Source organism: Ancylobacter dichloromethanicus (genome assembly GCF_018390645.1).
Lineage (GTDB): Bacteria > Pseudomonadota > Alphaproteobacteria > Rhizobiales > Xanthobacteraceae > Ancylobacter > Ancylobacter dichloromethanicus.
The window spans coordinates 83,833-194,542 of the sequence record NZ_JAHBGC010000052.1 but is presented as its reverse complement, the minus strand read 5'-3'; the positions used below and the strand labels follow the sequence as shown (position 1 = coordinate 194,542).

At 67.8% G+C, this 110,710-nt stretch carries 117 protein-coding genes and 1 pseudogene (1 of these 118 cut by a window edge); 59 read left to right on the top strand and 59 right to left on the bottom strand.

Annotation, left to right across the window (positions count from 1 at the left end; all coding sequences use genetic code 11):
• The 18 genes from KHC23_RS22110 to KHC23_RS22025 form a co-directional block, all read right to left on the bottom strand.
• A protein-coding gene (locus KHC23_RS22110; RefSeq protein ID WP_213375818.1) for a hybrid sensor histidine kinase/response regulator crosses the window boundary here: on the bottom strand, positions 1-285 show its start. Its footprint begins 2,400 nt before the window's first position; 285 of the gene's 2,685 nt are visible here — the first part of the coding sequence; it begins with the start codon at positions 283-285; the stop codon falls past the left edge of the window.
• A 150-nt stretch (positions 286-435) separates the two neighbouring features.
• Positions 436-2,109: a methyl-accepting chemotaxis protein gene (locus tag KHC23_RS22105; protein ID WP_213375816.1), complete on the bottom strand. Its 1,674-nt coding sequence runs from the start codon at positions 2,107-2,109 to the stop codon at positions 436-438.
• Positions 2,110-2,130: 21 nt separating this feature from the next.
• On the bottom strand, positions 2,131-2,646 hold the full coding sequence (locus KHC23_RS22100; RefSeq protein ID WP_246544858.1) for a hypothetical protein: 516 nt from the start codon (positions 2,644-2,646) through the stop codon (positions 2,131-2,133).
• Positions 2,643-3,008, bottom strand: coding sequence for a hypothetical protein (locus KHC23_RS22095; RefSeq protein ID WP_213375813.1), 366 nt, complete (start codon positions 3,006-3,008; stop codon positions 2,643-2,645). Before KHC23_RS22095 ends, KHC23_RS22100 begins: the two co-directional genes overlap by 4 nt.
• Positions 3,005-3,478, bottom strand: a complete 474-nt coding sequence (locus KHC23_RS22090; protein WP_213375811.1) for a rod-binding protein — start codon at positions 3,476-3,478, stop codon at positions 3,005-3,007. Before KHC23_RS22090 ends, KHC23_RS22095 begins: the two co-directional genes overlap by 4 nt.
• A gap of 40 nt (positions 3,479-3,518) precedes the next feature.
• Positions 3,519-3,920, bottom strand: a complete 402-nt coding sequence (locus tag KHC23_RS22085; protein WP_213375809.1) for a hypothetical protein — start codon at positions 3,918-3,920, stop codon at positions 3,519-3,521.
• A gap of 3 nt (positions 3,921-3,923) precedes the next feature.
• Positions 3,924-4,682, bottom strand: a complete 759-nt coding sequence (locus KHC23_RS22080) for a flagellar biosynthetic protein FliR (protein ID WP_213375807.1) — start codon at positions 4,680-4,682, stop codon at positions 3,924-3,926.
• Entirely contained in the window at positions 4,679-6,769 is a 2,091-nt protein-coding gene (gene flhA / locus KHC23_RS22075; protein ID WP_213375804.1) for a flagellar biosynthesis protein FlhA, read from the bottom strand. Before flhA ends, KHC23_RS22080 begins: the two co-directional genes overlap by 4 nt.
• 6 nt (positions 6,770-6,775) lie before the next feature.
• The gene (gene fliQ / locus KHC23_RS22070; RefSeq protein ID WP_213375802.1) at positions 6,776-7,042 is read right to left on the bottom strand and encodes a flagellar biosynthesis protein FliQ; all 267 of its coding nucleotides are present in this window, start codon (positions 7,040-7,042) and stop codon (positions 6,776-6,778) included.
• 3 nt (positions 7,043-7,045) lie between these two features.
• Positions 7,046-7,447, bottom strand: a complete 402-nt coding sequence (gene flgD, locus KHC23_RS22065) for a flagellar hook assembly protein FlgD (RefSeq protein ID WP_213375800.1) — start codon at positions 7,445-7,447, stop codon at positions 7,046-7,048.
• A 14-nt stretch (positions 7,448-7,461) separates the two neighbouring features.
• Positions 7,462-7,860 carry a flagellar biosynthesis repressor FlbT gene (gene flbT / locus KHC23_RS22060; RefSeq protein WP_213375798.1) on the bottom strand — a complete coding sequence of 133 codons (399 nt, stop codon included), beginning with the start codon at positions 7,858-7,860 and terminating at the stop codon, positions 7,462-7,464.
• Positions 7,861-7,867: 7 nt separating this feature from the next.
• On the bottom strand, positions 7,868-8,215 hold the full coding sequence (gene flaF, locus KHC23_RS22055) for a flagellar biosynthesis regulator FlaF (RefSeq protein ID WP_213375797.1): 348 nt from the start codon (positions 8,213-8,215) through the stop codon (positions 7,868-7,870).
• Between the two features lie 16 nt (positions 8,216-8,231).
• Positions 8,232-9,281 (bottom strand): flagellar hook-associated family protein, encoded by a 1,050-nt coding sequence (locus KHC23_RS22050; protein ID WP_213375795.1) that lies wholly within the window; start codon positions 9,279-9,281, stop codon positions 8,232-8,234.
• A gap of 3 nt (positions 9,282-9,284) precedes the next feature.
• Positions 9,285-10,736, bottom strand: a complete 1,452-nt coding sequence (flgK, locus tag KHC23_RS22045; RefSeq protein WP_213375793.1) for a flagellar hook-associated protein FlgK — start codon at positions 10,734-10,736, stop codon at positions 9,285-9,287.
• 7 nt (positions 10,737-10,743) lie between these two features.
• On the bottom strand, positions 10,744-12,000 hold the full coding sequence (locus tag KHC23_RS22040) for a flagellar hook protein FlgE (RefSeq protein WP_213375791.1): 1,257 nt from the start codon (positions 11,998-12,000) through the stop codon (positions 10,744-10,746).
• Between the two features lie 73 nt (positions 12,001-12,073).
• Positions 12,074-13,396: a flagellar protein export ATPase FliI gene (gene fliI, locus KHC23_RS22035; protein WP_213375790.1), complete on the bottom strand. Its 1,323-nt coding sequence runs from the start codon at positions 13,394-13,396 to the stop codon at positions 12,074-12,076.
• A 1-nt stretch (position 13,397) separates the two neighbouring features.
• A complete protein-coding gene (gene flgF / locus KHC23_RS22030; RefSeq protein ID WP_213375789.1) occupies positions 13,398-14,117 on the bottom strand; it encodes a flagellar basal-body rod protein FlgF in 720 nt (239 codons plus the stop codon).
• A 2-nt stretch (positions 14,118-14,119) separates the two neighbouring features.
• Positions 14,120-14,890, bottom strand: a complete 771-nt coding sequence (locus tag KHC23_RS22025; RefSeq protein ID WP_213375788.1) for a DUF1217 domain-containing protein — start codon at positions 14,888-14,890, stop codon at positions 14,120-14,122.
• 165 nt (positions 14,891-15,055) lie between these two features.
• On the opposite strand from KHC23_RS22025, the gene motA reads away from it, so the two are divergent.
• From motA to KHC23_RS21905, 24 genes are all read left to right on the top strand, one after another.
• Entirely contained in the window at positions 15,056-15,940 is an 885-nt protein-coding gene (gene motA, locus KHC23_RS22020) for a flagellar motor stator protein MotA (RefSeq protein WP_213375787.1), read from the top strand.
• A 10-nt stretch (positions 15,941-15,950) separates the two neighbouring features.
• On the top strand, positions 15,951-16,889 hold the full coding sequence (locus KHC23_RS22015; RefSeq protein WP_213375786.1) for a flagellar motor switch protein FliM: 939 nt from the start codon (positions 15,951-15,953) through the stop codon (positions 16,887-16,889).
• Positions 16,870-17,151: a hypothetical protein gene (locus KHC23_RS22010; RefSeq protein WP_213375785.1), complete on the top strand. Its 282-nt coding sequence runs from the start codon at positions 16,870-16,872 to the stop codon at positions 17,149-17,151. Before KHC23_RS22015 ends, KHC23_RS22010 begins: the two co-directional genes overlap by 20 nt.
• A gap of 29 nt (positions 17,152-17,180) precedes the next feature.
• Positions 17,181-17,513 (top strand): flagellar motor switch protein FliN, encoded by a 333-nt coding sequence (gene fliN / locus KHC23_RS22005; RefSeq protein WP_213375783.1) that lies wholly within the window; start codon positions 17,181-17,183, stop codon positions 17,511-17,513.
• A gap of 13 nt (positions 17,514-17,526) precedes the next feature.
• Entirely contained in the window at positions 17,527-18,549 is a 1,023-nt protein-coding gene (locus tag KHC23_RS22000) for a flagellar motor switch protein FliG (protein ID WP_213375781.1), read from the top strand.
• A gap of 23 nt (positions 18,550-18,572) precedes the next feature.
• Entirely contained in the window at positions 18,573-19,649 is a 1,077-nt protein-coding gene (locus tag KHC23_RS21995) for an EscU/YscU/HrcU family type III secretion system export apparatus switch protein (RefSeq protein ID WP_213375779.1), read from the top strand.
• Positions 19,636-20,094: a hypothetical protein gene (locus KHC23_RS21990; RefSeq protein WP_213375777.1), complete on the top strand. Its 459-nt coding sequence runs from the start codon at positions 19,636-19,638 to the stop codon at positions 20,092-20,094. Before KHC23_RS21995 ends, KHC23_RS21990 begins: the two co-directional genes overlap by 14 nt.
• Before the next feature lie 85 nt (positions 20,095-20,179).
• Positions 20,180-20,560, top strand: coding sequence for a flagellar basal body rod protein FlgB (gene flgB / locus KHC23_RS21985; RefSeq protein ID WP_213375775.1), 381 nt, complete (start codon positions 20,180-20,182; stop codon positions 20,558-20,560).
• Between the two features lie 6 nt (positions 20,561-20,566).
• Positions 20,567-20,986: a flagellar basal body rod protein FlgC gene (gene flgC / locus KHC23_RS21980; protein ID WP_213375905.1), complete on the top strand. Its 420-nt coding sequence runs from the start codon at positions 20,567-20,569 to the stop codon at positions 20,984-20,986.
• On the top strand, positions 20,986-21,297 hold the full coding sequence (gene fliE, locus KHC23_RS21975; RefSeq protein WP_213375904.1) for a flagellar hook-basal body complex protein FliE: 312 nt from the start codon (positions 20,986-20,988) through the stop codon (positions 21,295-21,297). The genes flgC and fliE overlap by 1 nt, the downstream gene beginning before the upstream one ends.
• 10 nt (positions 21,298-21,307) lie before the next feature.
• Positions 21,308-22,096 (top strand): flagellar basal-body rod protein FlgG, encoded by a 789-nt coding sequence (gene flgG, locus KHC23_RS21970; RefSeq protein WP_213375773.1) that lies wholly within the window; start codon positions 21,308-21,310, stop codon positions 22,094-22,096.
• A 14-nt stretch (positions 22,097-22,110) separates the two neighbouring features.
• The gene (gene flgA / locus KHC23_RS21965) at positions 22,111-22,680 is read left to right on the top strand and encodes a flagellar basal body P-ring formation chaperone FlgA (RefSeq protein WP_213375770.1); all 570 of its coding nucleotides are present in this window, start codon (positions 22,111-22,113) and stop codon (positions 22,678-22,680) included.
• Positions 22,680-23,804 (top strand): flagellar basal body P-ring protein FlgI, encoded by a 1,125-nt coding sequence (gene flgI, locus KHC23_RS21960; RefSeq protein ID WP_213375768.1) that lies wholly within the window; start codon positions 22,680-22,682, stop codon positions 23,802-23,804. The genes flgA and flgI overlap by 1 nt, the downstream gene beginning before the upstream one ends.
• 34 nt (positions 23,805-23,838) lie before the next feature.
• Complete coding sequence (locus tag KHC23_RS21955) at positions 23,839-24,579, top strand: MotE family protein (protein WP_213375767.1); 741 nt, start codon at positions 23,839-23,841, stop codon at positions 24,577-24,579.
• Complete coding sequence (gene flgH / locus KHC23_RS21950; RefSeq protein ID WP_213375764.1) at positions 24,576-25,295, top strand: flagellar basal body L-ring protein FlgH; 720 nt, start codon at positions 24,576-24,578, stop codon at positions 25,293-25,295. The genes KHC23_RS21955 and flgH overlap by 4 nt, the downstream gene beginning before the upstream one ends.
• 11 nt (positions 25,296-25,306) lie before the next feature.
• Positions 25,307-25,837, top strand: a complete 531-nt coding sequence (locus tag KHC23_RS21945) for a flagellar basal body-associated FliL family protein (protein WP_213375762.1) — start codon at positions 25,307-25,309, stop codon at positions 25,835-25,837.
• Positions 25,834-26,595: a flagellar type III secretion system pore protein FliP gene (fliP, locus tag KHC23_RS21940; protein WP_213375760.1), complete on the top strand. Its 762-nt coding sequence runs from the start codon at positions 25,834-25,836 to the stop codon at positions 26,593-26,595. The genes KHC23_RS21945 and fliP overlap by 4 nt, the downstream gene beginning before the upstream one ends.
• 296 nt (positions 26,596-26,891) lie before the next feature.
• A complete protein-coding gene (locus tag KHC23_RS21935) occupies positions 26,892-28,145 on the top strand; it encodes a flagellin N-terminal helical domain-containing protein (RefSeq protein WP_213375758.1) in 1,254 nt (417 codons plus the stop codon).
• 226 nt (positions 28,146-28,371) lie between these two features.
• Complete coding sequence (gene fliF / locus KHC23_RS21930; protein ID WP_213375756.1) at positions 28,372-30,018, top strand: flagellar basal-body MS-ring/collar protein FliF; 1,647 nt, start codon at positions 28,372-28,374, stop codon at positions 30,016-30,018.
• Positions 30,018-30,692 (top strand): hypothetical protein, encoded by a 675-nt coding sequence (locus tag KHC23_RS21925; RefSeq protein ID WP_213375754.1) that lies wholly within the window; start codon positions 30,018-30,020, stop codon positions 30,690-30,692. The genes fliF and KHC23_RS21925 overlap by 1 nt, the downstream gene beginning before the upstream one ends.
• A 5-nt stretch (positions 30,693-30,697) precedes the next feature.
• Positions 30,698-31,948 (top strand): MotB family protein, encoded by a 1,251-nt coding sequence (locus tag KHC23_RS21920; RefSeq protein ID WP_213375752.1) that lies wholly within the window; start codon positions 30,698-30,700, stop codon positions 31,946-31,948.
• Positions 31,945-33,690, top strand: coding sequence for a hypothetical protein (locus KHC23_RS21915; protein ID WP_213375750.1), 1,746 nt, complete (start codon positions 31,945-31,947; stop codon positions 33,688-33,690). Before KHC23_RS21920 ends, KHC23_RS21915 begins: the two co-directional genes overlap by 4 nt.
• Entirely contained in the window at positions 33,687-35,264 is a 1,578-nt protein-coding gene (gene fliK / locus KHC23_RS21910) for a flagellar hook-length control protein FliK (RefSeq protein ID WP_213375748.1), read from the top strand. Before KHC23_RS21915 ends, fliK begins: the two co-directional genes overlap by 4 nt.
• Positions 35,218-35,790, top strand: a complete 573-nt coding sequence (locus tag KHC23_RS21905) for a transglycosylase SLT domain-containing protein (RefSeq protein ID WP_213375747.1) — start codon at positions 35,218-35,220, stop codon at positions 35,788-35,790. The genes fliK and KHC23_RS21905 overlap by 47 nt, the downstream gene beginning before the upstream one ends.
• 2 nt (positions 35,791-35,792) lie before the next feature.
• Here KHC23_RS21905 and KHC23_RS21900 read toward each other — a convergent pair whose 3' ends face one another.
• Entirely contained in the window at positions 35,793-36,485 is a 693-nt protein-coding gene (locus tag KHC23_RS21900) for a protein phosphatase CheZ (protein ID WP_213375745.1), read from the bottom strand.
• A 184-nt stretch (positions 36,486-36,669) separates the two neighbouring features.
• Here KHC23_RS21900 and KHC23_RS21895 point away from each other — a divergent pair, with 184 nt between their 5' ends.
• Positions 36,670-37,053 (top strand): response regulator, encoded by a 384-nt coding sequence (locus KHC23_RS21895; RefSeq protein ID WP_213375743.1) that lies wholly within the window; start codon positions 36,670-36,672, stop codon positions 37,051-37,053.
• Positions 37,054-37,393: 340 nt separating this feature from the next.
• A complete protein-coding gene (locus KHC23_RS21890) occupies positions 37,394-38,065 on the top strand; it encodes a response regulator transcription factor (protein WP_213375902.1) in 672 nt (223 codons plus the stop codon).
• A 32-nt stretch (positions 38,066-38,097) separates the two neighbouring features.
• On the opposite strand, the gene KHC23_RS21885 is transcribed toward KHC23_RS21890, so the two are convergent.
• The 4 genes from KHC23_RS21885 to KHC23_RS21870 all read right to left on the bottom strand — a co-directional run bounded on the left by KHC23_RS21885 (position 38,098) and on the right by KHC23_RS21870 (position 41,658).
• Positions 38,098-38,868, bottom strand: coding sequence for a response regulator (locus KHC23_RS21885; RefSeq protein ID WP_271188562.1), 771 nt, complete (start codon positions 38,866-38,868; stop codon positions 38,098-38,100).
• A 212-nt stretch (positions 38,869-39,080) separates the two neighbouring features.
• The gene (locus KHC23_RS21880) at positions 39,081-39,464 is read right to left on the bottom strand and encodes a response regulator (protein ID WP_246544856.1); all 384 of its coding nucleotides are present in this window, start codon (positions 39,462-39,464) and stop codon (positions 39,081-39,083) included.
• A gap of 18 nt (positions 39,465-39,482) precedes the next feature.
• A complete protein-coding gene (locus tag KHC23_RS21875) occupies positions 39,483-41,213 on the bottom strand; it encodes a sensor histidine kinase (RefSeq protein WP_246544855.1) in 1,731 nt (576 codons plus the stop codon).
• Entirely contained in the window at positions 41,203-41,658 is a 456-nt protein-coding gene (locus tag KHC23_RS21870; protein WP_246544854.1) for a putative pterin-binding protein, read from the bottom strand. Before KHC23_RS21870 ends, KHC23_RS21875 begins: the two co-directional genes overlap by 11 nt.
• A 501-nt stretch (positions 41,659-42,159) precedes the next feature.
• Between KHC23_RS21870 and KHC23_RS21865 the strand changes: the two genes are divergently transcribed.
• Positions 42,160-44,307 carry an ATP-binding protein gene (locus tag KHC23_RS21865; protein WP_213375737.1) on the top strand — a complete coding sequence of 716 codons (2,148 nt, stop codon included), beginning with the start codon at positions 42,160-42,162 and terminating at the stop codon, positions 44,305-44,307.
• A 57-nt stretch (positions 44,308-44,364) separates the two neighbouring features.
• The gene (locus KHC23_RS21860) at positions 44,365-45,831 is read left to right on the top strand and encodes a methyl-accepting chemotaxis protein (protein ID WP_213375735.1); all 1,467 of its coding nucleotides are present in this window, start codon (positions 44,365-44,367) and stop codon (positions 45,829-45,831) included.
• Between the two features lie 19 nt (positions 45,832-45,850).
• Here the strand turns inward: KHC23_RS21860 and KHC23_RS21855 are convergent, their stop codons facing one another.
• From KHC23_RS21855 to KHC23_RS21835, 5 genes are read right to left on the bottom strand one after another with little or no spacing between them, the layout of a single operon-like run.
• Positions 45,851-46,564, bottom strand: a complete 714-nt coding sequence (locus KHC23_RS21855) for an energy-coupling factor ABC transporter ATP-binding protein (RefSeq protein WP_213375733.1) — start codon at positions 46,562-46,564, stop codon at positions 45,851-45,853.
• Entirely contained in the window at positions 46,561-47,274 is a 714-nt protein-coding gene (gene cbiQ / locus KHC23_RS21850; protein ID WP_246544853.1) for a cobalt ECF transporter T component CbiQ, read from the bottom strand. The genes KHC23_RS21855 and cbiQ overlap by 4 nt, the downstream gene beginning before the upstream one ends.
• Positions 47,271-47,837: a cobalamin biosynthesis protein CbiL gene (locus KHC23_RS21845; RefSeq protein ID WP_213375729.1), complete on the bottom strand. Its 567-nt coding sequence runs from the start codon at positions 47,835-47,837 to the stop codon at positions 47,271-47,273. The genes cbiQ and KHC23_RS21845 overlap by 4 nt, the downstream gene beginning before the upstream one ends.
• Positions 47,834-48,448, bottom strand: a complete 615-nt coding sequence (cbiM, locus tag KHC23_RS21840; protein WP_213375727.1) for a cobalt transporter CbiM — start codon at positions 48,446-48,448, stop codon at positions 47,834-47,836. Before cbiM ends, KHC23_RS21845 begins: the two co-directional genes overlap by 4 nt.
• 5 nt (positions 48,449-48,453) lie before the next feature.
• Positions 48,454-49,257, bottom strand: a complete 804-nt coding sequence (locus KHC23_RS21835; RefSeq protein WP_213375725.1) for a DUF4198 domain-containing protein — start codon at positions 49,255-49,257, stop codon at positions 48,454-48,456.
• Between the two features lie 150 nt (positions 49,258-49,407).
• Between KHC23_RS21835 and nikR the strand changes: the two genes are divergently transcribed.
• Positions 49,408-49,881 (top strand): nickel-responsive transcriptional regulator NikR, encoded by a 474-nt coding sequence (nikR, locus tag KHC23_RS21830; RefSeq protein WP_213375723.1) that lies wholly within the window; start codon positions 49,408-49,410, stop codon positions 49,879-49,881.
• A gap of 61 nt (positions 49,882-49,942) precedes the next feature.
• Here the strand turns inward: nikR and KHC23_RS21825 are convergent, their stop codons facing one another.
• The 3 genes from KHC23_RS21825 to bcoG form a co-directional block, all read right to left on the bottom strand.
• A complete protein-coding gene (locus KHC23_RS21825) occupies positions 49,943-50,194 on the bottom strand; it encodes a GlsB/YeaQ/YmgE family stress response membrane protein (protein WP_213375721.1) in 252 nt (83 codons plus the stop codon).
• A gap of 104 nt (positions 50,195-50,298) precedes the next feature.
• Positions 50,299-51,828 carry a carnitine 3-dehydrogenase gene (locus tag KHC23_RS21820; protein WP_213375719.1) on the bottom strand — a complete coding sequence of 510 codons (1,530 nt, stop codon included), beginning with the start codon at positions 51,826-51,828 and terminating at the stop codon, positions 50,299-50,301.
• Positions 51,829-51,838: 10 nt separating this feature from the next.
• Entirely contained in the window at positions 51,839-52,741 is a 903-nt protein-coding gene (gene bcoG, locus KHC23_RS21815; protein ID WP_213375717.1) for a 3-dehydrocarnitine:acetyl-CoA trimethylamine transferase BcoG, read from the bottom strand.
• Positions 52,742-52,833: 92 nt separating this feature from the next.
• Between bcoG and KHC23_RS21810 the strand changes: the two genes are divergently transcribed.
• A complete protein-coding gene (locus KHC23_RS21810) occupies positions 52,834-53,799 on the top strand; it encodes a GlxA family transcriptional regulator (RefSeq protein WP_213375715.1) in 966 nt (321 codons plus the stop codon).
• Positions 53,800-53,803: 4 nt separating this feature from the next.
• Here KHC23_RS21810 and choX read toward each other — a convergent pair whose 3' ends face one another.
• Positions 53,804-54,748: a choline ABC transporter substrate-binding protein gene (gene choX / locus KHC23_RS21805; protein ID WP_213375714.1), complete on the bottom strand. Its 945-nt coding sequence runs from the start codon at positions 54,746-54,748 to the stop codon at positions 53,804-53,806.
• On the opposite strand from choX, the gene KHC23_RS24715 reads away from it, so the two are divergent.
• Entirely contained in the window at positions 54,699-54,824 is a 126-nt protein-coding gene (locus tag KHC23_RS24715) for a hypothetical protein (RefSeq protein ID WP_271188565.1), read from the top strand. The genes choX and KHC23_RS24715 overlap by 50 nt on opposite strands.
• A 58-nt stretch (positions 54,825-54,882) precedes the next feature.
• Here the strand turns inward: KHC23_RS24715 and KHC23_RS21800 are convergent, their stop codons facing one another.
• Entirely contained in the window at positions 54,883-55,683 is an 801-nt protein-coding gene (locus tag KHC23_RS21800; RefSeq protein WP_213375713.1) for an inositol monophosphatase family protein, read from the bottom strand.
• A gap of 72 nt (positions 55,684-55,755) precedes the next feature.
• Positions 55,756-55,992: a hypothetical protein gene (locus KHC23_RS21795; protein WP_213375712.1), complete on the bottom strand. Its 237-nt coding sequence runs from the start codon at positions 55,990-55,992 to the stop codon at positions 55,756-55,758.
• Between KHC23_RS21795 and KHC23_RS21790 the strand changes: the two genes are divergently transcribed.
• The 12 genes from KHC23_RS21790 to KHC23_RS21735 all read left to right on the top strand — a co-directional run bounded on the left by KHC23_RS21790 (position 55,980) and on the right by KHC23_RS21735 (position 68,263).
• Positions 55,980-57,329, top strand: a complete 1,350-nt coding sequence (locus tag KHC23_RS21790; RefSeq protein WP_213375711.1) for an ABC transporter substrate-binding protein — start codon at positions 55,980-55,982, stop codon at positions 57,327-57,329. The two genes, KHC23_RS21795 and KHC23_RS21790, sit on opposite strands and share 13 nt — an antisense overlap.
• Positions 57,330-57,586: 257 nt before the next feature.
• Positions 57,587-58,141: an SIS domain-containing protein gene (locus tag KHC23_RS21785; RefSeq protein ID WP_213375710.1), complete on the top strand. Its 555-nt coding sequence runs from the start codon at positions 57,587-57,589 to the stop codon at positions 58,139-58,141.
• Positions 58,142-58,194: 53 nt separating this feature from the next.
• A complete protein-coding gene (locus KHC23_RS21780; RefSeq protein WP_213375708.1) occupies positions 58,195-59,112 on the top strand; it encodes a carbohydrate ABC transporter permease in 918 nt (305 codons plus the stop codon).
• Entirely contained in the window at positions 59,112-59,930 is an 819-nt protein-coding gene (locus KHC23_RS21775; RefSeq protein WP_213375706.1) for a carbohydrate ABC transporter permease, read from the top strand. The genes KHC23_RS21780 and KHC23_RS21775 overlap by 1 nt, the downstream gene beginning before the upstream one ends.
• A complete protein-coding gene (locus KHC23_RS21770; RefSeq protein ID WP_271188560.1) occupies positions 59,927-60,847 on the top strand; it encodes a sugar phosphate isomerase/epimerase family protein in 921 nt (306 codons plus the stop codon). Before KHC23_RS21775 ends, KHC23_RS21770 begins: the two co-directional genes overlap by 4 nt.
• A gap of 10 nt (positions 60,848-60,857) precedes the next feature.
• Positions 60,858-61,832 carry a sugar-binding transcriptional regulator gene (locus KHC23_RS21765; RefSeq protein WP_213375704.1) on the top strand — a complete coding sequence of 325 codons (975 nt, stop codon included), beginning with the start codon at positions 60,858-60,860 and terminating at the stop codon, positions 61,830-61,832.
• Positions 61,833-61,879: 47 nt separating this feature from the next.
• Positions 61,880-62,962, top strand: a complete 1,083-nt coding sequence (locus tag KHC23_RS21760) for an ABC transporter ATP-binding protein (RefSeq protein ID WP_213375703.1) — start codon at positions 61,880-61,882, stop codon at positions 62,960-62,962.
• Positions 62,963-63,004: 42 nt separating this feature from the next.
• Positions 63,005-64,042: an NAD(P)-dependent alcohol dehydrogenase gene (locus KHC23_RS21755; protein WP_213375894.1), complete on the top strand. Its 1,038-nt coding sequence runs from the start codon at positions 63,005-63,007 to the stop codon at positions 64,040-64,042.
• Between the two features lie 188 nt (positions 64,043-64,230).
• A complete protein-coding gene (locus KHC23_RS21750) occupies positions 64,231-64,959 on the top strand; it encodes an SDR family oxidoreductase (protein WP_213375701.1) in 729 nt (242 codons plus the stop codon).
• Between the two features lie 3 nt (positions 64,960-64,962).
• Positions 64,963-66,567, top strand: a complete 1,605-nt coding sequence (locus tag KHC23_RS21745; RefSeq protein WP_213375699.1) for an FGGY-family carbohydrate kinase — start codon at positions 64,963-64,965, stop codon at positions 66,565-66,567.
• Positions 66,568-66,707: 140 nt separating this feature from the next.
• On the top strand, positions 66,708-67,028 hold the full coding sequence (locus KHC23_RS21740; RefSeq protein WP_213375697.1) for a DUF2934 domain-containing protein: 321 nt from the start codon (positions 66,708-66,710) through the stop codon (positions 67,026-67,028).
• Between the two features lie 95 nt (positions 67,029-67,123).
• The gene (locus tag KHC23_RS21735; RefSeq protein WP_213375695.1) at positions 67,124-68,263 is read left to right on the top strand and encodes an ROK family protein; all 1,140 of its coding nucleotides are present in this window, start codon (positions 67,124-67,126) and stop codon (positions 68,261-68,263) included.
• A gap of 50 nt (positions 68,264-68,313) precedes the next feature.
• Here KHC23_RS21735 and KHC23_RS21730 read toward each other — a convergent pair whose 3' ends face one another.
• From KHC23_RS21730 to KHC23_RS21650, 17 genes are all read right to left on the bottom strand, one after another.
• A complete protein-coding gene (locus KHC23_RS21730; protein ID WP_213375694.1) occupies positions 68,314-68,499 on the bottom strand; it encodes a DUF3008 family protein in 186 nt (61 codons plus the stop codon).
• 81 nt (positions 68,500-68,580) lie between these two features.
• Entirely contained in the window at positions 68,581-69,087 is a 507-nt protein-coding gene (locus KHC23_RS21725; RefSeq protein ID WP_213375692.1) for a YciE/YciF ferroxidase family protein, read from the bottom strand.
• Positions 69,088-69,233: 146 nt separating this feature from the next.
• Positions 69,234-69,662: a hypothetical protein gene (locus KHC23_RS21720; RefSeq protein WP_213375690.1), complete on the bottom strand. Its 429-nt coding sequence runs from the start codon at positions 69,660-69,662 to the stop codon at positions 69,234-69,236.
• Positions 69,663-69,742: 80 nt separating this feature from the next.
• Positions 69,743-70,711 (bottom strand): carbohydrate kinase family protein, encoded by a 969-nt coding sequence (locus KHC23_RS21715; protein WP_213375688.1) that lies wholly within the window; start codon positions 70,709-70,711, stop codon positions 69,743-69,745.
• Between the two features lie 25 nt (positions 70,712-70,736).
• The gene (locus KHC23_RS21710; RefSeq protein WP_213375686.1) at positions 70,737-72,182 is read right to left on the bottom strand and encodes a mannitol dehydrogenase family protein; all 1,446 of its coding nucleotides are present in this window, start codon (positions 72,180-72,182) and stop codon (positions 70,737-70,739) included.
• Positions 72,183-72,280: 98 nt separating this feature from the next.
• The gene (locus KHC23_RS21705; RefSeq protein WP_213375684.1) at positions 72,281-73,279 is read right to left on the bottom strand and encodes an ABC transporter ATP-binding protein; all 999 of its coding nucleotides are present in this window, start codon (positions 73,277-73,279) and stop codon (positions 72,281-72,283) included.
• A gap of 10 nt (positions 73,280-73,289) precedes the next feature.
• Entirely contained in the window at positions 73,290-74,120 is an 831-nt protein-coding gene (locus tag KHC23_RS21700) for a carbohydrate ABC transporter permease (RefSeq protein WP_213375682.1), read from the bottom strand.
• A gap of 1 nt (position 74,121) precedes the next feature.
• The gene (locus tag KHC23_RS21695) at positions 74,122-74,994 is read right to left on the bottom strand and encodes a carbohydrate ABC transporter permease (protein WP_213375681.1); all 873 of its coding nucleotides are present in this window, start codon (positions 74,992-74,994) and stop codon (positions 74,122-74,124) included.
• Positions 74,995-75,231: 237 nt separating this feature from the next.
• On the bottom strand, positions 75,232-76,548 hold the full coding sequence (locus KHC23_RS21690; RefSeq protein WP_213375892.1) for an ABC transporter substrate-binding protein: 1,317 nt from the start codon (positions 76,546-76,548) through the stop codon (positions 75,232-75,234).
• A 259-nt stretch (positions 76,549-76,807) separates the two neighbouring features.
• Positions 76,808-77,767 (bottom strand): sugar-binding transcriptional regulator, encoded by a 960-nt coding sequence (locus KHC23_RS21685; protein WP_213375679.1) that lies wholly within the window; start codon positions 77,765-77,767, stop codon positions 76,808-76,810.
• Positions 77,764-78,456, bottom strand: coding sequence for an HAD family hydrolase (locus KHC23_RS21680; RefSeq protein WP_213375677.1), 693 nt, complete (start codon positions 78,454-78,456; stop codon positions 77,764-77,766). The genes KHC23_RS21685 and KHC23_RS21680 overlap by 4 nt, the downstream gene beginning before the upstream one ends.
• A 65-nt stretch (positions 78,457-78,521) precedes the next feature.
• On the bottom strand, positions 78,522-79,466 hold the full coding sequence (gene tehA, locus KHC23_RS21675) for a dicarboxylate transporter/tellurite-resistance protein TehA (protein WP_213375890.1): 945 nt from the start codon (positions 79,464-79,466) through the stop codon (positions 78,522-78,524).
• A 50-nt stretch (positions 79,467-79,516) separates the two neighbouring features.
• Positions 79,517-79,933, bottom strand: a complete 417-nt coding sequence (locus KHC23_RS21670) for a DUF6691 family protein (RefSeq protein ID WP_213375675.1) — start codon at positions 79,931-79,933, stop codon at positions 79,517-79,519.
• Positions 79,934-79,937: 4 nt separating this feature from the next.
• Positions 79,938-80,384, bottom strand: coding sequence for a YeeE/YedE family protein (locus tag KHC23_RS21665; protein ID WP_213375673.1), 447 nt, complete (start codon positions 80,382-80,384; stop codon positions 79,938-79,940).
• A gap of 4 nt (positions 80,385-80,388) precedes the next feature.
• Positions 80,389-80,724: an ArsR/SmtB family transcription factor gene (locus KHC23_RS21660; RefSeq protein WP_246544850.1), complete on the bottom strand. Its 336-nt coding sequence runs from the start codon at positions 80,722-80,724 to the stop codon at positions 80,389-80,391.
• A 20-nt stretch (positions 80,725-80,744) separates the two neighbouring features.
• Positions 80,745-81,626, bottom strand: a complete 882-nt coding sequence (locus KHC23_RS21655) for an MBL fold metallo-hydrolase (protein WP_213375671.1) — start codon at positions 81,624-81,626, stop codon at positions 80,745-80,747.
• 35 nt (positions 81,627-81,661) lie between these two features.
• Complete coding sequence (locus tag KHC23_RS21650; RefSeq protein ID WP_213375669.1) at positions 81,662-81,865, bottom strand: YgaP family membrane protein; 204 nt, start codon at positions 81,863-81,865, stop codon at positions 81,662-81,664.
• Positions 81,866-82,243: 378 nt separating this feature from the next.
• Here KHC23_RS21650 and KHC23_RS21645 point away from each other — a divergent pair, with 378 nt between their 5' ends.
• Positions 82,244-83,173 (top strand): alpha/beta fold hydrolase, encoded by a 930-nt coding sequence (locus KHC23_RS21645; protein WP_213375666.1) that lies wholly within the window; start codon positions 82,244-82,246, stop codon positions 83,171-83,173.
• On the top strand, positions 83,170-84,759 hold the full coding sequence (locus KHC23_RS21640) for a rhodanese-like domain-containing protein (RefSeq protein ID WP_213375664.1): 1,590 nt from the start codon (positions 83,170-83,172) through the stop codon (positions 84,757-84,759). The genes KHC23_RS21645 and KHC23_RS21640 overlap by 4 nt, the downstream gene beginning before the upstream one ends.
• 184 nt (positions 84,760-84,943) lie before the next feature.
• Here KHC23_RS21640 and KHC23_RS21635 read toward each other — a convergent pair whose 3' ends face one another.
• From KHC23_RS21635 to KHC23_RS21625, 3 genes are all read right to left on the bottom strand, one after another.
• On the bottom strand, positions 84,944-86,512 hold the full coding sequence (locus tag KHC23_RS21635) for a tripartite tricarboxylate transporter permease (protein WP_213375662.1): 1,569 nt from the start codon (positions 86,510-86,512) through the stop codon (positions 84,944-84,946).
• Positions 86,513-86,522: 10 nt separating this feature from the next.
• Positions 86,523-87,023 (bottom strand): tripartite tricarboxylate transporter TctB family protein, encoded by a 501-nt coding sequence (locus KHC23_RS21630; protein ID WP_246544849.1) that lies wholly within the window; start codon positions 87,021-87,023, stop codon positions 86,523-86,525.
• A gap of 77 nt (positions 87,024-87,100) precedes the next feature.
• Complete coding sequence (locus KHC23_RS21625) at positions 87,101-88,030, bottom strand: tripartite tricarboxylate transporter substrate binding protein (protein WP_246544848.1); 930 nt, start codon at positions 88,028-88,030, stop codon at positions 87,101-87,103.
• Between the two features lie 558 nt (positions 88,031-88,588).
• Between KHC23_RS21625 and KHC23_RS21620 the strand changes: the two genes are divergently transcribed.
• From KHC23_RS21620 to KHC23_RS21595, 6 genes are read left to right on the top strand one after another with little or no spacing between them, the layout of a single operon-like run.
• Complete coding sequence (locus KHC23_RS21620; RefSeq protein WP_246544847.1) at positions 88,589-89,695, top strand: AbrB family transcriptional regulator; 1,107 nt, start codon at positions 88,589-88,591, stop codon at positions 89,693-89,695.
• Positions 89,679-90,473 carry an SDR family oxidoreductase gene (locus KHC23_RS21615; RefSeq protein WP_213375656.1) on the top strand — a complete coding sequence of 265 codons (795 nt, stop codon included), beginning with the start codon at positions 89,679-89,681 and terminating at the stop codon, positions 90,471-90,473. Before KHC23_RS21620 ends, KHC23_RS21615 begins: the two co-directional genes overlap by 17 nt.
• 11 nt (positions 90,474-90,484) lie before the next feature.
• Positions 90,485-91,852 (top strand): MmgE/PrpD family protein, encoded by a 1,368-nt coding sequence (locus KHC23_RS21610; protein WP_213375654.1) that lies wholly within the window; start codon positions 90,485-90,487, stop codon positions 91,850-91,852.
• A 10-nt stretch (positions 91,853-91,862) separates the two neighbouring features.
• Positions 91,863-92,960 (top strand): isocitrate/isopropylmalate dehydrogenase family protein, encoded by a 1,098-nt coding sequence (locus KHC23_RS21605; protein WP_213375652.1) that lies wholly within the window; start codon positions 91,863-91,865, stop codon positions 92,958-92,960.
• Positions 92,947-94,053 carry a tartrate dehydrogenase gene (locus tag KHC23_RS21600; RefSeq protein WP_213375650.1) on the top strand — a complete coding sequence of 369 codons (1,107 nt, stop codon included), beginning with the start codon at positions 92,947-92,949 and terminating at the stop codon, positions 94,051-94,053. The genes KHC23_RS21605 and KHC23_RS21600 overlap by 14 nt, the downstream gene beginning before the upstream one ends.
• A 42-nt stretch (positions 94,054-94,095) precedes the next feature.
• Entirely contained in the window at positions 94,096-94,797 is a 702-nt protein-coding gene (locus KHC23_RS21595; RefSeq protein ID WP_213375649.1) for an FCD domain-containing protein, read from the top strand.
• A gap of 73 nt (positions 94,798-94,870) precedes the next feature.
• Here the strand turns inward: KHC23_RS21595 and KHC23_RS21590 are convergent, their stop codons facing one another.
• Positions 94,871-95,899 carry a PdxA family dehydrogenase gene (locus KHC23_RS21590; protein WP_213375647.1) on the bottom strand — a complete coding sequence of 343 codons (1,029 nt, stop codon included), beginning with the start codon at positions 95,897-95,899 and terminating at the stop codon, positions 94,871-94,873.
• A 4-nt stretch (positions 95,900-95,903) separates the two neighbouring features.
• Entirely contained in the window at positions 95,904-96,641 is a 738-nt protein-coding gene (locus KHC23_RS21585; protein WP_213375645.1) for an FCD domain-containing protein, read from the bottom strand.
• A gap of 307 nt (positions 96,642-96,948) precedes the next feature.
• Between KHC23_RS21585 and KHC23_RS21580 the strand changes: the two genes are divergently transcribed.
• Both KHC23_RS21580 and KHC23_RS21575 read left to right on the top strand, forming a co-directional pair.
• Positions 96,949-98,019, top strand: coding sequence for a tartrate dehydrogenase (locus KHC23_RS21580; RefSeq protein ID WP_213375643.1), 1,071 nt, complete (start codon positions 96,949-96,951; stop codon positions 98,017-98,019).
• Positions 98,020-98,047: 28 nt separating this feature from the next.
• Positions 98,048-99,475, top strand: coding sequence for an MmgE/PrpD family protein (locus KHC23_RS21575; RefSeq protein WP_213375642.1), 1,428 nt, complete (start codon positions 98,048-98,050; stop codon positions 99,473-99,475).
• Between the two features lie 55 nt (positions 99,476-99,530).
• On the opposite strand, the gene yghU is transcribed toward KHC23_RS21575, so the two are convergent.
• Entirely contained in the window at positions 99,531-100,409 is an 879-nt protein-coding gene (gene yghU / locus KHC23_RS21570) for a glutathione-dependent disulfide-bond oxidoreductase (protein ID WP_213375640.1), read from the bottom strand.
• Between yghU and KHC23_RS24940 the strand changes: the two are divergent.
• A pseudogene (locus tag KHC23_RS24940) lies at positions 100,305-101,839 on the top strand (chloride channel protein); the annotation flags it as partial. The gene yghU and the pseudogene KHC23_RS24940 sit on opposite strands and share 105 nt — an antisense overlap.
• Positions 101,831-102,397: a CBS domain-containing protein gene (locus KHC23_RS24935; RefSeq protein WP_373878486.1), complete on the top strand. Its 567-nt coding sequence runs from the start codon at positions 101,831-101,833 to the stop codon at positions 102,395-102,397. The pseudogene KHC23_RS24940 and the gene KHC23_RS24935, both read left to right, overlap by 9 nt.
• Positions 102,398-102,403: 6 nt before the next feature.
• Here KHC23_RS24935 and KHC23_RS21560 read toward each other — a convergent pair whose 3' ends face one another.
• Positions 102,404-103,822, bottom strand: coding sequence for a helix-turn-helix domain-containing protein (locus KHC23_RS21560; protein WP_213375638.1), 1,419 nt, complete (start codon positions 103,820-103,822; stop codon positions 102,404-102,406).
• A 144-nt stretch (positions 103,823-103,966) separates the two neighbouring features.
• Here KHC23_RS21560 and KHC23_RS21555 point away from each other — a divergent pair, with 144 nt between their 5' ends.
• From KHC23_RS21555 to KHC23_RS21545, 3 genes are all read left to right on the top strand, one after another.
• Entirely contained in the window at positions 103,967-104,218 is a 252-nt protein-coding gene (locus KHC23_RS21555; RefSeq protein ID WP_213375636.1) for a hypothetical protein, read from the top strand.
• A gap of 152 nt (positions 104,219-104,370) precedes the next feature.
• Complete coding sequence (gene aceA, locus KHC23_RS21550; protein WP_213375634.1) at positions 104,371-105,669, top strand: isocitrate lyase; 1,299 nt, start codon at positions 104,371-104,373, stop codon at positions 105,667-105,669.
• A gap of 297 nt (positions 105,670-105,966) precedes the next feature.
• Positions 105,967-108,141, top strand: coding sequence for a malate synthase G (locus KHC23_RS21545; RefSeq protein WP_213375632.1), 2,175 nt, complete (start codon positions 105,967-105,969; stop codon positions 108,139-108,141).
• 77 nt (positions 108,142-108,218) lie between these two features.
• On the opposite strand, the gene KHC23_RS21540 is transcribed toward KHC23_RS21545, so the two are convergent.
• Positions 108,219-108,830 carry a nitroreductase family protein gene (locus KHC23_RS21540; RefSeq protein WP_213375630.1) on the bottom strand — a complete coding sequence of 204 codons (612 nt, stop codon included), beginning with the start codon at positions 108,828-108,830 and terminating at the stop codon, positions 108,219-108,221.
• Between the two features lie 182 nt (positions 108,831-109,012).
• Between KHC23_RS21540 and KHC23_RS21535 the strand changes: the two genes are divergently transcribed.
• Positions 109,013-109,333 (top strand): GNAT family N-acetyltransferase, encoded by a 321-nt coding sequence (locus KHC23_RS21535; RefSeq protein ID WP_213375628.1) that lies wholly within the window; start codon positions 109,013-109,015, stop codon positions 109,331-109,333.
• Positions 109,334-110,710: the final 1,377 nt, after the last annotated feature.

Sequence of the window (110,710 nt, the reverse complement as noted above, 5' to 3'; positions counted from 1 at the left end):
GTCCTTGATCCGGTCGATCGACGACAGGATCAGCCCTACCGCCTCACCCCCGACCGGCCGACCGTTGCGGAACTCGTCCATCAGCGTCTCCGCCGCATGGGCGAGATTGGCGAGCCGAACCAGCCCGATGAAGCCGCACGTTCCCTTGATGGTGTGAACGAGGCGGAAGATGCTGTTGAGAATGTCCCGGTTGTTGGGATCGGTCTCGAGCTTGAGCAGCTCGATATCGACCACATCGAGGCTTTCTGAGGTTTCCGTCAGGAATTCGCGGAGCAGATCATCCATTGGCTTGCACTCGGATCGGGCGACGGGGACAGCGCGTGAGGGGAGAGCGCATTCCGAACTGACTGCGCCGCAGGCGGTTCGGAGAAGCGTTCTCTGTCAGAAATGCGGGGGTCGATTTACCGATCGGCTCCCGTTCTCGGGCGTCGCGGCTCACGCGGCGCGGATACGCTCGATGAAGGTGTCGAACTGCGACCGCAGGCGGGTGGCCTGGGTCGACAGGTCGGCGGCGGAGCGCACGATCTCGCTGGACGCACGGCCGGTATCGGCGGCTGCGGTGCTCACGGACGAGATGCTCGAAGACACTTCCTGGGTCCCCTGCGCGGCCTGGTGCACATTCTGCGCGATCTCGCCGGTGGCGACGCCCTGCTCGTCGATCGAGGTGGCGATGGCTGCGGAAATCTCGTCGATGCGACGGATGGTGCCGGAGATGTTCTCGATCGCCTTCACCACGTCATTGGTCGCGCCCTGGACGGCGGCGATCTGCGAGGAGATCTCGTCCGTCGCCTTCGAGGTCTGCTCGGCGAGGGTCTTCACCTCCATGGCGACCACCGCGAAGCCGCGGCCGGCCTCGCCGGCGCGCGCCGCCTCGATGGTGGCGTTGAGCGCCAGCAGATTCGTCTGCGAGGCGATGTCGGTGATCAGGTTCACCACCTGCCCGATGCGCTGGGCGCTGGTGGCGAGGCCGCGCACCACGTCAGCGGTTCCGGTGGCCTGGTCGGTGGCCTCGCCGGCGATCTTGGCGGCGACGGAGACCTGCTGACCGATCTCGCGGACCGAGGCGGCGAGTTCCTCGGCGGCAGAGGCAGCGATCTGGACGTTGCCGGTGGCCTGCTCGGCGGCAGCGGCGACGACGGTCGACTGGCGGCTGGTCTCGTCAGCCGACGAACTCATGCTGGCGGCCGAATTCTCGAGCTGGGTCACCGCGGCGGCGACGGTGCGGACCACACCCGACACCTCGCTGTCAAAGCGATCGGCGAGTTCGCGCATGGCTTCGCGTTTCTCGATCTCGGCACGCTGGGCGGCTGTGCTCTGCTCCTCGCGCAGCTTCTCGGCTTCCTTGAGCGTGCCCAGAAGTTCGCCGGTCGAACGCCACAGTTCGCCAATTTCATCCTTGCCCGTATTGGCCTCGATCTCGACGTCGAGATTGCCGGTGGCAACCGTCTGGACCGTATCGATGACGCGGCGGATGGGGCGGCTCAGCGTGACCACGCCAATGTAGAGCGCTGTGCTGATACCGATTAGAAGGCCGAGCAATGTCGCGACAAGGATAAAGCTCTCGGCCCAGGCAGCCGAGGCCTTGAACTCCTGGCGCAGGGGAGCGGTAAGCTGGCGCAGCTGCTCGACATGCTCGCCGAGCGACGCCTGCAACGCCTTGCGGTTGGCGCGATTGGCCTCGTTGTTGCCCTGGACGTTCGCCGCCTGGGGACCTTCATCGGTAGCAAGGCGAACGGTCTCGCTGCGGAAAGCAATGAACTGCTCGAGGTCCTTGGCGACCGGAGCGAAGCTGCTGCGGGCGCCGGCTTCCTCCGCCGCCACACTCTCGGCCAAGGTGTCGCGCAGCTGATCGAGACTGCGTGTCATGCCGGCGACGAAAGGCTTCGCGGTCTCCGCGTCCTCAGACATGTAGATGCCGCGCGCGTCCATCACCACGGTGCTGACCAGGCCGTTGATACGCTCGGCGAGGAAGGACTCGCGATGCAGCAGATCCAGCTCTTCGGAGAGCGTGGATTCATGCACCAGCGTATAGAAAGATATGCCGCCGACGAGCGCAGTCGTCAGGCCGAGAACGGCGACGATCGTGTAGATTTTACCGGTGATATTCATTTCAGTTCCCGATGATCCTGATCAATGCGTTGAGGGCTCGGCCTTGGCGGTCGCGGGCTTCGTCCGGCCGGCGGAAGTGCTGGCAAGGGAACGAATTTCGGCCTTGTCGACATAGTTGATGCTGTCGACGAGAACCTCCTGCACGAGCGGACCATTCAGACCTTCGTTAGATTTATTCTTAATGTTATCCATCATTTCGGCGAGATTATACTTAGACAACTTGCCGAACTCGACGCGGCCGTTTGTATAGATCTCATCAAACGCGCGATGCGTGACGAAGATCTGCGGCTCGATGGCCAGTTGGTGCAGCGCCTCCGCATCGGCGGTGAACACCAGCTTGGCGACGACATAGCCGCGCACCGTTCCGTCGATGATCATCGGCACGGTGATCGGCTCGAGGCGGCGATATTCGAGGCCAGCCAGGTAGGGCTTTTCGTCCGAACCGGGGGACGTTCCCGTCATCCAGTAGACGCCGCCATAGCTCGCCAGCAGCGTGATCAGGCAGACCCACAGGCCGATGAAAAGGACACGCGTCATGCCGGGTCCCGCCTCGTCGCCGTGGCGGCCGAATAGGTGCCGTCGGACTCGGTCTCGCGCAGCGCGTCGCCGAGAATGGCGGTCACGTGCTGGGCGGCGACAAGATGGAATTGCAGCAGGTCGCTGTTGCGCTGCAGGGCGGCTCGAAGCACCTTCAGCCGGTCCGTCAGCCCGCTGTCCACCGTGTCGGGCAGGCTGCGCACGGCACGGCTCAGTTCGAGCAGGCTGCGGCTCTTGCGGCGATTGACCTCGTCGAAGTCGATCAGCCGGCGCTGCGTGAGGGCGAGGGTCTCCTCGGCGACGGCCTCTTCCAGCCGATCAAGCAGCCCATGCATCGTCCGGACGGCGGCATCCGCGCTCATGAGGCGTCCCGCCTCGTGGATGCGGCGGCGATGCGCTGGGCGAGGCCGATGCCGCCACCGAGGGTGACCTGATCGGCAATCCGCTCGGCCAGCATGGAGCGCCATATCTGACCGGCGGTGCCGGAGCCGTAGAGCGAGGCGGACGCCTTCGGCAGAATCTGCTCGATGAAACCGCCGAGCGCCATCGCCTCGAAGCGGCGGAAGGCGGGCGATACGGCCGTGTCCTGCCGCTCCGTGAGCGCGGTCGCGTTGGCGAGCGTCGTCGCCGACACGCTGCCGAGAGACGAGACGGGATCGGCACCAGGCTCGCGCACGGGCGTCGCCTCGGCGAGGGCCTCGTCGAAGGCCGCCGCGTTCGCCGGCGCCGACGCGGACGCCTGCCGCAACCGTGCGGCGATGGCCTGCGCCTTTTGCGGGTCGCCGGCGTTCATCACGTCGAGAAGAAGGTCGGACGGAGGCTGGATGCTCATGGAAGGCACCGGGTTTCTGCGATGACAACACGATGTCAGGTCAGGCTGGCGGGAAGCTTGCGCAGCCGCGGGCGATCGCCGCCTCCAGCGCTTCGTCGAGCGCGGAACGCTCGCTCTGCGCCCTCGCCTGCCGGTCGGCACTTTCGGTCAGGCGCTCGGCGTGCTTGAGCCGCATCGCCGCTTCCAGCGTACGTGCGCGCTGCGCGTCGGCCTCCCGGCGCAGCCGGGCCATCGCCTCATCGATCACCCGCAGCCGGCGGGCGGCGGCAGCAACCACGACGGGCGCGAAGGTCTCGTTGTTCATGACGGCGAAGATGTCGCGCCGCTCCACAGCGGCTGCCTCCAGCGCACGCTCCAGCCGGGCCAGTTCGGCCTCGGCGCGCCGATGCAGCTGGCGCTGCACGTCCTCGATGCGTCGGCATTTGCGATGCTGGCCTGGCATGGTTCAGCCCGCCGCCAGCCAACTGGCAAAAGCTTCCGAGAACTTCGTCAGCAGGTCGCCGGCGACCGCGTAGAGCAGGAGCAGCCCGCCCGCCGTCACCGCCGGCATGGCGATGAAGTAGACCGGGATCTGCGGCACCAGCTTGTTGGTCAGGCCGACAGCGAAATTCACCACCACGGAATAGATGAGGAACGGGCTCGCCAGCCGCAACGCCAGCGAAAACGTGTCCGTCAGACGGTCGACATAGAGCCCGAGCGTCATCCCCGACTGGAGGGTGCCGCCGGGCGGCAGCCGCGTGTAGGATTCAACGACCGCCCGCACCAGTTCCCAATGCTGGCCGCTGACCAGCAGCAGGATCATGGCGGCCAGCGACAGCAGCGTGGCGATCTCCGGCATTTGACCGTCTTCCGGCTCCACCACCATGCTGGAGGGGGTGGCGAGGCCGACCGACTGTGCCGCGGCGGTCATCAGGGTCTGCAGCGCGAAGAAGAAGCAGCGGGCCAGCAGCCCGATAATGCCGCCCGTGGCGAGTTCGCCGGCAGCTGCCAGCAGAATGCCGGCCTGCGAGCGCCCGGCTATCATGGCCAGGATCGGCTCGGACAAAAGCGGCGTCAGCGCGAGGGAAAGCCCGATGGCGAGGAACAGGCGCACCTGCATCGGCAGGCGCGAACTGGAGAACACCGGCATCAGCATCAGGCAGGCGCCGACCCGGCAGAAGACGAAGAAGGCCGGCAGCACGAGCGCCTGCGCCTCCGTGATCACGATATCGCCCCGAGCGAGGTTACTTCGACGCCGCGCGCGATCTCGACATGGGAGAGCACCGGCAGCGAGGGGAACATCCGCTCGACGATCATCCGCACATAGGGTCGCGCGTCCGGCGCGGTGAGCAGTGCGAAGGTGCCGGAACCACGCATCTTCTCGCGGATGACGGCGGACGCCTCGGTGCCGAACTGTTCCACCAGGCGCGGGTCGATGTCGAACTCCACCGCCTCACCCTTGGCGTCGCGCTTCAGGCTCTCGTGAAAGGTGAGGTCCCATTTGCCGCCGAGACGCAGCACCCGAAGCACGCCGCCCTCGGAAAGATCGCCGCAAATCTGCTGCGCCATGCGCATGCGCACATGTTCCACCACATGCTCGGTGCGACGGGCATGCGGCACGATCTCGGCGACCGCTTCCAGGATCAGGTGCAGGTTGCGGATCGAGACACGCTCGGCCAGCAGCAGCTTCAGCACCGCCTGAAGCCCGGAATGGGAAATCTGTGCCGGGCAGATATCCTCGATCAGCCGCTTGTATTCAGGGTCGAGCCGGTCGAGCAGGGCACGCATCGCCTTGTAGGACAGGAGCTGCGAGAGGTTGTTCGACACCGCCTCGCTGAGATGGGTGAGGACGATCGACATCGCGTCGATCGGCGTAAACCCTTCGCGCTTGACCTCGGCAGCGTAGGAATCCGACACCCAGAGCGCCTTCATGCCGAAGGCCGGCTCGCGGGTCTCGTCACCGGGAACGTCCGGGCCCGGCCCGTCGCCGACGACGACCATCATCTCGCCGATCCGCATCTCCTGGCTGGCGACGGCGGTGCCGTGCATGCGGATCTGGTAGCTCTTGGACGGCAGGGCGAGCGCCTCGCCGACCTTGATGTCGGGCACCACAAAGCCATAGCGTTCGGCGAATTTGCGCCGCATCTTGCCGATGCGATGCGCGAGTTCGGCCGGATTGCGCAGCAATACGGTGGCGAGCTGTTTGCCGACGGCGATCTCCACCTCGGCCGAGCGCAGTGATTCCTTCACCGAATCCTTCGCCTCGGTCTCGGCATCGTCCTGCTTCTGCTGCGCGGCTTCGCGCGCGGCGTCCTCGGCCTTCTGCCGGGCCAGATGCAACGGCACCTTGTAGGCGACGAAAGCCATCAATCCGCCCAGCGTGGCGAATGGCAGCAGCGGCAGGCCGGGCACCAGCGCGAGGCCGAGCATCAGGCCTGAGGCGACATAGAGCGCGCGCGGATAGGCGCCGAGCTGGCCGAAAATCGCCTTCTCCGCCGAGCCGCGCGTGCCGCCCTTGGACACCAGCAGGCCGGCGGCAAGCGAAATGATGAGCGCCGGGATCTGCGAGACCAGACCGTCGCCCACCGACAGGCGGGTGAAGACGTCGGCGGCGTCCGACAATGCAAGCCCGTGTCGGGTGACGCCGATCAGGATGCCGCCGAAGATGTTGACGGCGATGATGATCAGGCTCGCCACCGCCTCGCCGCGGACGAATTTCGAGGCGCCGTCCATCGAGCCGAAGAAGGAGCTTTCCTCCTCCAGCTCATAGCGGCGGCGCTGGGCCTCCTTGTCGTCGATCAGCCCGGCATTGAGGTCGGCGTCGATCGCCATCTGCTTGCCGGGGATGGCATCGAGGGTAAAGCGGGCGCCCACCTCGGCGATGCGCGTCGCGCCCTTGGTGATGACGAGGAAGTTCACCGTGATCAGGATGGCGAAGACGACGATGCCGATCACGAAATCGCCGCCCATCACGAGCTGTGCAAAGCCGCTGATAATGTGGCCGGCCGCGTGCACGCCATCGCCGCCATCCGACAGGATGAGCCGGGTGGTGGCGATGCCGAGCGCGAGCCGCAGCAGGGTGGCGATCAGCAGCACGGTCGGGAAGGAGGAGAATTCGAGCGGCTTCTGGATCCACAGCGTCACCATCAGGATCAGCACCGACAGCGCGATGGAGAGCGCCAGGCCGAGATCGACCAGCGGCGCCGGGATCGGCAGGAACAGGATCGCCAGAATGGCGACCATGCCGACGGCGAAGCCGATGTCCCGGCGCGAAGTGCGCACGATCGGTGATGCGATGCCGACCTCGCTCATGGCCGCCTAGAATCCCGTGCCGATGCGGCCATAGATCTCCTGCGTGAAGGCAAGAATCTGCTGGCCGACGAAGGTCGCGGTCAGGGCGGTGACGACGAGCACCGCGATGATCTTGGGGATGAAGGTCAGCGTGACCTCTTGCACCTGGGTCAGCGCCTGGAACAGCGCCACGCCGATGCCGACCAGCATGGCGGCGGCCACGGCCGGGCCGGAGGCGATGATGATCGTCCAGATCGCCGACTGGACGATGTCGAGCGCGTCAGCCTCGTTCATGGCTCAGGCGATCCGGATGCCGGCACCGAGCGTGACCTCGCGCCCGTCGGCCAGGGTGGCGATCGGCGCCTCCGCCGTGATGCGCACCGATTCCACCCGCCCGGAGACGGTGCCGTCGGCGCTGGTCACGGTGCGGCCGACCGCGGCGTCGGCGATCTGCAGCGCCGAGGAGGTCAGGAGCGAATCCAGCTTGGCATTCGCCGCCACCGACTGCTCCACCTGCGAGAAGGCGGCGAGCTGCGCCATGTACTGCGACGAATCCATCGGCTGCGTCGGGTCCTGGTTCTTCATCTGGGCGATGAGGAGCTGGAGGAAGGCATTGTAGTCGAGCGAGGTCTGCGAGGGCTTCGCGGTGGCGGTGCCGGCGGTGGAGGTGGCGCCGCCGAGCGCGCTGACTTCGGACATCTGGGTTCTCCCGATCAGGCGGCCTGCGGCGTGCCGGTGCCGAGGATGGCGGCCTCGACCAGGAACAGCCGCCGGATGACGCGCAGCGCGTCGAAATAATGATGGGCCTCGACCAGGCTGCCGACTTGCGCCAGCGCCGCGGCCATCGACTCGTTGCTGAACGAGACCATCAGCCCGGCCAGCTGCTGCTGGAACAGCTTCTGCGCCTGCGCCATCTTGCGCGGCTCGATCAGCATGGTCTGCACCACGAAATAGAGCTGGCGCAGCGGCGTGGTGGTGTCCTCCACCTGCAGGACGTGGTTCTCCAGCAGGAAATCGACATCGTTGAGCAGCTCGATCGTCACCTTACGATCGACGCGGATGACGGCGCCGTTAAGGAAGATGCGTTCGCCGGGTCTGAGGGTGATGTACATGTCGTCCTCACATCAAGCCGTCGCGGATGGTGCGGTTCACCTCGATGAGGCCGGCGAAATTCGACGAGCGCTCCTGCACGATCTGGTCGGCTTCCTTGATGATCCACAGCCCGATTGAGATCAGGTTGCCGCGCAGCGCGTCAGCCAGCTCGTTATGCGGGTCGGCGAGGTCGTGGATCAGGAAACCCCACAGCTTCTGCAGGTGCAGCACCGCCTGCGCTGCCTCGGGCGAGGACGGGCCGTTGGCCTGGGCCTGGGTGAGCAGTTCGATGGCGTGGTCGAGCGCCAGGCGCTCGTCGCCGCGCCCTTCGACACCGGATTCGCCGAGTATTTCAGCATAGGAGAAGCGGTACATAGGTCGTCTCCTCGAGTTAGACGTAGTCCATGATGGACAATTTCAGTATTCGCGCGGTGAGCGAGTAGGACATCTCGATCTGCATCGTCAGAAAATCGAGCCGCGTCTTCGCCTCCGCCGGATCCACCGCCTCCAGGGCGTTGACCCGTCGCGCCCCGCCATCGAGCGCGCCGTGCATCAGCGTATCGGCGGCGGCGAGGCGGCTCTGCGCCGTGCCGAGCCGAGTGGCGATGTCGGTGACCCCGCCGAGTGCCGTACCAACCAGCGCGCGGGCCTTGTCCAGCACCGTCGTCTGCGCCGTTCCGGTCAGCCCCGCAGCGCCGAGCGTCGCTACCATCGCGTATGCCATGGCGAGCTTGCGCATGGCTGGCTCGTTGGCGTTGGCGCCGATGACGATGCGCTCGGTGGTGGAGACGTCGGCCGTGCGGTTCTGCGAAGACGCCGCCGACCAGGTGGCGCTCCAGCCCGCCTCGTCGAACAGGCCGGCAAAGTCGGTGTCGATGAAATCCGCCATGTCGGCGGCAGAGATCGCGGCGAGAGCCGGTCTCGCTTGGGGATCGGACGGCGAGACGCCGAAGCGCTGCACGAAGGCGGCCTCGATCACCGCGCCCGGCCCCTCGTCCAGCCCGCTGACGGGGCGGACGTCGCTGTTCAGCCCGCCGAACAGATGGCGTCGGCCGTCCGTGAGGTTGAGAGTCGAGGTCAGCGCGTCGAGCGCATCGCCCCCCTGCTGCACCAGCACCCCAGCCGCGCTGCCGGACTGCGACAGGCCGATCAGAGCCTGCTGGAAGCGGTCGGCCTGGCTGCGTATGTCGTCGAGCGCGGTCTGCGTGCGGTCGAGCGCGGCGGCAGTCGAGGCGTTGCCGTCGATCAGGCTTCGCAGCGAGGCCTGTTCGCGCCGCAGTGTCACGCTCTCCCCGGTGCCGACGCCGAGCGCGAGACCGAGATCGGCCTTGCGACCGGTGGTGAGTTCCTGGCTCGCCTTGCCCAGTTCGCCCTGCAGCCGCGGCAGCGCGGCTCGGGGCGACGTGTTCAGCGTGAGCGACGAGATGAAAGCCGAGCGCATCGCCTACCCCACGACCCTGAACAGCGCCTCATAGAGGCCGTTGATCACGCCGATCAGCTTGGACGACGCCTGATAGCTGCGTTCGAGATCGAGCTGGCGCGCATATTCCTCGTCCATGTTGATGCCGGTGGCATTGGAAAGGGCGGTCGAAGCGTAGGACAGCAGCGCCGTCTCGCTGTCGGCCCGAACCGCCACCGTCTGCCGCTGCCCCTCCAGCCAGCCGGTGGAGGCGGCCGCGAAGTCGGCGAGGGTCGAAGGCGACGGCAGGTTGGTGGCGGCGTCGAAGCCGCGCACCGCCTGCAACGCTTCGCCCCGGGCCACGAGATGGCCGGAGAAGCTCGCCCCGCCAACGCTGTTGGCGACATAGGCGACGCCGTTGATGCCGCCGTCGCGCAGCAGCGTCAGGCTGCCGCCCTGTGCCGGGTCCACCGCCGGATTGACGGCAAGGCGGGCGGCAAGGCCCGTGGCATCGGTTGGAACGGCCGCCGAACCGGCGGTGAACAGCCCCGCCGCGGCGGGCAGGCCGGCGCCGGACTGGTCCGCTTCGGCGAAGGATTCGACCAACCCGAGCGCCATCGCGTCGAGCTGCTTCTCGAAGGTCGGCGCGGTGCGGTCGCGCAGTTCCGCCAGCCCGGCGAGACGGCCGGAACGCAGCTTCATGGTGGCGTCGTCCCCGGTGACGCTTACTCCGTCCACCATCACCGCCCGCCCGGACTGGCCGGCGGTCAGGATCGGCGAGGTCTGGAAGCTCACGGCGCGGGGCTTGGTCTCGAACAGCGTGGCCCCGCCATCGGTGTAAAGCACCATGTCGGCATTGCCGCGGGTGACGGCGGTCACGCCGATCTCTTCCGCGAGGCTGGCGAGGACGCTGTCGCGGCGGTCCAGCGCGTCGGTCACGTCGGCGCCGGCCGGGGCCGTGATCACCGCCTCGTTCTCGACGCCGAACTGGCGCAGCAGGTCGTTCACCCGGTCGACCGAGCGGGCCATGGCGGCGTCGGCGTCGGTGCGCACGGTGTGGACCGTCTTCGCCGCCCCGCTCAGCGCGGTGGCGAGGTCCTGCGCGCTGGTAAGGGTCCGCACCGCCAGCGCGGGATCGTCCGGCGCGTTCGCGAATTGGATCAGCGCGTCGCCGAGCGCGCCGAGGCGGCCCGCTGGCGAGGTCTCCCCCGTGGTATCGCCGATGCCGTTCTTCAGCCGGTTCAACCCGTCGAGCCGCGCCTGGCTGCCGGCCGCCGAGGAGGTGGCATCGATCATGCGCGCATAAAGGGCGCTGTCGCTGGCACGCGACACCGCGACGACCTGCGCCTCGCCCGAGGCGACCGTCGTGGTGACGGCGATCTTGCGCGAGGCGCCGGAATTGCCGGCATTGGCGATGTTGCGCGCGCTCGCGTCGATCTGTGTCGAGGTCGCGAAGAGCGACGAGCGCGCGCTGTTGAGGGCGAGCGAAAGACTCATTGCCGCGTCACCGCTTGAGGTTCATCAGCACGTCGAGCAGTTCCGAACCGGTCTGGAACACCTTGGAATTGGCGGTGTAGTCGCGCTGGGCGGCGATCATCTCGGTAAGTTCGCTGGCCATGTCGACGGTGGAGCGCTCGGTGGCCCCGGAGATCATGGTGCCGAGCCCGCCCTCATTGGCGAAGCCGATCTGCAGACCGCCGGATTCATTAGTGGTCTCGAACACGTTGCCGGCCTTCGGGGAGAGGTTGTCGGGGCTGGTGACGAACGCGAGCGGGATCTTGTAGAGCGGCGACTTGCGCCCGTTGGTGTCGATGGCGGAGACCACGCCATCGCCGTCGATGGTGATGCTCGACACCGACGCCGGCGCGTTGCCGTCGATCGTGGCGGTGAGCGGGGTATAGTCGTCGGCCAGTTGCGTCATGCCGGTGAGGTCGACGGTCAGCGTCTGCCCGTTCGGTACCGCCAGCGACAGCGACGGCGTCGATGTCAGCGCGCCCAGATTGTCGAAGGACAGCGTCTGGGTGGCGAGCGCGGCGTTGGCATAGGGGAAGTCGCCGTTCGGCGCGGCGTCGGCGCGGTCGAACACGGTCATTTCCCACGCGATCGGCGCATCGCCGACCTTGGTCAGATAGACATCCAGCGTCATCTCGCTGCCGAGATTGTCGAAAGCGACCAGGGAGGATTTCTGCGAGAATTGCGAGGTCGCCAGGTTGGCGGCCGGCGTGTCGCCCGCCATCACCGCCTCGGCGGCCGGGAGGTTGGCGGCGAAGGCGCCGGTGCGGGAGGGGTTGGCGGCGAGGCGCACATCGGCGACGCGCACCGGCTGCAGCCCGCCCGAGCCGTTCAGCACGACGTTGGGATCGCCGCCGGTGATGTCGTAGCCCATTAGCGTGAAGCCGGCGGCGTTCACCAGATTGCCGGTCGAGGCATCGACCGTGAACGAACCCGCGCGGGTCAGGTACGAGGTACCGTTGGGGTCGGAGACGAGGAAGAACCCGTTGCCCTGCACCGCGAGGTCGGTCGCCGAAGTGGTGTAGTTCAGCGCGCCCTGCTGGCTGACGGCGTAGCGGACATTGGTATTGACCGCGCCGGAATTGTACTCGCCCGGCCCGCTCTGCAGCAGCAGGGTCGAGAATTCGGCGGCGGCGCGCTTGTAGCCGGCGGTTCCCGAATTGGCGATGTTGTCGGCAATCGTGCCCAGCTTGTTGGACTGCGCCGACATGCCGGACACGCCGGTGCGCATCATGCCGTAAAGGCTCATCTCTTCACTCCTCGAGTGTCACGGGCGCAGTTGAGCGCGCAAGGCTTGCGTGGGACTTGACGCGACGCGGCCCTCAGCCACGGATGGCCGCGGCGAGGTCGGCGAACGGGTCGCGGCAGGCCGGGGCGTCGGCATATTGGGACAGCGCCTCGTAGATGCGCGGTACGATCTTCACCGCCTGGTCGAGCTCGACGTCGCTGCCCGGCTGGTAGCCGCCCATCAGGCGGAGGTCGCTGGTGTCCTCGAAACGGGCGATCAGGCTGCGCAGACGGCGGATGAGTTCCCGTTCCTCCCGGCTCCACACCAGATCGGCGAGGCGCGAGACCGAGCGCAGCACGTTCACCGCCGGAAATCGGCCCTGATCGGCAATGGCGCGGTCGAGCACGATATGCCCATCCAGCGTGCCGCGGATGGCGTCGGCCACCGGGTCGTTGTGGTCGTCGCCATCGACCAGCACCGAGAAGATGGCGGAGATGGAACCGGACCCTTCCGGCCCCGGACCGGCGCGCTCCAGAAGGCGCGGCAGGGTGCTGAACACGCTCGGCGCGTAGCCCCGCGCCACCGCCGGCTCGCCGGCCGCCAGCGCGACGTCGCGCGCGGCATGGGCGTAGCGGGTCACGCTGTCCATGATCAGCAGCACCGATTCGCCGCGGTCGCGAAAATACTCCGCCACGGCGAAGGCCGAGCGCGGCGCGAGGCGGCGCATCATCGGGCTCTCGTCGCTGGTGGCGACCACGACCACGGCCCGGGGCCGGTTGGGGGCAAGCGGGCCGTCGAGGAACTCGCGGACCTCGCGCCCGCGCTCGCCGACCAGCGCCACCACCACCGTGTCATAGCCCTGGCACCCGGCGAGCATGGCGAGCAGGGTCGACTTGCCGACCCCCGAGCCGGCGAAGATGCCGATGCGCTGTCCCTTGCAGAGCGGGGTGAACAGGTCGATGACGCGCACGCCGGTGCGCACCGGCGTGTCGACCCGTGCCCGGCTCATTGCCGCAGGTGGATCGGCGTCGAGGGGCTGCGCGGCATCGCCCAGCGGCAGCGGGCCGCCGCCGTCGAGCGGCTGGCCCAGCGCGCCGATCACCCTTCCCTTCCAGCCGGGATGCGGGCGGAAACTGAGCGCGCGCGCCTTGAAGGCCCGCGCGCCGATGCCGACTGCCGCGCGCTCGTCGAAGGGCTTCACCGTGGCGCCCTCGCGGTCCAACCGCACCACCTCGCAGAGCAGGGTGCGGCCGCCCGCCTCGACCCCGACGCAGGCACCGAGGGTAAGATGGGACGACAGGCCGGCAACGGTGAGATGCGTCGGCGCCACCTCGTGCACCATCCCCGAGACCCGCACGAAGGGCAGGTCGTCGAGGCTGGACTGCACCGCCTGCTCCAGCCGCGCCAGCGCGTTCATGTCAGGACGGCCCCAGCGTGCGGATCGCCTCGGACACCGAATCCTCGTTCTGCTGCACCGCTTGCGCCGCCATCTCGAAGGTCCGCTGCACGGTGATGAGCCGGGTCATCTCCAGCACCGGATCGACATTCGAGCCTTCGATATAGCCCTGCCGGACGCCGAGCCGGGCGAAGTCCTGCACCGGCTGCGCCGGACGGTCGGGCATCACCCGCCCGCCGCCGTCGCGCGCCACCGTGGCACCCGCGGGCAAGGTGAACAGGCCAAGCGTGCCGACACGGGTGGTTCCCTGGCTGATGGCGCCATCGGCACCGATATTGATCGCCCCGGCGGCCGGATCGAGCGTGATCGGCGTGCCCCCGGCATCGAGCACCGGCAGGTTGTCGACGGTGAGCAGCGTGCCGGCGGCGTCCATGTGCAGGCGTCCGTCGCGCGTATAAGCCGCCCCGTTTGGCCCGGCGACGCCGAACCACACATCGCCCTGCGGCGCCACGTCGAGCGGGTTGCCGGTGTGGATCGCCGCCCCCGCCGCCAGCGAAGTGTAGCTCTCGCCGGCCGAGGCGAAATGGGCATCCTGCGCGCCGGCACTGGAGAGCACGGCCTCGAAGCGAATCGCTTCGGCGCGGAAGCCGGGCGTGTTCATGTTGGCGATGTTGTTGGCGATCGTCGCCAGCCGGCGCTCGGTGGCCATCTGCGCCGAGATGGCGACATAGGGACCCGCCATGTTCAGCCTCCGTATTTGAGCGAGAGCAGCGCCATGCCGACATCCGAGCCGACGCCCGGCGACTTGCCGAACAGCGCGAGCACCGGCGAGGACACCAGCCCCTGGTCCGCATCCCAGCGCGCAGTAAAGCGCTGGAGCAGCCGGTTAAGCTGCGCTGGCTCCTTCAGCGCGGCGACGTCGAGCCGCTGGGTGATGGCCTTGGCCTGCTTTTCGATATCCGCGGCCGCCATCGCGTCGGGGAAGCCGTAAATGGTCTTCACCACCCTCCACAGCGCCGGGTCCGCCAGGAGGCCATAGGCCGATTTCACATTCGGCGCCTCGCGCTGGAAATAGAGCGCGAGGCGCACGCCCTCATTCTGTGCGCCCTCGTCGATCTCCAGCATCTGGCGAACATATTTGTCGGCGACCTCCTGCCGGGCGGCCGGGCGCGTGGTGGTGAGGGCACCGTAATTGTCGAAGTCGAACGCCTTGGCGAAGGCGACGAAGCGCTCGTCGTTCAGCCGGTTGGCGAAGGCGGTCTTGTCGGTGATGCCCTCGGTCAGCACCTTGCGCATGTAGCCCTTGGCATGGGCCATGTCGCCGAGGCCGAAGGCGTTCATCGCGTAGGTGAAAACCCGCGTGTTCTTCAGGAAGGCGTCGACCGACTTGATACCCGGCACGGTGGCGAGGAAGTGCTTGGTCTCCAGCGCCACCGTCGGCTCCGCCGCCTTCAGCGACAGCGAGCGCGGCAGGTTGCGGGTCAGAAGCTGGAAGGTCGCGAAGGTCGTATCCATTGACGGTCCGGAGTTGAGCAATCCGGATGAGGCAATCCGGGCTGGGAATCGCCGGCAGCGTGAAGACCCAAGCTTGCGCCGGGCTTCCTCGGCCGCGCCTCCCGGGCCCCAGCCTCGCGCAACCTTGCGTGCCTAGACCGGCTCCGAACAATGGAGGGCCGTCAGTTGGGCGTCTTGATCGGAATCATCCTGGGGATGGCGTCCCTGGCGGGCGGCTTCATGGCCATGGGCGGCCATATCGAGGTGATCTGGCAACCCTTCGAATATGTCATCATCATTGGTATTGCGCTTGCCACCTTCATCATCGCCAACCCGATGTCGACCATCAAGGACACCGGCTCGGCCCTCATGCAGGCGTTCTCGGGCAAGGCACCCAAGCGCAAGGATTTCCTCTCCCTGCTCGGCCTGCTCTACGCGCTGATGCGCGAGTTGCGCACCCGGCCGCGCAACGAGGTCGAAGGCCATATCGACGACCCGCAGAACTCCACCCTGTTCCAGCACTTCCCCGACATTCTGAAGGACAAGGAACTCACCCAGTTCATCTGCGATTACGCGCGCCTGATCGTCATCGGCAATGCCCGTTCGCACGAGATCGAGGGTCTGATGGAACAGGAAATCTCCACGGTAAAGAAGCACAAGCTCAAGCCCGCCGGCGCCGTGGGAACGGTGGCCGAGGCGATGCCGGCGATTGGGATCTGCGCCGCCGTGCTCGGCATCGTCAAGGCCATGGGCGCCATCGACCAGTCGCCGGAAATCCTCGGCCACTACATCGGTTCAGCGCTGATCGGCACGCTGGTCGGCATCTACGGCTCCTACGCGATCCTTTCGCCGCTGGCGCACAAGATCAAGATCGTGCGCGAGAAGCAGTGCCAGCCCTTCATCATCGTGAAGCAGTCGCTGATCGCCTACATGAACGGCGCGCTGCCGCAGATCGCGCTGGAGCACGGCCGCAAGACCATCGCCACGGGTGAGCGTCCCACCATCGACGAAGTCGAGGCGGAGGCCATCGCCAACGTGCCGACGCTCTCGACGGTCCAGCAGGCGGCGTGAGCCCATGAACATGCACACGCCCCGCCCGACAGCCTCGCCCACCGACATTCGCGACCTGCTGCTTGATGCCGCCGGCCTGTCGCTCGACAAACTGCCGATGCTGCCGGTCATCTTCGACCGGACGGCGACCGCCTGCGCGGAAAGCTTGCGCCAACTGGCGGCCTCGCAGGCCTATTACTCGCTCAGCCATGTCGAGAGCGGACGCATCGGCGACATTCTCGACACCTATGAGGGAATGGCGATCGTCGGCGTGTTCCATTCGCCCGAATGGGACAGTCACGTCATCGTCGGCTTCGACCGCGACTTCGTCTTCACCATGATCGAGGTGCTGTTCGGAGCCGATGGTTCCGAACCGCCGATCGAGGATGAACGCTCCTTCTCCAACATCGAGGTACGCCTCGCTACCGCCCTGTTCGAGCATGTCGGGAAGGCGCTGCAGAACAGCTTCGCGCTGGTCAGCCAGGTCACGTTCAAATTCCAGCGGCAGGAAACCCGCATGGACTTTGCCGTGGTCGGCCGACGCAACAACCTCTGCATCTGCGCCAAGTTCCTGCTGCAGGCGCTCAACCGCGGCGGCGAGATGTTCGTGCTCATTCCGCAGGGCGCGCTCACCCCGATGCGCCAGCAGCTCGCCAGCACCGCGGCGGGTGAATCCTCGCCCTGCGACCCGGTCTGGACCAGGCACATACGCGGCGAGGTGCAGCGGGCGGAGGTGCGGCTGCGCGCCATCCTGGAGGAGCGCGAGATCACCATCAGCGAAGCCGCGCTGTTCGAGGTCGGCCAGATACTGCCGCTGCAGGCGACCTCACGCAGCCAGGTGAAGCTGGAGAGCGCCGAGGAGCCGCTGTTCCGATGCAGCCTCGGGCAAGCCGACGGGTCGTATGTTCTGCGTATCGAAGAGGCGATCGACCTCGATCAGGAGTTCCTAGATGACCTTCTCCCCCGCTGAGGCCCTGCTGTTCGTCGCCCTCGTGGTGACGAGCGGCTGCGTCGTGATGATGTACCGCAAGCTCAAACAGTTCTCCCATGTCGGCCTCACCTACCGGCTCGCCCTTCACGACAGCGCCGCGGCGCTGGCCGAGGCGCGCGATGCTGTGGCGCTGCTCAATGACGACAGCCGCGCCCTGCTGGCCGACCTCAGCGTGAAGATCCATCAGGCCGAAGATCTCGTCGGCCGGCTCGAGCGGGCCGGCGTGCCGCGCAGCCGATGACACGACCTGACACGCCCGGAGCTCCGGCCATGACCTTAGAGACCTTTTCCCCGCCGCCGATCGCGGCGGCGACCACTCCCGATGAGAGCTTCCGCGGCCGCGGCATGGACACGCTGTTGCGCGTACCGGTAACGCTGCAGGTGGTACTCGGCTCCGCCAGCCTGCCGGTCGCCCAGCTCATGAAGCTCGGGCGCGGCGCCATCGTGCCGCTCGACCGCCGGGTCGGCGAGCCGGTCGACATCGTCGTCAATGGCCGCATCATCGCCCGCGGCGAAGTGGTCGTCGTCGACGAGGACAATTCACGCTTCGGGGTGTCGCTGACCGAGATCGTCGGTGCCACGGGCCCGGAGCCGGCACGCTAGGCCGGATCGCAGCATGAACGGCGTCGCCACCCGAACCAGCCGCCCACTGCAGGGCTCCGATCGCGTCGCCGCCCTGCTCATGGCCATGGGCCGGCCGGTGGCGGCGCGGCTGATGAAGCATTTCGAGCCGGAGGAGATCAAGGCAATCACCCGCACCATCGCGGAGATGCGCCCGGTCTCCACCGGTCAGGTCGAACTCGCCATTGAGGAATTCGCCACCCAGTTCGTAGCCGGTGCCCATATCGGAGGCTCGCCCGGCGACGTCGAGCGCCTGCTCGACGGCGTGCTTCCGCCCGAGCAGATCGCCGCGCTGATGACCGACGTGCTCGGTGCGGCCAATCACTCGATCTGGGATCGTATTTCCGGCGTGGCCGAAGCCACGATCGCGGCTTACATCCTCAAGGAGCACCCGCAGATCGGCGCGCTTTTGCTTTCCAAGGTCAAGCCGAGCTGCGCCGCCAAAGTTCTTGGGCACCTTCCCGAGGAGATGCGCAACGGCGTGATGCGCCGCATGCTGGTGTTCAAGCCCATCGTCGACGAGACGATGCACATCATCGAGCACACCATCCACGAAGAATTCATGGTCAATCTGGCCCGCAATTCGGGCGCCGACACCCATGCCCGCATCGCCGACATCATCAACAAGATGGAGCGCGACGACATGGAGAACGTGCTCGCCAGCCTGGCCGCCACGCGCCCGAAATCGGCTGAGATCCTCAAGGGGCTGCTCTTCACCTTCGACGACATCATCAGTCTGCCGCCGCGCGCGCGCACCGCGCTGTTCGACCAGGTGCCGAACGACCGCACGGTGATGGCGCTGAAGGGTACCAGTCCCGACTTCCGCGAGGTGATCCTGCAGTCGCTCGGCTCCCGCGTGCGCCGCATGGTCGAGCAGGAATTGGGGAGCAGCGAGCCTGCCTCCCACCGCGACGTGCACGAGGCCCGCCGGGCGATCACCGATCTGGCACTGGAAATGGCCGGCCGGGGGGAGATCGAGCTCAATTCCGGCAATGAGGAAGAAGCCTATGTGCGCTAGGTTCGCCCAGGCCGGGGGCCGCCATGTCGGAGGATAACGACAAGGACAGCAAAACCGAGGAGGCCAGCGAAAAGAAGATCTCGGACGCGCTGGAAAAGGGCAATGTCCCGTTTTCCCGCGAGGCGACGCTGTTTGCCTCGCTGGTTGGCATTCTTGTCAGCCTGTCGCTTTTCGCCGGGCCGCAGGCGAGCCTTCTGTCCGGTGGGCTGTCCCGCTTTCTCGACGATCCCGGTGGCGTGCGGCTGTTCTCCGGCGAGGATGCGGTGGCGCTGTTCTGGACGGCGTTCACGCTTGCCGCCCGCTTCCTGCTGCCCATCGTCGTGGTGCTGGCTGCCGGCGGCCTCGTCGCCTCGTTGATGCAGAACCAGCCCCGGATGGTGGGCGAGCGCATCCGTCCGCAATGGTCGCGCGTGTCGCCGGCCGCTGGCTGGAAGCGGATCTTCGGCAAGCGGGGCCATGTCGAGTTCGGCAAGTCGGTGTTCAAATTCGCCGCCATCTCGCTGATCTGCGTGCTGCTGCTGATGTCGGCGAAGGACAGCATCATCGGCGCCATGTCGAGCGAGCCGAACCAGATTCCCTCCCTGCTGCTCGGGCTGGCGGTGCGGCTGGTGTCCGCCATCTGCGTGGCCACCATCGCCCTTGTCTGCATCGACCTGGTCTGGTCGCGGCTCAGCTGGCGCTCCGAGCTGCGCATGACCAAGCAGGAGGTGAAGGAGGAGTTCAAGCAGGCCGAGGGCGACCCGATCGTCAAGGCGCGGCTGCGCTCGCTGGCCAAGGAACGGGCGCGCCACCGCATGATGAATGCCGTGCCCCGCGCCTCCCTGGTCATCGCCAACCCGACGCACTATGCCATCGCGCTGTATTATGACCGCGTGAAGGGCGGCGCCCCGCTGGTGCTGGCCAAGGGCGCCGACCTGATCGCCCTCAAGATCCGCGCCATCGCGGAAAGCCACGGCGTGCCGGTGATCGAGGATCGGGCCCTGGCGCGGGCGATGTACGACGCGATCGAGGTCGACCAGTGGATTCCGCAGGGATTCTATCGGCCGGTGGCCAAGATTCTCTATTTTCTCTATGCGCGAGGCCCAGATGCCGGAAAATAACGGCTGCCACCGCCTCGACAAGGAAAGCCTGTCGCCGCTGGAGTTGCTGCGCTACGAGCATCTGCTGGCGGAAACCTTGCGCGGCTTCCTCACCGAACTGTGCCTCACCAATGCCGGCGTCGTCATCGCCTATATAAACGCGCGGCAGGACAGCAATATCGACGACCTCGTCGCCTCATCGGCCGAGCTCTTCATCAAGCCGGGACAGCTTCACTATGCCCGCAAGGCGGTGATCGACAGCGACTGGGGGCTGCCCCCGCATGTGTCGATCGCCATGCGCTTGCGGCATGCCGAACTGACGGTGGCGTTTCATGTCATTTTCGACGATCACACCGTCGGCGTCCATATCGACAGCATAGAGTTCGTCCGTGCTCTCGGCGGCGGAGCCGAGAATCTGGCCCGTTTCGAGACGGCGCTCGCCACCGCCCGGATCAGCACGCACTGACGCCGGTCGACACGCTCGGAGCTGTTCCAGCCTCGTGCAAGGTTACCGCTCTAGGGTCTTCGCAAGGGAACGCGGAGACCAACCGTTGGAAAAGATCTTCCTGTTCGATCTCACCTCCCGCCATGCCGCATGGGCATCGGTCCGGCAGGCGACGATCGCGGCGAACGTCGCCAATGCCAACACGCCCGGTTATCGCGCCGCGGATGTCGAACCGTTTGCTGCGGTGCTCGACCAGACAAAGCTGGCGTCCGTGCGCACCTCGCCCGGCCACCTGCCCGTCGGCGACACGCAGGCCGCCCGCACCCGGGTGAGCGATGCCGAGAGCTGGGATGTCACCGAATCCGGCAACTCGGTGAGCCTCGACCAGCAGATGCTGAAGGCGGCCGAGGTCAGCAGCGCCTTCAGTCTGAACACCGGCATCGTGCGGGCCTTTCACCGCATGGTGCTGGCAAGCGTAAGGAGCTAATTGATGATCGACGCGCTGCGGTCCATCACGTCCATCTCCGGTTCCGGCATGCAGGCGCAGTCGCTGCGCATGCGGGTGGCCTCGGAGAACATCGCCAATGCCCGCTCCACGGGCAACAGTCCCGGCGCCGACCCCTTCCGGCGCAAAACGATCGAGTTCTCGGCCCAGACCGACCGCACCACCGACATGACCCGCGTCGCCGTGCGCTCGCTCGGCGTCGACCGCACGACGCCCTTCGTCATAGAGCACGACCCCGGCAATCCGGCGGCCGATGCCAGTGGCGACGTCAAGCTGCCCAACGTGAACATGCTCGTCGAGATGGCGGACCTGCGCGAGGCCGGCCGTTCCTATTCGGCCAATCTCCAGATGATGAAACAGGCACGCTCGATGATTTCCATGACCATTGATCTTTTGAGGGCTGGATGATGCTGGACGCGCTCACTTCCGTCTCGCTCCGCGGCACCGCCGCAACGGCCGGCCCCTCGGCCGCCGGCACGGCCTCGACGCGCGCCGTGGCCGAAGGCGACTTCAGCAACATTCTGGCGGACATTTCCGGGCAGGCGATCAGCTCGCTGAAGGGGGCGGAAACGACGGCCATCAGCGGCATCCAGGGCAAGGCCTCGGTGCAGCAGGTGGTGCAGACCATCATGGCGGCGGAAGAGACGCTGCAGACCGCGCTGGCGGTGCGCGACAAGGTCGTCGCCGCCTATCAGGAAATATCGCGTCTGGCGATTTGAGGGCATCGAGATGAGAGCACTGGCCATCGCCGCCACCGGCATGAGCGCGCAGCAGACCAATGTCGAGGTCATCGCGAACAATATCGCCAACATCAACACCACCGGCTTCAAGCGTGCCCGCGCCGAATTCGCCGACCTGCTCTACCAGGCCGAGCGGGCGCAGGGCGTGCCCAATGTCGAGGGCGGCCTGCCGATCCCGGACGGCGCCCTCATCGGGCTGGGCGTGCGCACCGTAGGGGTGCGCAATCTGCACATTCAGGGGCCGCTGGCCCAGACCGGCAACCCGCTCGATCTCGCCGTCAACGGTCGCGGCTGGTTCGCCATCACCGGCCCGACCGGCGAGGAGCTGTTCACCCGCGCCGGCTCCTTCAACAAGGGGCCGAATGGCGAGCTGGTCACCAATGACGGCTATGTGGTCCAGCCGGCCATCAGCTTTCCGGACGACACGGTCGAGATCGTCGTCAACGAGACCGGCAGCGTCTACGCCAAGGTCGCCTCGCAGACGGCGCCGCAGTTGCTCGGGCAGCTCAGCCTCGCCAATTTCGCCAATGATGGCGGGCTGGAGCCGATCGGCAACAATCTGTACCGCGAGACCGACGCCTCCGGGCAGCCCGTCACCGGCGTCGCCGGTGGCCCGGGCTTCGGCCGGATCCACCAGGGCTACCTCGAAAGCTCGAACGTCGACCCGATCAAGGAGATCACCCAGTTGATCTCCTCCCAGCGCGCCTACGAGATGAACTCCAAGGTGATCCAGGCGGCCGACGAGATGGCCGCGACGGTCTCCAAGGGCATCCGCTAGCAAGGACCACCGCCATGTTTCGGCTCATCACCGGGGCGCTCGCCGTCCTCGCGCTGTCGTGCGCCCTCGCGCAGGCGCAGTCGCGCGCCGCGCTCGCCGAGCGAACCATCGCGGACACCGTTGCCGCGGCGGAACAGGCCGCCGAGCCGGCGGCCGAGCCGGCACCGGCCCCGGTCGCCCCCGCCCCGCCGGCGGCGATTTCCCTGCCGGTCGCTGCCGTCACCATCGCACCCGGCGAGGCCATCTCCGCCGCCATGCTGGAGGAGCGCAGCTTCCCGACGGCGATGGCGAGCCAGCACCGGGTCGCGGTGAGCCCAAGCCAACTGGTCGGCAAGATCGCCCGCCGCACGCTGCTCGCCGGCAATGTCATTCCGGTGGCGGCGGTGCGCGAGGCGCAGCCGGTGACCCGCGGCATCGCCACCGAGATCCGCTTCGAGAAGGGTGGGCTGAGCATCACCGCCATCGGCGTGCCGCTGGAATCCGCCGCGGCCGGCGCGATGGTGCGGCTGAAGAACGCCGACAGCGGTAAGTTCGTCTCCGGCGTCGCGCAGGCGGACGGCTCGGTCCGGATCAGCGTGCCGTGATGCGCCGGATCCTCCCCGCCCTGCTTTTCCTGCTGGCCGCCGCCAGCGCGAACGCCGCCACCCGGATCAAGGACATTTCCTCCATCCAGGGGGTGCGCGAGAACCAGTTGCTCGGCTACGGCCTCGTCATCGGCCTGCAGGGCACCGGCGACACGTTCCGCAACTCGCCCTTCACCGAGCAGGCGATGCAGTCGATGCTCGATCGCATGGGCATCAGCACGCGCGGCGTGCCGCTGCGGGCGCGCAACGTCGCCGCCGTCGCGGTGACCGCCAACCTGCCGCCCTTCGCCGGCGTCGGCGTGCGCATCGACGTCAACGTCGCCTCGATGGGAGATGCCACCTCGTTGAAGGGCGGCACGCTGCTCATCACCCCGCTCAACGGCCCGGACGGCCTGACCTACGCGGTCGCGCAGGGCCAGCTCGCCGTCACCGGCTATGTCGCCTCCGGCGAGGCGGACAGCATCACCGAGGGCGTGCCGACCGCCGCCCGCGTCCCCAATGGCGCGCTGGTCGAGAAGGCCGCCCCCGGCCAGCTCTCCGAACTGCCCAGCATCGTGGTCGAGCTCGCCAACCCCGATTTCGCCACCGCGGCGCGGGTCGCCGACGCGATCAACGCCCGCTTCGGCAAGAACACTCTCGACTACGGCAAGATCGGCGGCCCCAACCGCCCGGTGGCGATGGCCCGGGACCTGCGCAGCGTCTCGGTGCTGCGTCCGCCCAATATCAGCCCGGCGCGCTTCCTGGCGATCCTCGGCGACCTGCCGGTTGAGACCGACACCCCTGCGCGGGTGGTCATCGACCAGCGTTCCGGCACTGTGGTGATCGGGCGCAACGTCAAGATCTCCACCGTCGCGGTGACCCAGGGCGCGCTCACCGTGCGCGTCACCGAGACGCCGGAAGTCTCCCAGCCAGCCCCGTTCTCGGACGGCGAAACCGTGGTCGTGCCGCGCACCGATGTGCAGGTGCAGCAGGAGGGCGGTTACCTCGCCGTGGTGCGGGGCCCCGATCTGGAGACCCTCGTGCAAGGTCTGAACCGTATGGGGATGAGGCCGACGGACATCATCTCCGTGCTTCAGGCGATCAAGACCGCGGGCGCGCTGCAGGCCGAACTGATCATCCAGTGACGCCCGCGGCCGGACTGGCCGAGGAGCCTATGCAATGAGCGCATTACTCGTCTTCACCCATCTCCTGGCCTTCCTGGTCGGTGGCTTCTGCGGCGTGCTCGTGCTCGCCCTCGGCCGTGTCGTACACGATGACGACCCGGAGGAAGGGGGGCGCCGCGGCCCGCCACCCGACCAACTGCCCGACCTGCGGCCGCCGCTGCGCCGCAGCCGAGGCCGAGGCCAACGCACCCTCGATATGATCGCGATTGTGGCCGCCGCGCTCGCTGCCGCCACACTCGGCGCTCCCCTTCTGCACGCCGAGACCGCAGCGTCGGTCGACGCCGCCGCGCCGATGACCGCGACCCGGCCGGCCCCTCCCGCACCGGGCGGCGACAATGCCGACCAGTATTGCGAGGGCATCCTGGACGCCGCCCGCGATGCGCGCTTCGCCCGTCAGAAGGCCGCGCTCGACGCCATGGAAAAGCAGATCGAGGACCGCATCGCCAAACTGGAAGCCAAGCGCGCGGAATATGAGAGCTGGCTCGCCCGGCGCGAGGAGTTCCTTCACAAGGCGGACGACGCGGTGATCGCCGTATTCTCGCAAATGCGCCCCGACGCCGCCTCCGCGCAGCTCACCATCATGGGCGATGACCCGGCCGCGGCGATTCTCGCCAAGCTCAACGCCCGCGTCGCCAGCGCGATCCTCAACGAAATGGATCCCGCCCGCGCCGCCCGGCTGACCAGCGTCATGGTCGGCATCGGCAAGCGTCCACAGTCCGGCGGAAAGTCGTCATGAAACGTCTCCTCATCCTCGCAGCCGTCGGTGCGCTTGCCCTGGCCGGCTGCCAGAAGACCTATGACAACCTCGCCACCGGCCCCTCGCTGACGCCGGTGGGCTACGGCATCTCGGAGCCGACCGACCCGATCCCGATGGCGTTTCCGCCCCCGCCCGCGCGCAGCTTCGCCTCCGCCTGGGACCAGAACTCGCAGAGCATCTACCGCACCATCCGCGCCGCCAAGGTGGGCGACGTGCTCACCGTGAACATCGCGCTGGACGACAAGGCGCAGTTCGACAACCAGATCGACCGTTCGCGCAATTCTGCCCAGCAGGCCGGGCTCGACATCGCCGCCGGAGCGGAAGGCTATGGCTGGAGCGGCGCCTTCGGCTCGGCAACCGGCAGCCTCGACATGAATTCGGACACCAAGATGAAGGGCAAGGGCACCATCGACCGCTCGGAGAAGCTCCAGCTTTCGGTCGCCGCCGTCGTCACCGGGGTGCTGCCGAACGGCAACCTGATGATCCGTGGTTCGCAGGAAATCCTGGTGAACTACGAAGTGCGGGTGCTCACCATCGCCGGCATGGTCAACCCGCTCGACCTCTCCGGCCGCAACCAGATCTCTTACGACAAGATCGCCGAGGCACGCGTCTCCTATGGTGGGCGCGGGCGGCTGACGGATGTCCAGCAACCCGCCTGGGGCCAGCGCATCTACGATGTCGTGGCGCCCTTCTGAGGAACCCTTTCATGGCGCAGACTCCCAAGACAACCAAGGCGGTTGCAGGCAAGGCCGCGCCCGGCAATGGCGAGGGCGGCAAATCCCCCGGCCTGGTGATTCCGCTCGCCGTGCTGACGCTGCTGGCGGCGGCACTGGGCGGGGGCGTCGGCATCCAGCTGGCCTCGACGGTCGAGAAATCCGTTACCGAGAAGGCCAAGGAAAAGCCGCCGGAGCCGGAGGCCCCGCCGCTGCGCTATGCCGACAGGGACACGCTGCTCGAAGCGCTGAAGCCGATCGTCACCAATCTCGCGGCGCCGTCGCAGACGCTGGTCCGCCTTGAGGTCTCTATCATCTACAAGAACGGCGCGCTGACCAACCCGCAGCTCGCGGCCGCCCAGATCCGCGAGGATGTGATGGGCTATCTGCGCACGCTGTCGCTCAGCCAGATCGAGGGGCCGAGCGGCCTCCTTCACCTGCGCGAGGATCTGAACGAGCGCGCCCGGCTGCGCACCGAGGGGCAGGTGGACGAAGTCGTCATCCAGACGCTGGTGGTGCAATGACACGACGCCTTACACGCATCGCCGCCGCGGCTGCCGGCGGCCTCATCGCCGGCACCCTCCCCGCTCTGGCCGAGCCGGCGGGCTCCCTGACCGATCTTCTCCAGCAGTCCGGCGGTGCGGCGGCCAGCGGGCGCATCGTGCAGATGGTCGCGCTGCTCACCGTGCTGTCGGTGGCGCCGGGCCTACTGATCATGGTCACCAGCTTCACCCGCTTCGTGATCGCGCTGTCCTTCCTGCGCTCCGGGCTGGGGTTGCAGTCCACGCCGGCCAATCTGGTGCTGATCTCGCTCTCGCTGTTCATGACGTTCTACGTGATGGGCCCGACCTTCGATCGCGCCTGGCAGGACGGCATCAAGCCGCTGACCGAGAACCAGATCAGCGAGGAAGAGGCGCTGACGCGCATTTCTGCGCCGTTCCGCGACTTCATGCTCTCACAGGTGCGGCCCAAGGATCTGCAGACCTTCGCCGACCTCGCCGCCACCAATGGATGGCCGGTACCCTCGGAGCCGGAAAAGGTCGAGCTGCGCATCCTCATCCCGGCCTTCATGATCTCGGAGCTGCGGCGCGGCTTCGAGATCGGCTTCCTCATCGTGCTGCCGTTCCTGATCATCGACATGATCGTCGCCACGCTGGTGATGTCGATGGGCATGATGATGATGCCGCCGGCGGTGATCTCGCTGCCGTTCAAGATACTGTTCTTCATCCTCATCGACGGTTGGAACCTGCTGGTCGGTGGGCTGATCCGCTCGTTCTTCTAGATGACGAATTAATACTTGCTGGCAGAGGTTACTTTGATTTTCCGACGGGGCGGCGCGCGAAGGCGGGCGGCCCCGTTCCGCTTTCAAGCAGCCGCCACGCCACGTGCAAGCCCCGCGCAAGATTGATCGGCCAAGGTTACTCCATGGCAGATTGACTGACGCTCCCGATCGGGACTGTCAGCCGGATCGCAAGGCAAATCGCCACCGATCCTCAAAGGCATGACGCCGCCTCTGCCATGCCGGTTTCAGTCCGGTATGTCCCGTGAAATCACACGCCACACTCAAGGGACATTGCTATGACCAGCCTGATGACCAACACCTCCAGCATGGTTGCCCTGCAGACCCTGCGGATGATCAACTCCAACCTCGACCAGACCAACAACCACGTCTCCACCGGCCTCCGCGTCAATTCGGCGTCCGACAACGCGGCTTATTGGTCGATCGCCACCACGACGCGCTCGGACAACGGCGCGCTCGGCGTGGTGAAGGACGCGCTCGGCCTTGCCAAGTCGTCCGTCGACACCGTGAATACCGGCCTCGACACCGTGCGCAATGCGCTCCAGAAGGTGAAGGAGAAGCTGATCACGGCCGCGTCCCCGGACACGGACCGCAGCAAGCTCCAGACCGAAATCACCAGCCTGCTCGACGAGTTGAAGAACGCGGCGGCGAGCACGGTGATCTCCGGCAGCAACTGGCTGTCGGTGGACTCGAGCGAAGCGAACTACAATGCGACCAAGTCGGTCGTCGCCTCGTTCTCGCGTACTGGCGACTCGGTGAAGGTCGATACGATCGACATCGACACCAGCAAGTTCAAGCTGTTCGATGGCAACACCACCAAGCACAGTTCGGTTGCCGCGGCGGTGACCACGTCCTCGGCCACCTACGCGACCGCCAAGACGACGGCGGATACCGCGTATGACACCGCCAAGACCACCGCCGACACCGCCTACGACACCGCTGTGACCGCGGCCGACACCACCTTCGCGGGCGGTGCCATGGACGCGGCGGCCATCGCCACCCGTGACGCCGCCTATGCGACGGCCCAGAACGGACGCGACTCGGCCTACTCCACTGCCGACACGGCCAAGAAGACGGCCCTCGACGGTGCGGTGCTGGCACTGAAGAACTCGCTCGGCGCCTCGGGCACGAACGATCTCGGTATTCTCGACAAGTCGCGCGTCGCCGCCACCGCTTCCGGTACGGCGACCGTGAGCTCGATCTCCGATATCGACGTCTCCGGCCTGTCGTCGAGCGAGGCGGACCTCGAAAAGATCGCGAACTACACCTCGATCGTCGATGCCGCGCTCACCGACCTGACCAACGCGTCCACCACCCTCGGTTCGGCCTCCAGCCGCATCGAATCGCAGACCAACTTCGTCCAGGCGTTGCAGGACGCCAATGACCGCGCGATCGGCGCGCTCGTCGACGCGAACATGGAGGAGGAGTCGACCAAGCTGAAGGCGCTGCAGACCCAGCAGCAGCTCGCCGTTCAGTCGCTCGGCATCGCCAATTCCAGCTCGCAGAGCGTGCTCAGCCTGTTCCGCGGCTGATGGAGGAAGCTTCTATCCGTTACCGCGTCAAGGCGCGGTAACGGCCCCTTTCGTGAAGTCCCCACCGAAACTGGCCGCGCCCTTCCCCGGGGCGCGGCCCTTTCTTTTGGTGCCTCCCGGATCGCGCAACCTCCGCACAAGCTGGTCGGACCAAGGTGGCTTCGACCGGCGGCACGCCGCACGCGGCCACACCCGATGACGACACCTCGCAGGGAGCCTCCGCCTGATGTTCGGCCGCCAGCAGCTCGACATGCTCCTCGGCAATCTGCGCCAGCTCGGCGCGCGCCGCCTCTTGGCACTGGGCCTCATCGGCCTGACCGTCCTCGCCGCCATCGGCCTCGGCGCCTATTATCTCAGCCGACCGGCGACCGAGACGCTCTATGCCAATCTCAACCGCGAAGACGTGACCCGCATCGGCGGTGCGCTCAAGGACGCCGGCATCGTCTTCGACGTCAACTCCGACGGCACGGCCGTGCTGGTGGCGCCGGGCGACACCGCGCGCGCGCGCATGCTGCTAGCCGAAAAGGGCCTGCCGCAGAGCGCGAGCTCCGGCTACGAGCTGTTCAACGACATGAATTCGCTCGGCCTGACCTCCTTCATGCAGGAGATAACCAAGGTCCGGGCGCTGGAAGGCGAACTCGCCCGCACCATCCAGACCATGAAGGGCATCAAGGCCGCCCGCGTCCACCTGGTGCTGCCGGACCGCGGCTCGTTCCGCCGCCAGGAGCAGCAGGCCTCCGCCTCGGTCGTCATCCGGACCGAGACCGCGCAGGACTCCTCCGGCGCCGAGGCGATCCGCCATCTCGTCGCTGCGGCGCTGCCGGGCATGAAGATCGACGCCGTCACCGTGCTCAACACCGAAGGCGCCCTGCTCGCCTCCGGCGACGATCCCGCCAACGCCGCCTCCGGAAAGAAGATGATCCTGCAGGATCAGCTCAACCGCGAGACCGAGCAGAAGATCCGCCGCGCACTGACGCCCTATCTGGGCGTCGAGAACTTCCAGATCAGCGTCACCTCGCGCCTCGACACCAACCGGGTGACGACCAACGAGACCAATTTCGATCCCGCCTCCAAGATCGAGCGCTCGGTGCGCGTGGTCAAGGAAACCGGCACCTCGCAGAACCGGACCAAGCAGGCTTCGGCCTCGGTGCAGCAGAATGTGCCCGCCCAGCAGGCCGACGGCACCGACAACGGCACCAACTCCAACGAGGAGAGCAGCCGCCGCGAGGAACTCACCAATTTCGAGATTTCCTCGCGCAGCACGGAGACCATCCGTGAGGGTTTCACGGTCGAGAACCTGTCCATCGCCATCCTCGTCAACCGCTCCCGGCTGGCACCGGCGGAAAAGCCCGCCGACGCCGTTCCGCTGGAGACGCAGATCTACGAGATCGAGCAGTTGGCAGGCGCCGCCGCCGGCTACGACAAGGCGCGCGGCGACAAGCTCAAGGTCTCGGCCGTCGACTTCGCGGCGGGCAATGGCGAATTGGAGCCGATCGCGCCGCTCGGCTGGTCGGATGTGATGATGCGCCAGTCCGGCACGCTGGTGAACGCCGCCACCATCCTGATCGTCGCCGCGCTGCTCATCTGGTTCGGCCTGCGGCCGGCGGTACGGGCCATCGTGGCGCGACCGGAAGACGCGGAGATCATCGAGACCGCCATGCTCGCCAATCCGGGCGGCCCGCTCGCCGCCGGCGAGCTGCCGCCTCCCGATGGCGCGTCGCGCGCACCGGATGAGCCGATTAGCCTGATCGAGGACCTGACCAGCAAGATGAACCGTTCGCCGCAGAAGCGGCTGGAGCAGATCGTCGAGTTCGACGAGGAACAGGCCGCCGCCATTCTGCGGCAGTGGCTGCAGCAGGAAGCGCGCGTGTGATGCGGGCGTTCATCGATCATCTGCCGGACTTCTCGGGTGCCCTTCCTCTGCCGCCGGACGTACCCGAAGCCCAGGCTCAGCTGACGCGGGAGCCGAAGCCGGCGCGCAGCACCGCGCCCGCCCCTGTGGTGCCGGCACTCTCCACCCCGACGCCCGACCCTGCCGCGCTCATCGCCGCCGCGGCCGCGCAAGCGCGCGAGCAGGGTCGCGCCGAGGGCGAGGCGGCCGCACGGACCGAGGCCGAGCACCAGCGTGCCATTGACGGCGAGGAGGCCGACCGGCGCCTGGCCGACGCCCGGCTCGACTGGGCCGTGCAGGAAGGCGAGCGGCTCGCCATCGCCATCGGCAAGGGGCTGAGCCAGATCGAGAACGACCTCGCCGCCAGTCTCGCCCGCGCCGTTACACCTCTGCTGGCGAAGGCCGTGCGCGAGCGCGCGCTCGCCGAGATGGCCGCCACGATCAGCCGCGCGATAGCCGGCGGCGAGGCGCCACTGATGCGCGTCTGCGGCCCGCCGGACCTCATCGAGGCGCTGCGCGAGCGCATCGAGCCATGCAGCGCCATCGCCTTCGAAGCGTCGTCGGAGGCCGAGGTGACGGTGATCTCCGCCTCGGCGACGACCTTCCAGACGCAGATCCGCTCGTGGATCGAGCGCCTGAACGCGGCCACGGAGTAGCGCTCATGGCGGCACCCGAATCTCATGAACTGATCATCATCAAGCGGATGGAGGACGAGGAGCACGAGCATCATTCGAGCGCCTGGAAGGTCGCGCATGCCGACTTCATGACGGCGATGATGGCGTTCTTCCTGATCATGTGGCTGATCAACGCCACCGACGCGGAGGTCCGGACCGGTATCGCCGCCTATTTCAATCCGATGGACCTCGCCCAGAGCGTCAGCGAGCGCCGGGGACTCGAAGATCCGAAAGATGTAAAGGACGCCGGCACTTCGGAAGAGGGCGAGGAGATGACCTCGCTGCAGAAGGCCTCCGGCGAAAAGCCGGGGCCCGGCGACGACATGCAGCAGGGGCCACGGGAGAAGGCTCTGTTCCAGGACCCCTACGCGGTGCTGGCCGAGATCGTTGCCGACCTGCCGCCCGACGCGCCAACCTCCGCCGATACCGCGATCGGCGCCAATGGCGTGCCCGGTTCGGGCAGCGGCGACGCGCACCGCGATCCGTTCGACCCGGTCTACTGGCAGATGACCTCGAACCGCAAGGCGCTGGCGCCGACGCCCGCGACGCGGGGAATCACCGCCCGCCAGGGGCAGCGTCCCGATGCCGGTGCCGCCCGCCTCGACGCGCCGGCGCCCCCCGATACAACAGTGACGCCGGCCACCGCAGGGCCCGCTGACACCGGGCCGGCCGCGGCCAACCCCGACGCGAAGGCCGATGCGGCACCCGACACCGCCGCCATGCTCGCCCCTCCGTCCAGCGAGAACAACGGCAAGGGTGACGCCACCACGACCGACACCGCCCGCCAGCTCGAACGGGAGCTCCGGGCGGAGGTCGCCAGCGTCATGGGAACGGCTCCGGGACCCCGGATCGAGGTGCGCCGGACCGCCGAAGGCACGGTCATCAGTCTCACCGACGACATCGACTTCGCCATGTTCCCGATCGGCTCGGCGGTCCCGGACGCTCGGCTCGTGCAGGCAATGGGCCGGATCGCGGGGACGCTGCAGGCCCGGCCGGGCGACGTGATCATTCGCGGCCATACCGATGCGCGACCGTTCCGGTCGCCGAGCTACGACAATTGGCAACTCTCCGCCGCGCGGGCGAACATCACCCATTACATGCTGGTTCGCGGTGGCCTTGACGATCTGCGTGTCCGCAAGATCGAAGGTTACGCCGACCGCGCCCTCAAGAATTCCGTCGACCCGAACGCGCCGGAGAACCGCCGCATCGAGATCGTGCTCAGGGAGACGCCGGAATGAGGCGCTTTCCCAGCAGGCACCTGGTCGCCGGTGCGGCCGCTGTTTCGACGCTGCTCCTGGGGCCTGCGCCACTCCAGGCCCAGCAGGACCCCTGGGGTGACGTCCGGGCACTGGAGGCCACTTCAATCCCGGCTCTCACACCGGCGGGCGGTCCGCCGAATCCGAGGGCCGCGCCGAGCCGAGCGGCCCCAGCGCCGAGACAACGGACCGGGGCGGTGCCGATGCCCCTGCCGCGGCCGACCAACCTGCCGTCCATTGCCGTGCCCAGCCAGACCGACACGGCAGCTTCGGGTTTGCCGGTGACGCCGGAGCCTGCACCCGCCGCTGATGGCGAGGAAGCGGCCGTGCCGACGGTAGCGGCACCGACCGCGCCGGGCCAAATCGCGGAAAAGCAAGCGTCGGTGGCCCAGGTGGCGGCGCCCGTCGGGATGCCCGCTGCCCCGGGCGCGCTCGTGGACGTCCCTGCCGAGGCGCCCCGTGTCTCCGGCCATGGCGGCACGTTCCTGCGGCTCCGCCCGGAAAGCGATATCTGGGACCTCCTCGACGCGCCGCTGAACACCCTGTTCCCCCCTGCCTTCGCCAACGAACCCGAGTCGAAGGCGGACGCCGGCAAGGGTGTCGAGCCCGCCGTCCCCGCCCCTCCGCTCTACCGCGAGGTGCGCGAGCTGCAGCGGCTGCAGGACCGGATGGCCAGCGGCACGGCCGATGCGGTGACGGTGCAGAACGCGCTGATCGCCAAGATCGACCGGAGCTTCCGGGCGGCGGATGGCGAGGCATGGCGTGATGGCCTCAATGCGAGGGCGCTCGTGGTTTTCGCCCTCAGCGGCGGGGGGCCGGGCGCCATGCGTGCCGTACTCGCCAAGGGGGTGCCGCCGAACATCGATGAGCGACTGGTGCGCGGCAGCCTCGCCTATCTCGAAGGCCGCGAGGCCGAGGCGCTGAAGGACCTCGGCGAGATCGACGTCCGCACCCTGCCGGCCAGCCTCGCCGGCCAGGTCGCGCTGGCGCAGGCCGCGCTCTGGGTGCGCCGGGACCCCGCCCGTTCCGCCGAGCTGCTCGGCCGGGCCCGCCTTGTCGCGCCGGGGGCGCTGATCGAGGAAGCCGCGCTGCGCCGGGCGATTTTCCTCGCCGCCCAGGCCAACGACATCGCCACGTTCGAACGCCTCAGCGCGAGCTACCTCGCCCGTTTCCGCCACTCCGTCTATGCCGGCAATTTCCGCCAGCGCTTCGCCGCCGCACTGACCCGGATGACGTTCATGGACAATGCCGAGGAATTTCACCGCCTCGACGATCTCCTCGCCCCGCTGGAGCCGGAAAGCCGCCGCGAAATCGCGCTGATGGTGGCGCAGGCGTCGATCACCCTGGGCAAGACCGCCGCCGCCGCCATGGCCGCCGAGCGCGTGTTAGCGACGGCACCGATCGGCAGCCTGGATGCCGACCGGGCCCGGCTCTACCGCGCTGCGGCCCAGGCCGCCTCGGCGCAGGATTGCGAGGCGGCCGACGCCGAGCTTGCGACCATCGCGCCCGACCGGCTCTCGACGGAAGACCGGCGCCTGCTCGGTTCGGCGCGCGCAGTCGCTCGCGCGATCTCCGGCGCGGCCGACGTTGAGGTGATCGCCGGGCGCGCCACCGAGCCGCAGGCGCCCGACGCCGCGGGGGATGACACTGCGCCGGCCATCCTCGCCAAGGCGCAGGCGGCGCTCAGTGGTGTCGACCAGTTGTTCGGGGAGAAGCCCTTATGATTCCCGTCATCCTTCGCTTTCCCCAGCCGTCCGGCGCCGCTGAGGGCGAACAGCCGCGCCCCGACCGCGCGGCCAGCTCCGGAGAGTTCGGCGACCTGCTGGCGGAACTCGATGCCCTCACCGGCCGCCACGGGCAGGCGCCGGCAGACCACCCCTCTCCACGAGGTGCCGAGGAAGATATTCCCCGCGAGCCCAAAGTGGCGAAGGAGGCGGCCACCGACCGGACGGGCGACGACGCATCGGCTGAGCCGCCGGCCGACGGCCGTCCCGCCGTGCTCGAGCGCGCGCGCGCGCTCCTGCATCTGAAGGACCGCACAGACATCGCCTTGGCGAAAGAACTCCCCGCACAAGAGCGGCCCGGCTCCGCCGCCGACGACGCCGCAGTGCTGACGCCCAGCGTGCCGGCCATGATCGCGCCAGCGCCAATGGCCGATGCCGTGCTGCCGCCTCAGGAGGACCCGAAGCGTCGCGGCATGCCGGAGGGGGCCGATCCTGTCATCACCCGGAGCGTTCCCGAAGCGTCTGCGTCGCTCCCGCGCGCCCGGATCGTGCTGCGCGAGACCCATTTCGCCCCGGTCCTCCCGCAGGAAGGCGCGCCGCTCCGGGCAACAGCCGGAAATCCCCCTGAGAGGCGGTTGGCCGACACGCCGTCGGCGGACACGCGGCCGACCGACACCGTTATGGCGGCCACGGTGACGGAGGACACGGTGCGCCGGGGTTCCGCCGACCAGGTTTCGGTCGACCAGGTTTCCGCCAAGGCCGCGCAGCCGGGCATCGTTGCTCCAAAGCCGCCATCATCGGATGCCCGCCCCGCCCTGACGATCCCCGGCAATGTTCCGCCAGCCGAAACGCCGGCCCGAGCCGCGCCGGCTGCCACCGGTAGGCATGGCACACACGATGCGGGGAGCCGTCCAGCGCCCGCCGAGCAGGAGGCGCGCAGCGACACGGTCGCGACACGCCATATCCTGGCGCCGGCCGCTGGCGAGGCGGGAGAAAAGACCGCCCACGTTCCGCCACCTCCCTCACCCGAAGCGGCGGCACTCCCGCCCGCGCCGACAACGAGTGTCTCGCCCCCGGCCGCCGGCATGGGGTCGCCGCCCTCCAGCTCGCCGGCGATGCAGGTGGCCACGGTGATAGCCGAAGCCGTGCGCATCGGCTCGGCCGCCCCAAACGGGCCTGAGACCGCCGCCGCACGTGGCCCCGTGCGCGTGCTGGAAATTCAGCTTCATCCGCTGGAGCTGGGCCTCGTCACGGTCCGCCTGCGCACCGGGCGCAACGGGCTGGAAATACAGGTGAACGCCGCCCGCGCCGAAACAGCACGGCTGCTTGAGCAGGACCGGGCGCTGCTGCTCGCCAGCCTGGCCGGGCCGGATGACATGCCGCCGGAACTGTCCATCGGTCGGCACGGCATGCCGGCCGGCCTGACGGGCTACGACGCCCCTGGCAATCTCAACGCCGACCCCACCGCACCGGAAAAGCCGGAGGCGGAAGGCTCGGATTCCGACACGCGCCGCAGGAGGCAACCGAATGAGCATCCGTCGGATTTCGCTGCTGACGGCGACCCTGCTGAGTAGCACCGTCGCGGCGATCGCACCGGCGCAGACCGGGCAGCTCGGAGCCTGCGAGGCGGCGATGGAGCGCGCCGCAGCGCGCCACGACGTGCCGCTCGCCATCCTCTACGCCGTCGGCCTCACCGAAACCGGAGGCAACGGCACGCTGCAGCCCCTGGCGATGAATGGCGGTGGCGAGAGCTATGTCGCGAACAGCCTGGCCGACGGCGAACGCAAGCTCGCCGACTTCGTGCGACGCGGCATCAAGCTGGTCGACCTTGGCTGCATGCAGATCAATTATCGCTGGCACGGCGACCAGTTCGATTCGGTCGCCCAGATGTTCGAGCCGGAGCGGAACGTCGACTACGCCGCTCGCTTCCTGGCAACGCTCAAGCGCCAGCATGGCAACTGGACTATGGCGGCGGCCCGCTACAATGCCGGGCCGAACAATGATCCGGCTCAGAAGAAATATGTCTGCGCCGTCATCCGCAATCTGGTGCGGTCCGGCTTTGGCAGCTGGACCGACCAGTCGCGCGCCTTCTGCGGCTGATCTCAGGCGAACAGTGAGTCGATGTCGTCCTGAGAGACGACGTCTTCATCCTGGGCGAGCGCCGGACCATTCAGCAGCGCCTCGTCGCCGCTGCGCTCGGTGGCGATATCGCCGGCGATCCGGGTAACCTCTTCCTGGCCACCCCAGATCGATGACATGCGCTGGACCCGCTCCTCGATGAAGACCATCAGGTCAACCACCTTGCGGATACGCTGCCCGGAAATGTCCTGGAAATTGCAGGCTTCAAAGATGCGGGTGGCATAGCTGTGAACCGCCTGCGCGGCGGCCTTCTGGCTTCCCTCCAGCTCCGCGATGAGGGAGACGGCGGCGCCGTCGATGTTCTCGGCCATCTGGAGAATGTCCTCCGTCGCCGCCTCGGTGTCGGCCACTACCGCGTGAAGCTCGTCCGTCGCGCGGTCGAAACGCGCGCCACGGCCGCCGCCAGCCTTCAACTGCGCGAGTTCGGTCTTGGTGTTGTCAATCGCCTGACGGATCGATTCCACGTCCATCCGCATCGAATGCATGGAGCACGCGGAACGCGGCTCCAGGCTATCGAAGCGTGCGATGACGCCACGCAGTTCCTGCAACTCTTCGAGAACGCGGTTGATCTGGGCCGATACCATGCCCGGCGCCGAAACCGATGACGGCTCCGCCACGTGAACATCACTGGCCTCTATACGAAAGGGGCGGCGCATGGATACACTCCAGTTATCATAAGTATTGGATCGACATCCTTTATATATCCAAGGAGATATGTCGCCTAGTACCCCGGATTTAACCTTGCAAGCTTCACACAAGCATCGCGTAGGAAAGATCAGATGATGAAAACGGCGGATTTCGCCGGGCATAAATGCGCATCAGCGGAGAACGGAGCACAGCATGGCCGTGGATTTGTCGATGCCGGTCCTCGTGGTCGATGATTATAAGACCATGGTCCGGATCATTCGAAACCTGCTGAAGCAGATCGGATTCGAGGACGTGGATGAGGCAGCCGATGGCTCGGAAGCCTTGACCAAGCTCAAGGAGCGGGCCTACGGCCTTGTCATCTCCGACTGGAACATGGAGCCGATGACGGGGTACGAACTTCTCAAGCAGGTGCGCGACGACGCCAACCTCAACGCCCTGCCGTTCATCATGATCACGGCCGAGGCGAAGTCCGAGAACGTGATCGCCGCTAAGAAAGCCGGCGTGAACAACTACATTGTCAAACCCTTCAACGCCCAGACGCTGAAGAGCAAGATCGAGACGGTCTTCGACGCCTGAGTGCCGGCTTGGAAACGCCAATATGAGCTTCGTCCCGGAAGGGCCTGGTGGGCGATCCCGCTCGCCGGGCTGACCATCTTTCCGGGAAACCTGTCAAGCACGCCCGAAGGTTGCTCTCACTCCCCAACTTGACGCCCGCCGGTCCGCCGGCGGGCGTTTTTTGCTTTTGGTGCCCCCGCCCGGCATCGCTCCATTTTGGATCGGAACTCCATCCAACCCCGAAGGAACTCCGCTTGAGTGGATATAATTGCGAAAATATCAATCCCCTCATGCCGGCTTCGGACAGAGAGACTCAAGGTCTTCGGTGTCACCGTGGCTGGAAGGCAGGGGAGCCACTGGCATGTATGTTATCGTCGACGATCGTTCTACTGTTTCCGAAAGTTACGTCTCGTCATTTTCACACGAGGGTTTTTCCAGTTTCGGCGTGAACGAGGGTGAATTCAAGGAATGGATAGGCAGCGCCTCCGATAACGACATCGCCGCCGTCGAGGGTTTTCTTCTCGGTGACTTCGATCGGCGCCCGGTCTACCCAGAAATGATCCGTTCGCACAGCCGCGCGCCGATATTGGCGCTGAGCGACCAGAAGAACCTCAACCAGACGTTGGAACTGTTCACCGCCGGCATCGACGATGTGGTTCGCAAGCCGGTCCACGTCCGCGAGATCGTGGCCCGCACCGACGCGATCTGGCGCCGCGTCCACGCCACTCCCGCCTCGCCGGAAGCAGCCAGCGGCCTAAAGGTCTTCTTCGATGGCCGTGACGCCGAGATCGACGGCGAGCCGCTGCCGCTGCCGCGCCGCGAGCGGCACATTCTGGAATTCCTGGTGAAGAACAGCCGGCGGCGGGTGACGAAGACGCAGATCTTCAACACCATCTACGGCATCTTCAACGACGAGGTCGACGAGAGCGTCGTCGAGGGTCACATGAGCAAGCTGCGCAAGAAGTTGCGCCTGAAGCTGGGCCATGACGTGATCGACGCCAAGCGCTATCTCGGCTACCAGTTCATCGGCTGAAAGCGCCTGGCCAGGGACACCCGTCCGCCGGCTCAGTCCAGCGGCAGGCCGAGGCGCTCCGCCTGGCGCTTGACGAAGCTTTCCATGCGCCGGCGACCCGTTTCCGTGAGTTCCACCAGGATGCGCCGGCGATCCGCCGGGTCCGCCCGGCGCTCGATCAGGCCGGCCTCGCGCAGTTCGTCGATGCGGCGCAGGGCGGTGGTGGTCGGCGCGCCGGAAGCGATGCACAGGCTGGTCACCGAGATCGGCCGGCCCGTCGCCTCGGCGACGGCGAGATCGAGCAGCATCTCCCAGGCGGGATCCGAGAACAGGTCCGACTGGAAGATCGAATCGCGGTCGGCGCGCGAAGCCACCAGCGTCCGCAGATAATTCGACCGCCCCTTCGGCCCATCGGCCGGCTTCTCCGCCCCATTCGCCGGCCGCTGGCTGTCCTCCACCAGCGACAGGGCGCGGCGGACCGCCCGGGCGACCTCCTCCGGCAGCAACGGCTTCTGCAGGAAGTCGACCGCGTTCAGCCGCAACGCGCCTACGGCGCGGTCGAGCGAGGCGTGTCCGGTGATGATGATGGTGGCGAGCGGCCGCTTGCGCCCGAGCAGCGCCAGCTTCTGCATCAGCTCAATGCCGTCGATGCGGGGCATCTGAAGGTCGGTCACCACCACCTGCAAATGCTCGTGGCGCTGCACAAGGTCAATCGCCACCACCGGGTTGTCCGCCGTCATGTTGGCGATCCCGAGCTCGGTGAGCCCCTCGCTCAGCTCGGCAAGCAGGTCCGGGTCGTCGTCAACGAGCAGGACACGTGCCACATCGACTTGATCTGCAACCACCATCAACCCGCCATGCATCACTTCCCGGCGGCCGAGAATATCACGCCTGGAAAACACCCGGCCAATGTCACGCTGCCGTTCGCCGTCGACGTTGAGTAGATATGAAATACCCGCTGAGGTCTACGTCGCGGCCGTTCACCCATTCGCCCCCCTGACCCGAACTCCCCTGCCCCTTGGTGTCGGCTGGCGCTTCATGTCGGTGGCAACCGCAGAAATGACTCGATGGCGGCGCTGAGCTCTTCCGGATCGATCGGCTTGACACACAGCGTGTCGCTGTCGAAATCGGCGGCCACCGCGCTGTTCATCACATGGCCGGTAATGATGACGATCATCGGCGGCGGCCCGTCCTTCGGCAGCGCGCGGGCGGCGGCGACCACCTCCCGCCCATCCACCGGGCCGATGCGCAGGTCGGTGATGAGTACCTGCGGCGCCGGGAAGCGCTGAAGGCGGTCGATAGCCGCCGCCGCCGCGATGCAGACCTCGACCTCCCAGCCGGCGGACGTGAAATATTCCCCCAGTTCGTGCGCCAGTTCCTCCTCGTCATCGCAGATCAGCATCGTCCGCGGTTCGGTCATGATACGGGTCTCGCGACTTCAGGCGGCATCTCGGGCCTCGGCGGAGGGGAGCAATGGCAGCCGGACAAGAAAGCGCGCGCCTCCCCCGACATTCTGCACCGAGATGGACCCATTCATGTCACGCACGACACTGCGGGCGAGAGAGAGTCCGAGACCGGTGCCGTTTTCCGTCGGCTTGGTGGTGGCGAACGGCTCGAAGAGTCGGGGCAGCATATCCTCGGCGACGCCCCCGGCATTGTCCTCCACCGACACGACAAGCTGATCACCCTCGCGGTACAAGGCCAGCGTGACCTGGCGGGCGCACAACCCGGCCCTGCCGGCATCGAAAGCGTCGCGTGCATTGATGAGCAAGTTGACAATCACCTGCTCGAACATGGTCTGTTCGCCGAGCACCAGCGCCTCGATCGGCACATTGGCGTCGATGGTCAGGCGGATATTGGCAGCCCGATACTGCTCGGCGATGAAGCCGACGGCGAGATCCACCGCGTGGCGGAGGGAGAAGGGTTGCAATTGCTCGGAGGGCATGCGGCCATAGCGACGCACCTGATCGGTGATGCGCTTGGCGCGGTCGACCTGCGCCGAGATGCGCTCCAGCTTCGCCATCACACCCTCGCCGCCCGGCAGCGGGTCGAGCAGGCGGCGCGCATTGGCCACCGCCATCTTGATCACCGCCAGCGGCTGGTTGAGTTCGTGGGCGATGGCGGTTGCCATCTCGCCAAGCGTCGCCAGCTTCGCGGCCTGCATGACCTGGAGCTCGGCGCTGCGCACGCGGGTAGTGTCGGCGAGCACGATGAGTTGCTGCGGCCGCTGCTGCCACAACACGCTGCAGATCGACCCGCGCAGCGAGACGATGTCGCCGGTGCTGCGGGTATAGGCCATGGTGAGCGTGCCCCAGCAACCGCCGACGGGCTCCCCCGCCGCGTCGCGCACGGCGCGCACGAAACCGGGCCAGGCGGCATCGTCCGGGGTGGCGGCGACCAGCGCGGCGGCATTCGAATTGATGAAGGTCGCATGGCCGGTGTCGGGATCGACCACCGCCACGCAGGCCGGCACCGCCTGGATGACGGCGCGCAGGTTCTCCTCCATCGCCGTGATCGCCGCCTTTGCGTCGACGATCTCGCGCAGGCGGACCCGGTCGCGCCGCCCCTGCAGCAGCAGGAGCAGGACCAGGCAGCCGCCGGTGATGAACAGCAGCACCAGGGACACGACTTCCGGGGCCTCGGCGACGGCACGTTCGCGGCGGAAGATCTCCTGATTATAGGCCACCGACTCCATGAGTATGCGTTGCAAGGCCTCGCCGAGCGGGAGAAGCCGCCCGTGCAGCGCCTCCAGCCGGCGCGTGGTCGCGCCGTCATCGGGATCGAGGGTTTCGATCTCGGCGATAACCTGATCGAGCAACGTCTCCAGCGGCTGCGTCAGGCCCTTGGTGTCGACGACGTCGCTCAATACGCGCCCTTCGTCCGAATCATAGAGCAGCGGCAGGCGCGAGCGCAGGATTTCCATCCGCAGCAGCAGGTTGCCGAGCCCCTGCGCCGTCGGGGCGGGCGTCACCTTGGAAAAGGCGGCCTCAGCCTTCACGAATTCGAGCTGGCCCTGATAGGCGACCCAGCCGGACGAGCGGACGGTGGCGGTCAGCAGCGCCTGCTGGCGGGCCTGCGACACGTAGAGCAGCCCCGTGGCGACGAACAGAACCACGCAGGTGACGATGAGCCCGAACTCGATGAAACCGGCGGTTCGCCTATCGCGCAAGAAAATCAATGGACTTCACCTGCCACACCATCCGCGACTGGTAGTCCTGCCGGCCGAACAGCGCGCCCTGGTCGATCGGGTACATCACCCAGTAAGGCCCCTTGTCACGCACCCGCATCGTCTCGCCATTGAGCCTCGTGGCGAGGATCACCCCATTCATCTGCCAGTCCTCGGCGGGAATGGTCGCGGCATAGTCGTTGAGCGCCACCACCCTGGCCTCGACCGTCGGCACGCGAGCGAGACCGGCGAGAACCGCGAAGGACGGACCGGCGAAGCGCTGGGCGCCCTGGGTCCAGGGCGTGGTCGTGTCGATCTGCGTCTGCGCCAGCCGGTCGAGATCGGCCAGCGACAGGCTGCGCTCGTCCAGAACCTTTCCCTCGCTCGACAGCCAGCGCAAGGTGAGGTCGAGCGGACCGGCGGCGCGGGCAGCGCCGAGACAGGCCATCCAGAGACTCAAGGCAAGACAAGCCAATTTGGCTAGACGCATGACCACGTTCCCTATGCGTGCGGGGAAAGGCTCCTCCGGGCGCCGGACGGTCTCACAAAATGTGCCCCGGGACGCGGTCGATCGCCTCCATTCTGGCGGGGAAAGCCGAAGATCGCTCCATTCTGGTTGGCATTTTCGCGGCGGCAGCGTTCGGGAACCGCACGCCGTGGGACGGTGGCCTCATATTTTCGACGAAGCATTTTCGCGCAGATGAGTACACCTCGCGAGAGGAAAGAGCGTAAGAACAATAGCTAAGCGCTCCAGGCACGTGGCGTTTGACCGGAAGCGTTTTGGCCGGAGGTTCGTCTTGCGCGGCGCGTTCGGGGATTTTACCTAGCGAGAAGTACAGCATTGCCATGGCATTTTCCGCAACCTAGACGATAGGGGCCGGCCGAATGCTGAGCCGGCGCTGCACCGGACGGGCGACGATTGACCGTCGATCCTCACAAAGCCGCGGACATGAACACGCCTGCCACCGAAATAGCGCCGCCACCAGCGTTCGAGCCGCCACCGCCCAATCCTGCGTGGAAGGGAAGCCCGCGCCGCATTGCCTTGGCCCTGCTGTGCCTGCTGGCGCTCGCCCTTCCCACCACCTTCGCCTATCTGACGCTCAAGCTGCACGCCTCGCACGAGACCACCCTCTCGACGGCCGCCTCGCGCAAATTGGCGCTGGCGCTGACCTCGCATTTCGACCGGACGGTGGAGTCGGTCGAAACCTTCCTCGGCGGGTTCAGCGCCGGTTTCGCCTCCCTGACGCCCGATGAGATCTTCGATTATCTACAGGGGCTGAAGCCGCCGCAGGGTGTCATCCAGATCTCCTTCATCGACGCCTCCGGCCAGTTCATCGCGAGCAGTCTCGCCGCGCCGGGCAAGATGATGGACCTGTCCGACCGTGAACACATAAAGGTCCACCTCAAGGGCGAACCCTGGCAGAACGACATCTTCCTCAGCAAGCCGGTAAAGGGCCGTATCAGCGGCACCTGGTCGATCCAGTTCTCCAAGGCGCTGAAGCGGATCGACGGAAAGCTGGTGGGCGTGCTCGTCGCCTCTTATGAGATTTCCAGCTTCATCTCCTTCTATGACAGCCTGCGCCCCGACGGGCGCGGCGTGGTCGCCCTCATCGGCAATGACGGCATCATCCGCGCGGTCGCCCCCGGCTCGGACCAGTTCGACGGCCAGCCGGCCTCCAGGCTGTTCGAGAATCTGCCGGCCCCGGACACGCTGAGCGAGGGCATCTATTCGGGCGGCGAGCCCGATGGCATCCGGCGGAGCGGCTACTACGTACATTCGAGCCGGTATCCGTTTCTTGTGCTGGTAGCCACCGACGACGCCTTCACTGCCGCGCAATCGAGCGGATTCCGCCTGGCGGTGATGGGGCTCTCCGTCGCCCTGGGACTGACCCTCCTTGCCCTCGCCGCCTTCGGGCTGCGCCACTGGCAGTTGCAGAGCGCGTTCCGCGAGCAGGAATTGCAGGCGATCGCCCGACACCGCGAGGCCAAGGTGCTCCAGGCCATCAGCCGCGTGCCGGGCATCACCGTGCTGCACATCGAAAACGGCCGCACTACCCAGATCGGCCGGGAGGAAGCCGGAGAACTTCCCCGGATGATCCGCGAGCGGGTCGCCACCCCTCAATTTCTGGCCCGCGTGAAAGACGGTGATTCCTCCGTCTCGCTCGAACATTTCTCGCAGGAAGGCGCGGAATTCGAAGTCGAGGTCGTCGTGGCCCGGCTGGAGGAGCGTGACGAGCGGGAGCCGCGCGGCGTGAACGGCAAGATGCCCACCGCCGTCGTGTTCGCTCTGGACGAGACCGCCAAGCGGATGGAGCAGAACAAGCTCTACCAGATGTCGAAAATGGCCTCGCTCGGCGAACTGGTGACGGGCCTCGCCCATGAGATCAACCAGCCGCTGGGGGTCATCCGCCTCGCCGCCGGCAACGCGCTGGCCGGGCTGCGCAAGGGCCCTCCGGGCCAGCACACCACGGAGAAGCTGGAGCGCATCATCCGCCAGGTCGCGCGCATGAAGGCCATCATCGACCATATGCGCATCTTCGGGCGGCACAGCACGCCGACCGTCGAGCCGAGTTCGGCCCTGGCGGCTATCGCCGGCACGGTGCAGGTGCTCGGCACCGACATGCGGCTCGGCGCTATCGAACTCTCCACCGATACGAGTGTGGAAGACATCGAGGTTCCCTGCGGCCAGGAGCAACTGGAGCAGGTGTTGATCAACCTGGTGCTCAACGCCCGTGACGCCATCGGGGCGCGCCGCGAGAGCGAGGCCGATGTCGCCGGCCGGATCGACATCGCCCTCGCCCCTGCGGTGATCGACGGGCGGCGCCATGCCAGCGTCACGGTGCGCGACAATGGCGGCGGCATCCCAACGGAGGTGATCGAGAAGATCTTCCAGCCCTTCTTCACCACCAAGGCGCCCGGACAGGGGACGGGGCTGGGCCTGTCGGTGAGCTTCGGCATCATCCGCGAATATGGCGGCGCAATCTCTGCCACCAATGTCGGTGACGGGGCGCAGTTCACCATCCTGCTGCCGGCGGTGGAACCCGGCGCGCCCGCCGCCGACGCTCCCGACCCTCCTCTCGCCGCCGGCCTCCTCTAGCCCCGCGCAAGCTCCGGTCTCGATAGTGCCGCCAATTGGCATCATCCGGAGTCTTTCATGAGCCTCGCCCAAATCCACCCCCTGAAGCGGCCGTCGCGCATGCCGGCCTTCGACGCCACACTGCTCGACTCGCTGCCCGTCGCTGTGCTGGTTTGCGACCCGCAAACGCGCCTGATCGCCTACGCCAATGCGCGCGCGCTCAGCCTCGCGGCGACGCTGCGCCATGTGCTGCCGGTGGCGCCGGAGAAGATCGTCGGCGCGCCGCTGGACGCTTTCGGGCTCGATCTCGCGCCCGGCTGGACCGGCGCCGCCGCACCTTTGCAGGCCGAGGTCGAACTGGGTGGCGAGACGCTGAACTTCTCGGTCGCGGCAATGCGCAACGGGCGTGGCGAGTGCAGCCAGATCCAGGTGGTATGGAGCGTCGAGACCGAGGCCGCCACCGAGCGCGCCCGCAATCGCCGGTTGCGGCAGATGGTCGACCAGATGCCGATCAACGTCATGACCTGCGATCGCGACGGCTTCATCATCGACTATGCCAACCGTACCAGCCTCGACACCCTGCAGCGGATCGAACAGCACCTGCCGATCACCGCTTCGGAACTGATCGGCTCCTCGATCGACATCTTCCACAAATGCCCCGAGGTGCAGCGGCGCCTGCTCTCGGACGTCTCCCGGCTGCCGCACAATACAAGGATCAAGGTCGGTCCCGAGACGCTCGACCTGAAGGTTTCCGCGCTCACGGCGCCGGACGGGAGCTATGACAGCCCGATGCTGACCTGGGCGCTGGTCACCGACGCGGTGAACGTCGCCAACAGCGTCACCTCGGTGGTCGAGGATATGAGCCAGACCTCTTCGACGATGGAGCACGCGAGCGCCGAGCTCAACGATCTCGCCACCCAGAGCGAGCAGATGAGTTCCTCGGTGGCGGCGGCGGCGGTGGAGATGTCGGTCTCGTTCCGCGAGGTGAGCCAGCACATCCATTCCGCCGCGACAATGACGTCGCAGGCGGCGGGCCGCGCGACCTCCGCCAATGGCCTCGTCGGCGGCCTGGTGGAGACCATCGAGCGCATCGGCAATATTTCGGCGCTGATCGAGCGCATCGCCTCGCAGACCAACCTGCTCGCCCTCAACGCGGCCATCGAGGCGGCGCGGGTGGGCGAGGCGGGCAAGGGCTTCGCGGTGGTCGCCTCCGAGGTGAAGCAGCTCGCGCTGCAGACGGCGAACGCCACCAAGGACATCAACCACCAGGTCGAGGCGGTGCAGCGCGCCGGCACCGACGCGGCGAAGGCGGTCGAGGAAATCACCCACAATGTCGCCGACCTGAGCCATGTGTTCACCGACCTGTCGGCGGCCATCGAGGAACAGACGGCGACCAACGAGTCGGTGAGCCAGAGCATCGACGGCGTCTCGCGGATTTCCGGCAAGATCCTGCAGACGGCGGGCCAGGTCGGCCAGGTCTCCGGCAGCGTCTCGTCGCTGGGGGAGCGGCTGCGCGAGGAAATGAAGGTGCTGCTCGCCCGCTAACTCGTCGGGGACGTAACGCCTACCCTTCGCGCGCGTGAATATGCGGGTGCGAATGGGTGTGGCGGTGCGGGTGGGTGTGGATGTCGGCCGGGGAAAGCCGGCCGTTCTCGATCGCCATCGCCCGGTTCGCCAGTTCGGCGATGAAGCCGTCATCATGCGACACCAGCAGCATCGCGCCGGGAAAGCCATGCAACGCCGCGCGCAGCCGCCGCCCGTTCTCGGCGTCGACGCCGTTGGTCGGCTCGTCGAGCATCAGCACGTCGGGCCGCATCGCCAGCAGCCCGGCGAGGCAGACCAGACGCTTCTCGCCACCGGACAAACGGTGGCTGATGCGCGGGGCAAGCGCGCCGATGCCGAGCATCTCCAGCACCTGTTCGGCGCGGCCGAAGGCTTCCGCCTCGGTGCAGCCGAGATTGAGCGGGCCGAAGGCGACGTCCTCGATCACGCTCGGGCAGAACAGCTGGTCGTCGCTGTCCTGGAACAGATAGCCGATGCGCGGGCGCAGGGCGCGGAAATCGCGCTCGCTCGCACACACGTTGCCGAACAGGCGCACCCGCCCGGCGGCGGGGCGCTCCAGCCCGACAAGGGTGCGCAGCAGCGTCGTCTTGCCGGCTCCGTTGGGCCCGACAATGGCCAGCCGCTCGCCGGGGTCGAGCCGGAGGTCGACCTGCCGCAGGACGGCGGCGCCATCCCGGTCCACTGTCACCCCTTCGAGCGCGAGCAGCGCACTCATAGCCGGTCCGCCAGCGTGACGGCGGCACTGAGCGCGACCGCGACGCCGAAGCCGGCCCAGTCCCGCGCCGCGGGGGCCGGCTGGCCGAGGCGGGGGAAACGCCCCTCATAGCCGCGGCACAGCATCGCCTCCTCCACGCGCTGCGCGCGGGCGAGCGCCCGCACCAGCAGCATCCCGACCAGATGTCCGTAGCTGCGCCAGGTGTGGCGGTTCGAGCGCGGCCGGAAACCGCGCATCACCATTGCCTCATGGAGCCGCCGGGCCTCGTCGCGGATCAACGCGAGATAGCGCGCGGTGAGCACGAAAACCCGCACCATTGTCTCCGGCACGTAAAGCCCGCGCAGCGCGGAGCCGAGCCTAGCCGGCTCGACCGACCCCAGCATCGCCATCAGCAACAGCACCGAAGCGGAGACCTTGGCGGCGATCAGCATGGCGCGCTCCACACCCTCGACGCTGGCGGTCAGCGGGCCGAAGGTGAACAGCGGACGCCCCGGCAGGGTGAAGGGAAGCGTCGCGAACAAAAGCAGAAGAAAGCCTTCGACATGGACGAGGCGCCGCCACAATCGCGGCTCCGGCCGGCTCCACGCCGCGAAAAGCATCACTGCCGCGAGTGCCGCCCCCGCCACGGCAAGCGTGCGCAGCTGCGACAGGCTGGCGATGACGAGAAAGGCGCCGACGAGCCGGAGGCGCAGATCCTGCGGCAGCGTCATCGGCGCCGTCCGCGCGCCCACAGCCCGATGCCGGCAAGGCCGAGGATGAGGAAGATACCGGACATCACATCGGCGAGCCGAAGGCGCGAATCGAGTTGCTCGATCTGTTCCATCAGCGGCTCGACCTGGCGCTGGACGGCGGCCTCGACCAGCGCGGCGAGGCGCGCGTCGGTCACGAGGGGAGCGGCGCCAGGCGCCGGGCCGGCCGGTGGAAGCCCGGTTTCGGCGACCGTCGCGACGGAGACTCCTCCGAACCGCGACGCCGGTAGTGTGGCGGAGGCGACATGCCCCTCGCGTGTGTCGACGGTGATGGTGACATCGGCGGGCGGCTGCGGCGCGGGGAAGGCGAAGCATCCCTCCGCGTCCGTCGTGCCTTCGGCGATCCGGGCTCCGGCGGGGTCCCTGGCCAGCCACGGCGTCTGCGCCGCGCGGCCGCCACCGATGAAGAAGGCGTAGCCCTTCGCCTCGCCGGCCTCGACGGTGGCGAAGACCTTCAGCTTGTGCGCCTGCGCCGGCCCGGCAAAGGCCAGCGCCAGCAGGAATGGCAGCAGCAGGCGGATCACGGCGCCACCGGCCGCAGCGCGTCGGGCTGCACCCGCGCGAGGAAGGAAACGATGGCGGCGGTTACGAAAGCCTCGCCGAGCGCCAGCGGCAGATAGGTGGCGATCACCACGCTGGCCACGGGCGTGTAGTCACTCGAGGACATCCACAGCGACAGGGCGACGAGCCCCCCCGTTCCCAGCACCGCCAGCGCCCCGGCCAGTGCCCCCGCCGCAAAGCGCAATGCGGGCCTTTCGGTGGCGCGGATCACCGGCCCCAGCATCATGCCGAACACCACCCCCGGCAGCGCGATGTTCACCGTATTGATCCCCAGCGTGGTGAGGCCGCCAAAGCCGAACAGCAGCGCCTGCAGCAACAGCGCCACCAGAACGGCGGGAAAGGTGGCGGTGCCGAGCATGATCCCCATCAGTGCGGCCAGTAGCAGATGGACGCTGGCCGGCCCCACCGGCACCGCCACCAGCGACCCGGCGAAGAATGCCGCCGCGAGAATGGCCGTGCGCGGGATCATCCGGTCGTCGAGACGGCGCAGTCCCAGCGCCACGCCGGCCGCCGCGACGACGCCCCCGCCGATGAGGACGGGAGCGGACAGGATGCCGTCGGGAATATGCGCCATGACGCCTATTTGCCGTCCGTCTTATCCATGTCGGTGGCCTTCACCCAGATCAGCGCGCCATCCTCGACCGGCACCTGCTTGCCCTCGGGCGACATCATCATGTTGTCGCCTTCGAGCAGCGCGGCAAATCCCCACCAGCCGGCGCGCGGCATCGCATAGGTGAAGGTGCCGTTGGCGTCGGCCTTCAGAACCTGCGTCACGAAGGCGTCGTTCGGCGGCCTCACCGTGCCGTCATTGATGAACTCGACCTCGACCTCGGCGAACGGCGCCGGCGCGCCGCCCTTCAGCACGACCCCGGTGAACACATTACCGGTCCACAGGCCGGTCGGGCGGGTCAACGGCTGGATTTCCACCGGCAGGCCGACCAGAGCGTCCCAGCCCTCGCCCGAGGCGTAGCTGTCGACGATCACCTTGGAATAATGGACGATGTACTTGCCCTCCGAGGGTTCCCAATAGGGCTGCGGCTCGACGAAGAAGATCGCGGCGCCGGGCTCCTTCAGATCATAGGTCACCGACCAGGCGGCCTTGCCATCGACCGGCTTCTCCGTGAGGCGATCGAGAAGGTCCACCGGCTTGCCGCCCGCGAGCACGCCCATCTTGGCCGGCTTCTTCATCTCCATCACCGGGCCGCCTTCGACCGGATGGGTGAACACCATGTCCACGCGGACCTCGCCGCCCTCCGGCAGCACGTCGGCGGAGGGGACGATCTGCTGGAAATGTGCCAGAGCCGGCAGCGGGAAAAGCGGCAGGAAGAGAGCGGCGACGGCGACACGACCGGCATGGAAGGAAGCGGAGACCGGGATGGACATGGCGGGCGGCAATCCCTCGCGTTATGAATTACGTTATAAAAAATCATACTCGTGGATGAGGCGACGCGGCAAGCGCAAATGATGCCCGCGCGGGAGCCACCGGCCGGAATTGCTGTGCTAACGTGACGCCTTCGCCTGACGGAGCAGCCCATGCAGCGGATCACCATCGCCATCGACGACGAACTGGCCGGAGAGCTGGATGGGTTCATGCAGGAAACCGGCGCGACCAGCCGCTCGGAGGCGATACGCGATCTGGTGCGGCGGGGCCTTTCCGCCCGCCCGGACGGACCGGCGCAGGCGCCCTGTTTCGGCATCATCAGTTGCGCCATCGACCAGTCGGTGCGCAACCTCGCCGCGCGCGTGCCGCAGGGCCGGCTCGACCGGCACGACCAGACCATCTCCGCCCTGTCAGTGCCGCTGGACCATACGACCTCGATCGACGTGACGGTGATGCGCGGATGGGTCGGCGACATCTCCGCCTATGCGCAGGCGCTGTTCCTCGAGCGCGGGGTGATGCACGGCGCGCTCAGCCTGATCCCGGTGGCCGAGGACAGCGCGCATCACGTCCACAACCAGGGCCCCCCCCATGAGCACACCCATCCGAGGGTAAAGAGCGGGTTCTGAAACGAAAAAGGCGCGCCCGGATGGAGCGCGCCCTGTTCATGGCGATGGCGGCAGCGCCGCGTCAGTTTCGTATCGCGCGTACCAGCCCGATCAATATGCAGGCACCGACGATACCTGCCACCAGATAGCCGAGCCAGCCGCCGAAACCGACGCCGATGAACCCGAACAGGAAGCTGGCCACCGCAGCACCGATGATGCCGAGCACGATGTTGAGGAATATCCCGGTCCCGGTCTTCATGATCGCCGAGGCGATCCAGCCCGCCAGACCGCCAATGATGATGGCGGCGATCCAGCCAATCTGTGCGTCTTCCATGTGTCTCTCCCATAGCCCCAGCTAAAGACGCGGGAAAAACGCGCGGACCGGCAGGGTGTTCCCGCGGCCGGGCGGGTTTCGACGGTATTTTTGGAGCGACGCGGTCAAACCGGCGCCGCCAGCCGGGTTTTCTGGCCGATGGCGCGGCCAACGGCGGCGGGTGTTTCCAGCTTTGCATGGGCGTCGGCGATCGCGCGCAGCTTCGCGAGCACATGTTCGGGCGCCGGAGCGGAGCGGCCGGCCCTGCTGTCGACATGCAGCATCATGTATTCGGCGGTGGCGATCTCGCGGCGCTCGGGGCCGGCGAACAGCCGGTGGAACAGATGGAGGCGCTTGTCGTCGACGGCGAGGACCTGCGTCGTGCAGGTCAGCGCCTCGCCAAGCCGCGCCTCGCCGAGATGGCGCAGATGCGTCTCCACCGTGTAATAGCTGTGCCCGGCCTCGACATAGGCAAAGTCGACGCCGATCAGGCGCAGCAGCGCGTCGCTGGTGTCGCCGAACACCTGGAGATAGCGGTGCTCGGTCATATGGCCGTTATAATCGATCCAGGCCGGCGAGACGCGGATTTCCAGCAATTCGAGCGGCGCGGTGGGGTCGGGGGCCGGCGCGCCGCCGCCCGCCTGCGCCCATAGCCGCTGCTCGAACTCCTTCAAGAGCCGCCCCGCGCCCCAGCCCTCGCCGCCCTGCCCGGCTTTGAGCGCCTGCACGATGCCGACGAGGTTCTCGTCGCGGATGCGCTCCAGTTCGCGGATGGAAAGCCCTGCCGCCTGCGCGTCCGACTGCCCGCCGATCTTCTCCACCAGCGCGTCGTCGAGATCGACCACGTCGGTCAGCCGGGTCCACGGCCATTGCAGGCAGGGGCCGAACTGGGCGAGGAAATGGCGCATGCCGGCCTCGCCGCCGGCGATGCGGTAGGTCTGGAACAGGCCCATCTGCGCCCAGCGCAGGCCGAAGGAATAGCGGATCACATCGTCGAGCGTCTCGACGTCGCAAATGTCGTCCTTGATCAGCCACAGCGCCTCGCGCCACAGCGCCTCCAGCAGCCGGTCGCCGACAAAGGCCTCGATCTCGCGGGCGATGACGACGCCCTTCATGCCGATGGCGTCCAGCACCGCTTTCGCCCGGGCGATGGTCTCCGGTGTCGTCGCCGCGCCGCCGACGATCTCGACCAGCGGCAGCAGGTAGACCGGGTTGTAGGGGTGGGCGACGAACAGCCGTCCGGGATGGGCCAGCCCCGCCTGCAGGTCGCTCGGCTTGAGGCCGGAGGTCGAGGAACCGATGAGCGCTTCCGCCGGGGCCCCCGCGTCGATCTCGGCCAGCACGCGGCGCTTGAGGTCGAGCCGCTCGGGCACGCTCTCCTGCACCCATTGCGCGTCCGCCACCGCCTCCGCCACGCTGGCGCAGAAGGTCAGCCGCCCGCGCTTCGGCAGTGGCGCGCCGGTGAGCATTCCATAGGCGCGCTCGGCATTGGCCAGCACCTCGGCGACGATGCGCTGCGCTGCGGGATGCGGGTCGAACACCTTCACGTCGATGCCGGCGAGCAGGAAACGGGCGATCCAGCCGCCGCCGATGACGCCGCCGCCGACGCAGGCGGCGCGGGAGATGGGGGCGAGCGCCCCGACGGTCGCGGTCATCATCGCCTCCTCAGCGCTTCACCAGCTTGAGTTTCTCGCGCACCTCTGTCGGGCCGATGATGCGGGCACCCATGTTCGTTACCACCGTCGCCGCCTTCTCGACGAGAACGGCGTTGGTGGCGAGCTGGCCCTTGCCGGCGTAGAGATTGTCCTCCAGCCCGACGCGGACATTGCCGCCCGCCAGCACCGCCGCCGCCGGATAGGCCATGGCGTTGCGGCCGATGGAGAAGGCGGAGAAGGTCCAGCCGGCGGGCACGTTGTTGACCATCGCCATGAAGGTGTTGAGGTCGTCCGGCGCGCCCCAGGGAATGCCCATGCAGAGCTGGATCAGCACCGGGTCCTCGATCAGTCCTTCCTCGGCCAGTTGCTTCGCGAACCACAAATGCCCGGTGTCGAACGCCTCGATCTCGGGCCGCACGCCCAGCGCCGTCATCTGCCGCGCCATCTCGCGCAGCATGGAGGGCGTGTTGGTCATGACATAGTCACCAAGGTTGAAGTTCATCGTGCCGCAGTCGAGCGTGCAGATTTCCGGCAGGCACGCGGCGACATGGGCGACCCGCTCGGTGGCGCCGGCCATGTCGGTGGCCTTCTCGTTGAGCGGAAATGGCGCCTCGACATTGCCGAACACGAGGTCGCCGCCCATGCCGGCGGTGAGGTTCAGCACCACGTCCACCTCGGCCGAGCGAATGCGGTCGGTGACCTCGCGGTAGAGGTCGAGCCGGCGCGAGGCGGCGCCGGTCTCGGGGTCGCGCACATGGCAGTGCACCACCGCCGCGCCCGCCTTCGCCGCGTCGATGGCGCTGTCGGCGATCTCTTTCGGCGTCACCGGCACATGGGCCGAACGGGCCGTGGTGTCGCCGGCGCCGGTGACGGCGCAGGTGATGAAGATGTCGCGATTCATCGACAAGGGCATGTCAGGACTCCACAAAGGATGCGAGGAGCTTGACGGCAAAGCGAAGTCGTGACGCAACTATTTGCGCAATCCATTTTTCATTCTGCGAAGCGATGATCTTTGCTCCTTCCGACGATCCGCTCGACGTCACCCTGCTGCTGTTCCCCGGCCTGTCGCTGCTCTCGCTGGCGGCGACGCTGGACCCGATGCGCGGCGCCAACCGCGTGCTGGGACGGCCGGCGTTCCGCTGGAAGCTGGTGTCGATGGACGGCACCATGCCGGCGGCGAGTTGCGGCCTGCCGATCCCGGTGGACGGCGCCTTCGATGCGGGCGCGCCGCAGGATGTGCTGATGGTGGTGGCCGCCTTCGAGGCGACCCGCTTCGCCACCTCGCCGATCCTGAAAGCGATCCGCGCCGGCGCCAAGCGCTCGGTGGCCACCGGGGGCATCGAGTCCGGCTCGTGGCTGATGGGCTTCGCCGGGCTGCTGGAAGGACGGCGCGCCACCACCCATTGGGAGGATCTGGAGGACTTCGCTGCCCGTTTCCCCGAGACCGACGTCCAGCCCGACCGCTTCGTGATCGACGAGCCGGTGTTCACCACCGGCGGCGCCACGCCGGCGCTCGACTGCATGCTGGCGCTGATCCGCGCCCGGCACGGCTATTCCACCGCGCTCGATGTCGCCAGCCTGTACATCTATGAAGAGGTGCGCACCGGCTCGGACGTGCAGCCCATCGTCTCGCTCGGCCGCATCCGCCAGCACGAGCCGCGCGTGGCCGAGGCGATCCGGCTGATGGAGACCCATATCGACCGCCCGCTCACCATCGCCGCCATCGCCCGGCGGGTGGGTGTCTCGACGCGGGCGCTGGAGACGCTGTTCCTGAAGACGGTCGAATTGTCGCCCGGCGCCTATTACGTGACGCTGCGGCTGAAGGCGGCGCGGCGCCTCGTGCTCGACACCAACCTGCCGATCGCCGACATCGCCGAGCGCACCGGATTCTCCGCCATCGCCTCGCTGTCGCGGGCGTTCCGGCGGCAGTTCGGCGCGCCCCCGTCAGTGGCGCGCCGTCAACGCCTGTAGATGCTCAGAGGCCGAGGCCGGCCTTCACCGCCGCCGCGCCGGGCTTGCCGTCGAGGGTGGTGACGCCGTCGAGCCACTTGTCGACGGTGGCCGGGTTTTCCTTCATCCACGCCTTCACCGCCGCGTCGGGCTGCATGCCCTTGTCGAGGATGTCGCTCATCAGGCGATCTTCCATCGCCACGTCGAAGACGAGGTTCTTGAGCAGCTTGCCGACATTCGGGCATTCCTTGGAATAGCCCGGCCGGGTCAGGGTCAGCACTTCCGCGCCGCCATCCTTGGGGCCGAACACGTCGTTGCCGTCGGCGAGATACTCGATCGGCAGATTGACGTTCATCGGGTGCGGCCGCCAGCCGAAGAACACCACCGGCTCGCCCTGCTTGATGCGGTGGCCGACCTGCGAGAGCATCGCCTGCTCGCTGGATTCCACCAGGTCGAAGCCCTTCAGGCCGAAGGTGTCGTCAGCGATCATCTTGGAGATGGTGGCGTTGGCGCCGCTGCCGGCCTCGATGCCGTAGAGCTTGCCCTGCAGCTTGTCCTTGAACTTGGCGATGTCGGCATAGGTCTTCAGGCCGGCATCATAGGCCGCCTTGGAAGTCGCGAAACCGATGCGCGCGCCTTCCAGATTGGTGGCGGCGACCTCGACCTTGCCGGCTTTCACCAGCGGTACCTGCGTCGGCTCCTGCAACGGCATCCAGTTGCCGAGGAAGATGTCGCGGTCGCCATTCTCCAGCGCCTTGAAGGTAATGGCGACGGAGAGGACGGCGACGTCCGGCTCGTAGCCCAGATTGGTCAGGAGTTCGTTCGCGACCGCCGTGGTGGCGGTGATGTCGGTCCAGCCGACATCCGAGAAGCTCGGCTTCGCACAGGAAGCCGGGTCCACGGCGAAAGCGGAAGACGACATGAGCGTTGCGGACAAGGCGACGCAAGTCACGAGAATGCGTGAAATCATTGCTGTTCCCTCTGTTGGCGATCATGCCGAAGGACCGGCACCGCTGGGGAAGCCTATCGACCAGCGCGCGGCTTGATTGACCCTGCTCGAAGTGCAGATAACCGAATGCGCAACGCCGCCATGCCCGCCGGAGACTATCCGCGCCCGCTCAGCCGCTTCAGCTCGGCGTGGACCGTGGCGTTGCCGGCCCACAAGGAACCGGGACGGCTGAAGTCGCCCTCGAAGGTGACGCGCCCGCCCGCTTCGCGCACCAGCACCATGCCGGCCCAGCAATCCCAGCAATGCAGCGTCGGGTCGTAATAGCCGGCCAGCCGGCCGGCAGCGACATAGGCCAGCATCAGCGCACCGGAGCCGACCCGGAACAGCACGCCGCCACCGCGATAGAGCCCCTCGACGAAGGCGCCGGCCTCCTGCGCCGAGGCCTTCTGGGTGGCGCCGAAGCCGATGGTCGTCGAGGCAATGGTCCAGTCCGGGTTCATCGCCAGCGCGCGCCCGTTCAGCCGGGCGCCGCCACCGGAGACGGCGGAATAAAGTTCGCGCAGCATCGGCGCATGGACGACGCCCACTACCGGTTCGGCGTCGCGGGCGATGCCGATCGACACCGTCCAGTTGGGCTGCCCGACGAGGAACGGCATGGTGCCGTCGATCGGGTCGATCACCCAGACAAACCCCGACGTTCCCTCAGTCGCGGCCTCTTCCTCGCCGACAATTCCATCGCCGGGGAAATGCCGGTTTATGGCGCGACGCAGCCACGTCTCGATGCTGCGGTCCGCCTCGCTAACGAGGTCCTGGGAGGCGGATTTCAGCTCCGGGTGCAGCGTGTCGCGCTGAAGAAAGAATTTGCGCGCCCGCGTCCCCGCGCCGCGCGCGAGCTTCTCGGCGACGGCCTGCCGGGCGAGGAGCGGCTCGGTTCCTTCTTCATGCCCCGCTGCCATCCTGTCCGTCTCCACACTTGTTGACTGCCACGCATCGGCCACCTTAACCGACCCTCGATGCTATTGCATATTTCAGATTACAAATGTATCGCTTTCCTCGTCGATGACGGCAGCGTCGTCGGCGCCCGGCTTCTCGAAAAGCGCCGGAAGTGAGGGTATGGCCGGCAGGTCCGGCACATCTGCGGAAAGGCGCGGCGCCGGTTGGCCCGCACCGCCGCCAAGACCAGAGACGGTTTGAGCCGTCCGCAGATCGGCCTCGCCCGCACCGTGGCGCTGCGCCATTTCAGGAGGAAACCATGAAGCGTGCATTGAAAATCTGCGCCAGCGTTGCCGCCCTCGCGGCGGCAACGGCGGCCATGCCGGCCGCCGCCATGGCCGACTGGCTCGAAGAGGCGGCCAAGCCGCTGAAGGGCACTGAAGTCAACGGCATCTTCCTCGACCGTCCGGGCTACCGCGCCATCATCAAGCTGCTGCCCGAATTCGAGAAGAAGACCGGCATCAAGGTCAATTACGAGATCGTCCCGTACGAGAACGCGCGCGAGAAGGAAGTGCTGAACTTCACCTCGCAAGGCGACCTTACCATGGCCCTGGTCGACCTCGTCTGGATCGGCGAATTCGCCGAGAATGGCTGGCTGGTGCCCGTCGACGAACTCGCCAAGGACAAGGCGATCACCGACCCGAACCTCAAGCTCGACGGCTTCTTCCCGCTGCTGCTGGAAGCGTTCGGCTCGTGGGGCGGCACCGTGTACGGCCTGCCCTTCGACAATTATTCCGGCCTGCTGTTCTACAATTCCTGCAAGCTCAAGGAAGCAGGCTTCGACAAGCCGCCGGCGACCTGGGAAGAGGTGATGACCGTCTACGGTCCCAAGCTCACCGACGCCTCGAAGAACCAGTATGCCTATGCTCTGCAGTCGCGCCGTGGCGAGACCCAGTCGGCCGACAGCTTCATGCGCTTCCTGTGGCCGTTCGGCGGCTCGCTGCTGAACAAGGAGTTCAAGTCGAACCTCTCCAGCAAGGAGAGCCAGGCCGGCCTGCAGTTCCGCCAGGACCTGCTGAAGTACCAGCCGCCGGGCGTGGTCTCGTTCGACCACGCCGAGTCGGTCAACGCGCTGGCGCAGGGCCAGGTGGCGATGATCACCGAGTGGTCGGCCTTCTACAGCACGCTGGCCGACCCCGCGACCTCCAAGCTCGGCGACTGCCTCGCCGTGGCGCCCGAGCCGGCCGGTCCCGCCGGCCGCCTGCCCGCGCTCGGCGGCTTCTCGCTCGCCGTCGCCGCGCAGGCGACCCCCGAGCAGCAGAAGGCCACCTGGCTGTTCATCCAGTGGGCGACGTCGGAAGAGATCGCCAAGGCCTATGTCGAGGCTGGCGGCGTCTCGGGCCGCATGGCGGTCTATGACGACCCGGAGATCAAGGCGACCTACAAGTTCGTCGAGCCGATGGTCGCCTCCTGGCAGGCCGGCGTGCCCGAATATCGCCCGCGCTTCCCGGCCTGGCCGGCGATTTCCGAGATCGTCGCCGAGTGGGGTTCCAAGATGATGCTGGGCGAAGTCACCGTCGAAGGCGGCGCCAAGGAGATCGGCACCCGCATGGAAGCCATCCTCGACAAGGAAGGCTATTACGACGGCAAGAAGAAGCTCCTTCAGTGAGTTGAAGCCGGCGGCGGGGCCTCTCTCCCGCGCCGCCGGCCTCCGGGCGGATGCCGCAACCCGCGAAGCGGTATCCGCCCCCTTCTCCCGAGACCGAAAAGCACCGTCATCCTGAGGTGCGAGCGCAGCGAGCCTCGAAAGAGGCTCCTCCTGCCATACCCGGATGAACATCCTTCGAGGCTCGGCTTTCGCCGGGCACCTCAGGATGACGATGCTCGGAGGCAATTCAGGCCTCGAAGCCTGCGAAAGCCAATGACATGACAACGCTTCACGCCCGCGCCCTCGACGAGATCCGCGCCTGCCTCGACAAGGTGCGCAGCGACGAGCTGGACGGCGCCATCGCCGAACTGGCCGACGCCGGGCGTATCGCGCTTTACGGCGTCGGCCGCGAGGGCCTGCAGATCAAGGGCCTCGCCATGCGCCTGTACCATCTTGGCCGCCAGGCGGCCGTGGTGGGTGACATGACCACGCCGCCGGTCGGGCCGGGCGACCTGCTCGTCGTCTCCGCCGGGCCGGGCGACTTCTCCACCGTCGCCGCGCTGATGGGCGAAGCCCGCGCCGCCGGCGCCCGTACGCTGGTGGTGACGGCCGAACCGGCCGGCGCCGCCGCCGCCCGCGCCGACGCCGTGCTGACCGTGCCGGCACAGACCATGGCGAGCGACCAGGGCGCCGCCGTCACCTCGGTGCTGCCGATGGGTTCGCTCTATGAGGGCGCGCTTTACGTGCTGTTCGAAATCCTCATCCTCGGCCTGCGCGAGCGGCTGGGCGTGACGCCGGCGCAGATGCGCGCCAACCATACGAATCTGGAGTGACCGGGAAAACCTCCCCGGATACCGCACCAGAACGACGCCACAGGGAAGACGCCATGAGCGACGCCGCGACGACCGCCGCACGACGGAAGCCCAACCGGGGCTATGGCCGCTGGACGCCGGCGCTGTTCCTCGCGCCGGCCGTGCTCACCCTGCTGCTGATCGGCATCTACCCGACCCTCTTCGCGCTGGTCACCTCGTTCCGCCGCTACAACATCACCCGGCCGCGCGAGGGCTTCCCCTTCATCGGCTTCGAGAACTACGCCAACGTGCTGAGCGACAGCACCTTCTGGTCGTCGCTGTTCCTCACCGCCAAGTTCTACGTCACCGTGCTGCCGATCCAGGTGGTGCTCGGCCTCGTCATCGCGCTGCTGCTGCACAAGCCGGGCATGGGGCTGCTGAAGTCGCTGGCGCGCGTGACCCTGGTCGTCCCGCTCGCGACGACTTACGCCGTGGTCGGCCTCATCGGTCGCCTCATCTTCAACCGCGATTTCGGTGTCGCCAACCAGTTCGCCGGCTTTCTCGGCCTCGGCCCGATCGACTGGCTCTCCACTCCCGACGGCGCCTTCGCCGCCATCGCCATCATGGATGTGTGGCAATGGACGCCGTTCTGCGCCCTCATCTTCCTCGCCGGGCTGTCGATGGTGCCGGGCGAGATCGAGGAGGCCGCGCGGCTGGAAACCTCGTCGAAGCTCGCCCTGCTGCGCCATGTGCAGCTGCCCTATCTGCTGCCCGGCCTCACCGCGGTGATGATCCTGCGCTCGGCCGACGTGCTGAAGCTGTTCGACATGGTGTTCGTGATGACCCGCGGCGGGCCGGGCTCGGCCACCGACCTGATCTCGATCTACATCCAGCGCGTGGGCTTCCGCATCTTCGATCTCGGCACCGCCTCGGCACAGGCGATCCTCTTGCTGATCCTCACCATCATCATCAGCCGGCTCTACATCCGCCTGCTCTACCGCGAGGTCCACTGATGCGCATCTCGTCCAGCAAGATATTCCACGCCCTCGGCCTGACGGCGGTCGTCGTGTTCTCGCTGTTCCCGTTCCTCTGGATGGTGGCGGCGAGCTTCAAGACCCAGGGCGACATCCTCGCCTCGCCGCCAGTGTGGTTGTTCACCCCGACACTGCAGAACTACGCCGAGATCTTCGCCGACACCAAGGTGAGCGGGGCGATCATCAATTCGCTGATCGTGGCGACCTTCTCCACCCTGCTCGCCGTGCTGCTCGGCGCCCCGGCGGCGTTCGCGCTGGCCCGCTACGAGTTCCGCGGCAAGTCGGACCTGTGGTTCTGGTTCATCTCCAACCGCATGATCAGCCCGATCGTACTGGCGCTGCCGGTCTACCTGCTGGCGATCCAGACCGGGCTGCTCGACACCCATCTGGTGCTGATCCTGATCTACCTCACCTTCCAACTGCCGATCGTGGTGTGGATCGTCACCGACCAGTTCAAGTCGATCCCGGCCGACCTCGAACAGGCGGCGCGGCTCGACGGCGCCGACCAGTTCACCATCTTCCGCAAGATCTATCTGACGCTCGGCGCGCCGGGCATCGCGGTGTCGGCGATCTTCTCCTTCATCTTCTCGTGGAACGAATTGCTCTACGCGCTGGTGCTGACCCGCCGCAACGTGCAGACCGCACCCGTCGTCGCCACCAGCTTCATGTCCGGCTACGAGTTGCCCTGGGGCAAGATCATGGCCACCGGCACGGTTATCGTGTTGCCGGTGACGATCTTCGCGCTCATCGTCTCCCGCCACATGGTGCGCGGCCTGACCATGGGAGCCACCAAGTGAACGACGCGACGACGCACGCGCCGATCCCCTTCGGTATCAATCTCGGCTTCTGCACCAAGCGCTGGGTGACGCCGGAGTTGTGGACGGCGGTCGTGCGCGAGCGGCTCGGGCTCGACCTCGTGCAGTTCTCGCTCGACCTCGTCGACCCGATGTGGCCGGACGCCATCGTCGACCGCCACGCGAGCGACATAAGGCGGATGGCGGAAGCCGCCGGCATCACCATCCACAGCGCCTTCATCGGCCTCGCCCATTACAGCTTCAACCAGTTGCTGCATCCCGACCCGGCGGTGCGCAACTATGCCGAATACTGGCTCGGCCGGGCCTATCGCTTCGCCGCGCTGGCCGGCATTCCCCGCGTCGGCGGCCCGCTCGGCGCCATCCCAGCCCGGCTCGACGGCAGCGAGGCGGAGGCTCTGGACGAAGCCGATTACGGCGAACTCATCACCCGCTTGCATCGGCTCGGCGAGCGCGCCGCCGCCGAGGGGCTCGCCGAGCTTTACGTCGAACCGACGCCGCTGCGCCGCGAATGGCCGTGGAATGTCGACCAGGCGCGGCAGATGATGAGCGACACGGCGGACAGCGCCGTGCCGTGGCGGCTCTGCGTCGACTGGGGGCACGGCACGTTCGCCCCGCTCTATGGCGAGGACCATGGCAACATGGAGCCGTGGTTCCGGGGGCTGGGCGACGTCATTACCGCCGTCCATATTCAGCAGACCGACTTCCTGCTCGACCGGCACTGGGACTTCACCGTGCCCGGCAAGGTCGATCCTGTGGAGGCCGCCGCCCTCATGCGCCGCACCGGCATCGCGCCGAAGCCGGTGTTCCTCGAAGTGTTCTATCCCTTCGAGGAGGACAGCGCGTCGATCCTGAACGCGCTGGAGACGAGCTGCGCGCGCCTCAAGCAGGCGCTGGCCTGAGGGGAATGCGATGAATGGCGGTGGGCGGGAGCGCGGCAGGCCGGTGGGGACGGTGGAAACCGATGCGGCGCAGATCCGCGCGCGGGTCGCCTGGCTCTATTTCATCGGCGGGCTTACCCAGCAGGACATCGCCGACCAGCTCGGCCTGACGCGCCTGCGCATCAACAAGATCCTCGGTCAGGTGCGCTCGGACGGCTCGGTGTTCATCGACATCCGCCTGCCCATGGCCGACTGCATCGAGGCCGAAGAAAAGCTGAAGGCCCATTATGGGCTGGATCACGTCACCGTTGTGCCCTCGCTGCCGGACGAGAGCGAGCAGCAGCGCGTCATCGGCGAGGCCGCCGGCGGCCTGCTCGACACGCTGCTGGAGAACGGCATGGGCCTCGGCGTCGGCTGGGGCAAGACGCTGGCCGCCGGGCTGAAGCGCGTCACCGCCCGCCCGATGGCGGAGAGCTGGGTGACCTCGGTCATGGGCGGGCTCACGCGCGGCTCGGGGTCGAGCACCTTCGAGGTTGCCACCGGCTATGCCCGCGCCATCTCGGCGGAGTGCTACTATCTCGCCGCGCCGCTCTATTTCCCCACGCCGGAGAGCCGCACCATGCTGCTCTCGCATCACGGAATCAGCGAGACCATGCGCCGCGCGCGCACCGTCGACGTGGCGCTGCTCTCCTGCGGCGACATGACGACGCGTTCGCTGCTGGTGCAGACGCAGACGGTCTCGGAAAGCATCGACAGCCTGCGCGCCGCCGGCGCGGTGGGCGACCTGCTCGGCATGTTCCTCGACGCCGAGGGACGCCCGGTCGACCACCCGCTCAATGAGCGGGTGCTCTCGCTGGCGCCGCACGAGGTGAAGCCGGTGCGCCATTCGATCCTCGCCTCGGGCGGCCTCTACAAGGTGCCGATCGTGCGGGCGATCCTGCGGGCCGGCTATGTGAAACGACTGGTGACGGACGAACGCTGCGCCAACGCGCTGCTCACGAGCTGATGGACGGCCGCCGGGCCCTCGCGGCCGGCCACTCTGGAGACTGCACGATGACTTTCCTGCGACTGGACAACATAAAGAAGAACTACGGCGACGCTTCCGTTATCAAGGGCGTCAGCTTCGAGGCCACCAAGGGCGAGTTCGTGGTGTTCGTCGGTCCCTCGGGCTGCGGCAAGTCCACGCTGCTGCGCATGATCGCCGGCCTTGAGGATGTCAGCTCGGGCGAGCTCTATATCGACGGCCGGGACGTGACCTATGAAGAACCCGCCAAGCGCGAGGTTTCCATGGTGTTCCAGTCCTACGCGCTCTACCCGCATATGAGCGTGTTCGAGAACATGGCGTTTGGCCTGCGCATGGCCAAGAAGCCGGAGGCCGAGATCAAGGCGCAGGTGCTGGAAGCCGCGCGCATTCTTCAGCTGGAAGCGCTGCTGGAGCGCAAGCCGCGCGCCCTTTCCGGCGGCCAGCGCCAGCGCGTCGCCATCGGACGCTCCATCGTGCGGCACCCCAAGCTGTTCCTGTTCGACGAGCCGCTGTCCAATCTCGATGCCGAGCTGCGCTCGCAGATGCGGGTGGAGATCGCCAAACTGCACCGGGCGCTCGGCGCCACCATGGTCTATGTCACCCACGACCAGGTGGAGGCGATGACGCTGGCCGACCGCATCGTGGTGCTGCGCGCCGGGCTGGTCGAGCAGATCGGCTCGCCGACCGAGCTCTACGACACGCCGGCCAACATTTTCGTCGCCGGCTTCATCGGCTCGCCGAAGATGAACTTCATCAACGCCAAGGTCGCCGCCGTCACCGGGAGCACGCTGGCGTTGGAGCACACGACCTTCGCCGGCGGCAGGCTCACCCTCGACACGCCAGCCGCCGCGCGGGCCAAGGTCGGCGACGCCGTGACCGTCGGCCTGCGGCCCGAGCATTTGACCGTGAACACCGGCAATCCGGTGCTGGCGTTGACGCTGGACTTCGCCGAGAGCCTCGGCGGCTCGACCCAGCTCTATGCCCGCTCGGAGGGCGAGCCGATCATCGCACTGACCCCCGGCCGGCCCAACCTCAAGCCGGGTGATGCGCTCACGCTCGGCATCGACCCCTCCCACATCTATCTCTTCGACGCCGCCGGCCTCGCGCTCTGAGCGTACCCGACGACGAACAACTCCAGCAGGACACGCCCCATGGTGCAGGCACTGGTTCTCGAAAAGAAGGGCGAGCTTTCCCTTCGCGACATCGACCTCCCGCTGGAGGTCGGCCCGGACGACGTGAAGATCTCCATCCACACGGTCGGCGTCTGCGGCAGCGACGTGCATTACTACACGCACGGCGCCATCGGTTCCTTCGTGGTGCGCGAGCCCATGGTGCTCGGTCACGAGGCCGCCGGCACCATCACGGCGGTCGGCGCCAATGTGAAGACCCTCAGGGTCGGCGACCGGGTCTGCATGGAACCGGGCGTACCGAACATGAATTCGCGCGCCACCAAGCTCGGCATCTATAATGTCGATCCCGATGTGCGGTTCTGGGCGACGCCGCCGATCCATGGCGTGCTCACTCCCGAGGTCGTCCACCCTGCCGCCTTCACCTACAAGCTGCCCGCCAACGTCTCCTTCGCGGAAGGTGCCATGGTCGAGCCCTTCGCGGTCGGCCTGCAGGCGGCGACCCGCGCGCGCATCACCCCCGGCGATGTCGGGGCGGTCATCGGCTGCGGCCCGATCGGCATCATGACGGCGCTGGCCGCACTGGCGGGGGGCTGCTCGCGCGTCTACATCTCCGACCACTCCGCCCCCAAGCTCGCCATCGCTGGCCAGTATCCGGGCATCCATCCGGTGAACTTCTCCGAGCGCCCGCTGGCGCAGGTGGTGGCTGAGGAGACCGAGGGCTGGGGCGCCGATGTGGTGTTCGAGTGCAGCGGCAGCCCGCGCGCCTTCGATGATGTCTTCGACATCGTTCGCCCCGGCGGCACGCTGGTGCTGGTCGGCATGCCGGTGGAGCCCACGAAATTCGACGTGGCGGCGGCGATCATCAAGGAAGCACGGATCGAGACCGTGTTCCGCTACGCCAACAATTTCGACCGCGCGGTGAACCTCATCGCCTCCGGCAAGGTCGACCTCAAGCCGCTGATTTCCGAGACCTTCGACTTCGCGCAGAGCATCGAGGCGTTCGAGCGCGCGGCCAAGGGGCTGGGGAGCGACGTGAAGCTGCAGATCGTGATGCCGGGCTGATCCGGCGCCCTGCTCCCTCTCCCCGCCGGGGAGAGGGTTGGGGTGAGGGGCAGCTCGCTGACAAGCTCGGCAGCTATGCCCCCTCGCCGCCCCGCTTCGCGGGCCACCTCTCCCCAGCGGGAAGAGGGAAAGGACGAGCTTTTTCCGCCCGCTCGATCGGGCGCCTGCCAACCCCATCGGAGTCTCACATGGCAAACCGGCTTGAAGGCAAGGTTGCCGCCATCACCGGCGCAGCGTCGGGCATCGGCCTCGAATGCGCCCGCGCCATGCTCGACGAGGGCGCCACCGTCGCCCTGGTCGACCGCGCCGCCGACACGCTGGCCGCGCTGTGCGCGGAACTCGGCCCCAGCGCGGTGCCGGTGGTGGTCGACCTGCTCGACCCCAAAAGCGTCGCCACCATGCTGCCGCAGATACTGGAAAAGTGCGGTCGGCTCGACATCTTCCACGCCAATGCCGGTGCCTATGTCGGCGGCGACGTGGTGGAAGGCGACCCGGATGTGTGGGACCGGGTACTGAACCTCAACATCAACGCCGCCTTCCGTACCGTGCAGTCGGTGCTGCCGCACATGGTGGAACGCAGGAGCGGCGACGTGATCTTTACCTCCTCCATCGCCGGCGTGGTGCCCGTGGTGTGGGAGCCGATCTACACGGCCTCGAAATTCGCCGTGCAGGCCTTCGTCCACACCACGCGCCGGCAGGTGGCCCGCCACGGAATCCGTGTCGGCGCGGTGCTTCCCGGCCCGGTGGTGACCGCCCTCATCAAGGACTGGCCGCAGGCCAAGCTTGACGAGGCCCTTGCCTCCGGTGCCCTGATGGAAGCAAAGGAAGTGGCGGACTGCGTCATCTTCATGCTTACGCGGCCGCGTAACGTGACCATTCGCGATCTGGTGATCGTGCCGAACGGAACGGACCTCTAGGCCATGGGCGGGTGCTTCGCGGGAATAGACGTCGGCACGGGCAGCGTGCGCGCCGGCATCTTCGATGCCGATGGCCGCCAGCTCGCCGTCGCCAGGCGCGATATCCGCATGTGGAAAGAGCCGGGCGACATCGTCGAGCAATCGAGCGACGACATCTGGGCCTGTGTCTGCGCCTGCGTGAAAGAAGCGCTCGCGGTGGCCGGCCTCGCGCCGCGTGACATCGCCGGCATCGGCTTCGACGCCACCTGCTCGCTGGTCGTGCTCGGCGCGGACGGCCGGCCGCTGCCGGTCGGCCGTCACGGCGACCCGGCGCGCAACATCATCGTGTGGATGGACCACCGCGCCACCGGCCAGGCCGACCGCATCAACGCGCTGGGCAGCCCGGTGCTGGACTATGTCGGCGGCACCATCTCGCCGGAGATGGAAACGCCGAAGCTGCTCTGGCTGAGCGAGGAACTTTCCGCCAGCTTCGCCGGCGCCTGGCAGTTTCTCGACCTCGCCGACTTCCTCACCTGGAAGGCGACCGGCAGCCTCGCCCGCTCGGTCTGCACCGTCACCTGCAAATGGACCTATCTCGCCCATGAGCAGCGGTGGGACGAGGGCTATTTCCGCGCGATCGGCCTCGGCGCGCTGGCCGATGAAGGCTTTGCCCGTATCGGCACGGAGATCGTCGCCGCCGGCACGCCGCTCGGCAGCGGGCTGACGGCGCAGGCGGCGGCTGAACTCGGCCTCGCCCCCGGCACGGCCGTGGCGGCCGGCCTCATCGACGCCCATGCCGGCGGCATCGGCACGGTGGGTGCGCGCGGCGGCAGCGGCGACGTGCTGGACCGCATGGCCTATGTGTTCGGCACCTCCGCCTGCACGCTGCTGACCACTACCGAACCGGCCTTCGTGCCCGGCGTCTGGGGTCCCTATCGTTCGGCCATGGTGCCGGATTTCTGGCTCAACGAAGGTGGCCAGTCGGCGGCCGGCGCCGCCATCGACCGGCTGGTGCGGCTGCACCCCGCCGCGCCGCAGGCGCTGGAACTCGCGCGCGCAGAGGGACAGGGCCTGAATGCGTGGCTCGCCCAGCGTGCCGAGGAGGCGGGTGGCGCAGGCGCCATCGCCGAACTCGCCGGCACGCTGCATGTGGTGCCGGAGTTCCTCGGCAACCGTGCGCCCTTCGCCGACCATCTGGCGCGGGGCATCGTTGCCGGGCTCGGCATGGATGAGGGGCTCGACAGCCTGGTCGGGCTCTATATGGCCGGGCTGGCCGGAATCGGCTACGGGCTGCGCCAGATCCTCGACGCGCAGGCCGCCAGGGGCGCCCGCACCCGGACCGTCGTCGTGTCCGGTGGCGCCGGGCAAAGCGCGCTGGTGCGCCAGGTGCTGGCGGACGCGGCACAGGTCAACGTCGCCGCCACCGCCTCGCCCGAGCCGGTGCTGCTCGGCTCGGCGATTCTCGGCGCGGTCGCCGCCGGCCGTTACGACAGCTTTGCCAGCGCGATGTCAGCCATGTCGGAGATCGAGGCGGTCTACCCGCCGAGCGCCCAGACCCGCGCGTGGCACGAGCGCCGCTTCAACGCCTTCGAAACCCTGCAGGGCGCCTATCGCAGCCTGCGCGACTGAAGACGCCGCCTCGCCTCACCGCGACGAAACGTCCGCACGTAGTCTTCCGTCTTCTGCTTTTCATCGCAGTGCGGCACCTTTGCTGTAGCGCAGCGGTGCCGGAAGGTTCACGCTGGACCATCTGTTGCAGAGGATCCACCATGAGCGAGCGAGAGACGCGTATCCGTGAATGGGCCTACCGGCTTTGGGAACAGGACGGCTATCCCCATGGTCGCGATGGAGAACACTGGTTCCGCGCCGTCGCGATCGTGATGGAGGAGGATGGCCTGCCGGAGCCGGAAGCGGCAGAGGCCGCTCCCGAATCGGTATCCGAAGCCGCTCCCGAGACGACGCCCGAGCCGGCCCCGGAAGCCGCCGCGAAGCCGAAGGCGGCAAAGGCCAAGAAGGCCAGTGCGGGGGCGACCATCACCGAGACGCCGGCGCCTGCCCCAGTGCCGCCGGCTCGCCGCAAGCGCTCCTGATCACGCCCTACCATCTTCCTGCCGGGCGATGGAACGCCTGGTCGCCATCATTCGTTCTCGACACGATGAAGCGAGAGCGAATGGAACGCACAGGAATGGCCAAGAGCGCAGCGCAGACCGGGAGCGCGGAACACAAGACCAGGGAGGCGCCGCCCGAAATGGCGGTCCACGGCGCCGCGACGCTGACGGCCGTGACGGTCGACAGCTTCAATGCCCGGATTCGCGACGAGAACGGCTTCGTCGGCGACCGCGCCCGGCGCGCCGCCTTCTTCGAAATCTTCGACCGCTGGCGCGATCTCGGGGACCGCAAGCTGTCGGTGCTCGGGGAGACGCCGACCGCCGAACTCTCCAAATCCGTAATCGACAAGGCGTTGGCCGAGGGCAAGCCGCATGAGCAGGCCATCATCCACAGCGCCATCGAGGAATATGCCAGCGAGCTTTTCGCCGTGCTTCGCCGGCTGCTGCGCAGCAAGGAATGGCGCGACACCGAGCGTATCGTCATCGGCGGCGGGCTGAAGGCCGGGCGATTCGCCGAGATCGCGGTGGCGCGGACGGAACTGCTGGCACGGGCCGGGGGCATCGACATCGAATTGCGGCCGATACGCCACGACCCCGACGAGGCCGGGCTGATCGGCGCCGCCCATCTCGCCCCGAGCTGGATGTTCGCCAGCTTCGACCACATCCTTGCCATTGACATCGGCGGCACCAACATCCGCTGCGGCATAGTCAAGCTCAATCTCGACAAGGAAGATGATCTGTCCAAGACCCGCGTGCGCAGCTTCGAGCTGTGGCGCCACGGCGACGAGGAGCCGAGCCGGGAGGAGGCGATCGGAAAGCTGGCCGGCATGCTGGAAAAGCTGATCAGGCAGGCCGAGAAGGACGATCTGCGCCTCGCCCCGTTCATCGGCGTCGGCTGCCCCGGGTCGATCGGCGGCGACGGCGCGATCGAGAATGGAGCGCAGAACCTGCCCGGCAACTGGGAAAGCTCACGCTTTAACCTGCCGGCGGCACTGTGGGAGGCGATTCCCTCCATCGGCGGCAGAGAGACCACGGTGCTGATGCACAATGACGCGGTCGTGCAGGGACTTGGCGAAGTGCCGAACATGCAGGATGTTGAGCGCTGGGGCGTGCTCACCATCGGCACCGGGCTCGGCAATGCCCGCTTCACCAATCGCCGGCGCGCCAACGGCAAGGACAAGAGCCCTACCGGCAAGAAGAAAGACGACAAGGACTGAAGCGAACGCGACGGCGCGGCGTTGCTCCGCGTGTCGCGTTCGCCGGGGGCTCACTTCTCCACGCGCTCGGGCTTGCCCTTGCGCCGGGTGCTGGCGAGTTCGTCGAGTTCCTTCTCGGTCATGGATTTCTCCATCGACTTCGAGGCGCCCTTAAGCTCGTTTTTCGGAGTCTCGCCGCGCTTGGCGGAGAGCGCCGCGCCGGCAGCCATCTGCTGGGCTTTCGATTTGGCTGGCATGAAAACCTCCAATGCCGCGCCGCGGCTGGCGCCGGTGGCTGCGGGGAAAGTCGCAGGCACCGGCGCCGGCGCGCGCGCGGGTTATTCGGCGGCGTGCAGGTTGACCCGCGCTTCCGCCAGCTTGGTCAGCTTGGCGTCGGCGTTCTTCTCCTCTTCGAGATTCTTGGCGAGGACACTGGCGCAGTCGGGACGACCCAGCAGCTTCGCCCACGCGATCAGCGTGCCATAGCGGGTCATCTCGTAGTGCTCCACCGCCTGCCCGGCCGCGATCAGCGCCGCGTCCAGCACCTGCTTGTCCGCGACTTCGCCCGAGACTTCCTCGGCCTCGTCGATGATGCCGTCGATGGCCGGGCAGGTGACCGCCTTGGCCTCGACGCCATGCATCTTGAACACTTCCTCGACGCGCAGGATGTGACCCTCGGTCTCGGACAGGTGCTTCTGGAAATCCGCCTTGAGCTGCGGGTCCGTCGCCTTCTCGATCATGTCTGGCAGCGACTTGGCGATCTTCTTTTCCGCATAATAGATGTCGCGAAGCGTGTGAACGAACAGATCGTCCATGGTCTTGATGTCTTTTGAGAACAGACCCATGGTAAATTCCTCCTTGCCGAATGGTATTTATGGGCACTTTCGGTAGCTCGATGGAGCAGACGAGAGAATTCGTCCGCCCCGTACGGAAAGAACACATTGTCCTGCGGCAACGTTCCCGCTCTTGCGGAAGAATTGGTTCGGAAAGATCAGAGCGGCGCGGGTGGCGGCATCGGCTCGCGTGGCGGCAGATCCATCGGCGGCGCAACCGGCTCGTCGGCCGGCTCCTCCACGTCGGGCGTGATGTCGGGATCCTGATCGGGCGGCATCACCGGCTCGTCGATGCCGGGCCGGGGACGATCCGGCGGCGGCTCGCGGGGCGGCGGCGCCGTCGGGATCGAGGCGGCCATCAGCCCCTCTCGGCGGGGTGGCGGCGGCGCCGGCGGCGGATCGCTCACGTCAGGAGGGATCGGGTCGCGGATGCCCGGCACGTCGGGATCGTGCACCGGCGGCTGCACCGGGTCGCGAATCGGCGCCGGATCGGGCACCGGGTTGATCCCGGGCATCGGCGGCACGCCGGGCACTTCGGGTGCCGTCGGAGCGTCGGGTGTCATGGGGACGGCCTGGCTGGGGGTCATCGCGTTCTCCTCCCGTTTGCCTGTCAGGCTCAACGCCGCCCGCGAGCGGCGGGTTCCGGGAAAGAGGGCGTCGGCCGCCGTCAGCGCGTGTCCGTCACCTCGGCGCGCGAGGGCGGGTTGGCGCCGACCCGCGTCACCGAAATCGCCGCCGCCCGGACGGCGAAGGACAATGCCGCCCCGAGCACCTCGGCGGAGAGCGCCTCCAGCGCCGCCGGGCTCGCCAGCCCCCGCTCGATCAGCGCGCAGAGGAAAGCGGCGTTGAAGGTGTCGCCCGCCCCCACCGTGTCGGCGACGGTCACCGCCTGCCCCGGCGCGGTGGCGTCGAGCCCCTCGCCGAAGGCGCGCGCGCCCTTCGCCCCGAGCGTGATCAGCACGAGGCGCGGGCCCATGGCGCGGACCCGCTCCGCCTGGGTGGCGATCTCGCCGGGTCCGGTGAGCCAGAACAGGTCCTCGTCGGAGAGCTTGACCACATGGCTGAGGCCGATCAGCCGGAAGATTCGGGCGCGGTAGGTGGCCTCGTCGCGGATGAAGCCGGGGCGGATATTGGGATCGAGCATGATCAGCCGTCCCTGCCCGTCCGCCGCGGTGCGCGCCGCCAGCGCCTCCATCGCCGAGCCCACCGGCTCATTGACGAGGCTGATGCCGCCGAAGAACAGCACGCCGACTTCCGCCGGAAGATCGGGAATGTCGGCCGGCGTCAGCATGCGGCCGGCGGTATTCTCGTCGAGGAAGAGATAGCGCGCCTGCCCCTCGTCCAGCGTGACGAAGGCGAGCGTGGAGGGCCGATCGACCGGCGCGCACAGGCTGGCGTCGGCGCCGGCCGCGTCGAGCGCCGCGCGGAGCTGCTCGCCGAACATGTCGTTCGACAGGCCGTACCAGAACCGGGTGGAAACGCCGAGCCGGGCGGCGGCGATGGCGGTGTTGAACACCGCCCCGCCGGGCAGCGGCAGAAAGGCCCGCCCTTCCGGCGTCTGGCGCGGCACCATGTCGATCAGCGCCTCGCCGGCGCAGAGGAGGACCGGCAGGGAGGAGGTGGCAGGTGCGGACATGGAGAAATCTCCGGGGAGTTCAGCCTCAACCCGCGAGATAGTCGGTCAGGACCGCCCGCGCTCCCTTCGCCCATAGCGCGTCGAGCGCCGCCGCGAAAGCCGCCACAAGTTCGCTATCCTGGCCGAGTTCGCCATAGACCTCGCTCATCGCGAGCCAGACCGCCGGGTCTTCCTTGGCCGCACGGGCCCGGACCGTCAAGGCGTCCCAGTTCGGATCGTTCGGCTCGATCACCGCGCCGCTGTCTGTGGTCCCGGCGCAATAGCGGCACCACAGCGCGGATTCGAGAATCAGCCCCGTGGGCAGGCGACCGGCCGCGCGGTTGTCGCGGATCGAGGGCACGATGAATTTCGGCTGCCGGTTGGAGCCGTCGAGACAGAGCCGGCGCACCGTGTCCGCCACTTCCGGGTTGGCGAAGCGCTCGCGGATAACGGTGTAGTAGGCGTTCAGGTCGGTGTCCGGCACCGGCGGCACGATAGGGATGATCTCCTCGCGCTCCACCTTGTCGAGGAAAGCGGAGATGAGCGGCTCCTCCATCGCCTCGTGGACGAGGGCGACGTCCATCAGCCCGCCGGGATAGGCGATGATGGCGTGGCCGCCATTGAGGATGCGGATCTTCATCGCCTCATAGGCGTGCACATGCTCGGTGAAGACCACGCCGACCTTCTCCAGCGCCGGGCGGCCGGCGGGGAAATGATCCTCCAGCACCCATTGGCGGAAGGGTTCGCACGTCACCGGCACCGGGTCGTCAAGCCCGAATGCCGCCGCCATGGCGCGCTCGCGCTCGCCGGTGGCGGGGGTGATGCGGTCGACCATGCCATTGGGAAAGGCGACATTGGCCTCGACCCAGGCGGCGAAGGCGGGGTCGGAAAGCTGCGCCAGCCCCACCACCACCTGCCGGGTGACATTGCCATTGCCCGGCAGGTTGTCGCACGACATGACGGTGAAGGGCGCAACACCGGCGGCGCGGCGCGCCCTCAAGGCGGCGAGAATGGCGCCGAACGCGGTTTCCGGCGTCGCGGGATTTGCCGCGTCGGCGCGGATGGCGGCCGCGCCGGTGTCGAGCCGGCCGGCCGAATCCATGAAATAGCCGCCCTCGGTCACGGTAAGGCTGACGATGCGGATTTCCGGCTTCGCCATGGCGGCGATGAGCGCGCCATTGCCGCTCTCGACCGGGAGAAAGTCGATCATCGCCCCGATGCGGCGGGCGCGCCGGCCTTCGGGGTCGAGTTCGATGACCGTGGACAGGCAGTCCTGCGCCTTCAGCGCGTCGCGCATCGCCGCGTCGGCGGGGCGCACGCCGGCGCCGATGATGGCCCAGTCATGGCTTTCGCCGAGGGCGAACAGGTCGTCGAGATAAACCGCCTGATGGGCCCGGTGGAAATTGCCGAGACCGATATGGACGATGCCCGGCGTCAGGCGGGCGCGGTCATAGGCGGGAAGCGCGGGGGCGGGAAGCGCGGGGGTCGTCATCTCTCAGATCTTCCGGTTGTCGCGCCATGCGGGGGCGGGCGACGTTGAAGGCGCGGCCTGGCGGGCGCCGTAGCTCGGCGAAGGCATCCGGCGGCGGCTCACGCCATCGCCTGGCCCCTGGCATCGAAGCGGTGCAGCTTGTCGGCCTGCGGCGCCAGGCTCACCGGCGCGCCGTGGCGCAGCGGAACATCGCCGCCGACGCGGACATTGATCTGGCCGACGCCTGCGATATCGACCTTCAGGAAGGTGTCGGAGCCGAGGTGCTCGCACAGGCCGACCATGCCCTTCCACGGCCCGTCCTCGGCGATGTCGATATGCTCGGGCCGCACGCCGAGCGTGTGGGCGCCGTGCTTGGCCGCCTCCGCCCCTTCGATCAGATTCATCTTCGGGCTGCCGATGAAGCCGGCGACGAACAGGTTGGCGGGGGAACGGTAAAGCTCCAGCGGGCTGCCCACCTGCTCGATCCGCCCGGCATTCAGCACCACGATGCGGTCGGCCATGGTCATCGCCTCCACCTGGTCGTGGGTGACGTAGACCATGGTGGTCTTGAGCGTCTGGTGCAGTTCGGAAATTTCCTGCCGCATCGACACCCGCAGCGCGGCGTCGAGGTTCGACAGCGGCTCGTCGAACAGGAACGCGGCCGGCTCGCGCACGATGGCACGGCCGATGGCGACGCGCTGGCGCTGGCCGCCGGAGAGCTGGCTCGGCTTGCGGTCGAGATAGGCGGTGAGGTTGAGCACCTTCGCCGCCGCCTGAACCTTGCGCTCCTGCTCCTCGGCGGAGGCGCCGGCCATGCGCAGCGGGAAGGCGATGTTCTTGCGCACGCTCATATGCGGGTAGAGCGCGTAGGACTGGAACACCATGGCGAGGCCGCGCCGGGCCGGCGGCAGCCTGGTCGCGTCCTTGCCGTCGATGGAAATGGTGCCGGAGGAGGTGTCCTCCAGCCCGGCGATGAGGCGCAGCAGGGTGGACTTGCCGCAACCCGAGGGGCCGACGAACACCACGAACTCGCCATCGGGGATGACGAGGTCGATCCCCTGGATGATGGACACGCCGCCGAAGGACTTGCGGACTTCGGAAAGAACGATCTCGCCCACGGGTCTCTCCTTATTTAACGGCGCCGAAGGTCAGCCCGCGCACGAGCTGCTTCTGGCTGAACCAGCCCAGGATCATGATGGGCGCGATGGCCATGGTGCTGGCCGCCGAAAGCTTGGCGTAGAACAGCCCTTCCGGGCTGGAATAGCTGGCGATGAAGGCGGTGAGCGGCGCCGCGGTCGCCGCCGTCAGGTTCAGCGTCCAGAAGCTCTCGTTCCAGGCGAGGATGACGTTGAGCAGCAGCGTCGAGGCGATGCCCGGCACCGCCATCGGCGTCAGCACATAGAGGATTTCCGAGGACAGCGTGGCCCCGTCCATGCGCGCGGCTTCGAGGATCTCGCCGGGGATTTCCCTGAAGTAGGTGTAGAGCATCCACACGATGATCGGCAGGTTCACCATCGTCAGCACGATGACGAGGCCGGTCTTGGTGTCGAGCAGGCCGGCGTCGCGGGCCAGCAGATAGATCGGCACCAGCACGCCCACCGCCGGCAGCATCTTGGTGGAGAGCATCCACATCAAGAGGTCCTTGGTGCGCTTGCCGGGCACGAAGGCCATCGACCACGCCGCCGGCACCGCGATGACGAGGCCCAGCACGGTGGAGCCGAGCGAGATCACCACCGAGTTCCAGAAATGGGCGAGGTAGTCGGAACGCTGGTTCACCGTCTCGTAGTTCTCCAGCGTCCAGTCGAAGAACAGGAAGGACGGGTGCGAATTGATCGCCTCGCCTTCGGTCTTGAAGGAGGTGAGGAAGGTCCACAGGATCGGGAAGAAGATCAGCAGGGCCACGCCCCAGGCGAGCGCCGTGACGACGGCCTTGTGGCCCTTGGAAGCCTCGCGTGCCATCTCATGCCTCCAGGTTCTTGCCGATCATCCGCATCAGGAAGATCGCGACGATGTTGGCGAGGATGACCGCGACGATGCCGCCCGCCGAGCCGAGTCCGACGTCGAACTGCAGCATGGACTGCATGTAGACGAGGAAGGTCAGCGTGGTGGAGGCCGTGCCCGGACCGCCATTGGTGGTGACGAGGATTTCGGCGAAGACCGACAACAGGAAGATGGTCTGGATCAGCACCACCACGGTCATCGCCCGCATCAGATGCGGGACGGTGAGGTGGACGAAGCGCCAGATCGGGCCGGCGCCGTCCATCTCGGCCGCTTCCATCTGCTCGCGGTCGAGGCTCTGCATCGCGGTGAACAGGATCAGCGTCGCGAAGGGCAGCCATTGCCAGGCGACGATGGCGATGATGGAGGCGAGCGGCGCGTCGGCGAAGAAGTCGATCGGCTGCAGCCCCAGCCCGCGTGCCAGTGCGGCGAACAGGCCGTTGACCGGGTTCATCAGCATGTTCTTCCACACCAGAGCGGACACGCTCGGCATGACGAAGAACGGCGCGATGACGAGGATGCGCACGATCCCCTGCCCCCACATGGGCTGATCGAGCAGCACCGCCAGCGCCACGCCGCCGACCACGGTGATGACCAAGACGCCCAGGACCAGGGTCAGCGTGTTGGTGAGCGCCGGCCAGAAGGCGGGGTCGGTGAAGAAATAGGTGTAGTTCTCGAAGCCCGTGAACGCCTCCGTTCCCGGCATCAGCAGGTTGAAGCGCAGGAACGAGAAATAAATGGTCATGCCCAGCGGCACGATCATCCAGAGGAAGAGCAGCAGCACTGCCGGGGTAAGCATCAGCCGGCCGGCAGTGCGTGAGGCTTGCGTCGCCATCAAGGGCCTCCCTGGCCGGAGCGCGCCGCCGGCGAAAACGCCGCGGGCTGGGATGGACGGAACGGAATCAATGCGAGGGCGGCGCATCGGCGCCGACGCCTTAGCCCCCTGTCGGGGAGGCCCCGACGCGGTGCGGGTGCGGGAGACACCCGCGCCGCGCCGGGAAACGGCCCGGCGCGGGCGGGCGCCGGGCTGACCGAAGGGCCGCCGCTCCTGGCGGCGGCCCGGAACCGAGGCCTACTTCTTAGGGTAGCCGGCGCGGGTCATCTCGCGGGTGGTCAGGGCCTGCGCGGCGGCGAGCGCCTGGTCGGCGGTCGCCTTGCCGGCGAGCGCGGCCGAGAACTGCTGGCCCACCGACGTGCCGATCGCCTGGAACTCGGGGATCGCGACGAACTGGCCACCCGTATAGGGCACTTCCAGATCGGACGGCTTCTGGGTGTCGGCCGACTCGATCGCCGTCAGCGTCATCTCGGCGAAGGGCGCGACCTTCAGGTAATCCGGGTTCTTGTAGAGCGAGGTGCGCGTGCCCGGCGGCACGTTGGCGATGCCGTCCTTCTCGGCCACCAGCTTGGTGTAGGCCGGCGAGGTCGCCCAGGCGACGAAGGTCTTGGCGGCTTCCGCCTTGGAGGTGGTCGCCGGGATGGCGAGGTTCCACGACCACAGCCAGTTGCCGTGGTTCGAGCCGCCCTTGCGCACCGGGGCCGGGGCGAAGCCGACCTTGTCGGCAACCTGCGATTCCTTCGGGTCGGAGATGAAGGAGGCGGCGACGGTGGCGTCGATCCACATGCCGCATTTGCCGGTCTGGAACAGCGCGAGGTTCTCGTTGAAGCCGTTGGAGGAGGCGCCGGGCGGGCCGTATTCCTTCATCAGGTTCAGATAGGTATCGAGGGTCTTCTTCCACTCGGGAGCGTTGAACTGCGGCTTCCATTCCATGTCGAACCAGCGCCCGCCCATGGAATTGTTCATAGAGGTGAGGAACGCCATGTTCTCGCCCCAGCCGGCCTTGCCGCGCAGGCAGATGCCGTAGATGCCGGCGCCCTTGTCGGTCATCTTCTGGGCGGCTTCGGCGATGAAATCCCAGTCGGGATTTTCAGGCATCTTCAGCCCCGCCTTCTCCAGAAGGTCGGTGCGGTACATGAGCATGGAGCTTTCGGCGTAGAACGGCACGGCGTGAAGCTTGCCGTCGACAGTGAGGCCCTGCGCCACCTGTGGCAGAAGGTCGGCCTGGTCGTAATCGGCGCCGAGATTCTCCAACGGCATCAGCCAGCCCTGCTTGGCCCAGATCGGCACTTCGTAATTGCCGATGGTCAGCACGTCATACTGGCCGCCCCTGGAGGCGATGTCGGTGGTCACGCGCTGGCGCAGCACGTTCTCTTCCAGCGTCACCCAGTTGACCTTGATGTCGGGGTGCAGGGCGTTGAATTCGGGGGTCAGGCGCTGCATGCGGATCATGTCGCCATTGTTCACGGTGGCGACGGTGATGGTCGTCTGCGCCGAGGCCGTGCCCATCAGGGCAACCACCAGCGAAGCACCCGCGAGGGTGCGGAATGTCACGGTCATAGCTCTCCTCCCTTTCGGCGTTCTTTGAGCAAATAATCGCCGTATGGGCAAATACTCACGCTCACCCAAGCGGGCGTCAAGTGAATTCGATGCTGCACACGCGAGCACGCGGCCCCGCCTTTGAACGCACAGGCGCGCATTCAGGTATCAAGATAGGATTTCGGGCCGCTTTATTGTGCACCCGGCATGCCCTTCCGGCACGCGGTGCGCGGCTCACATGCGCGTGTGCGCGGCCGGATTCAGAACGCCCAGCTCAGCCCGCGAGGACGGCGGCCGCCGTGGGCTCATCGGTCACCAGGCCGTTGACGATGCCCGAGGTCAGTGCGGCCTTCAGCGCGACGACCTTCGCAGCACCGGCGGCGATGCCGATCACCGGACGCTCCGGCGTGGCGATCTCCACCCGCACGCCGGTCAGGCGGGCGTTGAGGGCGAGGTCGAGATAGCGCCCCTCACCATCATAGATCCAGCCGGCCACCTCGCCCGCCGCACCGGCGCGCTGAATCTCGTGCAGTTCGTCCAGGGTGAGGAAGCCATCGGTCATCAGCGGCGCGTCGTCGCTCATCTGGCCGACGCCGACAAAGGTGACGTCGGCCGCCTGCGCCAGCCCGCGCACCTTGCGCACGGCGCCGAGCGACTGCAGCGTCAGATTCTCCTCGACCGTGTCGACCAGCACGGGAACCGGCATCGGATAATGCGGCGCCCGCACCTTCTCGGCGAGCCGCATGATGACCTCGAAATAGGAGGCCGAGCCGTCGAGGGCGATATTGCCGAGCAGCGACACCAGCCGGTGCTGCGGTGCCTCCACCGGGCTCAGCGCGTCCACCATGCCGCGCAGGGCCCGTCCGGTCCCGAGCGCGATGACGCGCGAACCGCGCTCGGCCAGCACCCGCTCCATCTCCTCCGCTGCCGCCGGGGCGATGGAACGCACCGGGTCGCGCCCCGGCCCGAGGCCGGGCATCACCCGGCAGCGCACCAGCCTGAACCGCTCGCGCAGCGCCGCCTCCAGCTCGACGCAGCGGGCGAGGTGATGGTTGAGCCGCACATGGATCAGCCCGGCTCCTACGGCGCGGCTGACCAGCCGTTGCGCGCGCTGGCGCGACAGCCCCATCTCGCTGGCGATCTGGTCCTGCGTCAGGCCGCCGACATAATAGAGCCAGGCCGCCCGGGCCGCCTGGTCGTCGATGGATGCGTCGCTGTCGGGCGTCATGCTCATGTCGGGTCTGCCGTGCCGGCCGGCACGTTGAAAAGTTCTGGCCTCGCTGCCCGGATGTCGGCAAACCGCGCGAAACGACGATGCGGCGTCACGCCGGCGGGCAGCGGCATGTCCATGACAGCGAAATGACCGCCGCCGACGAAATGCCAAACCTCCATGCCGGCGGCAAGCCCTGCGACCACCCCCGCCGCACTGTCCTCCACCACCACGCAGGCGGCCGGGTCCGCCCCCATCCGCGCCGCGGCGTGCAGAAACAGGTCCGGCGCCGGCTTGCCGCGCGCCACCTGCGAGGCGGTGAAGGCGCGGCCGGCGAACACCCCGTCCAGCCCGACGAGGCGCAGCGAGGCGGCGAGGCGCGGCGGACTGGACGAAGTCGCGACACAGAACGGCACACGCAGCGCCGCCAGCGTCTCGACCGCGCCTTCCATGGGGGCGAGCCCGGCCTCGAAGGCGGCCAGCAGCCGGCTGCGGTAGTCCTCCTCGAAAGGCGGCGGCAGGTCGACGCCGAAGCGCGCCTTCACCTCGGTCAGGATGACGGGAAAGGCACGCCCGATGAAATGGCGCGCCACGAAATCGAGATCGACCTCGATGCCGCGATGGGACAGCGCGTCGATCAGCGCGCCCGCAGCGAGCGTCTCGCTGTCGATCAGCACGCCATCGCAATCGAAGATGATGAGCGCGGGCTCCATGCCAGCGGTCTAGCCCTCCGCCCGCCCGCCGTCCAGCCGCTCGGGCGGGCGGGCGTCGCGCGGGGTTACGCCGGCTTCGGCAACAGGCGACCGCTCGCCAGCTGCCAGAGGCTGTGCAGGGAGGTGAGCACGACCACGCCCGAGGCGAGGGCGAGCAGCAGCGGCGCCAGCGTCGCCAGCGCCCCCGAGGCACCGCGCTCCACCAGTTGCAGGGTCGAGGTCGCCAGCGCGGTGAGCCCGAAGGTAAAGGCCCAATAGGCCGCCGAGAGCGGCTGGCGCAGGATCCAGGGCAGCAGCCGGGCGATCAGCAGGAGCTGGAGCAGCCCGTAGCCGACCAGGGCCTGGGCGAAGATGTCGGGCCCGTCCGAGGTCAGGCTCAGATAGGTCACCGCCCCGACCACCGGCGGCGCCAGTTGAATGCCCAGCGTCGGCCGCTGCGCCGGCGGCAGCGCCGCCCCATGCTGGAAGCGGTTGAGCAGCACCGATTCCATGGCGAGCCACGAGAACAGGCCGGCGCCGAACGCCAATTGCCCCCAATCGGTGAAGCCCAGCACCCCGCAGGCGGTGCCAGTGACGAAGCTGCCGGCGACCAGCGGCAGGTACATCACCGGCGTCGCCGCCGCCGGATCGCGCTCGCCGCGCCACAAATCGCCCGTGCGCCAGATGCCGAAACCGACGGTGAAGGCCGCGCCGGCCAGCAGCAGGGCCACGGCGACGCCACGCGCATAGGGCGCTGCGGCAATGCTGACCAGCAGTGTCGCCACACCGGCCAGCCCGATGAATCCGGACTGCACGGGATGGCAGAGTTCCTCCAGCGCGGCGGGGCGGGCGAGGCTCCATTTGAGGACATAGAGCAGCAGCATGGCCGCCCAGACCAGCGCACCCGCCGCCATGAAGGCCTCGCCGATCAGGGCTGGCGTTCCCCACAGCGCATGTGCCGCGCGCCAGCTTCCGCCCAGCCCGCACAGCCCCAGCACGATGCCGAAGAAGGAGACCGGCACGATCGGCAGCCAGTTGTTTTTCCCCACGCTCCACCCCTTCCGGTCGATATGACGCCGCGTCAGACTCGGCGCCCGGCCAGAAGGCGCGCCGCCCACATGCCCGCCACCATGGCGGGAACGAAGGCCAGCGTACCCGGCGCGGCAAGCCCCAGCGCGGTCAGGGCCGGGCCGGGACAGAATCCGCCCAGCCCCCAGCCCAGACCGAACAGCGCCGGCCCGACCAACAGCCTTGCGTCAATATCGGTACGGGTCGGCAAGTGGAAGCGCGGCGTCAGCAGCGGCCGGTCGCGCGCCAGCACCAGCCGGAAGCCGATGAAGGCGACAATCACCGCCCCACCCATGACGAAGGCGAGTGATGGATCGAACGTGCCGAACAGATCGAGGAAATTCAGCACCTTGGCCGGGTTGCTCATGCCCGAAACGATGAGGCCGAAGCCGAACAGCAAGCCGAGGCCGAGATTGACCAGGATCGACATGCCCTCAGCCTCCGATCACGTGACGCACGACATAGACGGTCGCAAAGCCCACCGCCATGAACACGCCGGTGGCGACGAAGGAGCGCCGCGACAGGCGCGCGAGCCCGCACACGCCATGCCCCGAGGTGCAGCCCGAACCCCACACCGAGCCAAAGCCGACCAGCAGGCCGGCGATGGCCATCAGCGCGAAATTCGCCGACACCGCCTGCACCACCGCCGCGCCGGTGACCGCCGTATAGAGGAAGGGCGCCGCGACCAGCCCGGCGACGAAGGCCAGCCGGCCGGCGACGGCCGACCTCTCCGCGGAGGAATCGTCGGCATAAGGGGGAAGCAGCCGGCTGGCGATGCCGCTGATGCCGGCGATGCGGCCTTCCGCCAGCATCATCAGCACGGCGCTGAGGCCGATGAGCGCGCCGCCGAGCAAGGAGGCGAGCGGGGTGAATTCGGTCATGAGGCTATCGCTTTCCCGTGCCCGTGTCCGGCGCGCAGAACAGGGCGTGCATGGTGGAGATGAAGGTTTCGACGCGCGGGTCGGCCAGCCGGTAGAAAACCTGCTTGCCCTCCTTGCGGCCGGCGATCAGCCCCGCCGCGCGCAGCCCGGCGATCTGCTGCGACAGGCCGGGCTGGCGGATGCCGAGAAGCTCCTCCAGCTCGCGCACCGAACGCTCGCCCTCCACCAGCGCGCAGGCCACCATCAGCCGGTCGGGATTGGACAGCGTCTTGAGAAAGGCCGAGGCCTCGTCGACCCGGGCCTTCATGTCGGCGGCGCCGCCGGTGAGCGTGTCCAGCATGGTGTCGGTCCCGGATGACGTCAGTCCCAGACGGCTCCCTTGAGCAGGTCGAGCGGGATCTTGAGATAGCTTATCCCGTTCGATTCCGGCTCCGGCAGCCGTCCTCCATTGGTGTTGATCTGCAACGAGTGCAGGATCAGCTTGGGCATGGCAAGGCTGCGGTCGCGGGCCTCGCGGATGGCGACGAATGCCTCCTCGCTCCGGCAGCGCGCCATGTGGATATTTTCCGCCTTCTGCTCGGCGACGGTCGATTCCCATCGGGGCTCGCGCCCGCCTGGCTGGTAGTCATGGCCGGTGAAGATGCGGGTCTCGTCGGGAAGCGCCAGAATGGCCTGGATCGACTTCCACAGCACCCGGGCGCTGCCGCCGGGAAAATCCGCCCGCGCCGTGCCGCTGTCCGGCATGAACAGCGTGTCGTGCACGAAGGCGGCGTCGCCGATCACATAGGTGATCGAGGCCAGCGTATGGCCGGGCGAGAACATCACCCGCGCGTCGATGTCGCCGACCTTGAACGTGTCGCCATCCGCGAACAGACGGTCCCATTGCGAGCCGTCGGCGGGGAAGTCCGGCCAGTTGTAGAAGCCCTTCCAGAGCTTCTGGACATCCTTCACCCTTTCGCCGATGGCCGTTGGCGCGCCGGTCTGCGCCTTCAGGTAATGGGCGGCCGAGAAATGGTCCGCATGCGGATGGGTGTCGAGAATCCACGCTACCGTGTACCCGCGCTCGCGCACGAATTCGAGCATCCGGTCGGCATTGATGGTGGCGGTCTGGCCCGACTTCTCGTCGAAATCGCGGACCGGGTCGACAATCGCACAGGCCATCGTCGCCGGGTCGGCGACGACATACTGGATCGACCAGGTACGCGGGTCGAAAAATCCGGTCACTTCCGGCTTCTGCGTCATGGCGGGTTCCTTCCTTCGGCGGCGCCGGGCCGGCCTCACTTGCGTCCGGTCAGCGGGCAGGTGGAGAGACCGAACACGGAATAGAGCGGGCAATTGCCCATCAGCGCGGTCAGCAGCGGCACGAGGCCGACAAGCCCGATCCAGCGCAGATCGCCTTCCAGCACGAAAATGAGCGAGAGCAGGACGAGGCCGAGGACGATGCGGACGGCCTTGTCGACGGGTCCGATGTTGCGGGTCATGGCGGGTTTCCTGGGCGCTGGCAGGTCCGTTCCTGCCGACCCATAGCTATTATATTTGCAATAAAATGCAATCGTTTAATTGCAAGTATAAATGCGGATACCCGCCCGCAGCGTCTCGCTCGCCGCCGGTCGCGGACTGGTGGCGCGCCAGCAGCTTCTCGTAGGAGTGGCCCCGTCACCCGCCGGAGCGCGGTGCCGCGCCCCCGACCAGGCACGCTTGAACCGGCCGCAGGGCACATATTTCGCCGACAATCGATACTTGTGTCGTCAGTGCCGCCATTTGGCTGGAAGCCAGAGGCCACCCTTGCCTTTTGCCATCAAATTGTTGACAGTTGGCAACCATAGCTTAGATCCGTCCGCACTCTGGAGGAGGCGCCCATGACCGTCGCAGAAGCCGTTCCCGAACTCGTCCCGACCACGCGCCTGATGGAGGGCTTCACCTTCCAGCGCATCAAGACCCGTGGCGCCGAGATCAATGTGGCGACCGCCGGCGAGGGGCCGCCGCTGCTGCTCATCCATGGCAACCCGCTGACGCTGGTGAGCTGGCACAAGGTCGCCCCCTCGCTGGCGCGCGACTTCTCGGTGGTCGCCATCGACATGCGCGGCTATGGCGACAGCTCCAAGCCTTATGGCGGCGAGGATCACTCCGGCTATTCGTTCCGCGCGATCGGCGAGGACGCCTTCGACGTGATGGATGCGCTCGGCCACCAGAATTTCGCCATCGCCGGCCATGATCGCGGCGCGCGCGTCGGCTTCCGCATGTGCCTCGACCGGCCCGAGCGTATCACCCGCTACGCCGCGCTCGACATCGTGCCGACCCACCATGTGCTGAACAACATCACGCTCGGCTGGGCACGCGAGAGCTATCACTGGTTCTTCATGGCGCAGAAGGCGCCGTTCCCGGAGAACCTGCTCGGCGCCGACCTCGACTACTACATGCGCTACAAGCTCAACAAGAAGGGCGTCGGCCTCGACATCTTCACCCCGGAGGCGATGGAGGAGTATGTCCGCTGCGCCACGCCGGAGCAGATCCACGCCGTCTGCGAGGATTACCGCGCCACCATCACCGTCGACCTCGACATGGACACGGCCGATTACGGCAAGCGCAGGATCACCTGCCCGACCCTGGTCATCTGGGGTACCAACAGCCATTGCGGACGCCACTTCAAGCCGGTGGAAGCGTGGTCGGAATGGGCGGACGACCTTGTCGGCCTGCCGGTGCCGACCGGCCATTACCCGGCCGAGCACCGCCCCGACCTGATCTATGCGGCGTTCCATCGCTTCTTTCACGGTGAGCCGGTGGCATGAGCGTGGCCGTGGTGACGGCGGAGGCGGCGAAGGCCAGCCTCCATGCCGGCGAGGAGATCGCCTTTCTCGATGTGCGCGAGGCGGCGGCCTTCGGCGAGGGGCATCCGCTCTTCGCCGTCCCCTGCCCGTTCAGCCGGCTGGAACTGTCGGCAGTTGCGCTGGTTCCACGCTCCGACTGCCCGGTCCTGCTCATGGACGACGGCGACGGCACCGCCGACAGAGCCGCCCGGCGCCTCGTTGCCTGCGGCTACACCGACATCCGCGTGATCGAGGGTGGCCTGCCGGCCTGGAAGGCGGCGGGCCTGCAGGTGTTCGCCGGCGTCAACGTGCCGAGCAAGACGCTCGGCGAACTGCTGGAGCACGACCACCACCCCCGAATGATCGACGCCGGCACGCTTGAAAGCTGGCGGCGCGAGGGGCGAGCGCATGCGCTCTTCGATGCCCGCCCGCCCTCCGAATACGCCAAGATGCGCATCGCGGGCGCGCAGTGCGTGCCGAATGTCGAGCTGGCCCATAGGCTTGACGCCACTGTCGCGGATGAGACGACGCCCATCGTCATCACCTGCGCCGGGCGCACGCGCGGCATCGTCGGCGCACTGACGCTGCGCGCCATCGGCGTGCGCAACCCGGTCTATGCGCTGGAGAACGGCACGCAGGGCTGGGCGCTCGCCGGCCTGCCGCTCGACCGCGGCGCGCGCGCCGATCCGATGCCGGTACTGGACGAGGCGCAGGCGCAGGCCAGCCGCACCCGCGCGCAGCGCCTCATCGCCGCCTCGCAACTCTCGCAGATCGCCCCGCCCGAGGCCGGGGCCTACCTTGGCGAAGCCGGCCGAACCACCTTCCTGTTCGACCTCCGCAGCGCGGGAGAACGGGCGGCGAAGCCGGTGCCGGGCGCCGTTCCCGCCCTTGCCGGCCAGCTGATTCAGGCGACGGACCAATATGTCGGCGTACGCCACGCGCGGCTGATCCTGATCGACGACACCGGGCTTCGCGCCGCGCTGGCGGGGCTGTTCCTGCGCGCGCTGGGCTTCGAGGTGCAGGTGCTGGCGCTTGATGCCGCGCCGGGAATGGACGGACTGAGCGTCCCCTCATCGCCGTTGCGCCCGCCCGTGCCGCCGCGCGCGCTCACGGCCGGGGCCGCATGGGGCCAGGCGCAGAAGGGCGTGCCGGTGCTCGATCTGCGGATATCGGCCGACTGGGAGACGTGGCGGCTGGAAGGCGCGCGCCGGGTGCTTCGCGACGAACTGCCGGGCACACTCCCGCCGGGCACGCTACGAGCCATCCTGCTGGGCGACGCGGCCGCCGTGGCCGCTGCCGCCTGCGAACTGCGGGCTGCCGGCATCGCCGCCTGCTGGCTGCAGCCCGATCCCGACGCCTGTGCGGCGGCGGGGTGGCCGGTCGATCGCGTCCGCCGGCGCATGAGCCGCGAGGAGGCGCGCGACCGGGTGTGGTTCGTGCACGACCGCCATGACGGCAATGCCGAAGCCTCCCGCCAGTACCTCGCCTGGGAGATGAACCTCATCAACCAGCTCGACGGGGCCGAGCGCGGCGCCTTCGGCCGGGTCCCGATCGGCCCGCCGGCCTGAGACGCGCCTGCAACGCGGGCACCGACCGGTACCGTTCGCGACCTGTTGAAAAGCCGCTTCCGTCACCGACGGCGGCGGCTTTCTCTTGCCGACCGGACTGTCCCTAGCGGGCGCCGCCTTGCGCAACGCAAAAGGGCGGGTTCGCACCCGCCCTTTCGGGGATCGACGGCGGTGAGAAGGCCCTTCAGCCCTTGCTCGGCGTCGTGTGCGCATGGGCGTCGGCGTCGTGGCGCAGCCGCAGCAGCGCCGCCTCGGCCGCCTCGGCCTTGTTCTGCTTGCGCTTGCCCCAGGCGGTCATCGCCAGCGAGATGAACATCACCGCGAAGATCGCCATCGCGCCGGGCCGCTCCAGCACATAGAGCGGGTTGCCGGCGGAGAGCTGGTAGGAGCGCAGGAACTCCGTCTCCAGCATGCGCCCGAGCAGGATGCCCACCACAACGGCCGGCACCGGATATTCATAGCGGTTGAGCGCGAAACCGAGCATGGCGAAGACGAACAGCGTGATCGGCCCTGCCGCCTCGCCGGTCACCGCATAGGTGCCGAGCGTCGCCACCACCAGGATCGCCGGCAGCACGTAGCGGGTGCGCACCTTCATGACGTTGGTGGCGGCATAGATGAAGCCGATGCCCACCACCAGCAGGACCACCGCCTGAACCATGTTGTTGAGGATGATGGCATAGGCCATTGGCTTCTGCGTGTCGATGAAGCTCGGCCCCGGCACCACATTGTGCATCATGAAGGCCGCGATCAGGATCGCGGTGGCTCCGCCGCCGGGAATGCCGAGCGCCAGCATGGTGGCCATGGAGCCGCCCTCGCCGCTGGCCACGGCGGATTCCGCCGCGATGACGCCCTTGGGATTGCCCTTGCCGAAGGTCGCGCTGTCCTTGGCGGTGCGCTTGGTCTCGGCGTAGGAGATGAGGTTGCTGATGGAGGAGCCGACGCCCGGCACGGCGCCGATGACGACGCCGATGATCGAGCCGCGCAGCAGCACGCCGGGATATTTCAGCGTCCCCCAGCACCCTTTGAGGATACGCCGCAGGCTGACCTCGCGGGCACCCTCGGCCTCGATGATGTAGTCACGGCCGGCCAGGCTGAGAAGCTGGCTTGCGGCCAGCAGGCCTATCATCGCCGGGATCGGCGCGATGCCATCGAGCAGTTCCGGGACCCCCAGCGTGCCGCGGGTGAAGCCGGCCGTGTTCATGCCGACCGTGCCGAGCAGGATGCCGAGGGCGGCCGCCAGCAGGCCGCGGCTGATATAGGTTGAACCCAGCGAGCCGAGCAGCATCATGCCCCAGATCGCCACTGCGAACATCTCCACCGGCCCGATGCGCAGCACGATGTCGGCCAGCGGCTCCAGCACCAGCAGCAGCAGCACATAGCCGAAAATGCCGCACAGTGTGGAGGCGAACAGCGCATAGCCGAGCGCCTCGTTGTGCTCGCCCTTCTGCGACATGGCATAGCCGTCGAAGGTGGTGGCGAAGGAGGATGGTGTGCCCGGTATGTTCATCAGGATCGCCGGCACCGACCCGCCGAACCCCGCGCCGGTATAGACCGAGGTGAGGAAGACCATGGCCGGGAAGAAATCCATGTACAGCGACATCGGCAGGACGATCGCCATCGCCATGGTGATCGAAATGCCGGGTATGGCGGCAAAGACGAGGCCGATGATGAGTCCGGGGACGATCCAGCCCCAAGCCGAGATCGAGGAGAACAGGATGCCGAGTGCCTCGTGAAAGGCAGAAATGTCGATCATCGGACGCGCCTCACAGAAGCGTGGTGGGCATGGGATAGGGGATCATGGCGCGGAAGCCGTAAATGGCCACCAGCGTCACCGCGCACGAAAACAGCAGCAGACGCACCGGGTGCCGCTCGCCGCAGATCACCATTGCCGCCAGGGTGAACAGGAAGATGGCGATGTCGAAGCCGAGCGTATCCAGCAGCAGGACAAGCAGCCCCAGCGACACGCTGAGCGCCGCCATGCGCAGCATGTCCGACCGCTCGGCGGGAATGTTCCGAGAGAGCGGGTCCTGCTCGGATGCCGTTCTCGCCGCCTCGCGGGCGTCCACCTTGCGGAAGCACTGCGGCAGGACGAACAGATACATCGCCAGCGCGAAGATCGCGACCGGCTGCACCAGCAGCAGGTTGTTGACACTGAGCGAAACGCTTCGGGCATCGAGGAGATACCAGAAGACGGCGGCCGCGATCAGGGTGATGAGCGCAAGATGGCCGTAATCGATGGCATAGGTCTGCCGGCCGATACGCATCTTCATCTCCATTCAGAAGAGGAATGAGAATGAAGGCGGGCGCGAAACCGACGCGGCCCGCCTTCGATGGATGCGGCTTACTTCAGCAGGTTGACGTACTTGGCCATCTTGGCGGCGTTGTCGAGATACGCCTTGTCCGAGGCTTCCGGGCCGTACCATGTGGTGGCGAGTTCCTGCAGCTTCAGGGTCTCGATCGCCTTCGGATTCTTGCTCGCCTTCTCCACCGCCGTGACCAGGGTCTTGTAGATTTCCGGCTGCTCGTTGCGCAGCTTGGTGGTGATCGCCCAGCCGCGCTGCGAACCTTCGACGAAATCGGTCTTGAGGCCGCTGGCACCGATCAGAGGCGCGTCGGGATACCATTCCACCGTTTCGGCGGCGAAGATGGCCAGCGGACGGATCTTGGTCTTGAGCGGCAGGAAGCCCTCGCCGCCGACGAAGCCGACATCGACCTGGGCGCCGGCCGTGGCGTTGCGCGCCGGGCCGCCGCCATCATAGGTGACGATGCGCAGCTTGGACGGGTCGATCTCGGCAGCCTGGAACGCCAGCACCATGTTGGCATAGTCGGCGGAAGCCGGCTGCACGCCGATGCTGAGGCTGGAGGGGTCCTTCTTCAGCTTCTCGATCACCTCGGCGAAGGTCTTGACCGGACCGTCGGACGAAGTCGCCGCCAGCGTGTAGTCACGCGACGGCAGGTTGAGCATCGAGAAGTCCTCGACCTTGTAGGGCGCGTTCTGCAGCAACACGGTGAGCGGAATATAGGGCGCCGCCGAGGTGCACATGATCGAATAGCCATCGGCCGGCTGGTTCAGCGCATAGGAATTGCCGAGCTGGGTGCCCGCGCCCGGCTTGTTGACGATGACCAGCGGCTGGCCGAGTTCCTTCTCGAGATAGGGCATGAAGGCACGGGACAAACGGTCGTTGTAGCCGCCCGTGGCGAACGGCACGATGACGTTGATCGGGCGCGTGGGATAGCTCGCGGCGCGCAGGATGGACGGCATGGCGACCATGCCGGACACCGCCGCGAGACCGCCCGCTGAAATTTTGAATGCATCTCTGCGTGTGAAATCTGTCATGTTTTCCTCCCGCCGTTCCATCTGGGTCCTTCGGCCGGCGCCGAGAGCGGCCGGCCCGTGTGGATTGGGCGGGGCAAGACTGTCCCCCTCTCCGTCAACTGTCAACAGATTTGCGGACAAAGCGGAAGCTGGCCGCCCGCCCCTCGCGGCGAAACCGGCGGGATCGTTGCGTTTATGGCGGCCAAATTCGGCTGCAGGGCGGCATTGGCGCAGGCTTTCCTAAAGGAGGGCCGCGATTGAGGCTTTGGCGCCTATCTGTTGACAGTTTTCATTACAGATGTCTCTATCGCGGCATGCCCTGCCGGGCGGGAGGCACCGTTCCCCGCCGCGCGACAGGCGCCAAAAACCAGTCTCGGCAACGCCTGGGGAGGCCGTCATGTCTATCCGCCCGCACCATCGCCGTGAGACCGCTTCCGGCAAGGCCCGAATCGCCATCGCCGGGAGAGAGGGCGCGGCCGGGGGTGCCGGCGTCGCGGTCCGGGTGGCCGGCTGATGGCCGAAATTCCGGAAGAATCCACGCCGCCGCGCTGGCTTCGTGCCTCGCGGCTGCATGGCGGGCTGCGCGTTCTCGCCACCTATGCCATCGCCGCTGCCGCCGGCTATGCCGCCTCGCTCATCCACATGCCGCTGCCCTGGATGCTGGGGCCGCTGTTCGTGTGCGGCGTGCTCAACGTCTCCGGCGCGCCGTTGCAGGCCGGGCCGCATCTGCGCGAGATCGGGCAGGTCATCGTCGGCCTCGCCATCGGCATGCGCTTCACCCCGCATCTGCTGCTCGCCTCCTTGCAGCTTCTGCCGGCGATGCTGGTGGCGACACTCTACATCATCGTCGCCACCTTCATCGGCGCGCTGATCATGCGGCCGCTGGCGCGCATCGACCCGACAACCGCGTTCTTCGCCACCGCCGCCGGCGGCATGGCGGACATGGCGGTGGTGGCGGCGGCGCGGGGCGGCGACACCAGCGCGGTCTCCATCGTCCACGCGCTGCGGGTGACCACGGTGGTCAGCATCGTGCCGTTCATGGTGTTCGCCTTCGGCGAGGCCGGCACGGTCTACACGGCGGACCCCGCCACCTCGCACGATCTACTGCTGCTGGGCCTCGGCCTCGTCGTCGCCTATCTCGGCGCGCATGCGCTGCGCCCGACCCCAATCCCCAACCCCTGGCTGCTCGGTTCGCTGCTGCCCAGCGCGGTGCTGGGCGCGTCGGGCCTGCTCAATGTCGCAGTGCCGGGCGCCCTCATCGTCGCGGCGCAGGTAATGATCGGCGTCTGGCTGAGCATGCGCTTCCGGCGCGACCTGTTCGTGCGCCTGCCGCGCGTCGCCGCCTCCGGGCTGCTGGTCGGGGTGCTGCTGATCTTCGCCGCCGCCATCGGCGCGGAGGTACTCTCGCTCGCCACCGGCCTGCCACTGACCACCAGCTTCCTCGCCCTGGCCCCGGCCGCGATCACCGAAATGGTGCTGACCGCCAAGGCCATGCACGCCGACGCCGAACTCGTCACCGCCTTCCACATCGTCCGCATCGCGGTAATCGCCTCGACCATCCTGCTGGTGTTCCGCGTCTACCGCTTCGTGCTGAGGAGCCATTATGAATCTGGGATTTGACGGGCGCCGCGCCATCATCGTCGGCGGCAGCTACGGCATCGGCGAGGCTACCGCCGAGATCCTGCTGCGCGAGGGCGCGCACGTCGTCATCGCCTCGCGCAGCCGCGACAATCTGGAAGCCGCCAGCGCCCGCCTGATGCAGGCGAGCGGCCGCACCCCCGAAATATTCGTCGCCGATGTGGTGAAGGACGCTGCCTCGGCCACAGCGCTGATGGACGAGGCCGACGCCCGCTGGGGCGCGCTCGATATCCTCGTCAGCGCCGTCGGCGGCAGCGTGCGGGCCGATTTCGATACGCTGAGCGACGAGGACTGGCTGGCCAGCTACCAGTTCAATGTGCTCTCCACCGTGCGCACCATCCGCGCCGGCCTGCCGCTGCTGGCGGCGGGGAACGCCCCGGCCGTCGTCACCCTGGGGGCGGCGGCGGCGAAGATGCCCTATGCCCACCAGATCATGACCAACGTCCACAAGGCCGGCCTGCTCGGCCTGGTCAAGACTCTGGCGCTGGAACTCGGCGAGAAGGGTATCCGCATCAACGCGGTCAGCCCGGGCCGCACCAAGACCCCGCTCTGGCTCACCCGCGCCAGCCGCATGGCGGCCGAGCGCGGGGTGCCGGTGGAGGAGATCTTCGCCGGGTTTTCCGAGGAGATCCCGCTCAAGCGTTTCGCCGAGCCGGCCGAGATCGCGGTCATGGTCGCCTGGCTCGCCAGCCCCCTCGCCAGCTACGTCACCGGCCAGTCCATCAATGTCGACGGCGGCATCGCGCGCGGCCTCGTCTAAAGGAGAACAGAATGTCCACCACAGACGTCACCCGACGGCTTGCCTCATGGATCGTGGGATGCCGGCCCGATGACATCCCCGCCGCGGTGCGCGAGGAAGGCGTGCGCACCTTTTTCAACTGGGTCGGCTGCGCCGTCGGCGGCGCCCGCCACGAGACGGTGGATTGCGCGCTGGCCGGCATCTCGCCATTCGCCGGCAAGCCGCAGGCGGGCGTGCTGGGGCGCGGCGAGCGGCTCGATGTGCCGAACGCGGCGCTGATCAACGGCATCTCCTCGCATGTGCTCGATTATGACGACACCCATCTGAAGACCATCATCCACCCGGCCGGCCCGGTCGCCTCCGCTTTGCTGGCGGCGGCCGAGTATCAGCCGATGTCCGGCCGCGATTTCCTCAACGCGCTGATCGTCGGCGTCGAAGTGGAATGCCGCATCGGCAACAGCGTCTATCCCGAGCATTACGACCGCGGCTGGCACATCACCGGCACGGTGGGGGTGTTCGGCGCTGCCGCCGCCGTCGGCCACATGCTGAAGCTGAACGAGCAGCAGATGAGCTGGGCGCTCGGCATCGCCGCGACGCAGGCCTCGGGCCTGCGCGAGATGTTCGGCACCATGTGCAAGAGCCTGCATCCCGGCGTCGCCGCCCGCAACGGCGCGCTCGCCGCCTTCCTCGCCAAGGCCGGCTTCGACAGCTCGCTGCGGGCGATCGAGGCGCCGCGCGGCTTCGCCCATGTGCTGTCCACCAAGCAGGATTACAACGAGATCCTCGGCGGGCTCGGCGAGACGTGGGAAGCCGGGCTCAATTCCTACAAGCCCTTCGCCTGCGGCATCGTCATTCACCCCACCATCGACGGCTGCCAGCAGTTGCGCGAGGAACTGGGCGAGGCCGTCAACACCATCGCCGCCGTGCGCCTGCGCACCCATCCGCTGGTGCTGGAACTGACCGGCAAGCGCGCGCCGAAGACCGGGCTGGAGACCAAGTTCAGCGTGTTCCACGCCGCCGCCTGCGCCCTGCTGCGCGGCGACGGCTCGCCCACCGCCTTCACCGACGAGGCTGCCAACGCGCCGGAACTGATCGCGCTGCGCGACAAGGTCTCCGCCACCTCCGACACCTCCATCCACGAGGCCTCGGTGGTGATCGAAGTCGAGTTCGCGGATGGCCGCGTGATCGAGAAGGTGATCGAGCGCGCCATCGGCAGCCATGACAAGCCGCTGAGCAACGAACATCTCGCGCGCAAATTCGCCCACCAGTCGGCGCTCGTCGTCGGCGACGAGGTGACGGCGCGGCTGATGGCGCTGTGCTGGCGCCTGCCGGAACTCGGCGATGTCGGCGAGATCGCCCGCGCCTCGGTGCCGGCCGGCCTGCGCGACGCGGCCGAGTGAGGGGGCTATCATGACCACGCACCCGCCGCTTCGTATCGGCGTCCTCAACGGCGACGATATCGGCCATGAGATCGTGCCTGCCGCCCACGCCATCGCGGCGGCAGCGGCGCAGGCCTGCGGCCTCGCCATCGACTGGCGGCCGATGCCGCTCGGCCGCAAGGCGCTGGACGAACTCGGCCACACCATGCCGCCGGGCACGCTGGAGACGCTCGGCACGCTCGACGGCTTCATCCTCGGCCCGATCGGCCATCAGGCCTATCCGAAGGTGCCGGAGGCGATCAACCCGCACCCGATCCTGCGCAAGAGCTTCGACCTGTTCGCCAATGTGCGCCCCACCCGCTCCTATCCCGCGCTGGGCTGCCTCTATGACGACATCGACCTCGTCATCGTGCGCGAGAACAATGAGGGCTTCCAGCCGGACCGCAATGTGGTGGCCGGCTCGGGCGAGTTCCGCCCCACCCACGACACCACCATCTCGGTGCGCGTGATCACCCGCGAGGGCAGCCGCAAGGTCGCCCGCGCCGCCTTCGAGATCGCCCGCGCGCGCAAGAAGCGCCTGACCGTGGTGCACAAGAACACGGTGTTCAAGCTCGGCTGCGGCATGTTCGTGGAGGAGTGCTACGAGGCCGGCAAGGAATTCCCCGATGTCGCCATCGAGGAAGTGATCGTCGACACCTTCGCGATGAAGCTGGTGCGCGAGCCGCAGCGCTTCGACGTGGTCGTCACGACAAACATGTTCGGCGACATCCTCACCGACGAGGCGGCCGGGCTGGTCGGCGGGCTCGGCATGGCGCCGGGCCTGTGCATCGGGCGCGGCGACATCGCTATGGCGCAGGCGACCCACGGCTCAGCGCCGGACATCGCCGGCAAGGGGCTGGCCAACCCCTATGCGATGATCGAATCGACCCGGATGCTGATCGAATGGCTGGGCCGCCGGCGCGGCATTCCCGCCGCCGGGCAGGCAGCCGCGCGGATGAAGGCCGGCATCGACGCGGCGCTGGCCGACCCCGCCACCCGCACTCCGGACATTCGCGGCACCGGCACCCAGGCCGACATGGTCAACGCCATTCTTGGATTCATGGAGAACCACGCTCATGCGGCGGCATAAAATCGCGCTCATTCCCGGAGACGGCATCGGCTCCGACGTCATCACTGCCGGCCGCGAGGTGCTCGACGCGCTCGCGGGCGCCGATGGCGGCTTCGGCTTCGACTTCGAGAGCTTCGACTGGGGCTCGGACCGCTACCGCCGCACCGGCAAGATGATGCCGGATGACGGCGTCGACACGCTGCGCGGCTTCGACGCCATCTATTTCGGCGCCGTCGGCGACCCTGAGATTCCGGACCACATCACGCTGTGGGAACTGCGCCTCGCCATCTGCCAGGGGCTGGACCAATACGCCAATGTGCGGCCCTCGCGGCTCCTGCCGAACATCACCGGCCCGCTGCGGCCGGAACTCGGCCGCGACATCGACTGGGTGATCGTGCGCGAGAACAGCGAAGGCGAATATGCCGGTGCCGGCGGACGGGCGCATCGCGGCCTGCCGATCGAGGTCGGCCTCGACGTCTCGGTGTTCACCCGCGCCGGCATCGAGCGGGTGTGCCGCTTCGCCTGCGAACTCGCCATGTCGCGCCCGCGCAAGAAGCTCACCGTCGTCACCAAGTCCAACGCCCAGCGCCACGGCATGGTGCTGTGGGACGAGGTGTGCCGGTGCGTCATAAAGGACTTCCCCGCGCTCGACGTGGACTGGATGCTGGTCGACGCCATGACCATGCGCCTCGTGCTGCGGCCGGGCACGGTCGACACGGTGCTCGCCACCAACCTGCACGCCGACGTGCTCTCCGACCTCGCCTCGGCGCTGAGCGGCAGCCTTGGCATCGGCGCCACCGCCAACCTGGCGCCGGACCGCTCCACCCCCTCCATGTTCGAGCCGATCCACGGCTCCGGTTTCGACCTGATCGGCAAGGGCATCGCCAACCCGATCGGCGCGTTCTGGAGCGCGGTGATGATGCTGGAGCACCTGGGAGAAGCGCAGGCCGCCGCCCGGCTGATGGCCGCCATCGAGCAGGTGACGGCGGAAGGCGTCGCGCTGACGCCCGATCTCGGCGGCACGGCGCGGACGGGAGAGGTGACGGCAGCCGTTATCGGCATCCTTCAACGTCAAAGTGTCGCAGAAGCCGGCACAACCCGCAGCGTGGCGTAGAAACTGGAAGCGCTCCAACGCAAAACTGTTTACAATCGACGGATGAGCATCATCAGCGATTCCGCTCCCCTGAGCGATCTGTCCGTTGTGAAGAGCGTCTCGCTGACGAGCGCGCTGGAGAAGGAACTCGAGCGCCTCATTCTGACCGGCGAGCTGGAGCCGGGTGTGCGGATCAACGAGATTCACCTCTCGAACCGCTTCGGCACCAGCCGCGGCCCGATCCGCGAGGCGACGCGCAGCCTTGAGGCCAAGGGGCTGGTCGAAGTGGTGCGCAATCGCGGCGTCTTCGTCCGGCGGCTGTCGGTGGAAGACGCCGTCGAGATCTATGACGTGCGCGCCGCGCTTTTCGGCCAGGCCGGCCGCCTGCTGGCCGAGCGGATGACCGACGGGCTACTGGCCGAGCTGACCCGCATGGTCGACGAGATGGACGCGGTCGCCGAGCGCGGCAGCTTCGACGAATATTACCCGCTCAATCTCGGCTTTCACAATCTCATCGTCAGCTCGTGCGGCAACCGCACGCTCCTGGCCGAGTACCACCGCTTCGTCAACAAGCTGCACCTGTTCCGCGCCCGCGCGCTGGTGCAGGGCGGCGGCCTCGCCGTGTCGAACCGCGAGCACCGGGCGATGCTGGAAGCGCTGGCCTCCGGCGACGGCGACCGGGCGCAGATGACGCACTGGCGCCATGTGGCGCTGGCCAAGCGCCGGCTCATCGCCGCCGTGGACGGTCACGCGCGCAACGATTGAAGGCGCCGGCGCTCATTGCGCGCGGCCAGGCTCCCTCTCCCCGTGGGGAGAGGGAAGTCGTGAGGCGCGCCTCTCACGCGGCGGCGGCGCGGGCCTCGATCTTGCGGGCGGCGACCCGGGCGGCGAGGCGCACGGCGGACCGGAAGGCGCCGATATCGGCCACGCCCTTGCCGACGATGTCGAATGCCGTGCCATGCGCCGGGGTGGTGAACACCACCTCCAGCCCGGCGGTGATGGTCACCCCCTTGTTGAAGCCCTTGAGCTTGGTCGCGATCTGGCCCTGGTCGTGATACATCGCCAGCACGCTGTCATAGGCGCCGGAAAATGCCTTGAGATAGACCGTGTCCGACGGGAACGGCCCCTCGCAGGCGATGCCCTCCTTGGCCATCGCCTCCACCGCCGGGCGGATGATCTCGATCTCCTCGGTGCCGAACAGCCCGCCCTCGCCACCATGCGGGTTGAGCGCCGCTACCGCGATGCGGGGATGGGCGATGCCGGCCTTGCGCATGGTCTCGTCGGCAAGGCGCAGCGCGCCGCAGACGCTGTCGAACGTCACCTGGTCGAGCGCGGTGCGCAGCGAGACGTGCGAGGTCACGCGCGTCATCCACTGGCCCTCCAGCACGTTCATCTCGCTGAACGGGCCCTTGTGGTCGAGCAGATGGGCGAACATCTTGTGCTCGTCCGGGAAGCGCCAGCCCCCCTTGAACATGGCCTGCTTGTTGAGCGGGGCGAAGCACACGCCGTCCACCTCCCCCGCCTTGGCGAAGTCGATGGCGCGCGCGAGCGTGTCGCCGGTCAGCCGGCCGGAATCGGGATTGGCGACGCCGAGCGCGAAGGCGGCCGGGTCGGTATTGCCGAGATCGACCAGCGGAATGCCCGGCACGCTCCAGTCCACCGCCGCCGGCGAGGCGTAGCGGCGCAAGTCGAGCGTCACGCCGGCATGGCGCGCGCCCATTTCCAGCACCCGCGCATCGCCCACCACCACCAGCCGCGCCACCTCGGCTTGTCCGCCTTCACTGAGCAGGCGGGCGGTCTGTTCGGGGCCGATGCCGGTGCAGTCGCCGGGCGTGAGGGCGAGGACGGGGAGCGGGAGCGAGGTCATGGGTCTACCTGTCTTTTGAGCGTAAATGGCGTGGATCGAGCGGGCCGCGCCGCGCATCGGTGGCGCTGTCATCCTCCAGCGTGCGCAGGAAGCGCGCCTTGCCGGCGAGGATGTGCCGCTCCAGCAGCCGCGCGGCGGCGGTGCAGTCGCCCTGGCGCAGCGCGTCGAGGATGGCCTTGTGCTCGTCATTGGATGTGCGCATCGAGCCCGGCAGCACCAGGCCGCGGCGGCGGAACAGGTGCAGTTCCGCCTCCAGCAGCGGGTACAGCTCGATCAGCTTGTCATTGTCCGAGGCAACGACCACCTGGCGGTGAAACTCGTTGTTGAGCGTGTAGAAAGTGGCGATGTCGGGCGCCTCGATGGCCGCGTCCATCTCGCCGATCAGTTCTTCGAGCCCGCGCAACTGCACCGTGGTGACGATCGCGGCGGCGAGCCGGCCGGCGGTGCCGAACAGCCCGGCGCGGATGTCGTAGAGGTCGAGCGCCTCCTTGGTGGAGACCTCGCGGACGAAAAAGCCGCGGTTGAGTTCGCTGCGCAGCAGGCCGATCTGCTCCAGCGCCCGGCACGCCTCGCGCACCGGGCCACGGCTGATGCCGAGCCGCAGCGCCAGCGTGCTCTCGTTCACCCGGGTGCCGCCGGTGAGTTCGCCGGTGCCGATCATGCGCTCGATCTCGCGCTGGATCAGTGGCACGAAAGAGGCGGTGCGCGGAGTGCGGGCGGGGTTTGCGGCGCGGCGAAGCATGACGCCATCTGGGGCGGAAAATCGCCAATTGTCAACAATGCGCCAAAATGAACCGACCCAAACGCCTCAATCACGGCGAAACGCGGTAGCTTCGGCAAATGGGGCGAACGCGGCTGAAAACAGCGCAAATGGCATTACTATATCGCGAAAATGCGCGTATTCAGGCGCCTTTCGCGTGGATATTCCGCCGGGGCAGGGTTCATCCGCCGGGCTCTTATCTCCAAAAATTGTTGACAGTTCGTGGCCGCTTGAACACTGTCGCCTCGGCAAGCGTTGCGGTGCCGCCGCCCGACATCCAGGAGTTCCCATGACGACATATTCCATAGCGGTCATTCCCGGCGACGGGATCGGCAACGAGGTGGTGCCGGAGGCGCAGCGCGTTCTGGAGGCGGCGAGCCGCATCGGCGGCTTCTCCTTCGACTGGACCCATTACGACTGGAGCTGCGAGCGCTTCGCCAAGACCGGGGCGATGATGCCGGCCGACGGCCTCGACCAGATCCGCGGCAAGGACTCCATCTTCCTCGGCGCCGTCGGCTTTCCCGGCGTGCCGGACCATGTCTCGCTCTGGGGCCTGCTGATCCCGATCCGCCGCAGCTTCCAGCAATATGTGAACCTGCGCCCGGTGAAGCTGCTTGCCGGCGTCGAGAGCCCGCTCAAGGGCCGCGAGGCCGGCTCGATCGACTTCTACGTCGTGCGCGAGAACAATGAGGGCGAGTATTCCTCCATTGGCGGCCGGCTCTATGAGGGGCTGGAGGACGAGCTGGTAATGCAGCAGTCCATCTTCACCCGCCGCGGCTGCGACCGGGTGATGCGCTACGCCTTCGAACTGGCCAAGGGCCGCAAGCAGCACGTCACGTCCGCCACCAAGTCCAACGGCATCAGCCACACCATGCCGTACTGGGACGAGCGCTTCGCGGCGATCTCGACGGAGTATCCGGGCTTCACCACCGACCAGTACCATATCGACATCCTCACCGCGCATTTCGTGCGCAACCCGGACTGGTTCGACGTAGTGGTCGCCTCGAACCTGTTCGGCGACATTCTGTCCGATCTCGGTCCGGCCGTGGTCGGCTCGATCGGCATCGCGCCCGGCGGCAACATCAATCCCGAGAAGGACTACCCCTCCATGTTCGAGCCGGTGCACGGCTCGGCGCCGGACATTGCCGGCAAGGGCGTGGCCAACCCCATCGGCCAGATCTGGTCGGGGGCAATGATGCTGCGCCATCTCGGCGAAGAGGCCACCGCCAGCGCCATCGAGCAGGCGATCGAGGATGTGCTGGCCCGCCGCGACAGCCTGACCCGCGATCTCGGCGGCACCGCCGGCACCCGCGAACTCACCGACGCCATCATCGGCGCCCTGCCCTCCTCGGCGGCCTGAGCGCCCGACAACAACAGGAAACGTCCCCATGACGCTGCACCAGACCAACCCCGCCCAGGCCCAACCGGTCGTCGAGGGGCTCACCCACGAGGTGGCGGAATTCGTCGTCGGCACCTCCTATGCCGACCTGCCGGCCGAAGTGGTCGAACTCGGCAAGAAGTCGATCCTCGACGGCATCGGCCTCGCTCTGTCCGGCTCGGTGGCCAAGAGCGGCGAGCATATCCAGGCCTATCTCAAAGGCCTCGGCATCAACGAAGGCCCGGCCACGGTCATCGGCACCTCGCTCAAGGTGCCGACGCGCTTCGCCGCCTTCGCCAATGGCGTCGGCATCCACGCCGACGATTACGACGACACCCAGCTCGCCGTCGCCAAGGACCGGGTCTATGGCCTGCTCACCCACCCGACCGCGCCCGCCCTGCCGGCCGCGCTGGCCGTGGCCGAGGCGGATGGCCGCTCGGGCCCCGACATGATGCTGGCCTATCATCTGGGCGTCGAGGTCGAGTGCAAGATCGCCGAGGCGATCAACCCGCGCCATTACCAGCACGGCTTCCACGCCACCGCGACCTGCGGCACCTATGCCGCCGCCGCCGCCGCCGGCAAGCTCAAGGGGCTGGATGCCGAGCAGATGGTGCGTGCCTTCGGCTGCGCCGGCAGCCAGTCGGCGGGGCTGCGGGAGAATTTCGGCACCATGATGAAGCCCTTCCACGCCGGCCGCTCGTCGGAAAGCGGCGTGGTGGCGGCAGACTTCGCGGCGCTGGGCTGGACCACCACCGACAAGATACTGGAGGCGCCGCGCGGCTTCTTCCAGGCGGCGGGCGGCGGCTTCGACCCCACCGCCATCGTCGGCAAGCTCGGCCAGCCCTGGACCTTCGCCTTCCCCGGCGTGTCGATCAAGCCGCACCCGTCGGGCTCGCTCACCCATCCCGGCATGACCAAGATGCTGGAGCTGATCCGCACCCATTCGATCAGGGCGGAGGATGTCGAGCGGGTCGATGTCGGCACCAACCAGAACATGCCGAACGCGCTGATCCACCACCGGCCGAAGAACGAGCTTCAGGCCAAGTTCTCGATGGAATTCTGCATGGCCATCCTGCTGCTCGACGGGCGCGGCAGCCTGCCGGAATTCACCGACGAGACGGTGGAGCGGGCCGACGTCAAGGCGGTGATCGAACGGGTCAACTTCCATGTCCACCCGGAGGCCGAGGCCGCCGGCTACGACAAGATGACCACCATCATCGACATCCACATGAAGGACGGGCGCACCCTTTCCGGCCGCTCCGACTTCGGCAAGGGCAGCCCCGCCAACCCGATGAGCTATGACGAGGCGGCCGACAAGTTCCGCGGCTGCGCCGAATTCGCCCGATGGGACAAGGCCAAGACCGAGGCTATCGTCGAGACGGTGCGCCGGCTGGAGCAGGTGGGCGACATTCGCGAACTCACCCGCCTCTGCGCCTGACGCCCTTCACCCGACGGCAAGGGCGCCCCGAGGGGCGCCCTTTTTCGCTCAAGCCTCAGCCCGCCTTCTCCAGCTTGTCCTGCGTGCGGGTGTCGAAGTCGCTCGCCTCGTGGCGCTCGCGCAACTGCTCGGAGGGCGCGCCGCTCGTGCGGTTGACGATGCGCCCGCGCTTGACCGCCGGCCGGGCGGAAACCGCGTCAGCCCAGCGCAGCACGTTGGTATATTCGTGCGTGGAGAGGAACTCGGCGGAATCGCCATAGGCCCCGCCCTTCACCAGCAGACCATACCAGGGAAACACCGCGATGTCGGCGATGGTGTAGTCGTCGCCGGCGAGATAGGCGCTCTCGGCCAGCCGCCGGTCGAGCACGTCGAGCTGGCGCTTCACCTCCATGGCGAAGCGGTCGATGGCGTATTCGATCTTGATCGGCGCATAGGCGTAGAAATGGCCGAAGCCGCCGCCGAGATAAGGCGCGCTGCCCATCTGCCAGAACAGCCAGGACAGGCACGCGGCGCGTCCGGCCGGATCGGTCGGCAGGAAGGCGCCGAACTTCTCCGCGAGATGGAGCAGGATGGCGCCGGATTCGAACACGCGGATGGGCTTTTCGCCCGAGCGGTCCATGAGCGCGGGGATCTTCGAGTTCGGGTTCACCTCCACGAAGCCGGAGCCGAACTGGTCGCCCTCGCCGATATTGATCAGCCAGGCGTCATATTCCGCGCCTTCAAGGCCAAGCGCGAGCAACTCCTCCAGCAGGATCGTCACCTTCTGCCCGTTCGGCGTGCCCAGCGAATAGAGCTGGAGCGGATGCCGGCCGATCGGCAGTTCCTTTTCATGGGTCGGCCCGGCCGTGGGGCGGTTGATGTTGGCGAAGGCGCCGCCATTGGCCTTGTTCCAGACCCATACCTTGGGCGGCGTATAGTCGGTCGTTGCGGACATTCACGAAAACTCCAAGCGCTAAGGGCGGCGCGCTCCCGAAGGGGCACCGCCGAATCCAGGTTGGTTCGGACGGACTTTACCCGCCTCGCCGCGCCGATCACGGCGCCCGGCCATCACTTCCCCGCGACGCTCCCCAGCGTAAAGGGGGCCGCAGGCCCGTTGCGTGCGGCGGCGTCCTTGCCTAGTGAAGACGGGTCCCGAAAGAGCGGCCCCGTGAACACCGATTCCCCTGCCGGCGAAGAGCGACTGACCCGTGGACTGCGCCGTCTGGTGCGGGCCAGCGAGCTCGGCATCGCCGCGCTGGCGGCGGTGGTGGGGGTGATCGCCGGCCTGGTGGTGGTTGCCATGAACCTCGCCTGGCAGGGGCTGCACGAACTGATCTTCCGTATACCGACCGGCACGCATCTGTCGGTCTCGACCGGACTTTCGCCGGCGCTGGTGCTGCTCGGGCCGGTGCTCGGCGGCCTCGCATTCGGGCTCTGCGTGCGGGCCTTCCTGCGCACCGGCGCCAACCCGCCGGTCGACCCGATCGAGGCCAATGCGCTGCATGGCGGGCGGATGTCGCTACGCGACAGCGTCGTGGTGGCGCTTCAGACCCTTTTCTCCAGCGGGGTGGGCGCCTCGGTAGGGCTGGAGGCCGGCTATACCCAGGCGGCGGCCGGGCTGGCCTCGCGGATCGGCCGGATGTTCCATGTGCGCCGGGCGGATCTGCGGCTGCTGGTCGGCTGCGGCGCCGGCGCGGCCATCGGCGCCGCCTTCAACGCGCCGCTGATGGGCGCATTCTACGGCTTCGAGCTGGTGCTCGGCACCTATGCCATCCCCGCTTTCGTGCCGATGATGACGGCGACCTTCACCGCCGCCCTCACCCAGCAGATGCTGGCGCCGCAGCACCATCTGGCGCTGCCGGCGATCGACGCGCCGGGGCTCGTCGACGTGCCGGCGGTGCTGCTGCTCGGGCTGCTCTGCGCGCTGGTCGGCATCGCGGTGATGCGCGGGGCGACGCTGGTGGAAGCCGGCTTCCGGCGCTCGCACCTGCCGGTCTGGCTGCGCCCCGCGGCGGGGGGCTGATCGTCGGCGCCCTCGCGCTGTGGAACCCGACCGTGCTGTCGGCCGGCCATGGCGCGGTCTACCATTATCTCGGCGCCGACACACCGCTGGCCATCGCCGTCCTGCTGCTGGTGGCGAAGGTGACGGCGTCCTCGGTCTCCATCGGCGCCGGCTTCCGCGGCGGCCTGTTCTTCGCCTCGCTGCTGATGGGCGTTCTCGCCGGGCGCGTCTATGCCGCCGGGCTGGAATTGCTGGCACCCACCGTGCTGCCCGGCCTCGTGCCCTCGCATGCCTTCTATGCCCTCATCGGCATGAGCGCGCTGGCGGTGGCCGTGGTCGGCGGGCCGATGACGATGACGCTGCTGGCGCTGGAGATGACCGGCGACCTCGAACTGACGCTGGCGGTGCTGGCGGCGGCGGGCACCGCCTCGCTGGTCACACGGCGGCTGTTCGGCTTCTCCTTCGCCACCTGGCGCTTTCACCTGCGCGGCGAGAACATTCGCGGCGCACACGATATCGGCTGGCTGCGCGAACTCACCGTGGCCATGCTGATGCGCCACGAGGTGCCGCTGCTCGACATCCAAACGCCTCTCGCCGACGCCCGCCGGCGCTACCCGCCCGGCGCCACCGCCTATCTCGTCGCCACCGAGAACGGCCGCTATGCCGGCATGATCCCGCCGGGCGCCCTCGCCGAGACCGCCGAGGGCGAGCCCCTCGCCTCGTTGCGTCCGCTGCTGCGGCTCACCGAGACCCGCCTGCTGCCGACCGCCACCATCCGCGAGGCGCTCGACCTGTTCGAGCGGAGCGAAGCCGACGCGCTCGCCGTCACCCTGCCGGACGGGCAGGTGGTCGGCGTGCTCAGCGAGGCGCATGCGGTCAAGCGCTACAGCGACGAGATGGGCCGCCGGCTCAGCGAGGTGACCGGCGAGAGGCTCGACTGAGCCCCGTTACAGCCCCCGCCGCGCCGGGGCGTAGAAGCTCTCCGACATGTCGATCTCGTTCAGCGTGAAGCGGTGGTCGGTCGGCGGCTGGGCGCGCTGCTCGCAGTCGAGCCGCGGGCAGATGCGGCAGCCGACGCCGATCGGCACGGTCTGCGAGGGGTCGGCGAGGTTCATGCCGTCGGAATAGACCATCTGGTGGGCATGGCTGATGTGGCAACCGAGCCCGATGGACAAATGCCGGCGCGGCGCATTGTGCCGGTGGCCGCCCTTGGTGATCGACTTGGCGATGCAGAAATAGCGCTGGCCCTCCGGCATCTGGCTGAGCTGCACATTGATCCGCTCGGGATGGAAGAAGGCGGCATAGACGTTCCAGCGCGGGCAGGCGCCGGAATGGCGGGAAATGTGGATTCCCGACAGCGAGAAACGCTTGGAGATGTTGCCGGCGATGTCGGTGCGCACAAGGTGCAGCGGGATGCCCGCCCGCCCCGGCCGCTGCAGCGTCGTCATGCGGTGGCAGACCTGCTCGAAGCTGGTGCGGAAGCGGCGCTGGATGCGCTCGATGTCGTAGCGCGTCTCCTGGCAGGCAGCGAGGAACGGCTCATAGGGCATCACCAGCGCCGAGGCGAAATAGCTGGCGAGCGCGTTGCGAGTCACGACCGGGGCGTCGGCGGGCAGGTTGGCGGCGGCGATCAGTTCGTCGATCTGGCGCGAGGCGGCGAGCAGGCCGAGCTGGTGGGCGACCACAAACAGCGCCGATTCCGGCGGCAGCACCTCGGCGGTGATGAGTTCGTGCGCGCCCGCGTCGAAGCGCCGGGCGATGCCGGCCGGCAGCGAGGCGGAGCGCCAGTTGAGCCCGAACACGTTGGCGAGATAGGTCTTCAACCCGTATTCGAACGAATCCGAGGCGAAGTCGATATCGCGCCTTATGCGCTCGGCTTCCGCCTCCAGAGTGGGGAAGTAATTGGCGTTGTCCTGGATGAAATCGGACACCGCGTCGGTCGCCGGGTGATAGCCGCCCTCGCCTTCCAGCGTGCCGGTGGCGCCGGTGCGGTGCGCCTCGCGCAGCGTCTTGAACTGGTCGTAGAGCCGCACCACGGCGCGCCCGACCGCCGGATTGGAGGCGGCGAGGTCGCGTATGTCCTGGTTGGTCAGCGCGTTCTCGGCGAACAGCTCGTCGCTGAAAAGCTCCATCATGTCGCCGACGAGGCGGGATTCGTCGTTCTCCACCAGCTCGCCCGGCTCGATGCCGAAATAGCCGGCCAGCTTCATCAGCAGCGGCACGGTGATGCGCCGGCGATTATGCTCGATCAGGTTGAGATAGCTTGCGGAAATCCCCAGCGCGGTGGCGAGGTCCGCCTGCGAGATGCGCCTGCCCCGGCGCAGCCGCTGCACCCGGCTGCCAATGCGCGGTTCGCTGGCCAGCATGGCCTCGTCCTTTGCTCGATTTACAAAACCGACCCGTAAACTTTACAAGTCTTATCAGCTTAACACACTCAAATCACTATATTTCTTGCCATTCGATGTCGAGTGTTAAATCTTTACACCAGCACTTCGAAGGGAGGAATTGACATGAGCGCGCCCCACCACACGCCCGCCACCACCGGCGAGGACGAGTTTGTCACCATCATCGGCGGCGATGCCGAGGAAATCGGCCAGGTCTTCCAGGCGGAAGGACTGGCCGCCAAGGACTTCACCATCGTCCACCGCATCGGCCGCCACCGCATCGCCATGGCGCCGGGCCAGCAGGACATGAGCGCGCTGGTCGGCGCCCTCATCGGCGGGCGGCTGGTGGCGGCCACCTACACACGCCGCGCACGGTAGCGCGATGGCCGCACGACCCCGCTTCAGGCCGCCGCGCCTGGCATCGCCGCACGTCGACGACGCACGTGGCGGCCCGGCCGGCGCGGGCGCCGACACCTCCTCGGCCCCCGCGCCGGCCTCCTCCACATCCATTTCAGCAGCAGGGAAGAACCATGCTGGACCAGCTCCGCACCACCACTCCCGACACCTTTCCGGCCCCGCACTGGGCGCCGGAGCGCTGGCGGGGCATTCACCGCAGCTACGCTCCCGCTGAGGTCGCCCGCCTCGCCGGCTCGCTGCGCATCGAGCACACGCTGGCCGCCAACGGCGCCCGCCGGCTGTGGGACCTGCTGCAGACGCAGGATTTCGTGCCGACCATGGGCACCTATACCGGCATCCAGGCGGTGCAGCAGGTGAAGGCCGGGCTGGAGGCGATCTACCTTTCCGGCTGGCAGGTGGCGGCGGACGGCAATTCGGCCGGCGACATGTACCCCGACCAGAGCCTCTATCCGGTCGACAGCGTCCCCGCCGTGGTCCGGCGCATCAACAAGGCGCTGATGCGCGCCGACCAGATCCAGACCATGGAGCGCGCCGATGGCGCAGGCGGGCCCGAGCTCGACTATTTCGTGCCGATCATCGCCGATGCCGAGGCCGGCTTCGGCGGCCAGCTCAACGCCTATGAGCTGACCAAGGCGCTGATCGAGGCCGGCGCGGCGGCGGTGCATTTCGAGGACCAGCTCGCGTCGGAGAAGAAGTGCGGCCATCTCGGCGGCAAGGTGCTGGTGCCCACCCGCCAGTTCGTGCGCACGCTCAATGCCGCCCGGCTCGCCGCCGACGTGCTCGGCGTGCCGACCGTGATCATGGCCCGCACCGATGCGGAATCGGCGCGGCTGATCACCTCGGACATCGACGAGCTGGACCGGCCCTTCATCACCGGCGAGCGCACGCAGGAAGGCTTCTACCGCTACAATGGCGGCTTCGAGGCCGGCATCGCCCGCGCCATCGCCTATGCCCCCTATGCCGACCTGCTCTGGTGCGAAACCTCGACGCCGAGCCTCGACGACGCCCGGCGCTTCGCCGAGGGCGTGCACCGGGTCCATCCGGGCAAGATGCTGGCCTATAACTGCTCGCCTTCGTTCAACTGGGCCAAGCACATGGACAAGGCGCAGATGAAGACCTTCCAGCGCGAGCTGGGGGCGATGGGCTACAAGTACCAGTTCATCACCCTGGCCGGCTTCCACAACCAGTGCTTCACCACCTTCGAGCTGGCGCGGCGCTACCGGGAGGACGGCATGGCTGCCTATTCCGAGCTGCAGCAGCGCGAATTCGCGGCGGAAGCGCAGGGCTTCACCGCCACGCGCCACCAGCGCGAGGTCGGCACCAGCTACTTCGATGCCATCGCTACCGTGCTCAGCGAAGGCATGAGCGCCACCACGGCGATGCAGGATTCGACCGAGACCGCCCAGTTCTGAGGGACGGCTCGCACCACTTGGTCATCCCGGGGCGGCGCTCGGCGCGCCCGCTCGGGGTCGGGGGAAAACCTCGCGCGGGTCCGGCGAAGGCCGGGCGGCCCGGGATGACTTTTTCAAGTCGCGCTGCACCGCAAACGCCTCACGAGGCCTTGAAAGACAAGGGGCACCCCCTTGCGACGCGGCGAACTCCGACTATGTGCGATGTTGCGCCGCACCCGGACTTTTGTTTATTGGGAAGCACAGCTGTGCCGGTCGCCTGCGGCGCACCGGCTTTCCGCTCGCGTGAAGGGACCCGTCATGAGCTATTCCGACGTCGCCGACCTGAAGGTGGATTCCGCCCTTGTCGACTTCATCAATAATGAAGCCATTCCGGGCACCGGGGTCGAGGCCGCCGCCTTCTGGGAGAGCTTCGCCGGGATCGTCCGCGATTTCGCCCCGCGCAACGCGGAACTGCTCGCCCGCCGCGACGAGTTGCAGGCGCAGATCGACGCCTGGCACCGCGCCCACCGCAACAAGCCGGTCGACCCTGTCGCCTATGAGGTCTTTCTCGCCGAGATCGGCTATCTGCTGCCCGAGCCGGAGCCGTTCGAGGTCGTCACCGCCAAGGTGGACGAGGAGCTCGCCCGCATTCCCGGTCCGCAGCTCGTGGTTCCGGTCACCAATGCCCGCTACGCGCTGAACGCGGCCAATGCCCGCTGGGGCAGCCTCTATGACGCGCTGTACGGCACCGATGCCCTGCCCGAAGACGGCGGCGCCTCGCGTTCCAACGGCTTTAACGCGGTGCGCGCCCAGCGCGTGATCGAGCGCGCCCGCGCCTTCCTCGACGAGAGCGTGCCGCTGGCCTCCGGCAGCCATGCCGATGCCGTTGGCTATCGCGTGGCCGATGGCGCGCTGGCGGTGGAGCTCTCCTCCGGCAGCCTTATCGGCCTCAAGGACCCCTCGCAGTTCGCGGGCTTCGCCGGCGAGGCCGAGGCGCCGTCCTCGGTGCTGCTGATCCATCACGGCCTGCATATCGACATCGTGGTCGACCGCGCCCACCGCATCGGCAAGACCGACCCGGCCGGCATCGCCGACATCGTCATCGAGGCGGCGGTGACCACCATCGTCGACTGCGAGGACAGCGTCGCGGCCGTGGATGCACAGGACAAGGTGCTGGTCTACCGCAACTGGCTCGGCCTGATGAAGGGCACGCTCAGCGCCCGCTTCGCCAAGGGCCGCGAGACGGTGGAGCGCAGCCTCGCCGCCGACCGCCGCTACACCTCGGCCACCGGCGGCGAGCTGACCCTGCACGGGCGCAGCCTGATGCTGGTGCGCAATGTCGGCCAGCACATGCTGACCGACGCCGTGCTCGACGCCCAGGGCCGGGAGATTCCCGAATCCATCCTCGACGCCGCCGTGACCACGCTGATCGCGCTGCACGACCTCAAGGGCAAGGGCGAGCTGCGCAACAGCCGCGCCGGCTCGGTCTATATCGTCAAGCCGAAGATGCACGGCCCGGAGGAAGTCGCGTTCGCCGTCGACCTGTTCGCCCGCGTCGAACAGCTTCTCGGGCTTGAGGCCAACACGCTGAAGATCGGCATCATGGACGAGGAGCGCCGCACCAGCGCCAACCTCTCCGCCTCGATCCGCGCCGCCCGCGAGCGCGTCGTCTTCATCAATACCGGCTTCCTCGACCGCACCGGCGACGAGATCCACACCTCGATGGAGGCGGGTCCGGTGGTGCGCAAGAACGAGATGAAGGCGCAGGTCTGGATCAAGGCCTATGAGGACAACAATGTCGATGCCGGCCTCGCCGCGCATCTCGACGGCCATGGCCAGATCGGCAAGGGCATGTGGGCGATGCCCGACCGCATGGCCGACATGATCGAGCAGAAGGTCGCCCACCCGCTGGCCGGCGCCAACACCGCCTGGGTGCCCTCGCCCACCGCCGCCACGCTGCACGCGCTGCACTACCACAAGGTGGACGTGTTCAAGCGCCAGGCCGAATTGCGCGACCGCAAGCGGGCCTCCCGCCGCGACCTGCTCACCATCCCCGTGGTCGACCGCGGCAATTGGGAGCCGGCGGCGGTGCAGGAGGAACTGGACAACAATATCCAGGGCATTCTCGGCTATGTCGTGCGTTGGGTGGACCAGGGGGTCGGCTGTTCCAAGGTGCCGGACATTCACGATGTCGGGCTGATGGAAGACCGCGCGACGCTGCGCATCTCCTCGCAGCACGTCGCCAACTGGCTGATGCACGGCGTGGTCACCGCCGAGCAGGTGGAAGAGACGCTGCGCCGCATGGCCAAGGTGGTCGACGGCCAGAACGCGGGCGACCCGGACTATGTGCCGATGGCCCCCGCCTATGACGGCTTCGCCTTCCGCGCCGCCCGCGACCTGATCTTCGAAGGCCGCGCGCAGCCCAATGGCTACACCGAATTCGTGCTCACCCGCCGCCGCCGCGAGGCCAAGCAGGCCCAGGCCGCCGCCTGATCCCCGTTCGAGGAAGCGCCAAAAAACGCCAGAGAGGAGGCCGTCCCGGGGACCCGGGGCGGCCTCTTCCATTTCATTCAGCGCGGCGGCGACCAGTGGGTGGTGATCGCCGACACATCCGGGCGCGGCCGGTCGGCGGGGGTCTCGGTGGCGGTGCCGATATGCAGGATGCCGGCGACGCGCTCGCCCTCAATGAGGCCGAGAATGGTCAGCGCCGCCCTGTGCGTCGCCGCCCATCCCGTCACCCAGATGGCGTCGAACCCCATCGCCGTCGCGCCGGTCAAAAGGTTCATGCACACCGCGCCGGCGGAAAGCTGCTGCTCGAAATCCGGGATCATGGTGCCGCCGACCGGCCGGCTCACCACCACCACCGCCAGCGGCGCGGGAAACAGCCGCCCCATGATGGCGGCGAATTTTTCCCGCTTTTCCGGCGCCATATCAGGGTTGTGGTCGCGATAGGCATCGGACAGAAGGGCCCCGATCGCGCCCCGCGCCGCACCTTCGATGACGATGAATCGCCACGGCGCCAGCATGGCGTGATCGGGCACCCGGGCGGCGATGGCCAGCAGGCGACGGGTCTGCGCCGCATCCGGCCCCGGCGCCTGAAGACCGGCGGCGGCGACCGAGCGGCGGGTCTCCAGAACGGCCAGCGTTTCGGGCAGCGGCGGACGGCGAGTGGACGGGGTCATGAGCGGTCTCTTCCCAGCGGATGGAGCTGCGCTATATCGGACACAGCCGATAAATTCACCCCGCACGACGGAACGGGGGGCGACGCTGCGCCCGTTTTGGTCGACAATATCCCAAGGCGCCCGCCCAATACGCCAAGCCGGCCTCCACGAATCCGAACCGGGCGCCCCCAAGGAGAAAAGCCATGAGCATGAACGGCGAAGTCCCGGTGCGGGACAACCGCGCTGCCGACCGCTTCGAGATCGAGCAGGACGGCCAGGTCGCCGTCGCGCAGTATATTCTCGCGGCCGACCACATCATCTTCACCCATACCGAAGTGCCGGCCGAACTCGGCGGGCGCGGCCTCGCCACCAAGCTGGTGGAGGCCGGCCTCGCCAGCGCCCGCGCGCGCGGCCTCGCCGTGGTGCCGCGCTGTTCGGTGTTCGGCCGCTACATGATGAAGCACCCCGAAACGCATGACCTGATGCCGGCGGAAATCCGCGCCACGCTCGGCCTGCCGAGCTGAGGCGTTCGGCCGGCAGGACGCCGCGCGCCGACACGGCGTGTGGGGAAAACCGCCGCCTCATACCGTTCGTTAACGCTGTGCGCCTAACCATATGGCACGGCCGAAACGGCGCCCTGCGCAGTTCGGCCGCAAGGCTCAACGGCAGCAGCGGTAAAGGTTCCAGCGTCCCATGCGTAACCCGGCGCGTCCCTCCGATCCGAATGCGGACAAGGCTTCCGAGTCGAAGGCGACCGCCCAGACTCATGTGTTCTCCCGTGCCAACCCGCAGGTGACGCACGCGCCACCGGCGTCGAAGGGGCCGAAGCTCCCTGCGCCGGTGGTGGCGCGCCCGCCCGCCGTGGCGCCGCAGCACGAGCTGGTGCCGAGCTGGCTGCAGCCCTTCACCATGCCGCCCAATACGCGCTTCACCCGCACGCCGGACTATCTGATGCGCCAGCCGCAGCCGGAGGCGTCCGCGCTGGAGCCGCCGGCCACCGCGACCGCGCTCGTGCCGCCACGCCCCTCGCAGACCCCGGTGCTGCGCGTGCCGCCGCGCAAGCCCCCGCTCGGCGCGGTGCCGAAGGCGCTGATCGTCGCCCATGCCCGCCGCGCGCTCTCGGCCCAGCCGGTGCCCGAGGCGCCGATGCCCGCACCCGCGACGCCTCCCGTTGCGGCGCCCGAGCCGATCCGCGCGGCCCGGCCGGTCTCCGCCATGACCCCGTTCGGCTGGACCCCGGACGAGCAGTTCACCGCCGCCAACGATGTGGCCGCGCACGATGTAGCCGCACATGATGTGGCGAATGTGTACGACCTCATCCCGCTGCAGGAAGGCGACTACGAGGAGGAGTTCCCCGAGGAAGAGCGCCTTCTCGCCGCCCGCTACGGCGCCGTGCGCACGGCGGCGGAGACGGCCGCGCCCGCACCGGCTGTCGAGACGCTGGCCGGGGACACATCCGCCTATGACGAGGACGACGATTTCGAGGACGAGGCTGACTTCGAGGAAGAGGCTGACTTCGACCCCCGGGCCGGCTTCGGGGATGAGACAGGCGTCGTGGAAGACCTGACGGTCGAAGCGTTCCGGACCGAAGCTGACGCCGACGACGGATTGGTCGAGGCCACGGCCGCCTCCGGCGCGGAAGACGCCTTCGTCGAGGACGTTCCCGCCGAGCCGGAGCCGTCGGCGGCCCCGCTGGGCGGCTTCTCCGGCTACAGCGTGACCCCGGCCGAGGTATCCTTCTCGTGGCCGATGTTCGGCATGGTCGCGGTGTCCACCGCACCGGCGGCGGTTCCCGCTGCCGCACCTGCTCCCACACCCGCGCCGCCGCCCCTGGCAGCGGCCGGGCCCGTGGCGGCACCCGCCGCCGCGCCGGCGCCCCGCGCCGCCCGTCCCGCCCCGCG

Excerpts from the sequence above, each read along its gene's own strand:
- KHC23_RS21540 (WP_213375630.1), bottom strand. The coding sequence starts at position 108,830 with ATGACCCCGTCCACTCGCCGTCCGCCGCTGCCCGAAACGCTGGCCGTT.
- KHC23_RS21680 (WP_213375677.1), bottom strand. The coding sequence starts at position 78,456 with ATGGAGCCCGCGCTCATCATCTTCGATTGCGATGGCGTGCTGATCGAC.
- KHC23_RS21685 (WP_213375679.1), bottom strand. The coding sequence starts at position 77,767 with ATGAGCATGACGCCCGACAGCGACGCATCCATCGACGACCAGGCGGCC.
- flbT (WP_213375798.1), bottom strand. The coding sequence starts at position 7,860 with ATGTACATCACCCTCAGACCCGGCGAACGCATCTTCCTTAACGGCGCC.
- flaF (WP_213375797.1), bottom strand. The coding sequence starts at position 8,215 with ATGTACCGCTTCTCCTATGCTGAAATACTCGGCGAATCCGGTGTCGAA.
- fliI (WP_213375790.1), bottom strand. The coding sequence starts at position 13,396 with ATGAACGCGCTGGCGCGGCTGGAGCAGGCGGTGCAGTCCAGCCTCGAC.
- KHC23_RS22025 (WP_213375788.1), bottom strand. The coding sequence starts at position 14,890 with ATGGATACGACCTTCGCGACCTTCCAGCTTCTGACCCGCAACCTGCCG.
- KHC23_RS21545 (WP_213375632.1), top strand. The coding sequence starts at position 105,967 with ATGAGCTATTCCGACGTCGCCGACCTGAAGGTGGATTCCGCCCTTGTC.
- flgA (WP_213375770.1), top strand. The coding sequence starts at position 22,111 with ATGTTTCGGCTCATCACCGGGGCGCTCGCCGTCCTCGCGCTGTCGTGC.
- KHC23_RS21655 (WP_213375671.1), bottom strand. The coding sequence starts at position 81,626 with ATGACGCAGAAGCCGGAAGTGACCGGATTTTTCGACCCGCGTACCTGG.
- KHC23_RS21860 (WP_213375735.1), top strand. The coding sequence starts at position 44,365 with ATGAGCCTCGCCCAAATCCACCCCCTGAAGCGGCCGTCGCGCATGCCG.
- fliE (WP_213375904.1), top strand. The coding sequence starts at position 20,986 with ATGCTGGACGCGCTCACTTCCGTCTCGCTCCGCGGCACCGCCGCAACG.
- flgI (WP_213375768.1), top strand. The coding sequence starts at position 22,680 with ATGCGCCGGATCCTCCCCGCCCTGCTTTTCCTGCTGGCCGCCGCCAGC.
- KHC23_RS21555 (WP_213375636.1), top strand. The coding sequence starts at position 103,967 with ATGAGCGCGCCCCACCACACGCCCGCCACCACCGGCGAGGACGAGTTT.
- KHC23_RS21790 (WP_213375711.1), top strand. The coding sequence starts at position 55,980 with ATGAAGCGTGCATTGAAAATCTGCGCCAGCGTTGCCGCCCTCGCGGCG.
- KHC23_RS22105 (WP_213375816.1), bottom strand. The coding sequence starts at position 2,109 with ATGAATATCACCGGTAAAATCTACACGATCGTCGCCGTTCTCGGCCTG.
- bcoG (WP_213375717.1), bottom strand. The coding sequence starts at position 52,741 with ATGCCCTTGTCGATGAATCGCGACATCTTCATCACCTGCGCCGTCACC.
- fliN (WP_213375783.1), top strand. The coding sequence starts at position 17,181 with ATGACCTTAGAGACCTTTTCCCCGCCGCCGATCGCGGCGGCGACCACT.
- KHC23_RS21955 (WP_213375767.1), top strand. The coding sequence starts at position 23,839 with ATGAGCGCATTACTCGTCTTCACCCATCTCCTGGCCTTCCTGGTCGGT.
- KHC23_RS21615 (WP_213375656.1), top strand. The coding sequence starts at position 89,679 with ATGAATCTGGGATTTGACGGGCGCCGCGCCATCATCGTCGGCGGCAGC.
- KHC23_RS21935 (WP_213375758.1), top strand. The coding sequence starts at position 26,892 with ATGACCAGCCTGATGACCAACACCTCCAGCATGGTTGCCCTGCAGACC.
- KHC23_RS21745 (WP_213375699.1), top strand. The coding sequence starts at position 64,963 with ATGGGCGGGTGCTTCGCGGGAATAGACGTCGGCACGGGCAGCGTGCGC.
- KHC23_RS21650 (WP_213375669.1), bottom strand. The coding sequence starts at position 81,865 with ATGACCCGCAACATCGGACCCGTCGACAAGGCCGTCCGCATCGTCCTC.
- fliP (WP_213375760.1), top strand. The coding sequence starts at position 25,834 with ATGACACGACGCCTTACACGCATCGCCGCCGCGGCTGCCGGCGGCCTC.
- KHC23_RS21575 (WP_213375642.1), top strand. The coding sequence starts at position 98,048 with ATGACGCTGCACCAGACCAACCCCGCCCAGGCCCAACCGGTCGTCGAG.
- KHC23_RS21580 (WP_213375643.1), top strand. The coding sequence starts at position 96,949 with ATGACGACATATTCCATAGCGGTCATTCCCGGCGACGGGATCGGCAAC.
- KHC23_RS21920 (WP_213375752.1), top strand. The coding sequence starts at position 30,698 with ATGGCGGCACCCGAATCTCATGAACTGATCATCATCAAGCGGATGGAG.
- KHC23_RS21825 (WP_213375721.1), bottom strand. The coding sequence starts at position 50,194 with ATGGAAGACGCACAGATTGGCTGGATCGCCGCCATCATCATTGGCGGT.
- fliQ (WP_213375802.1), bottom strand. The coding sequence starts at position 7,042 with ATGAACGAGGCTGACGCGCTCGACATCGTCCAGTCGGCGATCTGGACG.
- cbiQ (WP_246544853.1), bottom strand. The coding sequence starts at position 47,274 with ATGACGCTGCCGCAGGATCTGCGCCTCCGGCTCGTCGGCGCCTTTCTC.
- KHC23_RS21990 (WP_213375777.1), top strand. The coding sequence starts at position 19,636 with ATGCCGGAAAATAACGGCTGCCACCGCCTCGACAAGGAAAGCCTGTCG.
- KHC23_RS21645 (WP_213375666.1), top strand. The coding sequence starts at position 82,244 with ATGACCGTCGCAGAAGCCGTTCCCGAACTCGTCCCGACCACGCGCCTG.
- KHC23_RS21780 (WP_213375708.1), top strand. The coding sequence starts at position 58,195 with ATGAGCGACGCCGCGACGACCGCCGCACGACGGAAGCCCAACCGGGGC.
- KHC23_RS21625 (WP_246544848.1), bottom strand. The coding sequence starts at position 88,030 with ATGGTCGCCATGCCGTCCATCCTGCGCGCCGCGAGCTATCCCACGCGC.
- KHC23_RS21800 (WP_213375713.1), bottom strand. The coding sequence starts at position 55,683 with ATGGCAGCGGGGCATGAAGAAGGAACCGAGCCGCTCCTCGCCCGGCAG.
- fliK (WP_213375748.1), top strand. The coding sequence starts at position 33,687 with ATGATTCCCGTCATCCTTCGCTTTCCCCAGCCGTCCGGCGCCGCTGAG.
- cbiM (WP_213375727.1), bottom strand. The coding sequence starts at position 48,448 with ATGGCGCATATTCCCGACGGCATCCTGTCCGCTCCCGTCCTCATCGGC.
- KHC23_RS21695 (WP_213375681.1), bottom strand. The coding sequence starts at position 74,994 with ATGGCGACGCAAGCCTCACGCACTGCCGGCCGGCTGATGCTTACCCCG.
- KHC23_RS21890 (WP_213375902.1), top strand. The coding sequence starts at position 37,394 with ATGTATGTTATCGTCGACGATCGTTCTACTGTTTCCGAAAGTTACGTC.
- KHC23_RS21905 (WP_213375747.1), top strand. The coding sequence starts at position 35,218 with ATGAGCATCCGTCGGATTTCGCTGCTGACGGCGACCCTGCTGAGTAGC.
- KHC23_RS24935 (WP_373878486.1), top strand. The coding sequence starts at position 101,831 with ATGACCGGCGACCTCGAACTGACGCTGGCGGTGCTGGCGGCGGCGGGC.
- flgK (WP_213375793.1), bottom strand. The coding sequence starts at position 10,736 with ATGAGTCTTTCGCTCGCCCTCAACAGCGCGCGCTCGTCGCTCTTCGCG.
- KHC23_RS21775 (WP_213375706.1), top strand. The coding sequence starts at position 59,112 with ATGCGCATCTCGTCCAGCAAGATATTCCACGCCCTCGGCCTGACGGCG.
- KHC23_RS22095 (WP_213375813.1), bottom strand. The coding sequence starts at position 3,008 with ATGAGCGCGGATGCCGCCGTCCGGACGATGCATGGGCTGCTTGATCGG.
- KHC23_RS21915 (WP_213375750.1), top strand. The coding sequence starts at position 31,945 with ATGAGGCGCTTTCCCAGCAGGCACCTGGTCGCCGGTGCGGCCGCTGTT.
- KHC23_RS22085 (WP_213375809.1), bottom strand. The coding sequence starts at position 3,920 with ATGCCAGGCCAGCATCGCAAATGCCGACGCATCGAGGACGTGCAGCGC.
- KHC23_RS21720 (WP_213375690.1), bottom strand. The coding sequence starts at position 69,662 with ATGACCCCCAGCCAGGCCGTCCCCATGACACCCGACGCTCCGACGGCA.
- flhA (WP_213375804.1), bottom strand. The coding sequence starts at position 6,769 with ATGAGCGAGGTCGGCATCGCATCACCGATCGTGCGCACTTCGCGCCGG.
- KHC23_RS21630 (WP_246544849.1), bottom strand. The coding sequence starts at position 87,023 with ATGCGTATCGGCCGGCAGACCTATGCCATCGATTACGGCCATCTTGCG.
- KHC23_RS21665 (WP_213375673.1), bottom strand. The coding sequence starts at position 80,384 with ATGACCGAATTCACCCCGCTCGCCTCCTTGCTCGGCGGCGCGCTCATC.
- KHC23_RS21925 (WP_213375754.1), top strand. The coding sequence starts at position 30,018 with ATGCGGGCGTTCATCGATCATCTGCCGGACTTCTCGGGTGCCCTTCCT.
- KHC23_RS21865 (WP_213375737.1), top strand. The coding sequence starts at position 42,160 with ATGAACACGCCTGCCACCGAAATAGCGCCGCCACCAGCGTTCGAGCCG.
- KHC23_RS24715 (WP_271188565.1), top strand. The coding sequence starts at position 54,699 with ATGAGCGTTGCGGACAAGGCGACGCAAGTCACGAGAATGCGTGAAATC.
- yghU (WP_213375640.1), bottom strand. The coding sequence starts at position 100,409 with ATGTCCGCAACGACCGACTATACGCCGCCCAAGGTATGGGTCTGGAAC.
- KHC23_RS21810 (WP_213375715.1), top strand. The coding sequence starts at position 52,834 with ATGATCTTTGCTCCTTCCGACGATCCGCTCGACGTCACCCTGCTGCTG.
- KHC23_RS22010 (WP_213375785.1), top strand. The coding sequence starts at position 16,870 with ATGACCTTCTCCCCCGCTGAGGCCCTGCTGTTCGTCGCCCTCGTGGTG.
- KHC23_RS21715 (WP_213375688.1), bottom strand. The coding sequence starts at position 70,711 with ATGTCCGCACCTGCCACCTCCTCCCTGCCGGTCCTCCTCTGCGCCGGC.
- KHC23_RS21710 (WP_213375686.1), bottom strand. The coding sequence starts at position 72,182 with ATGACGACCCCCGCGCTTCCCGCCCCCGCGCTTCCCGCCTATGACCGC.
- KHC23_RS22000 (WP_213375781.1), top strand. The coding sequence starts at position 17,527 with ATGAACGGCGTCGCCACCCGAACCAGCCGCCCACTGCAGGGCTCCGAT.
- KHC23_RS21995 (WP_213375779.1), top strand. The coding sequence starts at position 18,573 with ATGTCGGAGGATAACGACAAGGACAGCAAAACCGAGGAGGCCAGCGAA.
- KHC23_RS21535 (WP_213375628.1), top strand. The coding sequence starts at position 109,013 with ATGAGCATGAACGGCGAAGTCCCGGTGCGGGACAACCGCGCTGCCGAC.
- KHC23_RS21785 (WP_213375710.1), top strand. The coding sequence starts at position 57,587 with ATGACAACGCTTCACGCCCGCGCCCTCGACGAGATCCGCGCCTGCCTC.
- KHC23_RS21765 (WP_213375704.1), top strand. The coding sequence starts at position 60,858 with ATGAATGGCGGTGGGCGGGAGCGCGGCAGGCCGGTGGGGACGGTGGAA.
- KHC23_RS21795 (WP_213375712.1), bottom strand. The coding sequence starts at position 55,992 with ATGCACGCTTCATGGTTTCCTCCTGAAATGGCGCAGCGCCACGGTGCG.
- KHC23_RS21605 (WP_213375652.1), top strand. The coding sequence starts at position 91,863 with ATGACCACGCACCCGCCGCTTCGTATCGGCGTCCTCAACGGCGACGAT.
- KHC23_RS21880 (WP_246544856.1), bottom strand. The coding sequence starts at position 39,464 with ATGACCGAACCGCGGACGATGCTGATCTGCGATGACGAGGAGGAACTG.
- KHC23_RS21945 (WP_213375762.1), top strand. The coding sequence starts at position 25,307 with ATGGCGCAGACTCCCAAGACAACCAAGGCGGTTGCAGGCAAGGCCGCG.
- KHC23_RS21870 (WP_246544854.1), bottom strand. The coding sequence starts at position 41,658 with ATGGCCTGTCTCGGCGCTGCCCGCGCCGCCGGTCCGCTCGACCTCACC.
- KHC23_RS21735 (WP_213375695.1), top strand. The coding sequence starts at position 67,124 with ATGGCCAAGAGCGCAGCGCAGACCGGGAGCGCGGAACACAAGACCAGG.
- KHC23_RS21620 (WP_246544847.1), top strand. The coding sequence starts at position 88,589 with ATGGCCGAAATTCCGGAAGAATCCACGCCGCCGCGCTGGCTTCGTGCC.
- KHC23_RS21635 (WP_213375662.1), bottom strand. The coding sequence starts at position 86,512 with ATGATCGACATTTCTGCCTTTCACGAGGCACTCGGCATCCTGTTCTCC.
- KHC23_RS21600 (WP_213375650.1), top strand. The coding sequence starts at position 92,947 with ATGCGGCGGCATAAAATCGCGCTCATTCCCGGAGACGGCATCGGCTCC.
- KHC23_RS21590 (WP_213375647.1), bottom strand. The coding sequence starts at position 95,899 with ATGACCTCGCTCCCGCTCCCCGTCCTCGCCCTCACGCCCGGCGACTGC.
- KHC23_RS21855 (WP_213375733.1), bottom strand. The coding sequence starts at position 46,564 with ATGAGTGCGCTGCTCGCGCTCGAAGGGGTGACAGTGGACCGGGATGGC.
- KHC23_RS21610 (WP_213375654.1), top strand. The coding sequence starts at position 90,485 with ATGTCCACCACAGACGTCACCCGACGGCTTGCCTCATGGATCGTGGGA.
- KHC23_RS21750 (WP_213375701.1), top strand. The coding sequence starts at position 64,231 with ATGGCAAACCGGCTTGAAGGCAAGGTTGCCGCCATCACCGGCGCAGCG.
- flgH (WP_213375764.1), top strand. The coding sequence starts at position 24,576 with ATGAAACGTCTCCTCATCCTCGCAGCCGTCGGTGCGCTTGCCCTGGCC.
- choX (WP_213375714.1), bottom strand. The coding sequence starts at position 54,748 with ATGATTTCACGCATTCTCGTGACTTGCGTCGCCTTGTCCGCAACGCTC.
- flgD (WP_213375800.1), bottom strand. The coding sequence starts at position 7,447 with ATGTCCGAAGTCAGCGCGCTCGGCGGCGCCACCTCCACCGCCGGCACC.
- nikR (WP_213375723.1), top strand. The coding sequence starts at position 49,408 with ATGCAGCGGATCACCATCGCCATCGACGACGAACTGGCCGGAGAGCTG.
- KHC23_RS21560 (WP_213375638.1), bottom strand. The coding sequence starts at position 103,822 with ATGCTGGCCAGCGAACCGCGCATTGGCAGCCGGGTGCAGCGGCTGCGC.
- flgG (WP_213375773.1), top strand. The coding sequence starts at position 21,308 with ATGAGAGCACTGGCCATCGCCGCCACCGGCATGAGCGCGCAGCAGACC.
- KHC23_RS21760 (WP_213375703.1), top strand. The coding sequence starts at position 61,880 with ATGACTTTCCTGCGACTGGACAACATAAAGAAGAACTACGGCGACGCT.
- KHC23_RS21670 (WP_213375675.1), bottom strand. The coding sequence starts at position 79,933 with ATGTCGATCCTGGTCAATCTCGGCCTCGGCTTGCTGTTCGGCTTCGGC.
- aceA (WP_213375634.1), top strand. The coding sequence starts at position 104,371 with ATGCTGGACCAGCTCCGCACCACCACTCCCGACACCTTTCCGGCCCCG.
- flgF (WP_213375789.1), bottom strand. The coding sequence starts at position 14,117 with ATGGCGGGTCCCTATGTCGCCATCTCGGCGCAGATGGCCACCGAGCGC.
- KHC23_RS21730 (WP_213375694.1), bottom strand. The coding sequence starts at position 68,499 with ATGCCAGCCAAATCGAAAGCCCAGCAGATGGCTGCCGGCGCGGCGCTC.
- KHC23_RS21640 (WP_213375664.1), top strand. The coding sequence starts at position 83,170 with ATGAGCGTGGCCGTGGTGACGGCGGAGGCGGCGAAGGCCAGCCTCCAT.
- KHC23_RS22100 (WP_246544858.1), bottom strand. The coding sequence starts at position 2,646 with ATGACGCGTGTCCTTTTCATCGGCCTGTGGGTCTGCCTGATCACGCTG.
- KHC23_RS22015 (WP_213375786.1), top strand. The coding sequence starts at position 15,951 with ATGCACACGCCCCGCCCGACAGCCTCGCCCACCGACATTCGCGACCTG.
- KHC23_RS22050 (WP_213375795.1), bottom strand. The coding sequence starts at position 9,281 with ATGCGCTCGGCTTTCATCTCGTCGCTCACGCTGAACACGTCGCCCCGA.
- KHC23_RS21740 (WP_213375697.1), top strand. The coding sequence starts at position 66,708 with ATGAGCGAGCGAGAGACGCGTATCCGTGAATGGGCCTACCGGCTTTGG.
- KHC23_RS21725 (WP_213375692.1), bottom strand. The coding sequence starts at position 69,087 with ATGGGTCTGTTCTCAAAAGACATCAAGACCATGGACGATCTGTTCGTT.
- KHC23_RS21660 (WP_246544850.1), bottom strand. The coding sequence starts at position 80,724 with ATGCTGGACACGCTCACCGGCGGCGCCGCCGACATGAAGGCCCGGGTC.
- fliF (WP_213375756.1), top strand. The coding sequence starts at position 28,372 with ATGTTCGGCCGCCAGCAGCTCGACATGCTCCTCGGCAATCTGCGCCAG.
- KHC23_RS21900 (WP_213375745.1), bottom strand. The coding sequence starts at position 36,485 with ATGCGCCGCCCCTTTCGTATAGAGGCCAGTGATGTTCACGTGGCGGAG.
- KHC23_RS21595 (WP_213375649.1), top strand. The coding sequence starts at position 94,096 with ATGAGCATCATCAGCGATTCCGCTCCCCTGAGCGATCTGTCCGTTGTG.
- KHC23_RS21700 (WP_213375682.1), bottom strand. The coding sequence starts at position 74,120 with ATGGCACGCGAGGCTTCCAAGGGCCACAAGGCCGTCGTCACGGCGCTC.
- KHC23_RS21585 (WP_213375645.1), bottom strand. The coding sequence starts at position 96,641 with ATGCTTCGCCGCGCCGCAAACCCCGCCCGCACTCCGCGCACCGCCTCT.
- KHC23_RS21820 (WP_213375719.1), bottom strand. The coding sequence starts at position 51,828 with ATGACCGCGACCGTCGGGGCGCTCGCCCCCATCTCCCGCGCCGCCTGC.
- KHC23_RS22040 (WP_213375791.1), bottom strand. The coding sequence starts at position 12,000 with ATGAGCCTTTACGGCATGATGCGCACCGGCGTGTCCGGCATGTCGGCG.
- KHC23_RS21895 (WP_213375743.1), top strand. The coding sequence starts at position 36,670 with ATGGCCGTGGATTTGTCGATGCCGGTCCTCGTGGTCGATGATTATAAG.
- KHC23_RS22090 (WP_213375811.1), bottom strand. The coding sequence starts at position 3,478 with ATGAGCATCCAGCCTCCGTCCGACCTTCTTCTCGACGTGATGAACGCC.
- KHC23_RS21835 (WP_213375725.1), bottom strand. The coding sequence starts at position 49,257 with ATGTCCATCCCGGTCTCCGCTTCCTTCCATGCCGGTCGTGTCGCCGTC.